Source organism: Arcticibacterium sp. GJ41-1, from assembly GCF_055808875.1.
In genome coordinates this window covers 4,935,001-5,050,343 of sequence record NZ_CM147888.1, presented here as the reverse complement: position 1 = coordinate 5,050,343, position 115,343 = coordinate 4,935,001, and the positions used below count along the sequence as shown (strand labels likewise).

Annotated in this window: 96 protein-coding genes, 1 tRNA gene and 1 pseudogene (2 of these 98 only partly in view); 43 read left to right on the top strand and 55 right to left on the bottom strand. The window is 37.5% G+C overall.

Annotation, left to right across the window (positions count from 1 at the left end; all coding sequences use genetic code 11):
• Nucleotides 1-1,159, top strand: the 3' portion of a protein-coding gene (locus AC0L6O_RS20890) for a Gfo/Idh/MocA family protein (protein ID WP_473305117.1). Its footprint begins 137 nt before the window's first position; only the last 1,159 of its 1,296 coding nucleotides appear in the window; its start codon lies off the left edge, out of view; the stop codon is at nt 1,157-1,159.
• A 154-nt stretch (nt 1,160-1,313) separates the two neighbouring features.
• Here AC0L6O_RS20890 and AC0L6O_RS20885 read toward each other — a convergent pair whose 3' ends face one another.
• From AC0L6O_RS20885 to AC0L6O_RS20875, 3 genes are all read right to left on the bottom strand, one after another.
• On the bottom strand, nt 1,314-1,700 hold the full coding sequence (locus tag AC0L6O_RS20885) for a hypothetical protein (protein ID WP_473305116.1): 387 nt from the start codon (nt 1,698-1,700) through the stop codon (nt 1,314-1,316).
• Nucleotides 1,693-1,992 (bottom strand): hypothetical protein, encoded by a 300-nt coding sequence (locus tag AC0L6O_RS20880; protein WP_473305115.1) that lies wholly within the window; start codon nt 1,990-1,992, stop codon nt 1,693-1,695. Before AC0L6O_RS20880 ends, AC0L6O_RS20885 begins: the two co-directional genes overlap by 8 nt.
• Before the next feature lie 193 nt (nt 1,993-2,185).
• Nucleotides 2,186-3,937, bottom strand: coding sequence for a hypothetical protein (locus tag AC0L6O_RS20875; protein ID WP_473305114.1), 1,752 nt, complete (start codon nt 3,935-3,937; stop codon nt 2,186-2,188).
• A gap of 262 nt (nt 3,938-4,199) precedes the next feature.
• On the opposite strand from AC0L6O_RS20875, the gene AC0L6O_RS20870 reads away from it, so the two are divergent.
• Together AC0L6O_RS20870 and AC0L6O_RS20865 are read left to right on the top strand one after the other, a co-directional pair.
• Entirely contained in the window at nt 4,200-4,691 is a 492-nt protein-coding gene (locus tag AC0L6O_RS20870; RefSeq protein WP_473305112.1) for a heme-binding domain-containing protein, read from the top strand.
• A 148-nt stretch (nt 4,692-4,839) separates the two neighbouring features.
• Nucleotides 4,840-5,742, top strand: a complete 903-nt coding sequence (locus AC0L6O_RS20865; protein WP_473305111.1) for a prohibitin family protein — start codon at nt 4,840-4,842, stop codon at nt 5,740-5,742.
• 94 nt (nt 5,743-5,836) lie between these two features.
• On the opposite strand, the gene AC0L6O_RS20860 is transcribed toward AC0L6O_RS20865, so the two are convergent.
• Nucleotides 5,837-6,649 carry a hypothetical protein gene (locus tag AC0L6O_RS20860; protein ID WP_473305110.1) on the bottom strand — a complete coding sequence of 271 codons (813 nt, stop codon included), beginning with the start codon at nt 6,647-6,649 and terminating at the stop codon, nt 5,837-5,839.
• A 276-nt stretch (nt 6,650-6,925) separates the two neighbouring features.
• Here AC0L6O_RS20860 and AC0L6O_RS20855 point away from each other — a divergent pair, with 276 nt between their 5' ends.
• Together AC0L6O_RS20855 and AC0L6O_RS20850 are read left to right on the top strand one after the other, a co-directional pair.
• Complete coding sequence (locus AC0L6O_RS20855) at nt 6,926-8,092, top strand: sigma-54-dependent transcriptional regulator (RefSeq protein WP_473305109.1); 1,167 nt, start codon at nt 6,926-6,928, stop codon at nt 8,090-8,092.
• Nucleotides 8,093-8,189: 97 nt separating this feature from the next.
• Nucleotides 8,190-9,686 carry a YfcC family protein gene (locus tag AC0L6O_RS20850; protein ID WP_473305108.1) on the top strand — a complete coding sequence of 499 codons (1,497 nt, stop codon included), beginning with the start codon at nt 8,190-8,192 and terminating at the stop codon, nt 9,684-9,686.
• Here the strand turns inward: AC0L6O_RS20850 and AC0L6O_RS20845 are convergent.
• Nucleotides 9,683-10,444 carry a hypothetical protein gene (locus AC0L6O_RS20845; RefSeq protein WP_473305107.1) on the bottom strand — a complete coding sequence of 254 codons (762 nt, stop codon included), beginning with the start codon at nt 10,442-10,444 and terminating at the stop codon, nt 9,683-9,685. The genes AC0L6O_RS20850 and AC0L6O_RS20845 overlap by 4 nt on opposite strands.
• Nucleotides 10,445-10,564: 120 nt before the next feature.
• Here AC0L6O_RS20845 and hemB point away from each other — a divergent pair, with 120 nt between their 5' ends.
• Nucleotides 10,565-11,545 carry a porphobilinogen synthase gene (hemB, locus tag AC0L6O_RS20840; RefSeq protein ID WP_473305106.1) on the top strand — a complete coding sequence of 327 codons (981 nt, stop codon included), beginning with the start codon at nt 10,565-10,567 and terminating at the stop codon, nt 11,543-11,545.
• On the opposite strand, the gene AC0L6O_RS20835 is transcribed toward hemB, so the two are convergent.
• Genes AC0L6O_RS20835 through AC0L6O_RS20820 form a run of 4 tightly spaced genes read right to left on the bottom strand, consistent with a single transcriptional unit; the run spans nt 11,542 to nt 15,329 of the window.
• Nucleotides 11,542-12,516, bottom strand: coding sequence for an AAA family ATPase (locus AC0L6O_RS20835; protein ID WP_473305104.1), 975 nt, complete (start codon nt 12,514-12,516; stop codon nt 11,542-11,544). The two genes, hemB and AC0L6O_RS20835, sit on opposite strands and share 4 nt — an antisense overlap.
• Before the next feature lie 55 nt (nt 12,517-12,571).
• Entirely contained in the window at nt 12,572-13,393 is an 822-nt protein-coding gene (gene prmC / locus AC0L6O_RS20830; RefSeq protein WP_473305103.1) for a peptide chain release factor N(5)-glutamine methyltransferase, read from the bottom strand.
• Between the two features lie 55 nt (nt 13,394-13,448).
• Nucleotides 13,449-14,231: a 3-keto-disaccharide hydrolase gene (locus tag AC0L6O_RS20825; protein WP_473305102.1), complete on the bottom strand. Its 783-nt coding sequence runs from the start codon at nt 14,229-14,231 to the stop codon at nt 13,449-13,451.
• A gap of 51 nt (nt 14,232-14,282) precedes the next feature.
• Nucleotides 14,283-15,329, bottom strand: coding sequence for a patatin-like phospholipase family protein (locus AC0L6O_RS20820; RefSeq protein WP_473305101.1), 1,047 nt, complete (start codon nt 15,327-15,329; stop codon nt 14,283-14,285).
• 153 nt (nt 15,330-15,482) lie between these two features.
• On the opposite strand from AC0L6O_RS20820, the gene AC0L6O_RS20815 reads away from it, so the two are divergent.
• Nucleotides 15,483-16,226: a glycosyltransferase family 2 protein gene (locus AC0L6O_RS20815; protein ID WP_473305100.1), complete on the top strand. Its 744-nt coding sequence runs from the start codon at nt 15,483-15,485 to the stop codon at nt 16,224-16,226.
• Here AC0L6O_RS20815 and AC0L6O_RS20810 read toward each other — a convergent pair.
• Both AC0L6O_RS20810 and AC0L6O_RS20805 read right to left on the bottom strand, forming a co-directional pair.
• A complete protein-coding gene (locus tag AC0L6O_RS20810; RefSeq protein WP_473305099.1) occupies nt 16,219-16,662 on the bottom strand; it encodes a transcription elongation factor in 444 nt (147 codons plus the stop codon). The genes AC0L6O_RS20815 and AC0L6O_RS20810 overlap by 8 nt on opposite strands.
• Entirely contained in the window at nt 16,663-17,922 is a 1,260-nt protein-coding gene (locus AC0L6O_RS20805; protein WP_473305098.1) for a glutamate-5-semialdehyde dehydrogenase, read from the bottom strand.
• Between the two features lie 100 nt (nt 17,923-18,022).
• Here AC0L6O_RS20805 and AC0L6O_RS20800 point away from each other — a divergent pair, with 100 nt between their 5' ends.
• The 4 genes from AC0L6O_RS20800 (at nt 18,023) to AC0L6O_RS20785 (ending at nt 21,797) form a co-directional block, all read left to right on the top strand.
• On the top strand, nt 18,023-19,504 hold the full coding sequence (locus AC0L6O_RS20800) for a DUF4301 family protein (RefSeq protein WP_473305097.1): 1,482 nt from the start codon (nt 18,023-18,025) through the stop codon (nt 19,502-19,504).
• A gap of 149 nt (nt 19,505-19,653) precedes the next feature.
• The gene (locus AC0L6O_RS20795) at nt 19,654-20,100 is read left to right on the top strand and encodes an isoamylase early set domain-containing protein (RefSeq protein ID WP_473305096.1); all 447 of its coding nucleotides are present in this window, start codon (nt 19,654-19,656) and stop codon (nt 20,098-20,100) included.
• A 286-nt stretch (nt 20,101-20,386) separates the two neighbouring features.
• Nucleotides 20,387-20,926: a putative metallopeptidase gene (locus AC0L6O_RS20790; protein WP_473305095.1), complete on the top strand. Its 540-nt coding sequence runs from the start codon at nt 20,387-20,389 to the stop codon at nt 20,924-20,926.
• A gap of 40 nt (nt 20,927-20,966) precedes the next feature.
• On the top strand, nt 20,967-21,797 hold the full coding sequence (locus AC0L6O_RS20785) for a sugar phosphate isomerase/epimerase family protein (protein WP_473305094.1): 831 nt from the start codon (nt 20,967-20,969) through the stop codon (nt 21,795-21,797).
• On the opposite strand, the gene AC0L6O_RS20780 is transcribed toward AC0L6O_RS20785, so the two are convergent.
• A complete protein-coding gene (locus tag AC0L6O_RS20780; RefSeq protein ID WP_473305093.1) occupies nt 21,794-22,429 on the bottom strand; it encodes a TIGR04282 family arsenosugar biosynthesis glycosyltransferase in 636 nt (211 codons plus the stop codon). The genes AC0L6O_RS20785 and AC0L6O_RS20780 overlap by 4 nt on opposite strands.
• 47 nt (nt 22,430-22,476) lie before the next feature.
• Between AC0L6O_RS20780 and AC0L6O_RS20775 the strand changes: the two genes are divergently transcribed.
• The 4 genes from AC0L6O_RS20775 to AC0L6O_RS20760 all read left to right on the top strand — a co-directional run bounded on the left by AC0L6O_RS20775 (nt 22,477) and on the right by AC0L6O_RS20760 (nt 24,675).
• A complete protein-coding gene (locus AC0L6O_RS20775; protein WP_473305091.1) occupies nt 22,477-22,845 on the top strand; it encodes a Rid family detoxifying hydrolase in 369 nt (122 codons plus the stop codon).
• A 22-nt stretch (nt 22,846-22,867) separates the two neighbouring features.
• Nucleotides 22,868-23,797 carry a hydroxypyruvate isomerase family protein gene (locus AC0L6O_RS20770; RefSeq protein ID WP_473305090.1) on the top strand — a complete coding sequence of 310 codons (930 nt, stop codon included), beginning with the start codon at nt 22,868-22,870 and terminating at the stop codon, nt 23,795-23,797.
• Between the two features lie 74 nt (nt 23,798-23,871).
• Nucleotides 23,872-24,294 (top strand): hypothetical protein, encoded by a 423-nt coding sequence (locus AC0L6O_RS20765; RefSeq protein ID WP_473305089.1) that lies wholly within the window; start codon nt 23,872-23,874, stop codon nt 24,292-24,294.
• Nucleotides 24,295-24,675 carry a thiol-disulfide oxidoreductase DCC family protein gene (locus tag AC0L6O_RS20760; RefSeq protein ID WP_473305088.1) on the top strand — a complete coding sequence of 127 codons (381 nt, stop codon included), beginning with the start codon at nt 24,295-24,297 and terminating at the stop codon, nt 24,673-24,675.
• Nucleotides 24,676-24,680: 5 nt separating this feature from the next.
• Here AC0L6O_RS20760 and AC0L6O_RS20755 read toward each other — a convergent pair whose 3' ends face one another.
• The 10 genes from AC0L6O_RS20755 to AC0L6O_RS20710 all read right to left on the bottom strand — a co-directional run bounded on the left by AC0L6O_RS20755 (nt 24,681) and on the right by AC0L6O_RS20710 (nt 31,711).
• Nucleotides 24,681-25,424: a LytR/AlgR family response regulator transcription factor gene (locus AC0L6O_RS20755; RefSeq protein WP_473305086.1), complete on the bottom strand. Its 744-nt coding sequence runs from the start codon at nt 25,422-25,424 to the stop codon at nt 24,681-24,683.
• Nucleotides 25,425-25,434: 10 nt separating this feature from the next.
• Nucleotides 25,435-26,457, bottom strand: coding sequence for a sensor histidine kinase (locus tag AC0L6O_RS20750; protein WP_473305084.1), 1,023 nt, complete (start codon nt 26,455-26,457; stop codon nt 25,435-25,437).
• Nucleotides 26,458-27,132: 675 nt separating this feature from the next.
• Nucleotides 27,133-27,822 (bottom strand): DUF2490 domain-containing protein, encoded by a 690-nt coding sequence (locus AC0L6O_RS20745; protein WP_473305082.1) that lies wholly within the window; start codon nt 27,820-27,822, stop codon nt 27,133-27,135.
• A 5-nt stretch (nt 27,823-27,827) separates the two neighbouring features.
• Nucleotides 27,828-28,430 (bottom strand): DUF4956 domain-containing protein, encoded by a 603-nt coding sequence (locus AC0L6O_RS20740; protein ID WP_473305081.1) that lies wholly within the window; start codon nt 28,428-28,430, stop codon nt 27,828-27,830.
• Nucleotides 28,431-28,432: 2 nt separating this feature from the next.
• Nucleotides 28,433-29,182, bottom strand: coding sequence for a polyphosphate polymerase domain-containing protein (locus AC0L6O_RS20735; protein ID WP_473305079.1), 750 nt, complete (start codon nt 29,180-29,182; stop codon nt 28,433-28,435).
• 162 nt (nt 29,183-29,344) lie between these two features.
• Nucleotides 29,345-30,304 (bottom strand): signal recognition particle-docking protein FtsY, encoded by a 960-nt coding sequence (gene ftsY / locus AC0L6O_RS20730; RefSeq protein WP_473305078.1) that lies wholly within the window; start codon nt 30,302-30,304, stop codon nt 29,345-29,347.
• Nucleotides 30,305-30,380: 76 nt separating this feature from the next.
• Entirely contained in the window at nt 30,381-30,779 is a 399-nt protein-coding gene (locus AC0L6O_RS20725) for an acyl-CoA thioesterase (RefSeq protein WP_473305077.1), read from the bottom strand.
• A 65-nt stretch (nt 30,780-30,844) separates the two neighbouring features.
• Nucleotides 30,845-31,000: a DUF4295 domain-containing protein gene (locus AC0L6O_RS20720; protein ID WP_341227577.1), complete on the bottom strand. Its 156-nt coding sequence runs from the start codon at nt 30,998-31,000 to the stop codon at nt 30,845-30,847.
• Between the two features lie 22 nt (nt 31,001-31,022).
• A complete protein-coding gene (rpmG, locus tag AC0L6O_RS20715; protein ID WP_341227576.1) occupies nt 31,023-31,205 on the bottom strand; it encodes a 50S ribosomal protein L33 in 183 nt (60 codons plus the stop codon).
• 158 nt (nt 31,206-31,363) lie between these two features.
• Nucleotides 31,364-31,711 carry a DUF3127 domain-containing protein gene (locus AC0L6O_RS20710; protein WP_473305076.1) on the bottom strand — a complete coding sequence of 116 codons (348 nt, stop codon included), beginning with the start codon at nt 31,709-31,711 and terminating at the stop codon, nt 31,364-31,366.
• Between the two features lie 79 nt (nt 31,712-31,790).
• On the opposite strand from AC0L6O_RS20710, the gene AC0L6O_RS20705 reads away from it, so the two are divergent.
• The 5 genes from AC0L6O_RS20705 to AC0L6O_RS20685 all read left to right on the top strand — a co-directional run bounded on the left by AC0L6O_RS20705 (nt 31,791) and on the right by AC0L6O_RS20685 (nt 46,265).
• Nucleotides 31,791-32,843 (top strand): hypothetical protein, encoded by a 1,053-nt coding sequence (locus AC0L6O_RS20705; protein WP_473305075.1) that lies wholly within the window; start codon nt 31,791-31,793, stop codon nt 32,841-32,843.
• A gap of 5 nt (nt 32,844-32,848) precedes the next feature.
• On the top strand, nt 32,849-33,088 hold the full coding sequence (locus AC0L6O_RS20700) for a VF530 family protein (RefSeq protein WP_473305074.1): 240 nt from the start codon (nt 32,849-32,851) through the stop codon (nt 33,086-33,088).
• A gap of 89 nt (nt 33,089-33,177) precedes the next feature.
• Nucleotides 33,178-36,009, top strand: coding sequence for an excinuclease ABC subunit UvrA (gene uvrA / locus AC0L6O_RS20695; protein WP_473305073.1), 2,832 nt, complete (start codon nt 33,178-33,180; stop codon nt 36,007-36,009).
• An 80-nt stretch (nt 36,010-36,089) separates the two neighbouring features.
• Nucleotides 36,090-37,151 (top strand): hypothetical protein, encoded by a 1,062-nt coding sequence (locus tag AC0L6O_RS20690; RefSeq protein ID WP_473305072.1) that lies wholly within the window; start codon nt 36,090-36,092, stop codon nt 37,149-37,151.
• Between the two features lie 513 nt (nt 37,152-37,664).
• On the top strand, nt 37,665-46,265 hold the full coding sequence (locus AC0L6O_RS20685; protein WP_473305071.1) for a beta strand repeat-containing protein: 8,601 nt from the start codon (nt 37,665-37,667) through the stop codon (nt 46,263-46,265).
• Here AC0L6O_RS20685 and AC0L6O_RS20680 read toward each other — a convergent pair.
• On the bottom strand, nt 46,262-46,738 hold the full coding sequence (locus AC0L6O_RS20680; protein ID WP_473305070.1) for a hypothetical protein: 477 nt from the start codon (nt 46,736-46,738) through the stop codon (nt 46,262-46,264). The two genes, AC0L6O_RS20685 and AC0L6O_RS20680, sit on opposite strands and share 4 nt — an antisense overlap.
• Nucleotides 46,739-46,794: 56 nt before the next feature.
• Between AC0L6O_RS20680 and AC0L6O_RS20675 the strand changes: the two genes are divergently transcribed.
• From AC0L6O_RS20675 to AC0L6O_RS20650, 6 genes and pseudogenes are all read left to right on the top strand, one after another.
• Nucleotides 46,795-48,396 (top strand): tail fiber domain-containing protein, encoded by a 1,602-nt coding sequence (locus tag AC0L6O_RS20675; RefSeq protein WP_473305069.1) that lies wholly within the window; start codon nt 46,795-46,797, stop codon nt 48,394-48,396.
• Nucleotides 48,397-48,400: 4 nt separating this feature from the next.
• On the top strand, nt 48,401-48,790 hold the full coding sequence (locus tag AC0L6O_RS20670; RefSeq protein WP_473305068.1) for a hypothetical protein: 390 nt from the start codon (nt 48,401-48,403) through the stop codon (nt 48,788-48,790).
• Nucleotides 48,791-49,065: 275 nt separating this feature from the next.
• Nucleotides 49,066-49,371 carry a hypothetical protein gene (locus AC0L6O_RS20665; protein WP_473305067.1) on the top strand — a complete coding sequence of 102 codons (306 nt, stop codon included), beginning with the start codon at nt 49,066-49,068 and terminating at the stop codon, nt 49,369-49,371.
• Between the two features lie 246 nt (nt 49,372-49,617).
• Entirely contained in the window at nt 49,618-49,884 is a 267-nt protein-coding gene (locus tag AC0L6O_RS20660) for a tail fiber domain-containing protein (protein WP_473305065.1), read from the top strand.
• Between the two features lie 12 nt (nt 49,885-49,896).
• A pseudogene (locus tag AC0L6O_RS20655) lies at nt 49,897-50,157 on the top strand (hypothetical protein); the annotation flags it as partial.
• A gap of 4 nt (nt 50,158-50,161) precedes the next feature.
• Nucleotides 50,162-50,551 (top strand): hypothetical protein, encoded by a 390-nt coding sequence (locus tag AC0L6O_RS20650; RefSeq protein ID WP_473305064.1) that lies wholly within the window; start codon nt 50,162-50,164, stop codon nt 50,549-50,551.
• On the opposite strand, the gene AC0L6O_RS20645 is transcribed toward AC0L6O_RS20650, so the two are convergent.
• Both AC0L6O_RS20645 and AC0L6O_RS20640 read right to left on the bottom strand, forming a co-directional pair.
• Complete coding sequence (locus tag AC0L6O_RS20645; protein ID WP_473305063.1) at nt 50,520-53,747, bottom strand: VCBS repeat-containing protein; 3,228 nt, start codon at nt 53,745-53,747, stop codon at nt 50,520-50,522. The two genes, AC0L6O_RS20650 and AC0L6O_RS20645, sit on opposite strands and share 32 nt — an antisense overlap.
• A 24-nt stretch (nt 53,748-53,771) precedes the next feature.
• Nucleotides 53,772-54,983, bottom strand: a complete 1,212-nt coding sequence (locus AC0L6O_RS20640) for an AGE family epimerase/isomerase (protein WP_473305062.1) — start codon at nt 54,981-54,983, stop codon at nt 53,772-53,774.
• Between the two features lie 111 nt (nt 54,984-55,094).
• Between AC0L6O_RS20640 and AC0L6O_RS20635 the strand changes: the two genes are divergently transcribed.
• Nucleotides 55,095-55,832, top strand: coding sequence for an NYN domain-containing protein (locus tag AC0L6O_RS20635; protein WP_473305061.1), 738 nt, complete (start codon nt 55,095-55,097; stop codon nt 55,830-55,832).
• Here the strand turns inward: AC0L6O_RS20635 and AC0L6O_RS20630 are convergent, their stop codons facing one another.
• Complete coding sequence (locus AC0L6O_RS20630) at nt 55,833-58,220, bottom strand: penicillin acylase family protein (protein ID WP_473305060.1); 2,388 nt, start codon at nt 58,218-58,220, stop codon at nt 55,833-55,835.
• Nucleotides 58,221-58,276: 56 nt separating this feature from the next.
• Nucleotides 58,277-58,660, bottom strand: coding sequence for an RNA recognition motif domain-containing protein (locus tag AC0L6O_RS20625; RefSeq protein WP_473305059.1), 384 nt, complete (start codon nt 58,658-58,660; stop codon nt 58,277-58,279).
• A gap of 117 nt (nt 58,661-58,777) precedes the next feature.
• Here AC0L6O_RS20625 and AC0L6O_RS20620 point away from each other — a divergent pair, with 117 nt between their 5' ends.
• Both AC0L6O_RS20620 and AC0L6O_RS20615 read left to right on the top strand, forming a co-directional pair.
• Nucleotides 58,778-59,860, top strand: a complete 1,083-nt coding sequence (locus AC0L6O_RS20620; protein WP_473305058.1) for a glycoside hydrolase family 43 protein — start codon at nt 58,778-58,780, stop codon at nt 59,858-59,860.
• A 323-nt stretch (nt 59,861-60,183) separates the two neighbouring features.
• Entirely contained in the window at nt 60,184-61,158 is a 975-nt protein-coding gene (locus AC0L6O_RS20615) for a hypothetical protein (protein WP_473305057.1), read from the top strand.
• A 20-nt stretch (nt 61,159-61,178) separates the two neighbouring features.
• Here the strand turns inward: AC0L6O_RS20615 and AC0L6O_RS20610 are convergent, their stop codons facing one another.
• The 5 genes from AC0L6O_RS20610 to AC0L6O_RS20590 form a co-directional block, all read right to left on the bottom strand.
• The gene (locus tag AC0L6O_RS20610; RefSeq protein WP_473305055.1) at nt 61,179-64,952 is read right to left on the bottom strand and encodes a metallophosphoesterase; all 3,774 of its coding nucleotides are present in this window, start codon (nt 64,950-64,952) and stop codon (nt 61,179-61,181) included.
• An 11-nt stretch (nt 64,953-64,963) separates the two neighbouring features.
• A complete protein-coding gene (locus AC0L6O_RS20605; protein WP_473305054.1) occupies nt 64,964-65,806 on the bottom strand; it encodes an SdiA-regulated domain-containing protein in 843 nt (280 codons plus the stop codon).
• Nucleotides 65,803-66,966 carry a Pycsar system effector family protein gene (locus AC0L6O_RS20600; RefSeq protein WP_473305053.1) on the bottom strand — a complete coding sequence of 388 codons (1,164 nt, stop codon included), beginning with the start codon at nt 66,964-66,966 and terminating at the stop codon, nt 65,803-65,805. The genes AC0L6O_RS20605 and AC0L6O_RS20600 overlap by 4 nt, the downstream gene beginning before the upstream one ends.
• Complete coding sequence (locus tag AC0L6O_RS20595; protein WP_473305052.1) at nt 66,963-69,335, bottom strand: GAF domain-containing protein; 2,373 nt, start codon at nt 69,333-69,335, stop codon at nt 66,963-66,965. The genes AC0L6O_RS20600 and AC0L6O_RS20595 overlap by 4 nt, the downstream gene beginning before the upstream one ends.
• A gap of 294 nt (nt 69,336-69,629) precedes the next feature.
• Nucleotides 69,630-70,508: an anti-sigma factor domain-containing protein gene (locus AC0L6O_RS20590; RefSeq protein WP_473305050.1), complete on the bottom strand. Its 879-nt coding sequence runs from the start codon at nt 70,506-70,508 to the stop codon at nt 69,630-69,632.
• Nucleotides 70,509-70,782: 274 nt separating this feature from the next.
• Here AC0L6O_RS20590 and AC0L6O_RS20585 point away from each other — a divergent pair, with 274 nt between their 5' ends.
• Together AC0L6O_RS20585 and AC0L6O_RS20580 are read left to right on the top strand one after the other, a co-directional pair.
• Nucleotides 70,783-71,484 (top strand): response regulator transcription factor, encoded by a 702-nt coding sequence (locus AC0L6O_RS20585; RefSeq protein WP_473305048.1) that lies wholly within the window; start codon nt 70,783-70,785, stop codon nt 71,482-71,484.
• Between the two features lie 3 nt (nt 71,485-71,487).
• On the top strand, nt 71,488-72,951 hold the full coding sequence (locus AC0L6O_RS20580; RefSeq protein ID WP_473305046.1) for a HAMP domain-containing sensor histidine kinase: 1,464 nt from the start codon (nt 71,488-71,490) through the stop codon (nt 72,949-72,951).
• On the opposite strand, the gene AC0L6O_RS20575 is transcribed toward AC0L6O_RS20580, so the two are convergent.
• The 6 genes from AC0L6O_RS20575 to AC0L6O_RS20550 form a co-directional block, all read right to left on the bottom strand.
• Complete coding sequence (locus AC0L6O_RS20575; protein WP_473305045.1) at nt 72,948-74,315, bottom strand: deoxyguanosinetriphosphate triphosphohydrolase; 1,368 nt, start codon at nt 74,313-74,315, stop codon at nt 72,948-72,950. The two genes, AC0L6O_RS20580 and AC0L6O_RS20575, sit on opposite strands and share 4 nt — an antisense overlap.
• A gap of 62 nt (nt 74,316-74,377) precedes the next feature.
• Complete coding sequence (locus AC0L6O_RS20570) at nt 74,378-75,175, bottom strand: endonuclease/exonuclease/phosphatase family protein (protein ID WP_473305044.1); 798 nt, start codon at nt 75,173-75,175, stop codon at nt 74,378-74,380.
• 127 nt (nt 75,176-75,302) lie between these two features.
• Nucleotides 75,303-76,904, bottom strand: a complete 1,602-nt coding sequence (locus AC0L6O_RS20565) for a RagB/SusD family nutrient uptake outer membrane protein (RefSeq protein WP_473305043.1) — start codon at nt 76,902-76,904, stop codon at nt 75,303-75,305.
• An 11-nt stretch (nt 76,905-76,915) separates the two neighbouring features.
• On the bottom strand, nt 76,916-79,948 hold the full coding sequence (locus AC0L6O_RS20560) for a SusC/RagA family TonB-linked outer membrane protein (protein ID WP_473305041.1): 3,033 nt from the start codon (nt 79,946-79,948) through the stop codon (nt 76,916-76,918).
• A gap of 355 nt (nt 79,949-80,303) precedes the next feature.
• Complete coding sequence (locus tag AC0L6O_RS20555; RefSeq protein WP_473305040.1) at nt 80,304-80,840, bottom strand: hypothetical protein; 537 nt, start codon at nt 80,838-80,840, stop codon at nt 80,304-80,306.
• Nucleotides 80,841-80,992: 152 nt separating this feature from the next.
• Nucleotides 80,993-85,207, bottom strand: a complete 4,215-nt coding sequence (locus AC0L6O_RS20550; protein ID WP_473305038.1) for a two-component regulator propeller domain-containing protein — start codon at nt 85,205-85,207, stop codon at nt 80,993-80,995.
• A 334-nt stretch (nt 85,208-85,541) separates the two neighbouring features.
• Here AC0L6O_RS20550 and AC0L6O_RS20545 point away from each other — a divergent pair, with 334 nt between their 5' ends.
• Nucleotides 85,542-87,569, top strand: a complete 2,028-nt coding sequence (locus AC0L6O_RS20545) for a tail fiber domain-containing protein (protein WP_473305037.1) — start codon at nt 85,542-85,544, stop codon at nt 87,567-87,569.
• A gap of 76 nt (nt 87,570-87,645) precedes the next feature.
• On the opposite strand, the gene AC0L6O_RS20540 is transcribed toward AC0L6O_RS20545, so the two are convergent.
• The 8 genes from AC0L6O_RS20540 to trpC all read right to left on the bottom strand — a co-directional run bounded on the left by AC0L6O_RS20540 (nt 87,646) and on the right by trpC (nt 94,306).
• Nucleotides 87,646-88,830 carry a cation:proton antiporter domain-containing protein gene (locus tag AC0L6O_RS20540; protein ID WP_473305036.1) on the bottom strand — a complete coding sequence of 395 codons (1,185 nt, stop codon included), beginning with the start codon at nt 88,828-88,830 and terminating at the stop codon, nt 87,646-87,648.
• 355 nt (nt 88,831-89,185) lie between these two features.
• Nucleotides 89,186-89,256: transfer RNA gene (locus AC0L6O_RS20535), tRNA-Gln, on the bottom strand.
• A gap of 131 nt (nt 89,257-89,387) precedes the next feature.
• On the bottom strand, nt 89,388-90,272 hold the full coding sequence (fabD, locus tag AC0L6O_RS20530) for an ACP S-malonyltransferase (protein ID WP_473305035.1): 885 nt from the start codon (nt 90,270-90,272) through the stop codon (nt 89,388-89,390).
• Between the two features lie 47 nt (nt 90,273-90,319).
• Nucleotides 90,320-91,090 (bottom strand): tryptophan synthase subunit alpha, encoded by a 771-nt coding sequence (gene trpA, locus AC0L6O_RS20525; RefSeq protein ID WP_473305033.1) that lies wholly within the window; start codon nt 91,088-91,090, stop codon nt 90,320-90,322.
• 39 nt (nt 91,091-91,129) lie between these two features.
• Nucleotides 91,130-91,543, bottom strand: coding sequence for a Dabb family protein (locus tag AC0L6O_RS20520; RefSeq protein WP_473305032.1), 414 nt, complete (start codon nt 91,541-91,543; stop codon nt 91,130-91,132).
• 40 nt (nt 91,544-91,583) lie between these two features.
• Nucleotides 91,584-92,777: a tryptophan synthase subunit beta gene (trpB, locus tag AC0L6O_RS20515; RefSeq protein WP_473305031.1), complete on the bottom strand. Its 1,194-nt coding sequence runs from the start codon at nt 92,775-92,777 to the stop codon at nt 91,584-91,586.
• 60 nt (nt 92,778-92,837) lie between these two features.
• Nucleotides 92,838-93,482 carry a phosphoribosylanthranilate isomerase gene (locus tag AC0L6O_RS20510; RefSeq protein WP_473305030.1) on the bottom strand — a complete coding sequence of 215 codons (645 nt, stop codon included), beginning with the start codon at nt 93,480-93,482 and terminating at the stop codon, nt 92,838-92,840.
• Nucleotides 93,479-94,306, bottom strand: a complete 828-nt coding sequence (gene trpC, locus AC0L6O_RS20505) for an indole-3-glycerol phosphate synthase TrpC (protein WP_473305028.1) — start codon at nt 94,304-94,306, stop codon at nt 93,479-93,481. The genes AC0L6O_RS20510 and trpC overlap by 4 nt, the downstream gene beginning before the upstream one ends.
• Nucleotides 94,307-94,560: 254 nt before the next feature.
• Here trpC and AC0L6O_RS20500 point away from each other — a divergent pair, with 254 nt between their 5' ends.
• A complete protein-coding gene (locus tag AC0L6O_RS20500) occupies nt 94,561-95,262 on the top strand; it encodes a hypothetical protein (RefSeq protein ID WP_473305027.1) in 702 nt (233 codons plus the stop codon).
• Between the two features lie 190 nt (nt 95,263-95,452).
• Nucleotides 95,453-95,914, top strand: coding sequence for a TonB-dependent receptor plug domain-containing protein (locus AC0L6O_RS20495; RefSeq protein ID WP_473305025.1), 462 nt, complete (start codon nt 95,453-95,455; stop codon nt 95,912-95,914).
• Nucleotides 95,915-96,041: 127 nt separating this feature from the next.
• Here AC0L6O_RS20495 and rpsG read toward each other — a convergent pair whose 3' ends face one another.
• The 3 genes from rpsG to AC0L6O_RS20480 all read right to left on the bottom strand — a co-directional run bounded on the left by rpsG (nt 96,042) and on the right by AC0L6O_RS20480 (nt 97,509).
• Nucleotides 96,042-96,512: a 30S ribosomal protein S7 gene (gene rpsG / locus AC0L6O_RS20490; RefSeq protein WP_341227535.1), complete on the bottom strand. Its 471-nt coding sequence runs from the start codon at nt 96,510-96,512 to the stop codon at nt 96,042-96,044.
• A gap of 123 nt (nt 96,513-96,635) precedes the next feature.
• Nucleotides 96,636-97,019 (bottom strand): 30S ribosomal protein S12, encoded by a 384-nt coding sequence (gene rpsL / locus AC0L6O_RS20485; RefSeq protein ID WP_111373596.1) that lies wholly within the window; start codon nt 97,017-97,019, stop codon nt 96,636-96,638.
• Between the two features lie 169 nt (nt 97,020-97,188).
• A complete protein-coding gene (locus tag AC0L6O_RS20480; protein WP_341227534.1) occupies nt 97,189-97,509 on the bottom strand; it encodes a DUF3467 domain-containing protein in 321 nt (106 codons plus the stop codon).
• Between the two features lie 253 nt (nt 97,510-97,762).
• Here AC0L6O_RS20480 and fusA point away from each other — a divergent pair, with 253 nt between their 5' ends.
• On the top strand, nt 97,763-99,874 hold the full coding sequence (gene fusA / locus AC0L6O_RS20475) for an elongation factor G (protein ID WP_473305024.1): 2,112 nt from the start codon (nt 97,763-97,765) through the stop codon (nt 99,872-99,874).
• Between the two features lie 72 nt (nt 99,875-99,946).
• On the opposite strand, the gene tgt is transcribed toward fusA, so the two are convergent.
• On the bottom strand, nt 99,947-101,077 hold the full coding sequence (tgt, locus tag AC0L6O_RS20470; RefSeq protein WP_473305022.1) for a tRNA guanosine(34) transglycosylase Tgt: 1,131 nt from the start codon (nt 101,075-101,077) through the stop codon (nt 99,947-99,949).
• A 211-nt stretch (nt 101,078-101,288) separates the two neighbouring features.
• On the opposite strand from tgt, the gene AC0L6O_RS20465 reads away from it, so the two are divergent.
• Nucleotides 101,289-102,500, top strand: a complete 1,212-nt coding sequence (locus AC0L6O_RS20465; RefSeq protein WP_473305021.1) for a glycosyltransferase — start codon at nt 101,289-101,291, stop codon at nt 102,498-102,500.
• Nucleotides 102,501-102,549: 49 nt separating this feature from the next.
• Nucleotides 102,550-103,173 (top strand): 16S rRNA (guanine(527)-N(7))-methyltransferase RsmG, encoded by a 624-nt coding sequence (gene rsmG / locus AC0L6O_RS20460; RefSeq protein WP_473305019.1) that lies wholly within the window; start codon nt 102,550-102,552, stop codon nt 103,171-103,173.
• Nucleotides 103,174-103,182: 9 nt separating this feature from the next.
• Here rsmG and AC0L6O_RS20455 read toward each other — a convergent pair whose 3' ends face one another.
• Entirely contained in the window at nt 103,183-103,653 is a 471-nt protein-coding gene (locus AC0L6O_RS20455; RefSeq protein ID WP_473305017.1) for a hypothetical protein, read from the bottom strand.
• A gap of 4 nt (nt 103,654-103,657) precedes the next feature.
• Nucleotides 103,658-104,527, bottom strand: a complete 870-nt coding sequence (locus AC0L6O_RS20450) for an acyl-CoA thioesterase (protein WP_473305016.1) — start codon at nt 104,525-104,527, stop codon at nt 103,658-103,660.
• Nucleotides 104,528-104,774: 247 nt separating this feature from the next.
• Here AC0L6O_RS20450 and AC0L6O_RS20445 point away from each other — a divergent pair, with 247 nt between their 5' ends.
• From AC0L6O_RS20445 to AC0L6O_RS20435, 3 genes are read left to right on the top strand one after another with little or no spacing between them, the layout of a single operon-like run.
• Nucleotides 104,775-106,280, top strand: a complete 1,506-nt coding sequence (locus AC0L6O_RS20445; protein WP_473305015.1) for an alpha-N-arabinofuranosidase — start codon at nt 104,775-104,777, stop codon at nt 106,278-106,280.
• Nucleotide 106,281: 1 nt separating this feature from the next.
• Nucleotides 106,282-107,439: an alpha/beta hydrolase family protein gene (locus AC0L6O_RS20440; RefSeq protein WP_473305014.1), complete on the top strand. Its 1,158-nt coding sequence runs from the start codon at nt 106,282-106,284 to the stop codon at nt 107,437-107,439.
• A 45-nt stretch (nt 107,440-107,484) separates the two neighbouring features.
• Nucleotides 107,485-107,916 carry a nuclear transport factor 2 family protein gene (locus AC0L6O_RS20435; RefSeq protein ID WP_473305012.1) on the top strand — a complete coding sequence of 144 codons (432 nt, stop codon included), beginning with the start codon at nt 107,485-107,487 and terminating at the stop codon, nt 107,914-107,916.
• Nucleotides 107,917-107,918: 2 nt separating this feature from the next.
• Here AC0L6O_RS20435 and AC0L6O_RS20430 read toward each other — a convergent pair whose 3' ends face one another.
• The gene (locus tag AC0L6O_RS20430; protein ID WP_473305011.1) at nt 107,919-108,929 is read right to left on the bottom strand and encodes a LacI family DNA-binding transcriptional regulator; all 1,011 of its coding nucleotides are present in this window, start codon (nt 108,927-108,929) and stop codon (nt 107,919-107,921) included.
• A 243-nt stretch (nt 108,930-109,172) separates the two neighbouring features.
• On the opposite strand from AC0L6O_RS20430, the gene AC0L6O_RS20425 reads away from it, so the two are divergent.
• The 3 genes from AC0L6O_RS20425 (at nt 109,173) to AC0L6O_RS20415 (ending at nt 113,259) form a co-directional block, all read left to right on the top strand.
• Nucleotides 109,173-109,934: an SDR family oxidoreductase gene (locus AC0L6O_RS20425; RefSeq protein WP_473305010.1), complete on the top strand. Its 762-nt coding sequence runs from the start codon at nt 109,173-109,175 to the stop codon at nt 109,932-109,934.
• A gap of 20 nt (nt 109,935-109,954) precedes the next feature.
• On the top strand, nt 109,955-110,785 hold the full coding sequence (gene kduI, locus AC0L6O_RS20420) for a 5-dehydro-4-deoxy-D-glucuronate isomerase (RefSeq protein ID WP_473305009.1): 831 nt from the start codon (nt 109,955-109,957) through the stop codon (nt 110,783-110,785).
• Between the two features lie 125 nt (nt 110,786-110,910).
• Nucleotides 110,911-113,259 (top strand): glycosyl hydrolase family 28 protein, encoded by a 2,349-nt coding sequence (locus AC0L6O_RS20415; RefSeq protein WP_473305008.1) that lies wholly within the window; start codon nt 110,911-110,913, stop codon nt 113,257-113,259.
• Nucleotides 113,260-113,359: 100 nt separating this feature from the next.
• Here AC0L6O_RS20415 and AC0L6O_RS20410 read toward each other — a convergent pair whose 3' ends face one another.
• Both AC0L6O_RS20410 and AC0L6O_RS20405 read right to left on the bottom strand, forming a co-directional pair.
• Complete coding sequence (locus tag AC0L6O_RS20410) at nt 113,360-113,800, bottom strand: peptidylprolyl isomerase (RefSeq protein WP_473305007.1); 441 nt, start codon at nt 113,798-113,800, stop codon at nt 113,360-113,362.
• 42 nt (nt 113,801-113,842) lie between these two features.
• Nucleotides 113,843-115,343 carry the 3' portion of an OmpA family protein gene (locus AC0L6O_RS20405; RefSeq protein WP_473305005.1) on the bottom strand. The gene runs 140 nt beyond the window's last position, so the window shows 1,501 of its 1,641 coding nt (coding positions 141-1,641); its start codon lies off the right edge, out of view; its stop codon occupies nt 113,843-113,845.

Sequence of the window (115,343 nt, the reverse complement as noted above, 5' to 3'; positions counted from 1 at the left end):
TGGTAAACAAAGTAACGGCCTGCAAAGTCGTTTTCACGAAACTGGTCAGGTCAATATTGTGGCTGCTGCAGACCCGCACCGTCTAAAACTGGAAAGGTTTACCAAAAACCTGACGAAACTGGTCAAGAAATCTAGTTTAGATACTTCGTTCAAAGCGTATGAAGACTACCGACAAATTATAGAAGACAAATCTATTGACAGTGTGGTGGTGGTTACGCCAGACCATTGGCATGCCGCTATGACGGTTAAGGCCGCCGAAGCAGGAAAAGACATTTATTGCGAAAAACCTTTAGCCCTTACCGTGAAAGAAGGTAGAGCCATGGTTAAGGCTGTAAGAAAAAATAACAGGGTTTTACAAACCGGCAGCATGCAGCGTTCTTGGCCTGAATTTCTAAGAACAGCGGAGCTGATTAGAAACGGTTACTTGGGTGAGATAAAGGAGATTTTTGTGAATGTGGGTAATCCACCAAAGGACATTGATTTTGAGGCACAGCCTTTACCAAATCACCTAAACTGGGATTTATGGATGGGGCCAAACACCGATAAAACACCTTATAATGAATTGCTGGCTCCTACGCTAGAAAATGATTTTTGGGCTTTATGGAGAGAGTATAAGCCATTTGGCGGAGGTTATATCACCGACTGGGGTGCACATATGTTTGATATAGTGCAGTGGGCTTTAGGCATGGATAATTCTGGACCCGTGAAAGTAAGTGTTCCGCTGTCAAAAAACATGTCGGGCGATATCCGTGGATTAAAGTATACTTACAAAAACGGAATTACAGTGACGCATAAAGATTTTGGAAAGAATAATGGCATTCGTTTTATAGGTTCTGAAGGCACTCTGGATGTGCAAAGAAAAAAACTAGAAGAGCCTGATAATTTGAAGAAGGTAGTTATTAAGGAAACCGATATCAGACTTAAACACCCTGAAAACCATTACATTGATTTTATCAATTCTATGAGGTCTAGAGAACTGCCAATATGCGATGTGGAGATAGGGCACAGAACATCTTCCATGTGTAATATTGGAAATATAGCCTATGAGCTAGGAGTAGAGCTAGACTGGAATCCAAAGAAAGAATCTTTCAAAAATAATGCTGCCGCCAATGCCCTCTTAGGAAGACAAATGAGAGCAGAGCATGGGATTATAATTTAGGGTAATTACGTCTTTTAAGTCAAAACCTCATCGATGAGAATTGGTGAGGTTTTTTTGTGCCTTGAATGGTGGATAGATTAAGAATGGCGACTTAGTGCCGTACGTGTTAGAGCCTGAGTCTATCATGTTCTATTAATGGTAGTTGCGGGTTTTATCATTTTTGAGTTTCAAATCGCGATTCTATTAATTCCATTTGATTAATTATTTCAGTTGGTTTTGCACTTTCCTGTTTATGTTTATCATTAGCAAAATATACAGATAAAAGGCCACCAATCAAAGTCACCCCAAATATTGCCCAAGTCAAATATTTTGAGGGATCGGTTTTAAATTCTGTGGCTAAAATTGTAATAAGGCAAGAGGCACTTGCTCCTAAAAGTAAAAATCCGAAAGCATGAAAATTATTAACATCAATTTTTATCTCACAAATTTTCTTTTTAATAAATCCCCATTCTTTTACACCTATTGGATATGCTTTTCCTTTTTGATGAGGAATTATTTCGAATTCTTGGGAAACGTTGAATTTGTTTTGATTATCATTCATTTTCCGTTTCTTTTTTCGGTTCAACATTTGGCTTTTCAATAGCTCCTGCCATTAAGGCATTTACCATTACTGAATTTCCACAATTATTACAACTTACTGGAATTATAGGATAAATTGGTCCACTTCCAAGTACAAGATTTCCCCCGTGAAATTCTCTTAATTCGTATATATTGTCAGATACATTCCAGCTATTTGAACCGCACATTGGACACGGTCGGTTTCCCCATTTTAGGTTTAAATGTTTAATGACGTTTTCAATATTAACATCATTATCTTTCTTTTTATCTTCCATAGTATTTTTTTCAACTTGTGGCTAACGATTATATATCCGAACAAAAGGTGCAGATACTATTCTTAAATCCATACTAAACTAACAGGTTTTTAATGGGTATCAAACGTTTTGCTGTTGAGATTTTAACAGCAGGCCATAGGCTTTAAAAGGCTACCTAAAGTAAAGAGCGTGCTGATTTTTTCAATCTAGCTCCCTATCGCTCCCCAACAAACTCAAAAGGCTTTTTTAGCCTCGTTTCAATGAATTTGCTTGTTTTTTTATGGTTGACTTTGTCAAAGAATCCAAAAACACAAATGGCTTCGGTTCCGGAGTAGGCACGTTTATCTTCGTCTCTACCAAAACTAAAAATCACCATGTTGTCTCCTTGTCGCCAGCCTTCATCTCCTGCAGATGCTGGACCTGTGTTTTTAACGCCGGCATAAAAAACTTGGGTGTCTTTTGGGTCGCTATCGGCCAAATAAAAGAATGGAGAAGGGAATTTGTTGCCAAACTCAGGGTTGAGGTATCCTAGCCCTCCAGATTTTATTTCTCTCTTAACACCATCTTTTAGTGCATAATAGTCGGCGTTGTCTTGCTCGCCACCTACAGGTCCTTCAAAAAGGAAAGCATACTTATCATCTGCCTTTAAAATCTTAATGGCAGCATGAGTAGGGAAGAAGTGGTACTCCAAATCATATGTGGCGTTAGATGTTCGCATGATGAGGTGCTCGCCTTCTAGTTTGTCGCTGAATGTTAATTTCTTACCATGTTCATCTACCCAGTACGATGTGGAATTACTTTTTCTTTGAGGGTGATTAAAATTCCCTTCGCCAAAGTTTGGCCAGCCACGGTATTCGTGTTTTCCTCCCTTGGCAGATGATTTATTATAACCTCTGTCGGCATCATTCCCTATCCAGTCGTTTCCTATTTGGTCAAAAGCACTGCTAAATCCAGATTTTCCTTCCGTCTCACCATTTTCAAAATACCATGTTCCGCCCGCAGCGGCTATTTTCCAACACATGTTATCAAAGTGCTTGACTTTGGTGACCACTACTTTGTCGTTTGGGAAAGGAGTGTAGGGTTTTCCTGCAGCAGGCTCATGGTTTCGCCATGCTTTAGCCATTTCTTCTACAAACTTTTCAGCATTACCATTAAAATGAACCACACATAAGTCGCCTACTTCAAAATCGCCCATGCTAGAGGCAATGTACTTTTTAAGGTAATAGCCTGTCTCGTCCACATAGTCTACAGAAGGATGTTTATCCCAGTCTACATTGTCGGTTTTTTCTATAAAAAATGTTTTGTCTTCCCTTACGCCATGCAGGTCTTTTATGGGCATTTGTGGCTTGTCCATGGTTCCCCAAGTTACGGTAAGGTCATGCTGCGGAATCACAGATTGATACCATGCTCCGTGATAGCTAATTTCTTGGCTGGGGTACATTTTCTTTACATAGGCTTTCAGCCAATACACGAAGTCTAATTCCGATTTATCTGGATTTTGGCCGTAGGCTTGTGCCATTTTTTCAACGAATTTTTGAGGTTTTCCGTTAAAATGAATAACCGTAAGCCGGCCTATGTCAAAGTTTGCCATAGTAGCTGTGGAATATTCAGAAACGAGGTAACCAGTTTGCTCGAAGTAGTCAACTTTAGGGTTTTCTGCCCAATCATTTTTGTTTTCTTTCACTATGAAAATAGATTTGTTTTCATAAAGTCCTTCCATGTCTTTAAGCGGCCAGCTTTCTTGAGGTGTTAGCCCCCAACTTACCGTCAAATCATATTCTGGAATAAATACCTGAAACCAATCATTATGATGAGCAAAAGAACTGCCGGGATACTGAGCAGGAATATGTTTGATTAAGAATTTAGAGAGTTCTGTGTCGGTTTCAGGCTGCTTTACTTTTTGAGCAGATACCAACTGAACACCTAGTGTCAATAAGGCAAGAGCAGAGAAAAGGAATGATTTCATAATAGGGTTATTTGTTTCGCTTACAGGTTTAAACAAAAGTAAACGTAAGTAAACGCAATAATAACAAAAATAAACGAAACCTAAATCGATTTAGCTTAGGCATTGATGAGTTAAGAATTTGGTAGTGTTTGAGCGGATACTTTCTTGACTAAAGATTCTCCTTTTTTACCATTTGAAAAGATTTAGTTTTGGGTCAAATTTCAATAGGCCTTTTCTATTTACTCTTATTTCTATTAGCTTTAAGCTCAATAATCCCTTAAAAATGGTCAAAAAAATTCTTTTAGCTCTTCTGGCGGTTCTTTTTGTAATTCAATTAATAAGACCAGAGAAAAATGTTTCAGACAGTGTTTCTGTCAATGATATTAGTGTCAAATATGCGGTGCCTGATGATGTGCATCAAATATTGAAAAAAGCCTGTACCGACTGCCACTCTAATAACACCGTTTACCCGTGGTATGCTAATATTCAACCAGTAGCTTGGTATTTAGATGACCATATCCAAGATGGCAAAAAGCATTTTGACATGTCGGAGTTTTTGGCTTACGAGCCATGGAGGGCACATCATAAATTAGAAGAGCTGGAAGAAGAAGTGGAAGAAAATAAAATGCCGCTAGACGAGTATGTAAGAATCCATGAAGAGGCAAATTTAACTTCAGTAGAAAGAATAAAACTTTTAAATTGGTCAAGAGGTATCAGAGCTGAAATGGCTGCAGATAGCACTTTGGATTTAACTAGGCCAGAAAGAAAAAAATAGGCTTAAAGTTTGAAATAAACTCATACAAGATTTCCTCCAATCTTAATGGCTAAAAACCGTATGGAGATGTTAGATTCCCTTTATCCTATTTGGGTAGTTTGGGGCGTCTAAATTTTGTAATTTGAGCTTTCAATCAAATAGATAGACTATGTCATTGTTATTATTTTTAGGCCTAGCGGCCATTATTGCTAGTTTTGTAGTAAACACGCCAACGTCGCCTGTACAAAAACTGTCAGGGGTTATCAGAATAGCTGGTTTTGTTTTATTAGCACTGGGAGCATTGTCAAAGGCTGTTATTCAAATTGACCCAGGTCAAGTAGGCGTTCAATCATTATTCGGAAATGTGCACGAAAGAACATTGCCAAGTGGTCTGAGCGTTGTAAATCCATTGGTGGAGATAAAAGAGTTTGATATTAAAACTCAAAACTATACCATGTCTGGAGTTAATGATGCAGGAAATGCAGGAGACGATGATGCCATTAAGGCCTTGTCTCAAGATGGACTTGAGGTAACTATTGACTTAACTGTATTATATAGAATTATACCTTCTAGTGCACCTTCTATTTATAGGGAGTTAGGTACCAGCTATAGAGATTTGATAGTTAGGCCAATTGCGAGAACAAGAATTAGAGATTTGGCTGCCAACTATGAAGCGGTTTCACTTTATTCTTCTAAAAGAGAAGAGTTTCAGGCTAAGATTTTTGAAGCTATTGATAGCGACTTTACCAATAGAGGTTTGGTTTTAGAGCAGCTTTTGGTTCGTAATATCACTTTACCAGAATCTGTAAAGAGAGCAATTGAGTCCAAAATTAATGCAGAGCAAGATGCTCAAAAAATGGAGTTTGTACTTCAAAAAGAGCAGCAGGAAGCAGAGCGTAAAAGAGTTGAGGCTAGAGGTATTGCGGATTATCAAAAAATCATTACTTCTACTTTGACAGATAAGCAATTACAGTATGAAGCTATTTTAGCTCAGAAAGAATTGTCTTTATCTCCAAATGCCAAAGTGGTGATAATGGGAAGCGGTAAAGGAAACATTCTTATTAATCAGTAATTTACTGAAACGTATTAAAAAAGGTAAGGCCACCCTAGGGTGGCCTTTTTTTAAATCTACACTGGATTATTAGTCGTGTAGCACATAATTATCTTTAGTTGCATTTGAACTCATAACTCACCGTTTGAGTGCTCGTTACATCTCCTCGTTCGGTTGTAGTTTCAGATGCCATTGGTAAGCCTTGATTGTTATAGGAGTAATTAATGTCTGTTTTCTGATCTACTTTACCTGATTCATCATAAATCCTGCCAGAAACAAGGTTGTTTTCTCCAAAAAAGCTAAAAAAGTTATTGGCAATACCCACAAAACCTAAAGCGGCTATTTTATAGGCTTTAGGATGAAACTGAGGTTTGTCGTCATATACATCGCCTACAAAGGCTAGTTTTTCTGGCTCTCCGTCTATACTGCTTAGTACCTGAGAAACATTTTTTCCGTTGTAAACTATTCTAGTGTTTCCTGAAATCTTTTTCCCGTAAAGGCTAACGGTAGTCACTACCGCAGAAATTTTCCCATCATTCAAAACGAAAGAATTTTCCATAAAAGGTAAGCCACCTACAGAAGTGCTCGTTTTACTTACTCTGTCGTTATCGTCGTAGGTATAAGTTACTTTTAAAGACTCGGTATTGTTTTCGGTTTCTACTTCCATGGTTTTGATTAAACCCTTCTCGTTGTATTTAAAGCTCATGACAGTTTCGCTTTCTTCCATGGTGTAAATACGTATGAGATTATCTTGAACATATTCAAAATCACGAACCGTTTTTCCTTCACCATTGACCATTGACAATAGTGGGCACACGCCATTATCACCTGAGAAAGGGTCTACATCGCCTTTGTTTTTCTTTTTACAAGAAAACACTAGAGGTAATAAGAGGGTTAATAATACTATTTTGACAAATTCCTTTTTCATATTCAGTTTTTTGAAGCCTTCTAATATTAGTTGCAAAAATTGTACCGCTAATGGCTGAATCGGTGAATTTTTGACGGCTCTTCGTATATAGCTCTTGCTTACCGAAAGTATTTGTCGAATTATAAAGCTTTGAGGTTTTTAGCTTTTGAAAAGGGAAAAACAGCCAAAATCTAATGATTGACAAGGTTTTCTTTGATAGAAAATTTACTATCTTGCCACATAAATAGGTGATAGGCTTATTATAAATCACTTAATACATAATTCAGAAAAACCCAGATGGCAAAAATCCTCGTAATAGATGATGAAAAAAGTATCAGAGACGCTTTAAGAGATATCTTGGAGTATGAAGGATACCAAGTTGACGAAGCTAAAGATGGTCAGGAGGGGCTAGAAATGGTGTTAAATGCACCATATGATGTAGCCTTGTGTGACATCAAGATGCCAAAGCTGGAAGGGCTAGATGTTCTTCAAAAAGCTAAAGAAGAGGGTTCTATTACACAGTTTGTGATGGTATCGGCTTTTGGGAACGTTGAAAATGCAGTAGAAGCTACCAAAAGAGGAGCCTTTGATTTTATTACTAAGCCACCAGACCTTAATAGACTTTTGGTGACAGTAAGAAATGCCATAGAAAAAGCAAACGACGTTGAGGTTATTAAAACACTTAAAAAACGTGTTTATAAGAAAAACGAAATTGTAGGAGAGTCTGCAATTATCATGAAGGTGAAGGAAACTATCGACAGAGTAGGACCAACCGAGGCTAGAGTTCTTATTACTGGCCCTAATGGTTCAGGAAAAGAGATGGTGGCTAAGCAAATTCATGAAAAAAGCAATAGACTTAAGAAGCCGTTAATTGAGGTTAACTGTGCTGCTATTCCTTCTGAGCTTATTGAAAGTGAGCTTTTCGGTCATGAGCGTGGTGCATTTACTTCTGCTGTTAAGCAGCGTATAGGTAAATTTGAGCAGGCTGATAACGGAACCTTGTTTTTGGATGAGATTGGCGATATGAGCCTTTCGGCTCAAGCGAAAGTTCTTAGAGCTTTGCAAGAAGGCAAAATCACAAGAGTTGGTGGAGAAAAAGAAATCAAAATTAACGTTAGAGTTCTTTCTGCAACTAATAAGGACTTGAAGCAGGCTATTGCTGAGAATGAGTTTAGGGAAGATTTATTCCATAGACTTAATGTAATTCCTATTCATGTACCTGCACTGGCAGATAGAGCAGAAGATATTCCTCTTTTAGCAGAGAAATTTCTTCAAGATGTAGGGGAAGATTACACAGACCAACCATTAAAGCGTTTCTCTCCAGAGGCTATGGAACAGATGAAGAAGTTGCCTTGGACAGGAAATGTTAGAGAGCTTAGAAATGTGGTAGAGCGTCTTGTTATTATGTGCGGTGAAGTAATTCAGGCAGATGATGTTAAGCTTTACGCAGGTATGGGCTTGTAATTCTCAGTTTTAGATATTTTAAAGTGAAGCATGACGCCGTTGTGCTTCACTTTTTTGTGTTAAGGTATTCTTTCTTAGCTTTGATAAATTACCTTTTATGAAATCACTTAAATTTCCAACGGCTCATACGGTGCTGTTTATTATTGCTGCAATGGTAGCTTTATTAACTTGGGTTCTACCTTCTGGAGAATATGATAGATTAGCTTATTCGACAGATGCTAACGAATTTCTGAGAACTGGTAAGTCAGAAGGCAAATTTCCCGCAAGCCAAGAAACCTTAGACGATTTAGGAATAAAAATACCTTTAGAAAACTTTACAAGTGGAAGTATTTGGAAGCCAATTGGTATTCCGGGGACTTATCACAAAACGGACTCAAAACCACAGGGCTTTCTAGAATTTTTTCAAGCTCCTTTAAAAGGGATAATAGACTCCATAGACATCATATTGTTTGTGCTTATTTTAGGCGGAATGATTGGTGTGGTGCATAGCACGAATGCTTTTGATTCTGGGGTGGCTAGTTTGTCAAACTTGCTAAAAGGGAAAGAATTTCTGTTGATAATAATAGTAACCTGTTTAATGGCAGCAGGAGGTAGCACTTTTGGTTTGTCAGAGGAAACCATCGCCTTTTACCCCATTCTAGTTCCAGTGTTTTTGGCGGCAGGTTATGATGCTATAGTAGCTTTGTCATGTATTTTTATTGGCTCCTCTATTGGAGCTTTGGGTGGTACTACTAATCCCTTTTCTGTGATTATTGCTTCTGATTCTGCAGGTATTAACTGGCTTTTAGGAGTGAATGGAAGGCTATTGATGCTGGCTTCTGGAACATTAATTTGCTTATGGTATATTTTACGCTACGCCAAAAAAGTAAAACGTAACCCAGAATTATCAGTCATCTATGACCAAAAAGAAGAGATAGAAGCTGCTTTTTTGAACAAAAAGGGAAGTGAGATAAAAGCATTGACTTTAAAACAGAAAATAATCCTAGTCATTTTTACTTCCTGCTTTGTTCTGATGATTTATGGAGTTTCAAGTCTGGATTGGTGGTTTTTAGAGATGACTACCATCTTTTTTGTTGGTGCTGTTTTAATTGGTATAGTTGGCCGAGTAGGTGAAAAGAAGTTTGTAAGAGCATTTGTCTCTGGGGCAAACGACTTATTAAGTGTAGCATTGATTATTGGAATAGCTAGGGGTATTACTGTTTTAATGGAAAACGGTCAAGTTTCAGACACCCTGTTGGATGCAGGTTCGGGTTTAGTCTCTGATATGCCAAAAGGCATCTTTATCAATATGCTCTATTTCGTTTACATGGGCTTATCACTTTTTATACCATCTTCTTCAGGAATGGCGGTGCTTACCATGCCCATTTTTGCCCCACTGGCAGATGTGGTGGGAATCGGTCGTGAAATGATAGTAAATACCTACATCTACGGGCAAGGGTTAATGGCTTTTATAAATCCTACAAGCATGATTCTAGCTTCACTTACCATGATTAATGTAGGTTTTAACAAATGGCTGAAGTTCGTTTGGCCACTTGTTTTGATATTGGCTTTACTTTCAATGTTGTTTTTGACCGCAGGTGTTTATTTAAGCTAGCTCTTAAATGCGATAAAAATAGCTATTGCAGCTAAAACAAGTATCCAGCTTATAAAAAAAGGTTTCCAAGCTTTCCATTTTTCTCGTTTGCTTAAATCTCGATATCTCCTAGGTTTCTTTTTTGAAAAGAGTTTTACGATAAAAAAGAAGCCTGCGGCTAGAGCTCCGAAAGAAAGAATATACATTACCCATGGCCAAAATACATAGCCAGAGCAGCCAAGGCTGCAAGCAAAGGCTAGTCCATAAAGAGTTAGAGGTAGGCTCAGTAAGAAGAGTAGGCCGTAAAGTATTTTTCTTTTTGTGGAGAAAGACATTTTGCCTTTTTTCTTCTTCTCTTTCGCTTTTATTTCGACCTTATTTTTTTTGATTATTTCCTCCAGTAGTCCACTTTTTTGAGTGGTTTGTACATCATTAGCTAAAACGCTATAAGTATTTCTGCTTGATTCATGGTTTGAAAAGAAACTTCCTGTACAAAAAAAGAGAAGCCAAGAAGAACACATGATGACAAAGCCATTTTGAAAGTACTTTTTGAAGTTACTTCTTTTCGTTTTTTGATTTATTAAAACATAAGAAAGAGAGAGCAGTCCAATGCAAAGAATAAGATATTCCTGTGTACTTAATGCTGGAATCAATGCTTTGCCTAAGTAAAATGCGATAGAAATTCTAAAAATTTCGGTGCATGCAAATACAAAACGCGAGACCATGATGTTTTTAGCAGCCCAGCGTGAAAGTCTAATATGGAGTGGATTAAAATTCATTAGAAATTTTATTGAAGTAACAAGTTAAGTCAAAATTTAACGAACACCTTTTTTCTAAACGTTTTCTGTCTGTAGGGCGTGTTACAATCCTTATCTTTGTGGCTTCAAAAAGCAGAAACTATGAATTTATTACATCGTCCTAGAAGAAACAGAAAAAGTGAAGCCATAAGGTCAATGGTGGCTGAAAATAGCCTATCGGTCAATGATTTCATCTTTCCGATGTTTGTGACGGGAGGTACTGGTAAAAAAGAGGAAATTAAGTCGATGCCTGGTATTTCTAGGTTTTCATTGGACACACTTCTGATTGAATTAGAAGAAGTAGTAGCTCTGGGAATTAAATGTATTTGTCTTTTTCCTAATTATCCCGAATCTAAAAAGGATAAATATGCTACGGAGAGTCATCAAGAGGGAACGCTTTATTTAGAAAGTTTAAGTGCCATAAAGGCAAAATTTCCTGAACTAGCTATCATGACAGATGTAGCCATGGACCCTTACAGTTCTGATGGGCATGACGGCATAGTAGAAGACGGTAAAATATTGAATGACGAAACCGTGGAGGTTTTGTGTAAGATGGCAGTAGCTCAAGCCAAAGCAGGAGCCGACATCATTGGCCCGTCTGATATGATGGATGGCCGTATAGAAGCTATTAGAGCCGCTTTAGATGCCGAAGGCTTTCAAGAGGTAAGCATCATGGCTTACACTGCTAAATATGCTTCTGCTTTTTATGGTCCGTTTAGAGATGCTTTAGAGTCTGCTCCAAAATTCGGTGATAAAAAGACCTATCAAATGAATCCTGCTAATTCAAAAGAAGCTCTTTTAGAAGCAGAATTGGATATAAATGAAGGGGCAGATATGATTATGGTTAAGCCCGCATTTAGTTACCTAGATGTAATTAAATTGTTAAATGATAATTTCAATATTCCCGTAACAGCCTATAATGTTTCTGGCGAATATGCCATGATAAAAGCCGCTGCGAATAATGGCTGGATAGACGGAGAAAAAGCGATGATGGAAATGCTGCTTAGCATGAAAAGGGCAGGAGCAAGCGTTATTTTGACCTATTTTGCCAAAGAAGCTGCCGCTGTTTTGAATAAAAACTAGCGGCCAGCTATAGCCACAGTTTTAAGTATCTTTTCAATGATTTGCTCTGTAGTGACGCCGTCGGCATCAGCTTCGTAGTTCAATATTATTCTGTGCCCGAAAACGTCTTTTGCTAAAGGCTTAATGTCTTCTGGAAGTACATAATCTCTGCCATCAAAAAAGGCAGTTGCTTTGGCTGCGTTATAAAGGGCAATTCCAGCTCTTGGTGAAACGCCAAACTGTACGTAATTAGCTTCTAAGTCTAGCCCGTAGTCAGCAGGAAAACGTGTGGCAAAAACGAGCTCTATTATATACCTTTCCAACATGTCAGAGATATTGACCTTGTTTATACCCTGACGGATGGCTAAAATATCTTCTGCGGTTAGAACCGTTTGTGGTTTATAATCCCAATCTAAATTAGTCATCCTTCTGATAACCTCCAATTCACTGTTTTTGTCAAGATAATTTACAAAAACCTTCATCATAAACCTGTCAACCTGAGCTTCTGGTAAAGGATAAGTACCCTCTTGTTCTACGGGGTTCTGCGTAGCCATTACCAAAAATGGGCGGTCTAATTGATATGTTTCAGAGCCTATGGTTACTTGCTTCTCTGCCATAGCTTCTAGTAGGGCAGATTGCACCTTTGCAGGAGCTCTGTTTACTTCATCTGCCAGTATTAATTGCGAAAATATTGGCCCTTTTTTTACCTCAAAGTCACCTGATTTTTGATTGTAAATCATGGTACCAATTAAATCAGCAGGCAGCAAGTCTGGCGTAAACTGAAGTCTTTTAAAACCTAAGTCCAAAACTTGAGCCAAAGTGTTAATGGTCTTTGTTTTAGCTAAACCAGGTACACCTTCTAGCAGGATATGTCCGCCCGTAAAAAGCCCTATTAATAGACGATTGACCAAGTAATCTTGCCCTACCACTACTTTCTGAACTTCTTCAAAAACGCCTTTTATCTTTTCTTGAAGGTTTTGATTTTCTGCCATTGAAATCTTGAAATTTTGTGAAATTAATCAATTCGTTACTAAAAACGATATCGACTTAGCTTTTTGCCGTCACGAAACGGTCTTTATTATAAAAGTCTTGTATCAGTTTAACCTCTTTAAAACCTTGACTGACAAAGACCTCTTTGGTTTCTTGACCTAAATACGAGTTTATTTCAACGCAAATAAAGCCATCTTTATTTAAATGTTTTTTGCCGTATTTGGCTATTGCTGTATAAAATATCAACGGATTTTCATCTTTAACAAAAAGTGCTAATGCTGGCTCAAAGTCTAAAACATTCTTAGACATTTCTTGCCGCTCAGAATCCTTGATGTAGGGTGGGTTACTCACTATGATATCAAAGTTTCCTTCATCATAGTTAAGGAAATCGGCTTCTATAAAATTGACCTTGGCTTTCAGGTCTTCGGCATTTTGCTTCGCTATTTTAAGAGCATTTTTAGAAACGTCTAGTGCATTTACAGTTGCCTCTGGAATTTCTAAAGCAAGCGTTATGGCAATGCAGCCACTACCAGTGCCAATGTCAATGATAGAAGGCTTCTTTGAGTCAAAAGTTTTAACTAAGTCAATTATCTCTTCGGTCTCTGGTCTTGGAATTAATACATCTTTTGAGACTTTAAATTTTCTATCTCTGAAGTAGGTAAAGCCCACTATTTGCTGAATTGGCTCCTGAGCATTTAACCTTTTTAATTGTGTGTCTAAAAATTTTTGGTCAAGGATTAGTTCCTTGTTTAGTAGTATGTCTGTTTTGGTAATTCCGTATGCATCTTCCAGTAAAATGTAGGCAATAGCCTCTTTCTCGTCAATGTTTAATTGATTGATACAGAACCTGAAAATGTTGTTTGCCTTAACTGTTGTCATTAAAAAAAGGGAAGGCTAATGCCTTCCCAAGTTTTTGTTTTCTTTAGAAAATGTCTTACAAGTTTCTCAACCAGATATTTCTAAACTGCGTTTTGTTGCCATGGTCTTGAAGTCCAATCACGTCTGCACCATGAGCGTCAGTGTACATGTGCAAACCAATGTAGTTTGTCAAACCAGCTATTGTAGTATTGTTTTGAACCAAAACACCATTATGTAACACTGTGATTCTTGCAGGAGCGTCCACTCTGCCATCTGGCTTAAATCTTACTGCCGTGTAAATAACATCATATGTGTTCCACTCTAATGGGCCACGCATTGCGTTTACCAAAGGAGCTACATCTTTATAAATGGCTCCAGCTTGTCCGTTACGGTAAGTTCTGTTTTGATAAGAATCTAAGATTTGAAGTTCATATCTGTTTTGAAGAAACAAACCTGAGTTTCCTCTTCCTTGACTCACACCTTCTACTTTATCAGGGGCAGAAAATTCAATGTGTAACTGAATGTCGCTAAATTTCATTTTAGTTTGAATGCCACCAGAACCTGGCTTAACTTCTAAATGGTCGTTGTTTACGATAGTCCAAGGTGCTGGTTTTGTAACGTCCTTGGCACTAGTCCATTGGTCTAAATTACTTCCGTCAAAAAGGATAATAGCGTCAGAAGGGGCATCTCCTAATTTCTTAGCAGGTGTAACAACTTGTACTTCTGGTTCCCAGATTTCAGTCATTTCAGGTTTCATCGGCATAGGAGACACTTCCGGCGGAGTGCTAGAATATTGTGCAAATCCGGTTATAGAAGTGGCCATTAAAGCCAGGCAAAGTATGTTTTGCTTACGTATCATAGGAATAGAGTTTTTGTTAAATTTTAAGGCTTCAAAGCTACAAAAGAATGTTTAATCTGTCACTAGGTTAGTTCGTGTCAAGAAGTCCAAAACACCTTTTCTGCCGCTATCCATCATTAGTTTCTTTTCGTCTGGCAGTATTTTTCTAACCCTTGGGCTCATCCCCAAGTCGTTTATAAAAATGGTTCGGTGTACATCTTCCGGGTGGGCAGGGTTTACGTTTCTCATTAAAATGCTAGAAAGAGCTGAAACATAAGAGTTGAAATCAGTGATTTCGTAAGGAGCGATACCGCTTCCGTTCTTTACCTCTTGGTCTATTTGTTCCATTCGGTCTAAACGCAAACCTATAGTCTCTTTATTAAAAACATGCTTTTCAGGCGTTTTCGGATTGCTTAAAAACCGAGTGTTGTCAAATATCTCAATAGGATAATTCATCAGTATTCCACCATCTACAAAAAGGTGACACTTGTCTTCTGCTGTGGGGTTTTCCATTATTTTCCCATCACAGTTTACCCATAAGGCTTTGTAGTAAATAGGGATAGACATGGAAATTCTAACAGCATCAGCTACACGCATGTTCGGATAGGTTTCATGCGAGAAAATGACTGATTTCTGTTCTGTCAAATCTGCACCCACAACATATAAATCTCTAAATGGATACGTGGTTGATAATAAATGTAAGTCTTTGAAAGTGAGGTTTCTATTTCCCGTCCTTTCAAAAATTAGCTGCTCCATGGTGGCTAAAAAACTATCGCCTTTAAACCAACCAAAATCATTAAAAAGCCTTTTGGTTCCTCGTGAGATAAATCCATCATCATTAAATGATTCCACGGGTGTATTGGCAATGATATCTGAAATTTCGGTAGCCGAGTAGCCTACGGCCAATAAACTGGCTTGGATTGCTCCAGCAGAGGTTCCCGCCACACGAACTATGTCTTTCAGTATCCCTTTTTCTTCTAACTCAAGCATGGCTCCTCCGTAGGCTATGCCTTTGATTCCGCCGCCTTCCATTACTAAGTTTTTATAGTTGTATTTCTGAGCAAATGCGGGAGCACTGGCAATGAAAAGAAGAAGGAAGAGTTTTTTAGTGAAGTTCATATTTTCAATTAAACAATATCTCACTATAATAATGTAATTCTATTAAAAAATGTTTCATGACTTACCGCTACCTTTGTTAACGAAAGTATAAAGTGTAATCTGTTTTAGATTTTACACAGTTTTTTGAACGCAAGTCTTGCAATTCAACATTTAATGAAAGTCTCTTTAATTACGGTCTGTTATAATTCTGTCAAAACTATTGATCACACCATTGAAACGGTTTTAAGTCAAGACTATGACAATATTGAATATGTAATTAAGGATGGAGGCTCTTCTGATGGAACATTGGAATTGCTTTCAAAATATGAAGGGCAAATCAAAGTTGTTTCGAAAGCAGATAAAGGTATTTATGATGCCATGAATCAAGGGCTTGAGCTGGTCTCAGGTGATGTGATTGGAATAATTAATTCGGATGATTTCTTTCCCGATAATAAGGTTATTTCTAGGGTAGTTGCTGCTTTTGAAAAGTCTAATGCAGGAGCCGTCTATGGAGATTTGGAATATGTGGAGGCAGAAGACACATCTAAGATTACCAGAAAGTGGCAGGCTAAAGCCTATGATAAATCTAACTTTTTAAAGGGATGGATGCCCCCACATCCTACTTTTTTTCTAAAGAAAGAGTATTACAAGCAATTTGGTCTTTTTAAGCCAGAGTTTAAATCTGCGGGCGATTATGAATTGATGCTTCGTATGCTTTATAAAGAAGGCGTAGACGCTTCTTATGTTCCGCATGTTCAAATGAAAATGAGAGCAGGGGGTGTAAGTAATGTTTCTTTGAAAAACAGAATTAGGGCCAATAGGGAAGACCGAAGAGCATGGAAGATTAATGGCATTAAGCCAAAATGGTATACCCTTTGGCAAAAGCCTTTATCAAAAGTATTTCAGTGGCTTAGTTAACCGAAAGCACTTTTAAGTCTTTACCTCTAAAGGCTACTTTGTCACCTGTTTTGCATCCTTTAAGAATTTCTCCAATAGGCGATAACATGGAGGTTAGCATAACCTTTTCTCCTTCTACCTTTAAAACTCCTGAACTTATACACAGGAAAAATATTCCTATACTGGTTTTTACTAAAGAGCCTTGACTTGCTAATACAAATGTATTTTCTGGGTCAATGCTGTTTAATATGTTCTTATCTAAGTTGGCTTCATGCCATTGTCTAGAATATAGAACGTGATCATTATGAGCCATGGCTCGGCTGGTTTCAAATTTGTCTCCAGCCGAGCTTTTAGTATCTTCGTTTGCTGCGTTTTGTGCAGCCTCCATTGCTTTTTTTGCTTCGTTAAGTCTTAAGTCAACTTTAGCTTTAGCTAGTTCTAGAAGTTCTTTCTTCACTTATCTTATTTGACCGTTACCTCTTAAAACCCACTTTTCCGTTACCATTTTTTCTAAAGCAAAAGGTCCTCTTGCATGTAGTTTTTGTGTAGAAATTCCAATCTCCGCACCTAAGCCAAACTCCTCTCCGTCGGTAAATCTAGTAGAGGCATTATGGTAAACAGATGCAGCATCTACATCACGTATAAATCTTTCGGCCAATGCCGTGTCAGCAGTAATAATAGCTTCTGAGTGACGAGACGAATTCTTTTCGATGTGCTCTAAAGCTTCATCAAAACCATCTACTACTTTAAAAGAGGCTTTAAAATCTAACCATTCTCTACCAAAGTCTTCCGGAGTTGCTTTTTGAAGTAATTCGTAACCGTTCTCTTTGAAGATTTTATAGCTTACTTCGTCGGCATAAACTTCAACATTAAATTCTTTGAAGCCAGCTAAAATTTTAGGGATAAGCTCGGCAGCCACTTCTTTGTCTACAATGGCAGTATCTAAAGAGTTACAAACCGAAGGGCGAGTAACTTTAGCATTTACTATAATGGCAGCTGCCATATCTAAGTCTGCTGTTTTTTCTACATAGGTATGACAAACGCCGGCACCAGTTTCAATGGTTGGTATTAAAGAATTGCTTCTTACAAAGTTTATTAAACCTGCCGAACCCCTAGGGATAATTACATCCACATATTTTTCAGCTTTTAAAAGCTCATGTGTATAGGCTCTATCTGCTGGTAATAAAGTTACTGCCTCCGTAGGGATATTGAATGCTGTCAATACATCATGTATCAGCGAAACTAAAATGGTGTTTGAGAAGTGTGCTTCTTTTCCACCTTTAAGTATGGCCGCATTTCCAGACCGTAAACAAAGCGACGCTACATCGATAGTTACGTTCGGTCTTGACTCATATATAATACCTACCACACCCAGTGGGTTGGCTATTTTTTCGAGCTCTAAGCCATTAGGGAGTGTTTTCTTTAATAAAACTTCTCCTACTGGGTCTTTTAAAGAGGCTACTACTCTAAGAGAATTAGCCAATCCTTGTATACGGGCATCTGTTAAGAGTAACCTGTCATACTTAGGATCTGAAGTTTCCATTCTGTCAAGATCCTTTTTGTTTTCAACTTTGATCTTGTCAACAGAACCTTCAATCTTTTCTGCAAGACTTTTTAAAATATCTCCTTTCTGCTCCGAACTCAATGACGCCAAACTCTTTGACGCTTTTCTACAATTGATAAAAATTTCTTCCAAAATGCTTTTTCTTTTTTTCAAAGGTCTTAAAAAATACTCGTTCATTTAAGGATAAGCCTTCATTTCTGAGATATGATTGCTATTTTTAAAGCAAATTTTACAGACCTAAATACCCTTTGCAATGTTTTCAGAAAAAGATCTTAGCCAAATAGCTAAAAGAGGAAGTGATTTAAAAATAGTGGAAGAGCAGATAGAAAACTTTAAAAATGGTTTTCCGTTTTTGAAAGTGAAAAAAGCTGCCACCATAGGTGATGGTCTTATAAAGCTAGAAGATGCAGAAGTTAATGAGATGGTCGATTTTTTTGACCAGCAAGCTTCAAAAAAGAAATTATTAAAATTTGTGCCAGCATCTGGAGCAGCATCTAGAATGTTTAAAGCACTTTTTGCCGCAAAGGATGAAGGAAAGACTACCGAAGCGGTTGATACCTTTGTCAATGAGATTAATCGTTTTGCTTTTGCTGAAAGCCTTAAAAAAGTAACAGGAGGGAAAACCGACGCTCAAAGTTTATTAGAAGGCCTATTAAATCCGGAGGGTTTAGATTATGGCTCTTTGCCAAAAGGACTTCTAGAGTTTCATGAATATCCTGACGGAACCAGAACTGCAGTGGAAGAGCATATGGTAGAAGGAGCTTCTTATGCCAACAGAAATGGAAGAGTAAGATTACATTTCACCGTTTCACCTGAGCATAAAACTAGGTTTAAGGCTCTAATAGCAGATGTGAAAAAGGCTTATGAAGAGAAATTTGGTGTACAATTCTTGTTCAGTTTCTCTGTTCAAAAGAAAAGTACAGACACTATAGCTGTCAATATGGATAACACGCCATTTAGAAAGGAAGACGGTTCTGTGCTGTTTAGACCTGCAGGGCACGGTGCTTTATTAGAAAATCTTAATGAGCAAGATGCTGATGTTATCTTTATTAAGAATATTGACAATGTAGTGCCTGACCATTTAAAAGAAGAAACGATAAAGTATAAAAAGGCTTTAGCAGGTTTGCTTTTATCTTACCAGAAAAAGCTTTTCAATTTTGCGAAACGTTTAGATAAAGATGAAGTTTCAGACTATACAAGACAGAAAGCCTTAAGCTTTTTGAAGAACGAACTTAGCGTGGTACCACCAAAGGGCTTCAGAAACTGGTCAAACGAAGATAAACTGGCTTATGCCAAAGAGAAAGTAAACAGGCCTATTAGGGTATGTGGTATGGTGAAGAATGTAGGTGAGCCTGGAGGTGGACCTTTTTGGGCTCAAAATGCAGATGAATCTGTCTCATTACAAGTAGTGGAGTCGGCTCAAATAAATTTTAATAGCAAAAGCCAGTCGGAAATCTTTCAAAATGCGACTCACTTTAATCCAGTGGATTTAATAGTGTCAACCAAGGATTTTAAGAAAGAGAAGTTTGACCTTTTAACTTTTAGAGATTCAAAAACGGGATTTATAACAGAAAAGTCGTTAACTGGTAAAACTCTTAAAGCTCAGGAGCTTCCGGGTTTATGGAATGGAGCCATGGCAAACTGGAATACTTTGTTTGTGGAGGTACCATTGATAACTTTTAATCCTGTAAAAACAGTAAATGACCTCTTAAGAAAAGAGCATCAACCTAAATAAATAGGCTAAAATCAAAAGCTTATCTGTTTTAAATTGATTGTATTTTTTAAAGAATTGTACTTTTCAAAGAATTATTGCATTTAATTAATCTTTCTTTCAATTGTTCAGTTTGGTTTTCCAACATTTGTAACGTAATAATTATTTAATCAATGGCTAAAAAGAAAGTTAGTTTTTCATTGGCAGCAGAAATAGTAGGAGATGCTACTACTGGTGTTTTAGTAGGAGAGTTTAATAATTGGGACACAAGAAACGGTGTTGAACTTAAGAAAGCCAAAGACGGTTCATTAAGTTGTTCTGTTTCTTTAGAAACTGGTCAAACTTACCAATACAGATACCTTCTTGATGATGGTAGATGGGTTAATGATGGTAACGCTGATGATTATAGTTTTGTAGGTAGTTATCAGGTAGATAACTGTGTTATTTCAGTACCGAAAACGGTAGCCAAGAAGACAGTAAAGAAGGTAGCTGCAAAGCCAGCTGCTAAAACTACAAAACCTGTAGCAAAAGCTACGAAGCCTGCGGCAAAGGCGTCAAAACCAGCTGCAAAAACTACCAAGCCAGCAGCGAAAGCGAAGGCAGCTAGTTCGGCTAAATAGTCAAAGGTTTTGAAGCATCTTTTTATAAGTTTTTGAGCTTTTGAAAAGTAAAAAAAGATTTAAATATCGCTGAGTGAAGATAATTAAAAAGAAATCTTGACCAGTCAGTTTTAGGAGTGAGAACTTAGTATTAATCTTAGTTTCTCTTAAAAATGAAAGCGAAAAATAATATTATTTCAATAGGGTTGAATATAAAATCCGGAGGCTTTGCCTTCGGTTTTTTTTGTTTTAGGGTGTGGTTTTTGTTCTCCTATGTATCTTTATTCACAAAACAATATTGAAATATATGAAAAGGCTTCTTGCTTTTTTTCTTCTTTTAGTTTCTCTGGGCTGTGAAAAAGAGGCTCTTGTTTTTGAATATCGTATTAATGATAGCCTCAAAACTTATGTGAACACCTTTTACGAAGAAGCTGAAAATAGGGGACTTAATCTTCAGCGGGAAAACCTTGTTGTGGATTTTGTAGATAGCCTTGAAGAAGACCGTTGTGGGCAATGTGAAAGACCAAGCGGAAATAAGGAGCAGCAAAGAACGGTATTGATTAGTTTAAGGTCTGACTGTTGGAGCGAAGAGCCAGAACAAAATAAAGAAGCCTTAGTCTTTCATGAGTTAGGGCATTGTTTGTTAAACAGAGAGCATAAAGAGTTACTTTTTCCTAGTGGAGCTCCCCAAAGCATTATGACGTTAATTTTGGATGGACCATATCAACCATGCGAATATGTAATAGGAGATAACCCTAGTGCTTGTAACAAAACCGTTCGTCGACAATATTATATTGATGAACTATTCAATGAAAATATAGCCACCATTCCAAGTTGGGCGAACTGAAATAATTGTATTTTAGAGTATTCAACCAATTATATAATAAATGAACTTCTCAAGAAAAAATTTCCTCAAAACGCTTGGAGTAGGTGCTTTGGGCTATAGCTCATTATCTTTCAAGCCTTTAAGTCAGACACCGGTTAATGCACATAAGCTTAGGGTGGGTTTGGCTTCTTATACATTACGAAAGTATAGTTTGGATGAGCTAATCGATATATGCCAAAGATTAAACATTAAAGATGTGGCATTTAAAAGTTTCCACTTGCCTTATGAATCTTCTGATGAAGAGCTAAGACAAATAACCGCTAAAGTTAAAGCTAGAGGTCTGAATCTTTATGGTGGTGGTGTGATGTACATGAAAACTCCAGAAGATGTAGACAAGTATTTTAACTATGCCAAGGCGGCTGGTCTTAAAATGATTATTGGTGCACCAAATCATGAGTTGCTTCCTCTAATAGAGAAAAAAGTAAAAGAAACAGATATTATTTTAGCTATTCATAATCATGGGCCGGAAGATGAAATATTCCCTTCACCAGAAAGTGTTTACAATAAAATCAAACATCTTGATAAGCGAATTGGCTTATGTATAGATGTGGGGCATACCTTCAGACTTAATTTAGACCCTGCTACGGAATTGAAAAAGTTTAAAGACCGCCTTTATGATGTTCATATTAAGGATGTAAATGAGCAGGTTCCTGATGGAAAGGTGCTGGAAGTAGGTCGTGGAAAAATGAATATTCCAAGTATTATGGCAGCCTTAAAAGAGATTAAGTATGAAGGCGTCTTAGGCATGGAATATGAAAAAGATGCAGACCATGCTATGATTGGCCTTGCAGAATCTGTTGGTTATGTAAGAGGTATAATTGACATGGTTTAAACCAAAACTTTTAACTTTTCTAAATAAGCCTGAATGTCTTCTTCTACATCCACATCGCTTAATATAGGCAATTGGGTGTAGGAGAGCTGATGTTTGTCAAAGGCGGCTAAGGCTTCAGAGCAAACATGCTCATGAGACCATGTTTTGTTTAGAAAAGTATCTCTTAGAACCGAAGGAGCTCTTTGTCCTAGTTTTTCAAAATTGAAACCGATGCTGTAGTATCCGCCATCTTTGGCAGGTCCTATAATGGTATCATGTTTAACTAACTCATCAAATGCCGAATTTACAATGGTAGCATTTAATTCTAAGCAGTCGCTGCCTATTATTAAAGCTCTTTTGATGCCTGAGTTAAGCAAGTGCTCAAAACTAGCAAGCATTTTGTTGCCTAAGTTCGGATTAGGGTTTTGAAGATGTTTTATGAATTCCTTGTTATCCCAAGCGTCAGTTTTGTCAATAAATTGACTATAAAAAAGATGGCGTTCGGCTTTGGTCTTTAGAGCAATATCTCTAGTGTGTGCCAAAAGTTTAAGGTAGATTTCTAAAGCTTTTTCTTTACCAAGAGTAGCTGCAAGCCTTGTTTTGGCTTTGCCTAATTCTGGATTTTTAATAAAAATAAGAAGGGCGTTTTCCAATACTGTTTAGTTTTGTAAGAGGTCTCGTTTAAATAAAATCAATAGAAATGCAAAAACATATTATATATACGGAAAAAGCACCAGAACCGATCGGGCCGTATTCACAAGCGGTTCTAATTAAAGATACACTTTATGCTTCTGGGCAAATAGCTTATCAGGCTTCTTTGTCTGGGGATCTAGAACTAGAAACGGAGCAAGTTATGAAAAACTTGGAGGAAGTTTTAAAAGCGGCAGGGATGACATTTGATAATGTGGTGAAATGCAGCATATTTTTAAAGTCTATGGATTCATTTACTGTGGTGAATGAAATTTATGGAAAATATTTTACAGAAAACCCACCAGCTCGAGAAACGGTGGAAGTATCTAAGTTACCTAAAGACGTTAATGTTGAAATATCATTAATCGCAGTTTTATAATTTTAAATTAATACCCATTGAAATGACAAATCGCAGAAAATTTATATCAAATTCGGCTCTTGTAGGAGGCGGACTTCTTTTAGGTGGAAATAAGGTTTTTGCTGAGACTCCTATGAGTACATCAGACAAGCCTTTTAAATCTAATTTTGCACCGCACTTTGGAATGTTTAAAAATTCGGCTGGTGAAGATTATGTAGACCAAATAAAATTCATGCATGAGCGAGGCTTTAGGGCTCTTGAAGATAATGGCATGATGAGCAAAAGTATCAAAGACCAAGAGCGAATAGCGAAAGAAATGTCTCGTTTGGGGATGCAAATGGGCGTTTTTGTAGTTGCTTTTGATAATTGGCCACTTTCTACAAGTTTGGCTTCAGGTGATATGGAGTGGAAAGAAACTTTTTTGAAAAAATGTAGGGAGGCTGTGCCGGTGGCTAAACGAGTTAATGCAAAGTGGATGACCGTAGTGCCAGGTAACTATGACAGAAGTTTACCTATGGGTATTCAAATGGCAAATGTGATTGATGCTTTAAGAAGAGCTGCTGACATTTTTGAACCTCATGGTTTGACCATGGTTTTAGAGCCACTTTCAGATACTCCTGATTTATTTATGCGTACTTCAGACCAGACATTTTTGCTTTGCAAAGCGGTTAACGGTCCGTCATGTAAAATTCTTTTTGACATGTGGCACATGCAGAGAAATGAAGGTCGTCTTCAAAGAAACATGGATCTTACTTGGGATGAGATAGGGTATTTCCAAATTGGCGATGAGCCAGGAAGAAAGGAGCCTACTACTGGAGAAATTAACTACAAACACCTTTTTAAGCATATTCATGAGAAGGCTGCAGAGAATGGCCAAAACCTAGTTTTAGGAATGGAACATGGTAATTTTTATAAAGGAAAAGAGGGCGAAGAGAAGTTAATAGCCGCTTATAGATGGTCAGATGATTTTTGACATCTTAAGTTTTTAATAAAATAAAGGAGTACTAAACATTTCCATCTTAAATTTGGAAAAAATCATCTAAACATATGCAAAATATACTACTTAACTGTCATCATTATTTAGCCTTTATCGCTTTAATCTTGATTGCGTGGGCTACTATAAACGGAATAATAGGCAACATGTCTGAAAAGGTATGGGAGCCTAAGCATCAAAAAGTTAATCTTTTTGCTTTAATAGCTACGCACACTATGCTGCTATTAGGCGTGGTGTTATTAGGAATGGCTATGGCTAATGCAGATATGGGTGAAATTATGAAAAACGCTGTGGCTAGAAAGCAGTATGTGGAACATCCAATGATGGGAATATTAGCTGCTGTTTTTGTAACTATTGGTAATGCAAAAAGCAAAAAAGGCGTAGGTAACGGAAAACGCTTTAAGTCAACCATGATATTTTATGGTATCGCATTAATTCTTGTATTAAGTCGTTTGCCATTTGAGAAGTTATTTTAAATGAATGTGGTTCTCTTTGATGGTGTTTGCAACCTATGTAATGGGTTTGTCAATTTCATTATTGACCATGACAAAGGAAATAAATTTAAGTTTGCTTCGCTCCAATCTGATTTTGCTCAAAAGCTGATTGGCGACAAGTTTTCAGATATGTCTACGGTGGTATACTATGATGGAAACAAGTTTTACGACAAGTCTGAAGCGGTTCTTAAAATAGCAAAACAGCTACCTATCTTACGATGGGTAGCTGTTTTTTCTATAATACCTAAGTTTATAAGAGATGGTGTTTACATGTTCATTTCAAAAAATCGATATTCCATTTTTGGAAAGTCGGAAACATGCCGAATACCTACACCAGAGTTAAAAGAGAAGTTTTTAGAATAAATTTCTTAAGACTTCTGGTAGTTTATGGCACTCATGAGCTCCTCCATATTACTATCACTTACAGGTATGTCAAATTTGTCAATAGTTATTCTATGGTTTCGGATGCTCTGAATTTTATCCAAATTAACTATATATGACTTCTGTACACGCATAAAATTACCTGGCAGCCTTTCTTCAATTCCCTTTAAAGTAGATTTGGTAAGGATAGGCCTTGTTTGCGTAGTAATAAATATTTTGATATAGTCTTTAAGCCCTTCAATGTGCGTAATGTCATTGAAAATGATTTTTACCAAGGAGTATTCTACATTCACAAAGAAGGATTCAGGCTCTTGAATAGCAAGAGTCCCGTCTGCGGCAGGTAGGCTACTAGAAGGCTTATTCTTCTTAAACAGATCTAATGCCTTATGAGCGGCTTTTGAAAATCTATCGAAGCTTACAGGTTTCATTAAATAGTCAACCACGTCAAGGTTGTAACTTTCTACGGCGTAATTATCATAAGCCGTAACCAAAATCACTAAAGGTTTGTCTTTAAGACTAGCTAGGAATTTTGTTCCTAGCATACCTGGCATTTGAATGTCAAGAAACATTAAGTCGATTTTGTTCTCTTGCAAGGCCTCCATCGCTTCGTAAGGGTTTTTACACACCTTTACAAGATTAAGGAAAGGAACTTGTTCTATGTTTTCTTGCAGCAGCTTTCTCGCTAGATTTTCATCATCTACAGCAATGCAATTTAATTTACTTACCGACATTTTATATTCTTTATCGTTTTAAACTAATTTTTAACCTAACGGTAAACTCACCATCACTGTCAGATATTTCAAGACTATGTTTTTCTGGATACAAAAGCTCTAGTCTTCTCCTAACATTTTTAAGGCCTATACCTGAGCTGAAATCTTTTTGGTCAGTAGTTTCTGGCCCTATTAGGTTCTTTACCTCAAATATAAGATCTGTTTGGTCATAATTAAGGTCAATCTCTATTTTAGGGTCTATAACCATTCCAACGCCGTGCTTAAAAGCATTTTCAACAAACGGAATTAGAAGCATAGGCTCAATAGTAAGACTACTGTCGTTGCCAGAAATTTTGACCGTAATATTTACATCATCGCCATACCTTACCTTTTGTAGGTCAATATAGTTTTTCAGGTAATCTACTTCTTTACTTACGGGAACTTGCTTAGTGTCGGTTTCATAAAGCATATACCTAATTAATTCTGATAGCTGTATGGTAACACTTTCTGCAAGGTCTGATTTTGACCTAATTAGATAAACAATGCTGTTTAAAACATTGAAAATAAAGTGCGGGCTAATTTGAGAGCGAAGAAAAGATAATTCCGACCTCAACCTTTCTTGGTTTTCTTCCCTTCTGAGGCTTTCCTGTTCCATATAGGCAGTTACTAGGCCGTAGCCTGTGCCCAAAGCGGCTACAAAAATTACGGGGAAAAATATGAAGAAAGTGTAGCTGTTTTTATAATCAGGATTTACCCAAACTTTAATATAGCTTTCAGCAAAAATGAATGCCAAACATATCACCGTAAGAATAATTAGGTAAGTGGTTACCCCGTTTTTTCTGAAGACTTTAGGGATGAGGTAATGAACAATGAAGTAAAAGAGTGGTATCTCTACCATCCTAACTACAAATAACATTTTCAAAAATATAACAGATGCAGGGTTGTCATAATCTGTATTAATGAGGGGGTATCCTATCCAGATAGCCCACATGAATACTTGAAAAAGTATTTTATAGAAGCCTTCGTTATTTTTAGGTCTAAGGTTTATTGTCATCGTAATTCGTAAAGCAAAGCTTTAGTTATTTGAAAACCAAGTATGCTAGCTATTAAAATATTTTTTGAAGATGTACCTGTGTTTCTAGTAGAAAAGTCATTTTACTATCAAATGTTGACATTTCGTCGCCGAAATTAAACTTTTTAACGATTTTGGTACGGGGCTTTACGTATAGAGTTTATATTTGTGCGATTTTGTAAGTTATAGCACATGAAAATACTTCTTTAATAATCTTTAAATAGATTATTAGGCCATTCTAAATGGCAATTTAAAGGAAAGCCTGATTTAGATTGGGATTGTCGAGGTATGTTCGTTTAAGCTTGTAAATTAGAAAAGGGAGTTTAGGTGGCGTTAGAATAATATATAAAGCTTTTTGCTATAATCTGCCAAACTAGAAAAATATCGATTATTGTGTTATGACACATCCATGGGAATGGAGAGCTGCGTTTCGCAAATAAAGAAATAGCGATTCACGTAATATGTGAATTTAGCGAAGAGCAAAAATAAAAGGGGTTTTATTTTTAAGGGGGTTACTCACAGGGTGACCTCCTTTTTTATGTTTACCACCTATTTTTATGCATTATTGAACTAGAAGATTCTACACTATCGCTACCCCACCCATTTTGATTTTAGGTAAAAAAAAGTCTTTAAGAAGAAAATGTTTCTTGAATGGTCTTACTTCTTTGCTTTAAGTGTGTATTTGTAACTTAAGCCTATTATATCTGAATGTTTTAAGTTTTCGGTGTTCGTCGTATTTTCGAAACCATAAAAGGCATTGATTTTACTATGCTTTCCTAGTTTATAGGACGTGCCTAAGGTTATTCGGTATTTATCTATTTGTGTTTCATTGAGTGGTGAAAATATTTCTCCAGACAGCTCTGGGTCAAGTTTCCAATTTTTGAAATTATAGTCTAAAGACAACTTTAGCCTGGTTGTTGCTTCATTTGGATTCTCACTCTCAAACTCTTTCTTATTTTGATAACGGAGTCTATACTTTAGGTCTAACTTGTCAATTTTATGCTTATAGGAGGCATCAAATTGATATCGTATATGGCTTTCGTAACCTTGTATTTTACCATTTGTGTCGTTTGATTTTAGATATCTAAATCCGGTGCCAATGCTAAAGTCTTTCCAGAGCTCATACTTTCCAGATAGTTCTGTAAAATAGGAGTCTATGGTAGAGCTATTTTCTTTTAATCTTAACTGTTCTTCCAAGTTTAGGCTAAGCTTTGGTGTTATCTCATATTCAAATTCTAAAGCAGACCATGTCTCTAGGTCTTGGCTTCTTACAGATTCTTCTGTTTGAGCTAGCGTGGCAAGGGGAAGAAAAAATAGAAGACTTTGTATTAATATGTTCTTTTTCATTTGGTCTACTTATTTCTGGTGAATAGAATAGTTATCTCTGCCGTGTCTTTGAGGAAATCTATGGCGTCTATCTGTATTTTGTTTATAAGTAGGCCTGTTCTTTCTTCTAAGTCTGCCTTAAGTAATTGGTGATTTTGTGGTTTAACGTTTTCTATTTTTTCGTAAAGTATTGTTTTACTCTCCTCGTTATTCACTCGCCATAACCTTTCCATGATATAAATGGCTGCTACTATGAGAATATTGCCAGCCGTAATTTCGGCATAACTCATTTTTTGGTTAGCAAGTGAATTAATTACAGATACGCCAATTACTACAAATAGGTAGGTCATTTCTTTAATAGGAATGGCATCTGTTCGGTAGCGTATGATTCCAAAAATTGCAAAAAGACCTAAGGCCATGCCTATATCTAGTTCATATTTTTTAAGCGTGAAGCATAAGAAGAAGACTATAATGGCAATCATATAGTAAGTGAAGAGGTAATCTTTTCTCTCACTTGATTTAAAGTATAAACCTCTAATGATGATACTAAGAAAGGATATGTTAATTGTGAAACGGAACATCATTTTAAAGAAGTCGTCATCAAATAAGGGGATATCTAGAAATTCCATGTTTAGGCTGTTAGTTTTTGTATTTGAAGTAATTTTGCTTTGAAAGTGTTGTATTTAATGCCATTGTAAAGGCTTATCATGCCTAAACAATACTTGCTGATGCTGCTGGGTAGTACATGTCGAGTTTTGAGTGCCTCATAGATTGGCGAATTACGGTTAACACCTTCTTGTTTGATTTCTATTATAGCAAGATGGTTATAGGTTTTCTCTTTGTATTCATTGAGGAAGTTTAGATTGAAGTCTATGGTTGCTCGCTCTTTATGGCTTTTACTTACTAAGGTGATTCTGTTAAACTTGTTTTCTAGAATAGGGGATAGTTGAAAGGTTTGATTTGTGATTTCTTTAATAAAATCCTTAGATCGTTCGGTAAGCTTTTCTTCAAAACCGTTAATACTGATACGATTTTTCTTGGTCATACCTTTTCCATTTTTTCTTTTGATTTCTAAGTAATGAAGGCCTGATTCTACATAGTTGCGTATTCTGACTTTGATTCGATTGATTTTCCCGTTGTGATGCCATTGGTAGAAGGCATGGGTCGGAGTGTCATAATAGAGCGAATTGTAGGTCATTAGGCGATCTTGATTCACCTCCAAAACGCTATATTCATCTGATATGGAGCTCAAGATTTCTAAAACCTGGCTTTTAGGAAGAATGAATTTGGTATCTGACCTATTCATTAAAGAGACGTCGTCCATCTCCTTAAGAGATATAGGCTGGAAGCTATCGGCTATTTTTATTATTTCTTGATTCATATACATATGTAGACGAAAAAAGAAGAGGAAGTGTGGTCCCTACCTCTTAAGAATCAAGAAAAAAAGTATTTAAATGCTTGTTTGTGCCTAGAAGATAGGCAGTTTATTTTGAAGAATTGAGTAACTCGATTATTCCTAAAAAGAAAAAAAGAGGTGTATATACTAGCTCTTTCTAAAAAGAGAATCTACAAACTCAGTTTTGTTGAAAACCTGTAAGTCTTCCATTTTCTCTCCTACACCGATGTATTTAACAGGAATTTTGAATTCATCTGAAATTCCAATCACAACGCCACCTTTAGCAGTGCCATCTAGTTTTGTAATAGCTAATGAGTTTATTTCAGTTACCTTGGTGAATTCTCTTGCTTGAATAATTGCATTTTGACCAGTGCTGCCGTCCAAAACAAGCATGATTTCGTGAGGAGCTTCGGGAAGAACCTTTTGCATAACACGTTTTATCTTGCCTAATTCTTTCATCAGGTTAACTTTAGTGTGAAGTCTTCCTGCGGTATCAATTATAATGACATCCGCTTCTTGCTCTATGCCAGCTTTTACGGCATCATAAGCTACAGAAGAAGGGTCAGTGTTCATACCGTGATCAATAACTGATACACCTACACGCTCTCCCCAAAGCTTTAATTGGTCTACAGCTGCTGCTCTGAAAGTATCGGCCGCTCCTAGTACTACCTTCTTTCCATTTTTTTGAAAATTGTACGCTAGCTTTCCAATGGTTGTAGTCTTTCCTACACCATTTACACCTACCACCATTAATACATAAGGTTTTGGGAGGTTATCTGTTTCAAAACTATTCTGAACGTCTTGAGAATTGTTCTCTTCCAATAGAGCAGCGGCCTCTTCTCTTAAGATTTTATCAAGTTCGTTTACAGAAGTGTATTTATCATCAGCTACTCTCTTCTCTATTCTCTTTATGATTTTGAGCGTAGTGTCAATTCCAACATCTGATGAAATTAAAATCTCCTCTAGTTCATCTAGAACATCCTCATCTACAGTAGACTTACCAATAACGGCACGGCTTAACTTATCAAAGATTCCAGTCTTAGATTTTTCAAGACCTTTATCTAAAGTTTGCTTTTTTTCTTTATTGAAAAGATTAAAAATTCCCATGTAGGTTTTCTTATGGTTTAAGAGGTTAATTCACAAATTTAAAAGCTTTTAGCTTTCTCTATTGCTTTTATAACACCTAAGATTCAAAAAAAGATTCAGCAGTGGAAGCAGGAATTCGTATTGGCTTCATTTTTTTGGCGTCGAGAGCTATCCAAAGTGTGGATGCTTTTACCAAAATCTCATCTCCTCTTTTGATTTCGTAGTGTCTTTCGGAGCTAACTTGTGTGAAGTTTGAGATCCAGGTATTAACTATTAATTGGTCTGCTTCGTGGGCTGGTTTGAAATATTCTATTTCGTGTTTTCTTACCACCCATCTTATAGCTTCTGCTGTTTCTTTGGGAGCGGTACTGTACCAATGGTCAATGGCGGCCTCTTGTAAGTAGCTTAGGTAAACCACGTTATTTACATGGTTTAGCTCGTCAAGGTCTTCTTTCTTGACTAAAATGGCGTGGGAGAATACTTTTGGAATTGGCATAATTAGCAACACAAAAAGCCTATCCGAAAACGGACAGGCTCAATATATAAGCGATTTAAAAAGTCTTACGACTTCATGTATGCTTCTACCTGATCTGCAGGTACCATTTCTTCTTTGAAGGTATAAGCTCCAGTCTTAGGAGATCTTACAGCTTTTACTACTTTAGCAAAACTTCTAAGCTTGGATTTATCTTGCAGGGTTGCAACTACTTTCTTTGCCATGATTAATTATATTTAACTGGTTTTACTTAATTTCTTTATGAACAGTATATTTTCTCATTACAGGATTGTATTTCTTCAATTCCAATCTTGTAGTAGTGTTCTTACGGTTCTTTGTGGTAATATATCTTGACATTCCTGCCATGCCAGATTCTTTGTGTTCTGTGCACTCTAAAATTACCTGAACTCTGTTACCTTTTTTAGCCATCGCTTTATCTTATTAAAATATCTTTGTCCTCAAACGGGGCTGCAAAGATAATTATATTTTACATTTAGACAAATTAACTCTTGAAATATTCTCGAGTTTTTAAAAGCTTGCTATTCTGAACCTTATGGCAAGAATAAATTTGCTTTAAAAGACTGTTTTTAGAAAGGAAGATCATCTTCACCTTCTAGGGCTGCAGGTATTTCAACTGGAGCACTTGCTGGACCTTCTGAAGGTGCTGAAGCAGCTTGCCCTTCTAGTTTCCATGCTCTAACGTCTGTATACCATCTGCCGTTATATTCTCTACTTTCTACTTCTATAGAAGCAGTTACAGTGGTTCCAGCTTTGATTAAGTTTTCGTTGATTTTGTCGCCCCACATAGAAACACAAACTTTTTTAGGGTATGTTCCTTCTGTTTCAATAACAAAGTCTTGCTTTTTCCAAGTACCGTTTTTTCCTTCGCCTGATTGTAATGGTAGAACTTGAACTATATTTCCGCTAATTTCCATTTCGAACTTTTAGTATAGATTTTTAATTAAATTGAGCACAAAGTTAGAAAATATGACTTCCAAAACCGAATGAATTTAAGTGGTTTCTGAATTTATTGAACGTATTGCCCTTTTACAGGCTCATGGAAATGAAAAATTTCCAGATGGAATGTTTGAATCTTTTCGTGAGAATAAGTTCTGGCTATATAAAAGACCAGACTCTAATATTTTTGGGACGGTTTCTGTCGCTTATATTTTGAAAAGTATAAAGCCTCTGCTTTCAGAATTAGATGGTAATTATCTTGATAAGATAATTGGCAAGGCCATGTCTAGTTTTGAGCTTTATCAAAATAAGGATGGTCTAAAAACGTATAACTTTTGGCAAACCAAGCCATCGCAGCATTTCCCGAATGGGTATTTCATGAAACGCTACAGGCACTTTAAGCTTCCTGACGATATTGACGATACGGCATTGGTTTATATGGTTAATGGATGTAAGGAAGAGGAAGTCAATTGGTTAAAAGAAGAACTAAAGCAACATGCCTTTCCTGACAGAGTTTATAGTACATGGTTTGGTCTAAACATGCCTTTAGAAAAAGACGTTTGTGCTTTATGTAATTTGATGTGTCTTCTTTTAGAGTCAAAAACTGGTTTGAATGACAACGATAAGGCAACTATAGATTTTTTAAATGAGGTTGTTTTGTCAAAAGAATTTTTAAATAATACATTTTGGATTTCTCGCCATTACGCCACTGTTCCACTTATTATTTATCATTATGCAAGGTTACTTGGGACTTGTGATATCCAAGAAATGGCGGAAGCTAAAAAGCTTTTGATAAAAGTGATTGAAAATAGTTTTGACAGAGAAACCGTATGGATGAACAAGGTTTTACTACAAACAGCTTATTTGAAATTGAATAAAAACGTCCAAGGCGATTTGCTAAACTGGAATTGCTTGAAAGCATCTAAAAGGGAGCAAGAGCAGTTCTATTCTTTTATTGGAGCACCCTTTGCACCTTTGAAAAGTAAGTATTTAAGGAGCTTGGGTTCTTTGAAATTCCTTCAAATTGGGTGGAAATGTGAGGCACATGAGTTGGCTTTAGTTTTAGAAAACTTAGTTTTACGTGAAAATTACCTGAACGGGAAAATTTGATTAATATGAAAAAAGGAAATCCTGAATCTCAACCTAATAATCCACTTCATGGTGTAAGGCTAGACTTTATGCTTGATACCTTGGTAGACCATTTTGGCTGGGGTGGACTAGGGAAGATTATTAAGATTAACTGTTTCAATAACAATCCTACAATGAAGTCTTCTTTGACTTTCTTACGAAAAACGGATTGGGCCAGAAAAAAGGTGGAAGACCTTTACTTAGAAGTGGCGTCAAGAGAAGAATAATTAAAATACTTAGCATTATTAGCTTTAGCTAAGCTCTTTGTTTTCAATTTGGTTAACTTTGCGAATTATCAGAAATCAAACCAGAATTCGTGGCATTATCAGATATTGAACTAACAGGACATGAGCAAATAGAAGTCTATGGAGCTCGGGAGCATAATCTTAAAAATATAGATGTAACTATTCCAAGAAATAAGCTGGTTACCGTAACTGGTATTAGCGGTTCTGGGAAGTCTTCGTTGGCATTTGATACTATTTATGCCGAAGGTCAAAGACGTTACATGGAGAGCTTTTCGGCTTATGCCAGAAGTTTTATTGGGGATATGGAACGTCCTGATGTTGATAAAATCAATGGTCTTTCTCCTGTTATTAGCATTGAACAAAAAACTACATCTAAAAACCCACGCTCTACGGTGGGTACTACTACAGAAATATATGATTTTCTAAGATTGCTTTTTGCAAGAGCTGGTATAGCTTACAGTTATGTGACAGGTAAACCTATGATTAAGCAGTCGCAAGACCAAATTGTAGAAAAAATATTAGAGGAATATGCTGGTCAAAAACTGAGTCTTTTAGCTCCTGTAGTGAAAGGACGAAAAGGTCATTACAGAGAGCTTTTTGTTCAAATTAGAAAAATGGGCTACTCTAAAGTAAGGGTAGATGGCGAGGTGATGGATTTGACGCCAAAAATGCAGTTGGACAGGTACAAGATTCACGACGTGGAGATAGTGGTGGATAGGATTTTACCTAAAACCGAAGACCGATATAGAATTAGTCAATCTGTAGGAACTGCTCTAAAAGTAGGTAAAGGGGCTATGCTTTTGCTTAATGAGAAGGATGAGGTTCAATATCTTTCTCAAAACTTAATGGATCCTGAGTCCGGGATTAGTTATGAGAAGCCGTCGCCTAATTCATTTTCTTTTAACTCACCTTATGGCTCTTGCCCTACGTGTAATGGTATGGGAGAGGTTAATGAAATTACAGAGGAATCTATTATTCCTGATAGGTCACTAAGTATTAGTAGAGGTGGTATAGTGGCATTGGGAGAATACAGAGAGTTGTGGATTTTTAAGCAAATCTCGGTTATTCTTAAAAAGTATAAAGCAAATATTAGTACGCCCATTGAGAAGATTCCTGAGGAGGCAATGAATGTTATTCTTTACGGAAGTGATGAGCCGGTATTGGTCCCGTCAAAAAAGAATCCAGGTGATGATTGGAATACTTATTTTGAAGGAATTATCAATTTCTTAAAACGTCAGCAAGAGTCTGACAATGATAAAATAGGAGATTGGTTAAAAGACTTTATGTTAATTAAAACTTGTCCTGACTGTGAAGGGGCACGTTTGAAAATAGAATCAAGACATTTTAAAATTAGCGATAAAAATATTTCAGAATTGGCTGAAATGGATGTCTCTGACTTGGCTGCTTGGTTTGAACACATTGAAGATAAACTTACCAATAAGCAGAATCAAATAGCGGTAGAAATACTAAAAGAGATTAGAAAGCGAATAGGGTTCTTAAATGGTATTGGGCTTGATTATTTGACTTTAAATAGGCCAATTAGGTCGCTTTCTGGTGGCGAAGCTCAGCGAATTAGATTAGCTACGCAAATAGGAACACAGCTAGTAGGAGTGCTATATATCATGGATGAGCCTAGTATTGGTTTGCATCAGCGTGATAATGTGAAACTAATCAAAGCCTTGAAAGATTTAAGAGATTTGGGTAACACCGTACTCATAGTGGAGCATGATAAAGACATGATGCTAGAGTCGGATTATATCATAGATGTAGGCCCAGGAGCAGGAAGGCATGGAGGAAGAATAGTAGGTCAAGGTACGCCCGAAGAGTTTCTGAAGAATGGTAGTAAAACGGCAGAGTTTTTAAGTGGCAGAATAAATATTGAAGTACCTAAAGAAAGAAGAAAGGGAAGTGGTGAAAGTTTAGTACTCAAAGGAGCTGAAGGCAATAATTTGCAAAATGTGGACCTTAAAATTCCTTTGGGTAAGATGGTTTGCGTAACGGGTGTGAGTGGTAGTGGAAAGTCGTCACTTATTCATGATACCTTATTCCCGATATTGAATAAGCATTTTTATAGAGCGAAAAGAGAGCCTTTAGAACATAAAAAAGTAACGGGTTTAGAACATTTAGATAAGGTTATAGAGGTAGACCAGTCGCCTATTGGAAGAACTCCAAGAAGTAATCCTGCGACCTATACTGGTATGTTTACAGATATCCGTTCGCTTTTTGCAGATTTACCTGAGTCTAAGATTAGAGGTTATAAGCCGGGTCGTTTTTCTTTCAATGTAAAAGGTGGAAGATGCGAAACCTGCCAAGGTGGCGGTATGAAGAAGATAGAAATGGACTTCTTACCTGATGTGCATGTGGAGTGTGAAACTTGCAAAGGCAAAAGGTTTAACAGAGAAACGTTAGAGGTACGTTTTAAAGGAAAATCAATATCTGATGTGCTTGATATGACGGTAGAAGAAGCTTTGATTTTCTTTGAAAAGCAACCACGTATAAATAGAAGAGTGCAAACACTTTTTGACGTTGGTTTAGGCTACATAACCCTTGGTCAACATGCTACTACATTATCAGGAGGAGAGGCTCAGCGAGTAAAACTTTCTGAAGAGTTGTCAAAGAGAGATACAGGAAAAACCATATACATTCTGGATGAGCCTACCACAGGTTTACATTTTCAGGATATTCAGAAGCTTTTAGATGTACTTCAAAAGCTTGCTGACAAAGGAAACACGGTCTTAATTATTGAGCACAATATGGATGTTATCAAAGTAGCAGATCATGTTATTGATATGGGCCCAGAAGGTGGTATTAGAGGGGGCTATATTATGGCAGAAGGCACGCCTGAAAAAGTGGCTAAAATAAAAGGAAGTCATACTGGATTTTATTTAGCTAAGGAGCTTTAGATAAGAATGATATAGTTAGTTTTGTTGATTTAATATACTTGATTCCTTATTTTTGAGTACTATTAAATCTTTATAACTAAATGAAATTAGAAAGATTCTCTTTGCTTTATTGTCTTCTTTTATTCTGCTTGTTTTCATGTACTGAAAAAGAAGAGGTTTCCACGGTCTTAAAAGCTGATTTTATCCTTAGTGAAACTAATGGAAAGTTGGTGGTGCTGAATAATGGTTCCGTTGGTTATAATTATAGGCTAAATATTGATGGTGAAAGAGCTAAAGCTGGTAGGTTAACTGATACCCTGGGAGTTTTTCAGTATGGAGGGAATGGGTCTCATTATATAAGTGTTTGTGTATATAATAATAATGGTGATAAGTATGAGCACCATTGTAAAGATGCCAATTTTAGTATTGAAAGTTTGACACCAATAATTGATTGGGATGTGTCATACTTGGGTGACGGTAAGGTTCAAATAGTAGATGACTCAAAGTACATCAATAATACTTTTTACTTAGGAAACCTGTGTGGGTATTTATTGAGAATAGGAAAGTCTGGTATCCTGCATTTTGACAGAAATGGGAGTTATACAATTAGTTTAGGTGATGGTGATGCTAGGACCATTGAGATTACAGATTTACCAGAAGCAGAACCTCTTCAAACTTTTACTGGAGATTTTTTTGGCGAGACCAATCCTCAATTTAAAAACTTAACAAATCAGTTTTATTGCTCTTATGGTTTACTAGCTATTGCTTATAGTCCAGTAGTAACTTTTGAAAGTCAGGATTTTAGAATCTTGCTTAGGAATAATCAGAGTTTTTATCCGACCCAGTCTGCTTACCCCGATTTATTACGGATAAATGATAAGTATGAGTATTTTAAAAAGGTGTTTAAACTTGGCCCAATAAGTAAGGATGACTGGACTCCGCTAGCTTATAATATTAGCCTTGGTCTTAATTCTTATGTGAATATATTGAACACGGAAGGTAGCTCCATGGAGATAGTGGAAGTAGAAGAAGTAGCAAATGATAAGAAGATGATTCCTGAGATGGGTGATAAGGCCTTTTGGGTAACATTTAAAATTTATGCTGACTTGCCAGATAAGGGTATAATTGATGGCTACTTCAAAACTAAATATTTGGTTTACTAGTCTATTTCTTTTGTTTGGGAGGTTTACTTTCATTGCAAAGTTTCTTATTGTGCTTTTTTACAGAATTTTATTGAGTGGTACTTCTCTGTTTCATTCCTCTCAGTCTAATAGGTTTATTTTCTTGTAACTTGTTACGTATAAGAGTGATAGTTGTGGGTTGTAGAGCTTTTTGGAGTAAAGGTGTTACGTGAGGAAAGCACTTAGAACTGAATTTTATGGTTTGATAATGAAACTTATTTTAGGTTTAAGTCATAAATAGTTTGTAGCTTTATCAGTAGCATTTTAGCTTAAAACAGCTATCGAAAACATCTATTTAGCCTCTTAAAACCGCGAAATGAAAAGAACTACTACCGTTTTACTGGTATTGTTGTATTTTGTCAATTTTTCTTTATCTGCTAGAAGCTCAACAAGTTGTACTAATTAAATCAATTATGAATTAACTCCTCTTTATCATTGTATTAGCCTATAATTCTAATTTAAAGGATATGATATTTAACTTTTTAGCCCGAAAATATGCTTAGAACTTTACCCTCACTTTTTATTCTGCTTATTATTTTAAGTAATGGTGCTTTTAGTCAAAAAATAGGCTTGGCCGAGTCGGTCGAGCATATTGGTCGTGATATTACTTTCACTATAAATGTTGAAGCATTCCCTGATAACCCTACAACGACGGTGGGTGATACATTACGTTATGTTCAAGCGATCAAAGACTTGGATGCAGTATTTGGAGCAGGGAATTACACTATTTCCAGTCCGCCTTCCGTTGCTGGTAATCTTTGTGCCAATCCGAGTTTTGACGGAAGTAGTAATACTGATTTATTGTTAAATTCTTCGGGTTGTTTTTTGGCTATTGGTTCTACGGCTGAAATATCTTTTGGTGTTAGTATCTCATCAGTGGTCGATTTAGGAAGTGGTCTTGGTATGTACTCGAGCCAGACTTCTGGAGTGGGAAGATTATTATCTTACACTTCCAGCGTGGATGACCTGTCTGATTGGGGAACAGACCCTGACCCTAATGAGAACGATGATCCTTCTGACTCGGGAGAGAATGACCCCACTTTAATTGATATTACTCAAAATCCAATTATTGGCCTTGCTAAGTCGTCATCTTTAAATGGGAATGAGGTTACATTCAGTTTTTATTTAGAAAACTTTGGTAACAGAGACCTAGAAGAAATTAAAATTACGGATGACCTTGACGCCGCTTTTGGTGTTGGGAATTATTCAGTTATTTCTGCCCCTTCTTTTTTTGATAACCCAGGAACCCTAACACTGAATGCTGGATTTGACGGAAGTGCCGATAATTCACTAATTTCAGGTGGTACACTTGTTACTACAGAAACGGCAGGAATTCAAATAATAGTGGAAGTTACAAATGTGTCTGACCAAGGGAATGGTTTAGGTATCTATGAGAATCAGGCTAAAGTAACTGCCCAAAGTTCTACTAGAAAAAAAGTCGAAGACCTGTCAGATGATGGTACAGACCCAGACCCTAATGGAGACGGAAATCCTAGGGAGGAAGGAGAAAACGAGCCTACACTGATTACCATAGGTCAAGAGCCTGTGGTGGGTGTGGCTAAAAGTGCAACTGTAGGTGGAGACTCGGTTGTTTTTGATATTTATCTTGAAAATCTTGGAAACACAGAACTTTCAAACCTTTCATTAACAGAAAACTTTAAATCTGTTTTTGGATTAGGAAACTTTAATATTCGTTCTACTAATATTCTAGATGCCACTTCCACTCTTGTCCTCAATCCATCTTTTAATGAAAGTACGAATTTTGAAGTACTTGGAACCAGTACTTTAGGGATAGGAGAGGTGGACACAATTCGGATAGTTGTAGAAAATATAATTATAAGTGATCAGGGCTTAGGGCTTGGTAATTATGAAAATCAGGTGTATGTTTCTGGAAGTTCGCCTGGCGGGTCTACTACTAATGATTATTCTGATGATGGAACTGATGCTGACCCGAACGGGAATGGAAATCCCAAAGATGCTGGAGAAGATGACAAAACTTCGTTTTCTATTACCTCAAATCCCAAAATTGGAATTGCTTTAGAATACCGTTTGGTAGGTTTTTCTGGAACTTTTCCGAATGTGGAATTGATTTATCACCTAGAAAACTTAGGTAATGAACCTTTGAGCAACATTACTATTTCTCAGGATTTGAACGCTGTTTATGGAGCTGGTAACTATATTCATATACAAGATCCAACAATTGTAAGTGGTAGTTCTGGTTTAAGTTTTAATGGGGCTTTTAATGGTAGCTCAAACACTGCCTTACTAAATGTTGGAAGCACTTTAGCGGCAGGAGAAAGTGTTTCTTTTAAAATTAGTCATTTAATTACGAATATAACGGACCAGGGCTCTGGTTTGGGAATTTATTCAGATCAAGTAACCGTAAATGCAACTTCTCCCAATTCCACTTCAGTAAATGACCTTTCAGACGAGGGAACAATACCTGATTCAAATGATAATGGGGAGGCAAATGAAACAGGCGAGAATGATGCTACCAATATTGATGTAACATCTATTCCTTCTTTAGGGATTGCTTTAGATGCAAGTGTTTCTGGTAATGTGGTTACACTTGATGTATTTCTAGAAAACTTGGGAGATTTGAACTTTTCAGAATTGTCGGTTTTGGCTAATCTCGAAAATGTGTTTGGTTCTGGGAATTATTCTATTTCTACCCCATCATTTATAGACGATCCTGGCACTATATCCTTAAACTCTTCCTATGATGGTAGTGGGGAAGAACAAGATTTATTTACAATTGCCAGTAGTTCTTTAGGAGCAGGTGATACCGGACAAATACGCATTATAGCTACGGTTGATACTCTTGAAAATGTTGGTGGCCTAGGTCTTGGTAATTATCAGGCTCAATTTACCGTTTCAGGTAAGCATACTTACGGTGGTAGCAATGAAGATTTATCTGACTCGGGAACAGATCCAGACCCAAATGGAAATGATGATGCGACGGAGAGTGGAGAAAATGATGTTACTACATTCAGTATAAGTGCTCAAGCGGTGGGTATAGCACAGGAGACTTCTGTTGCTGGAGATATAGTTACCATTGATTTATATTTAGAAAATTTTGCAAGTGAAACGCTGAGTAGTATTTCGTTACTACAAGGTTTGGATGCTGTTTTTGGTGAATCTAATTACAGTATTACTGCTGCTCCAAGTTTCATTGTTGACCCTGGAACTTTGGTACTGAATGGAGCCTTTGATGGTTCTTCGGAAACAGATCTTCTATCTTCTAATTCAACTCTTGGGGTTGGGGTTACGGCTCAAATAAGATTGTCTGTTCAAGTACTTAATGAAAGCGATCAAGGAAGTGGATTTGGGGTTTATTCCAGCCAAGCTTCTGTTTATGCCACTAACTCCGCTGGAGTTGTCATTTCTGACTTATCTGATGATGGTACTGACTCCGATCCAAATGGCAACTCCGATCCCTCTGAGGCTGGTGAAGAAGATGCTTCTTCTGTGATTATTGTGGGAAACCCTTCCATAGGTATTGCGAAACATGCAGTTGTGGAAGGAACGAAGGTTTCGATGTATTTTACCATAGAAAATCTGGGTAATTCCACTTTAAAAAACGTGCTTGTTAGGGACGCCTTAAACCCTGTATTTGGAAGTGGTAATTATTCCATAGCTTCTCAACCATCCTTGGTCTCAGGTCCTGCAACTTTAACCTTATTTTCTTCATATTTTGGATTTAGCGTTTTTGATGTTATTGTGGGGAGCGGATATATCCGCCCAGGAGAAAAGGTAGTGATAAAGACGGAGGTAAACGTAACTAATGTCAGCGATGTAGGCAATGGGTCTGGCGTTTATCATAATGGAGTAACCATAACTTCACAAGATCCTGCTGGAAACTCAATAGGAGATGACTCTGATGCTGGCTATGAAACTGATAGCACAGGGAATGGCAGTGCTGGAGATGCAGGAGAAAATGATGTAACGGTAATCAAAATTGGTGATGAGGCCAACATTGGAATTGCCTTAGATGCCGATGTAACTGGAACTGAAGTTACATTTGACTATTATCTTGAAAACTTTGGAGGGTCTACTTTAAATGATTTTGATTTAAAAAATGATTTAAATGAGGTTTTCGGTGCAGGTAATTATTCTATCGTTTCCGCTCCTGCTTTTGTGCAAGACCCTGGAACTATTACTTTAAATGGAAGTTTTGATGGAAGTGCTAGTACCAACATAATTTCTTCAGGTTCGAGTCTTGCAGCTTTAGGAACGGCTCAAATTAGGCTTAAGGCAAATGTGAACACTCTAATAGATAAGGGGAATGGTAATGGCAAGTATTCAAATCAGGTTTCGGTCTCTGCTACCGCACCTCTGGGCTCATACACTTACGATCTTTCTGACTCAGGTATAGAACCAGATTCCACGTTAAATGATTTTCCGGCTGATGAGGGGGAAGCCGACCCAACAGTTTTTACAGTCAATTTTTCGTCAATTGGCCTAGCTCAGGAGGCAAGTGTTGATTGCGAGGCTATTGTTACTTTAAATTATTATGTCAAAAACCTAGGAACGAGTCAATTAGACTCTGTTGGTTTAGAGCAAAATTTAGATGACATTTTTGGAAGTGGACAATACCAAATAGTAGAAACACCAACATTTCAGACAGAAGAGCGAGGTTTGGTATTAAATGAAGGGTATAATGGTTCCAGCGATGTTCAAATATTATCACCTACTTCAACTATTACGGCTGTTGGAGCTGGTTCTGAAATAGTTTCCATAAAAGTTAAAGTTTTAAGTCCAACTTTAACTACTTATAAAAGTGGAGCAAGGCTCACAGCTACGGACGATGCTGATGGGCAACTTTTAGACTTTTCAGATGCTGGTACAAATCCAGATGCTAATGGAAATTCACTTGCCAATGAAGTGGCTGAGAATGATAGTACAATAATCAATATTTATGCTCCACTGGTAGCAACAGTAAGTTCAAAAACTAATGTTTCATGTAATGCAGGCTCAGATGGAGCTGTGGATTTGACTGTAACAGGAGGAAATGCAAACAGTTACTCCTATAGCTGGAGTAATGATTCTACCAGTCAAGACTTAAGCGGCTTGGTGGCTGGAACGTATTCTGTTACCGTAACGGATGCTAATTCGTGTACAGCTACGGCATCGGTGACTATTACTGAGCCAGCTGTTTTAGTGGCTTCTATTACAGGAACTACAAATGTAAGCTGTAATGGAATAGCAGACGGTACGATAAACCTTAGCGTGATAGGTGGAACGATACTGTCAGGTGGAACAACAACATATAACTATAGTTGGAGCAATTCCGCCACTACGGAAGACTTAGGCGGTTTGATAGCTGGCACCTATTCAGTTACCGTAACAGATGCTAATTCTTGTACTGCTACGGCATCGGTTAGTATTACGGAACCAGCTGTATTGGTAGCTTCATTATCTAGTCAGACAAACGTTTCATGTAATGGAGGAAGCAATGGAGCAATTGATTTAAATGTAACAGGAGGTACTACAACTTATAATTATAGTTGGAGCAATTCCGCTACTACGGAAGACTTAGGCGGTTTGATAGCTGGCACCTATTCAGTTACCGTAACAGATGCTAATTCTTGTACTGCTACGGCATCGGTTAGTATTACGGAACCAGCTATATTGGTAGCTTCATTATCTAGTCAGACAAACGTTTCATGTAATGGAGGAAGCAATGGAGCAATTGATTTAAATGTAACAGGAGGTACTACAACTTATAATTATAGTTGGAGCAATTCCGCTACTACGGAAGACTTAGGCGGTTTGATTGCTGGCACCTATTCAGTTACCGTAACAGATGCTAATTCTTGTACTGCTACGGCATCGGTTAGTATTACTGAGCCAGCTGTATTGGTAGCTTCATTATCTAGTCAGACAAACGTTTCATGTAATGGAGGAAGCAATGGAGCAATTGATTTAAATGTAACTGGAGGTACTACAACTTATAATTATAGTTGGAGCAATTCCGCCACTACGGAAGACTTAGTCGGTTTGATAGCTGGCACCTATTCAGTTACCGTAACAGATGCTAATTCTTGTACTGCTACGGCATCGGTTAGTATTACGGAACCAGCTATATTGGTAGCTTCATTATCTAGTCAGACAAACGTTTCATGTAATGGAGGAAGCAATGGAGCAATTGATTTAAATGTAACAGGAGGTACTACAACTTATAATTATAGTTGGAGCAATTCCGCTACTACGGAAGACTTAGGCGGTTTGATTGCTGGCACATATTCTGTTACCATAACAGATGCTAATTCGTGTACAGCTACGGCATCGGTGACTATTACTGAGCCAGCTGTTTTAGTGGCTTCTATTACAGGAACTACAAATGTAAGCTGTAATGGAATAGCAGACGGTACGATAAACCTTAGCGTGATAGGTGGAACGATACTGTCAGGTGGAACAACAACATATAATTATAGTTGGAGCAATTCCGCCACTACGGAAGACTTAGGCGGTTTGATTGCTGGCACATATTCTGTTACCATAACAGATGCTAATTCGTGTACAGCTACGGCATCGGTGACTATTACTGAGCCAGCTGTTTTAGTGGCTTCTATTACAGGAACTACAAATGTAAGCTGTAATGGAATAGCAGACGGTACGATAAACCTTAGCGTGATAGGTGGAACGATACTGTCAGGTGGAACAACAACATATAATTATAATTGGAGCAATTCCGCCACTACGGAAGACTTAGGCGGTTTGATTGCTGGCACCTATTCAGTTACCGTAACAGATGCTAATTCTTGTACAGCTACGGCATCGGTGACTATTACTGAGCCAGCTGTATTGGTAGCTTCATTATCTAGTCAGATAAACGTTTCATGTAATGGAGGAAGCAATGGAGCAATTGATTTAAATGTAACTGGAGGTACTACAACTTATAATTATAGTTGGAGCAATTCCGCTACTACGGAAGACTTAGGCGGTTTGATTGCTGGCACCTATTCAGTTACGGTAACAGATGCTAATTCGTGTACTGCTACGGCATCCGTTAGTATTACTGAGCCAGCTGTATTGGTAGCTTCATTATCTAGTCAGACAAACGTTTCATGTAATGGAGGAAGCAATGGAGCAATTGATTTAAATGTAACTGGAGGAACAACAACATATAATTATAGTTGGAGCAATTCCGCTACTACGGAAGACTTAGGCGGTTTGATAGCTGGCACCTATTCAGTTACCGTAACAGATGCTAATTCTTGTACTGCTACGGCATCCGTTAGTATTACTGAGCCAGCTGTATTGGTAGTTTCATTATCTAGTCAGACAAACGTTTCATGTAATGGAGGAAGCAATGGAGCAATTGATTTAAATGTAACTGGAGGTACAACAACTTATAATTATAGTTGGAGCAATTCCGCTACTACGGAAGACTTAGGCGGTTTGATAGCTGGCACCTATTCAGTTACCGTAACAGATGCTAATTCTTGTACTGCTACGGCATCCGTTAGTATTACTGAGCCAGCTGTATTGGTAGTTTCATTATCTAGTCAGACAAACGTTTCATGTAATGGAGGAAGCAATGGAGCAATTGATTTAAATGTAATTGGAGGTACAACAACTTATAATTATAGTTGGAGCAATTCCGCTACTACGGAAGACTTAGGCGGTTTGATAGCTGGCACCTATTCAGTTACCGTAACAGATGCTAATTCTTGTACTGCTACGGCATCCGTTAGTATTACTGAGCCGCCGTTACCAATACTTTCTGTATTAAGTTCTTCTAATCCTATGGGGTGTTCAGTTCAAGATGGTTCTATAGTTTTCATTACCTCAAATGTGTCGAATGGTTCATACTCATTAAATTATAATTACCAAGGTGAAGCAGCTTCTGCTGAAATAGATTTACTTTCTAACGGTTTTAGCTTAATCAATCTACCATCAGGAACTTACCATTCTTTCTCTTTAAATTTCGGGTCTTGTCCAGTTCCTTTGGTACAAACAATTGACCTTATAGGTCCCGTTTTTCAAACCACAGCAAGTAATACTGGACCCTATGAAAAAGGAGAGAAAGTTCAACTTATGATTGCTAGTGGAATAGAGTTTAGTTGGACTGGACCCAATGGTTTTTATAGCAATATTCAGTCGCCAAGTATAGATCTGGCTAAGGAAGAAAATGCGGGCCATTATGAGGCCATAGTTAAAGGAGCAAATAACTGTATTGATACGGTAAGTACGGATGTGGTGGTAAATTGTTTACCTGCTAGTATATCATACTACATCACTTATGCGGGGCCGGGTCAAGATCCAGAAGTTATTTCAGAGTTAACTGAAAAGCTTAAAGTTCAGATAAACCCAAATCGTCCTGTTACTGTCTTAGCTTATCCAAACTGTTCTGTGAATAATATTGAAAGTATGAAGCTAAGTCTTAGTGGAACTAGTGAAATTCAATATCATGAAGATAATGAAGAAATCTATGCCCTGCACGATGGCCCCGGTTACATAGGGGCAGATTACCTTTCCAAAAATTTATACACATTTATTGGAACTGCTTATGATCAAGATGATGTCATGGGAAATGAGATTATCGGACCTGACGTTACTCAGTTTTATATGGTTTCAGGCTCAAGAACCATTTCTGAACCCACTTTGTCAAAAGAGGTATTCTGTAATGGTGAGAGTTTTACTATAAATGTCGACAGCGTTGGTGAATTTGTCTCTGGTAACCTTTTTAAAGTGTATTTATCGGATAAGGATGGCAGCTTTTTGAAGCAGAGACAAATTGGTTTTTCGAATGACCCAAGCCAGATTGATTGTAAGCTTCCATTTGACCTATTATCTGGTGAAGGATATAAAATAAAAGTAAGCTCATCAGATCCTGTTGTCACCTCAATAGTTTCTAGTGCAAGCTTAAACATAATAGGGAAACACTTAACACTGGATTCTTCACAAGATGATGTTTTAGGATCAAACACTACCAGTTACGCAGTGGAAAGTATTAAAGCCTCAAACGATATTAAGAATAATGGAAATGTTGAGTTTAATGCTGGTAAGAATATTCAGTTGGAACCAGGTTTTGAGGTAGAGTCTGGGTCAGTGTTTAAAGCAGAACTTAAATCATTATGTCCAAATTAAATAACGTTTAATTCTATGTTTCCTTTAAGCTCTTTATCACTTTTTTTATCCCAAAGTTTGAATAGAAAACGATATGTTTCACCTTTTTGCATTGGTTTGCCAACTTTAATATTAAATTTTAGTTTTTCCGCATCCGGAGCACTAACACCGGTTAAATCATATTTTTTAAAATAGTCCTCAATAAAGTATATGACATTATCATCTTTATCAATTAGGGAGTTTTCGCCACCAATAAACACTTTGCCGTCTTTGTCTTTTTTGAAATCGTCAATACCCAGAATTTCTACGGTGAGTTCACTACCAAAAGGGATATCCTTGCCCACTTTTATAGATTGGTTGGTATATACTTTAATTGCTGAAGGATTAAGTCCCGAAGGAGTAACAAATAGGCCGAGCGATTCATTAGCGATATTTGAATTACAAGAAACTAAAACAAAAGCGGTAAATATTAGAGTCGATAATTTTGAAAACATTCTGATAAATAATTAATAATTTTTAAAAAACAATTTTAACATAAATCATAAAAGACATGAAAGCAAGAATTAGAATACTGTTCTCCCTGCTGTTTGCCAGCTTCTTTATGCAGGCTCAAATTAGCAAAAAAAGGGATGATGTAGAGTTGAAACAGATAAATAGTATGGTCACCGAAGCCAAAGCGGTAACGGCTCAAGTAATTGTCACTGATTTAGTGGTTCAAGGAAGTGCCTGTGTCGGCTTTGATTGCGTAAATGGAGAAAGTTTTGGTTTTGATACTTTTAGATTGAAAGAAAACAATTTAAGAATTAAAGCTCAGGACACCAGTAATTCCGCTAGCTTCCCGACAAATGATTGGCAAATTACTTTTAATGATACTTCAAATGGAGGAGCAAATAAGTTTTCTATTGATGATATTGATGGAGGAAGAACTCCTTTTACAATAGAAGCTGGAGCACCTTCACATTCGTTATATGTAGATGATGGTGGTAGGGTCGGTTTTGGTACCTCTACGCCGGTTGTTGAGATACATAGTAAAAACGGTGATTCTCCAACACTTAGGCTTGAACAAGATGGGTCTTCTGGGTTTACTCCGCAAACTTGGGATATGGCTGGTAATGAGACGAATTTTTTCGTTCGTGATGTGACTAATGGAAGTAAGTTGCCATTTAGAATTAGGCCAACGGCTCCTACGAATAGTTTATATATTGATACGGATGGAGATATTGGTTTAGGAACTGCAAGTCCAGGTGGACTACTTGATGTTAACAAGAGGTTTATCGTTAAATCAGATACAAGTGTAGGTATAGCAACATCAACACCAACAGCTAGGTTAGAAATAAAAGGAAATTCAGCGGGTGGTACAAATTTAAGGGCGAGTGGCAACAAGGCTCAACTAATAGTTGATTACAATGAATTAGGTTATAATTATTATGATGCAGCTTTTCATAATTTCAGAAGTTTTTCAGGTACACCTTTCTTAAGCATTAACTCTTCTGGTAATGTGGGAATAGGTATTCCAAATGCTTCAAACAAGTTACAAGTAATTGGTAACACAAGGATAGAAGGTAATCTTGTTGTTACCGGAACTGTGACTGCTACGGCAGGTGGAGTGAATTCTGTTGAAGATGGCTCAGGTAAAGTCTTGGGTTCTGAAGAAAGCCCGTTTCCAGCTTTGTATGTAAGCGGAAATAGCAATTTTGATGATGTAAGTTATTTTGGAAAAGATATCTATGTTAAGGGTTCTGTAATGCCTGGCTCTATTTATGGTCCTTCTGATGCTAGGATTAAAAGTGATATAAATCCACTTTCTGACGCTACATCGGTAGTGATGAATTTATATCCTAAAACGTTCTTTTATAAGAAGGAATTTACTGAAGAATTGGGTTTACCAGAAACTAAGCAGTTTGGACTTATTGCACAAGACGTGGAGAAGTACCTTCCAGATCTTGTTAAGGAATTTGAAACAAAGTCAGGGAATAACTTCAAAAGTGTTAATTATAATGCTTTAATCCCTGTATTAGTACAAGCACTAAAAGAGCAAAAGCTTAGAATAGACGAACTAGAAGGTCAAGTGTCTAATTATGCCGCTTTAGACAGTAGATTAAATGCTTTAGAGGCTCAGTTAAATTCAAAAAACAAAAACGCAAAACGTTAATATCATGAAATATATTTTTACACTAGTTTTTTGCTTGGCTGGCATGGTTTCTTTTGCTCAGCAAGCTTCAGAAGATGAAAATGGACGCCCTATAGGAGCTAAGCCTTCAGCTGTGGTTTCTTCGGAGGAATCAGACATATATTTAAGACAAAGCAAAGAGAAGAGTTCTTCTTCCTCGATTTTGATTGAATACTCATTGCCTTTTGGGAAATCAGGAGGTAAGTTGGTTTTATTTCATCCAAAAGAAGATAAGGAATTGAAGACTATAAACTTTACGGGTAACAACGGAAGTACGGTTGTGGATATTAAGGAAATAGGTTTTTCAGGCTTTAATGCAGGTATGTACCTGACGGATGGAACCTTTATAAAGAGTCAGTCCTTTTATTCGGAATAAAAGCCTTTATGTTCTCATTGTTAATAGCAGCCAATATTTGGCTGCTATTTTTTGTTTTATATGTTTGAAATTATACCACTTCTCTTTAGCTGTTATAGATTTATATCATTTACCGTAAAATAAAACCTTTTAGACTTAGCAGAAACTTGTATTTAAATTTAATGATTCAAACTGGGGAAAGTTATACAAATGAGCTAAGGGTTTGCTCTTTTGAAGAGTCCGTTTTTACTAAAAGGTACACAGATAGTAATAAGTTTTAACGAAATAATAATGACATGAAAACAAGAATTAGAATTCTTCTCTCTTTGCTATTTGCAAGCTTCTTTATGCAGGCCCAGATTAGCAAAAAAAGGGATGACGTAGAGTTGAAACAGATAAATAGTATGGTAACTGAGGCGAAGGCGGTTGCAGATAATGTTATTGCGGATGATTTGATAGTTCAAGGTAATGCCTGCATAGGTATAGACTGTGTAACTGGTGAAAGTTTCGGTTTGGATGCCATTCGATTAAAGGAAAATATTTTACGAATCAAAGCTGAAGACACCAGTAATTCTGCAAGTTTCCCAAGCAACGATTGGTAAATAACTTTTAATGATACCAGTAATGGCGGGCTTAATAAATTTTCTATTGATGACGTAACGGGCGGAAAAACACCTTTTACCATTGAAGCTGGAGCTAGAACAAATGCACTTTATGTAGAGGCTGATGGAGATGTTGGAATTAATACGGCTAATCCAGTCGTTGAATTACATACGGTAGGAGGAGATAGCCCAACGCTAAGGATAGAACAAGATGGTTCTTCAGGCTTTACTCCTCAAACTTGGGATATGGCAGGAAACGAAGATAACTTTTTTATTAGAGATGTTACTAATGGAAGTACATTCCCTTTTAGAATAAAGCCTGGGTCACCATCAAGCTCATTATATATCCAAGAAACTGGTGTTTATGTAAAGAATGCCATCCTTCCAGGAGCATCTGCTCCTTCTGATGAGCAATTAAAGCAAAACATTGTTTCTTTAACTGATGCTACTAATGTATTAATGAAGGTTTATCCTAAGTCTTATTTTTATAGAGAAGACATTATTAAGAAGTAAGGTTTCTCTGATAGAAAGCAATTTGGTGTAGTAGCTCAGGACTTAGAAAAAATATTACCTGAACTAGTAACGTCTAAAGACCTTGGTCAAGGAGACTTTTACAAAACGGTGGACTATAATTCCCTTATCCCAATTTTGATTCAAGGATTTAAGGAGCAGCAAAGTATTATTGCTGAGCAACAAGCTCAATTGAGTTTACAATCAGAGAAATTCGAAGTGTTAGAGGCTCGTTTGAGCTCCTTGGAGAATACTAACAAAAACGCAAAACGTTAATATCATGAAATATATTTTTACACTAGTTTTTTGCTTGGCTGGCATGGTTTCTTTTGCTCAGCAAGCTACAGAAGATGAAAATGGACGCCCTATAGGGGCTAAGCCAGCAGTTGTGGTTTCTTCAGTGGAATCAGATATATATTTAAGACAAAGCAAAGAGAAGAGTTCTTCTTCCTCGATTTTGATTGAATACTCATTGCCTTTTGGGAAATCAGGAGGTAAGTTGGTTTTATTTCATCCCAAAAAGGATGAAGAGTTAAAGACCATAACTTTCACTGGTAATAATGGAAGTGTAGTGGTAGACATTAAAGAGATAGGTTTTTCTGGCTTTAATGCAGGTATGTACCTGACGGATGGAACCTTTATAAAGAGTCAGTCTTTTTATTCGGAATAAAAGTTTTCATGTTTTCATTGTTAATAGCAGCCAATATTTGGCTGCTATTTTTTGTTTTAAGCAGCAGCATATTAGATACTGAACCTTTAAGCCATATTCCAGATTGGCTGTTGGCTAGGTATTGAAACTTACGTTCTCCCTTATTTAAAATTAGGCAGCTTTTACTTCCTTCTGTATAGCCTGAGTTGATAGGCTCTGCCTCAAAATCGTTTCCGGCTAATAGTAAATCCTTTTTGCCGTCTTTGTCAATATCTATTAACAAAATAGATTTAATAGTGAACTGTTGAGCTTCTTTGGGTAATTCTTGAATCTCAACATTTTTACCGCCTTTGTTCCAAAGAATTACACTTTTCATAAAGTTGGCAGATAGCTTAGTGTTTTCAGATGTTAAGCTTGTAGGCTTATAAATGGCGTAAGAATTATAGTCTGGGAAAAGGCTTCTTAAATACGGATATTCTCTAATAAGCTCGTCTCTTGCAGGGATAATTACACGGTTTCCATTTTGAAAGTAGGTTTGAATCTTTTCTGTTTTACCCGTTTCTGTAAGGTCGAGTTCATGATATTCTAATGGGTTTTCTTTATCAAACGGGTATCGGAAATTGACTCCTTTGTTTCCTAAAACTAAGTCGTCAAAACCGTCATTGTCTAAATCTGCTATTTGAATACTATTCCATAAACCTTTCTGGTTTCCAAGAATATCGCTTTTTACTAGTTTACCTTTTTGGTTTATGAAAAGGGTAGGAGCCATGTATTCGCCTACTATTATCAAGTCTTCCCAGCCATCCTTATTGAAATCAATGGCTTTTGCGTCTGAAACCAAACCTAAACGTCCAAGTTCAAGTTTCTGAAACTTTGTATTGGCACTTTTAAGAATGTAAGAATCTCCCACATCAGGAAAAGAGCCAGGAAGTATGCCTCCTGCTCTGAAAATATCTTTATGTCCATCATTGTCAATATCTATTAAGCAAGCTGCAGCCGCAGGGTAATCCCCCTTAGGGAGTATGTCTGCTGATTCAAAACCTTTCGCAGTATTGTTAAGATAAATGTGGTCTTGATAGCTTCCCGAATTTAATGGAAATTCATTACTACCACTTGCCGTATAAAGGTCTAAGTAACCATCATTATTGATGTCTAAAAATAGTGCAGCGGCATCTTCCCAAGTTTGATTCTTGTGTAAAGCTGTTTTAGAGAAAGCACCATCAGCTGTTTGTTTGAAAATGAACGCTGGCGTTTCTGTATTTCCTCCAATAAAGACATCATCCAAATTATCATTGTCAATGTCTCCTGAAACTAAGACTGGTCCAGGTTGGGAGTATTTTTTCAATAATAAATTCTCGCGATAAAAATCGATAAAGCGAGATTCTGTGTGCTTATAGTCAAATACTGTTTCTGTAAATAAGGCGGCTTGGCTTTCAACTTTAAACGAATATGCCTTTGTTTTATCTATATCAGCTATGATGGTTTGATTAGCATCTATGCTTTCAAAAAGCTGGCTTTGATTATTTGGCCAAATAATTCTTAAAGAATCTAGCTTCTTTTCTTTTCCTAAGCCAATGTTTATGGGTGTAAACATGGAGGAGAGGTAGCCTCTGGTAACGGCGTTGGTATATGTTTGGCAAGTGCCGTTTGCGTACGCTTTAATTTTGAGGCCATGATTCAGGGCAAGCTGATTGTTGTTTTTTACATCAACAATCACAAAGTTGTTTTTTGAATCATTTCTAAAAACATGAGCTTTTTCATTGATGTTATTGACCACATAATCTAAGTCACCATCGTTATCTAAGTCGGCAAAAATAGCTCCGTTAGAAAAGCCTTCTGTTTGCTTTATCCATTGCTCTTCTTTTTTTGAGAAGTTGAAGTCCTTTTCATTTTTGAAAAACTGATTTTTTCTTTGAAGTTTTGGCGAATTCAGAGCGTTCTGATTCATAAAGTCTCTCATCTCTTCGACGGACTCTGTTTTTTGAGCAAAGCTGATATTGTAAGAGATGTTGTCAGAATTGGTAACATCTCTCATATAGCCATTTGAAATGTAAAGGTCTTTCAGTCCGTCATTATCAAAATCAAGAATCAAGGGAGCCCAAGACCAGTCTGTGGCATGAATACCACTGTATTGACCTATTTCATTAAAATAGGTTTCACCTTTTGCGTCATTGCCGGCATTTTGGAAAAGCATATTTCTGGTGAATTCTTTCTGATATCCTAAAGTTTGCTCTGTTTCAAAAACATGGTAAGAGGTCATCAGCATTTTCTTTTGCTGCTCATTGTCGGGTGGTAGCATGTCTACCGTGACCATGTCTAGTAATCCATCATTATTGATATCAGCAATGTCATTTCCCATCGAGAAACGACTTTGATAAGGCAAGTATTCAGCTGCCTTGTTAGTGAAAGTGCCATCCTGATTATTGATGTATAAAGCATCATTTGGCAAGAAATCGCTGGAAGCTAATATGTCTTCCCAGCCGTCTCCATTTATATCAGCAATCGCCAAACCTAGTCCATGATTATTGGCATTTATGCCACTTTCAAGTCCGGCTTCTTGAAAATGACCAGTACCGTCATTCTTATATAGTTTGTCTAAAGCATAATTTCCGTATTGGTCTTTTTTTCGGAGTAAGTTTGGGTTACGGATGAGGTTAGACGTAGTTAAAATATATAGGTCGAGGTCGCCATCTTTATCATAATCAAAAAAAGCAGCCTGGGTAGAAAGCGAAGTGTCGGCTATTCCTCTTTCTTCAGCTTCTTCTTTAAATGTTAGGTCCCCTTGATTTACATAAAGCAGGTTTTTTAGATTTTCTTCTGACTCATTTCCTGCTTTAGAAACATATAAATCGAGTAGACCATCACCATTGATATCTGTTATGGTGACTCCAGTAGACCAGCCTTTTTGAATAATTCCAGCTTGCTGCGTAATATCCTCAAAAACAAAATTTCCTTTATTTAAATAGAGTTTGTCATGGACTTGATTGCCAGTAAAATAGAGGTCAATAAGTCCATCATTATTAGCATCAAAAGCGGCTATGCCTCCACCATTATAAAGGTTATGGTAGTCGTAAACATTGTATTTTTCATTTTCAACTACATTGTTTGAAAAGTGAATATTGCTTTGTTCAGCGTTTACTTGTACAAAAAGCTGGCTCTCTTGCTCTGAACAGGAGAAAAGAATAAATGAAGCAAAGAGTATTAGGAGTTTTTTCAAGGCTAGGTATTGGTATTCCCAAAGCTAAGAAATCCGCTTGTAAATCTCCATGCATGCACGGGCATTATGATAAGGAGCTTTCCAAGGATTACCTTTTGAGCCATTTGTGATTTTGTGTTTGTCGTTTACTCCGCCATACCATTCGCCATTTTCATGGTCAATGAGGTAGTCGTTAATAAAAGTCCAGCAGTTTTCCGATTTTTCTAAATAATTAACCTTACCGCTCATTTGATAGGCATTATAAAAACCTACCATGGCTTCTGCCATCACCCACCAATCTCGTGAAAAATTCCCATGCCCTGTTTCAGGGTCAACTTCGTATATCATTCCATTGTCTTCTTGGAGTCCGTCGGCGGAATCTCTGGCCATTGGAAGGCAGACTTTTTTACATCTTTCTATAAGGTGTTCGTCTCCAAGGATTTCGGCCGCTTCTAAAATTAGCCAACTAGCTTCAATGTCGTGCCCATAAGAAATGACTTTCGATTGTGGCGTCCAGTCTTCGGAAAAGAACAAGGTCATTCTGGTGTTTCCTTCACCAATGATGCGGTCAAGCATTATTTGAAGACAATGCTTTAAATGAAAATGTACTTCTTCGGACTTGTCAACACGGTACAGATTTGCGAAGCACTCTAATAAATGTAGGTGCGTGTTCATCGATTTTCTAGAAATACCTTTAGAAAGAATATAGTCGTCTGTTTCAGACCAATCTTCATTATAAGCCTCTATATAACCGCCTTCTTTGCCATCATAAGAATGGTTAATGATGGTATTAAAGCACTTTTGAGCCATTTCTAGAGCAGGTTTATAACCTGTGGCCCTGTAATATTCGCTCATTCCATAGACATAAAAACTATGACCGTACATCAGTTTTTTTCCGTTTTCTTTTTCGCCTTTGGCATTGACAGTCCAGTAGGTTCCGCCGTTTTCATTATCCCAAAAGTTATCATTTAAGCTGTCAAAAGCTCTTTGAGAAAGTTTTTCATAGCTGGGTAGCAAATGACGGTAATGTAATAGGCTTGGTGTGTTTTTTATAAAATGAATTGCGGTGCTAAAACTCCATAATATTCTAGCAGTGGCTACCACTGATTTCTCCGTTTCTTTAGCTTGATTATTGGCATCAATAGTGCCGTAAAATCCACCATTTTTCTGGTCAACGGAATGTTTTGCCCAGAAATCAAGAATACTGAAAAATTCCTCTTTTACTTCCGTTTTAAAAGACTGTTTTGATAATGCCATTTTTTTAGGGTTGAATGTGAAGCAATTTAAGAAAAGGAAATGTGTTTTGAGGGCTTGGTGGAATCTCTTTGATTGAAATACGTTATATTGACGGTATTAATTATGAATAAAATGGATTTAAAACTTGCGGTATTAATAGATGGGGATAATATCCCTTCCGCTTATATCAAAGAAATGATGGAGGAAATAGCCAAATATGGTAACCCTACTATCAAAAGGATTTACGGAGACTGGACCAAGCCGCATCTCACAAAATGGAAAAATCTTTTGCTTGAAAACGCGATTACGCCAATTCAGCAGTACGGCTATACCACTGGGAAAAACGCCACGGATTCTGCCATGATTATTGACGCCATGGATATCCTTTATTCTGAAAAGGTGAATGGATTTTGTCTGGTTTCGAGCGATAGCGATTTCACGAGACTAGCGACAAGGCTTAGAGAGGCAGGCATGCAGGTTTATGGTATTGGCGAAAAGAAAACACCAAGTCCATTTATAGTGGCTTGCGATAAGTTTATCTACCTAGAGATTCTTAAAAAGGAAACTGAAGAAGAGACGTCAGAATCTGAAGAGAAGAAAGTCATTAAGAAAAATGAGGTGGATAAGATTACCCCTAAGGTGATTAGCCTTATAGCCGCCACCATATCAGACTTAGCTGATGATGATGGTTGGGCTTTCTTAGGTGATGTAGGTAGTTTGCTTCAGAAAAAGATGCCAAACTTTGACTCTAGAAACTTCGGTTTTCAGAAACTTACGCCCATGATTAAGTCTATCAATGGTTTTGAAATAGAAAACCGTGAAAATCAAAAAGGAAGGTTTAAGCTTATTTATGTTAAGATTAAAGGCTAGTTATGGCTTAAAAACCAACCTCCCAATCATTACATTTTCAATGTCTGGCCTTGCCATGAGTTCAGCTCTTTTACCTCCTTTAACAAAGAGCTGGGCTTGGTCGTCATAATGTTTACTCATGAAATAGCCACTTTGACCGGTAGGTAAAACGCTATATCCTTTTTGTGGCGTGCTAAAATCAATAATCCTGCGGAGAGCAGGGCCTGCAGTCACTTTATACAGACCTGTACTGTCCATAGCAAAAGCCATATTGTTTATAGTTTCTCTGCCTCCTGGTGCAGGAAACGGACCCACATTAAAGTATTGTCTTAGTGCCTCTACTTTGCCCATGGCATGCGGATGCTCTATGGAATGTACTTTCTCCCATTTCCAGTCCTCTGGGTTGTCGCCCAATTGATTCTCTAGAAAGACAACAGTTTTATTCAAAGCTTCGCTAATTAAAGCATCCCTTTTTTCTTTTTTAGGGGTGTTTATGTTATCCCACCATGGCGAATTCTCGTTTTCAAAGAAGGTTTTCATACTCTTTTTAAATACATGACTGCGTTCAAAAGAAGGGTAGAAATGTTCGCCCAATTCGTCTCTCATGGCTACTTGATAAAATTCAAAGATCCAGCGGTAAAAGATGGTGGGTTCTGTACTTTCAAGAGTGTGCTTTCCATCCCAGTTGCCTAGTTTACTAAGCAGGCTTTTGGCCTTAGGGTTTAAGACCGTTTGGTCAAGGTTTTGGATTAGAGAATCTATAATATCCGAATAAGTGGGCGATGTGATATCATTAATAATATCTCGCATAGAGTCCTCGGTCCAGTCTGTTTTGTCGGTATCTAAAAGTTGTTCAATTCGCTTGGCACGATTTGACGGAACGTAATAACCAGGCACCAAACCATTGCCCATGTCGTCAGGCTGATTATTTGCCGTATAAAGAAAGCCCCGTTCGGGGTTAAGCGTTTGAGGGTTTAGGTCAAAATCGGCATAGCCTTGCCAGTCGTCATTTCCTGTGCTACCATCTAGAATGTAATAAGGATTTACATGAGCCGGTCTTATAGGTAGTTTTCCTGCTGCCCACCAGGCTATATTTCCGCTGGTGTCTGCCCACATAAAGTTAAGTCCGGGTGCGGTAAGTGGCTCTACAGCGGCTCTGGCATCGGTAGCATCTTTTGCCTTGCAAAGGTTATAGAAAACTTCCATGTGTTTTGATGGAAATTCATGATAAACCCACTGAAGAGCAATAGGCTCTGCGGTGTCATCCAAGTCCTCAAAAGCTCCATTTAGGATATATCCGTGAGGTGATTTTTTAACGTAGATAGTGGTGTCAGAACCTCCTTTGATATTTATTTTTTCTTCTCTTGATTCTAAATCAACCCAAGTGTCTTTATAACGTACTTGGTTATTGTTTTCTGGATTTAAGGTTTCGCTATAGAAGTCGGCTTCGTCATTTTCAAACATGGTTAATCCCCAACCGCCAACATAGGTGTGACCTAAAGCGGGAACTGGCGTGCCCGCTATAAAATTACCATAAACCTTAAAAGTAGGACACTCTAAATGTGCCTCATACCATACACTAGGTTGAGAAAACGCCATATGTGTGTCGTTTGATAAAATCGGTTTTCCTGATTTGGTTTTGCTACCCGAAATTACCCAACCGTTTGAGCCATGAAATGGTTTGAAATCTAATTTTTCGTCAATTTTAGAAAGCTTTTGCTCTATAAGAGCCAAATTTTTAGCTAGGGCAATGGCTTTATTGTCAACAGGTATTTTATACTCCTCGTCAGGCCAGTTTTGGTCAAAGTCTTTGGTGTATTCCTTGCCAAATTTGGCATCAATGTAAGTCATGACAGCTTCTGTTTGAAAAGCTGCTTCAAAAGTATAACCTAAGAAACCTGCTATTTTTTCCATGTCTTCCAGCGTGAAATCCTCTTTAGGGATACCTGAAAGGGTAAATTCTATAGGTGTTTTTCCATGGTGAATGTATTGATTTATGCCTTTGACGTATGCGGCAGCGGCTTTCATAAAAGGAGCATTCGGGTCTCTTTCTGCTAAGGTCCATTTGGCGTGTTTTTCAAAACTTAGGGTTCTAAAAAATACGTCTGTTTCTAGGGCTTCTGGCCCAAAAACCTCTGCAAGTCTTCCTGAAGAAACGCGTTTAAGTAGTTCCATTTGGAAGAGCCTATCTTGAGCATGAACATAACCAAAGGTGTAGAAAAGGTCTTCCTCGTTTTCTGCGTAAATGTGTGGGACGGCGAAATCATCATAAAGTACTTCTACTTCGGCAGAAAGCTCTGGTAAATTTACAGTTCCTGAGTAGGAGGGCTTAAGATGATTTAGGTATAAATATGCTGCAGTAAGCGTAAGGAGCACTATGAGACATAGGCCTAAAAGGAATTTTTTCATTGATGAGGGTCTTGTAATTTGACCCAATTTAACCAATTAAGGTTAAAATGAAACCATCAATAGGTGGTTCCTCTTCCGTGTCCTCTTCTTTTCTTGTGTTTTCCTTTAACAGGTCTTTTAGGTTGACCATCAAAACTTACTACGCTAGTTTTTTTCTTGATGTTAGCTTTCCAATTATAAGCTTTCTTTTCAGGCTCCTCTTTGGTTGCAGATTCAGAAACTTTAAGTTTTCTGTCCATAACCGTAAAGCCATTTAACTTATATATGGCTGTACCGGCTTCTGCTTTATTCGGCATTTTAACAAAACCAAAACCTTTGTTTTGTCTGGTTTTGTGATTTTTAATGATATTGACAGCTTCTACTTCGCCATGTTTTTCAAACAATGCTTTTAGTTCTTCTTCTGTTAATTTGAAAGGGAGGTTACTTACGTGAATGTCCATATATTTTTTTCTTTGACACAAAGGTATCTGTTTCTGTCCAATTCTTTTCCGAATACTTTGGAACTGGTAAAATTCAATTATTTTTGAAGTCCATTGCGTAAACCTAAATATAAAAAAATGACATTGAAAAGGACAAATTTGACCTTGTTAACTTTGGCAGCCCTTTTAACAGCCTGCGGAACACAGACCTCTGATAAAGAAACAACTAAAGTAGAAGAGGAGCCTAATGAATTACAACCTATTTCACAACCCTTAGTTTCCGATATTTTTACGGCAGACCCGTCTGCTCATGTTTTTAATGGGAAAATATATGTTTATCCTTCACACGACATTGATGCTGGAATTCCTAATGATGACTTGGGAACGCAGTATGCCATGAGAGATTACCGAGTTTTGTCTATGGATGAAATAGGTGGTGAGGTAACTGACCACGGGGTGGCTTTAGATATAGACGATGTGCCATGGGCAGGTAGACAAATGTGGGCTCCTGATGCAGCTCAAAAGGATGGCAAATATTATTTATACTTCCCTGTAAAAGACAAAGAAGATATTTTTCATATTGGTGTAGCAGAAAGTGATTCGCCTACTGGCCCTTTTACGGCAGAGCCTACGCCTATTGAAGGTACCATTAGTATGGACCCAGCAGTTTTTGAAGATACTGATGGGTCTTACTATTTATACTATGGTGGTATATGGGGAGGTCAGTTGCAGTACTATAAGACAGGTAAACTTGTGAAATCTGAAGAGCAACCCGCTCCTGATGAGCCGGCATTATTGCCTAAAATGGCTAAGCTTGGTGCTGATATGAAAACATTAGCGGAAGAGCCTAGAGATATTAAAATCTTAAATGCAGATGGTGAACTTTTCAAATCTGGCGAAACAGACGAAAGGTTTTTTGAAGCAGCATGGGTGCATAAATATAAAGGCACGTACTATTTAAGTTACTCTACCGGCGATACGCACAAGATAGTTTATGCTACCGGCGATAATCCTTACGGCCCATTTACATACCAAGGTGTGGTGTTAAATCCTGTACAGGGCTGGACTAACCATCACTCCATAGTAGAGTTTAAAGGAAAGTGGTATTTGTTTTATCATGACACACAAATTTCAGGTCAGAATCACTTGAGAAATGTGAAAGTGACAGAGCTTCATTATAACGAAGATGGCTCTATTAAGACTATTGACCCTTATAGGTAAGAGTTCAAAATTGTTTGAAATAATTTAATACCAATTTATTTTTGTCCCAAAATTCGGGGTGTGGCTCGCAGAACTAGGTGTTACTTAAATCCCTGTCTGCCGACAGGCAGGCTGTCACCCCGACTAAGAGGTTACCAGTTTTGGTGACCTCTTTTTTTGTGCTAAATACGCAATTGCTTTTGACAGTAATGAAATAGAGAAGGTAAGTTCCTATTAGGTGATTGCTCATTTTTTTATCATTTTGCTAAAGTATTCGGTCTGGATCTAGATTTCTATGGAGGAACTAGTAATTACATTTATCAAACAAACTTATACTTATTGAAATGAGAAATTTTAAAAACTTATTGGCCGCTGTGGCTTTAACATGTGTTTTCTTTTCTGGTGCCTTAGCACAAGAAGGTCAGGATTACTTTTTGGGAGACTGGAAGGTTCTGGTAAAAGGAACTCCAAATGGAGATGCCGAATTACCGATGCGATTTGAAAAGAATGGAGATGATATTTCAGGATATTTTGTCAATCCAGAAAGTGGTGAAGAAGAGTCAATGGATTCGGCTGAGATAGAAGGTAAGAATTTATTATTAGCTTTTTATGTAGCCGGTTATGACGTAACCATGACGTTGGCCAAAGAAACAGATAACACCATGAAAGGTTCTTTGATGGAAATGTTTGAAGCTGAGGCCACAAGAATGGTTGACGCTGATGCATATTTTATGGGTTCTTGGAATGTTTTTGTAGAAGGAACCCCTGAAGGTGATGTTCAAATACCAATGAGGTTTGAGAAGAATGGCGATACCGTCTCTGGTTATTTCACTAATCCTGAAAATGGAGAAGAAGAGGAAATGGATTCTGCTGAGATTAAAGATGAAACGCTCTCTATGGCTTTTTATATAGTAGGTTATGATGTCACCATAAGCTTAAAAAAGGAGTCGGAAAATAATATGACTGGTTCATTAATGGATATGTTTGAGGCAAAGGCTGTCAGAGTGATAGAAGAAGCTGTATCGGCAGAAGATTATTTCCTAAGCTCTTGGGATGTGCTGATAGTGGGTACACCTAATGGGGACGTTACCATTCCCATGAGATTTGAAGAAGGTGAAGCTGGCATAGCAGGTTACTTTACCGACCCTCAGGATGGCACCGAATATGAAATGACATCTGTAGAACTGCAAGACAATACTATCTCCGGAAGTTTTACATTAATGGATTATGATTTAACTTTCTATCTTAAAGAAGAAGATGCCAATCAAGCCAAAGGCTCTCTAATGGAAATGTTTAGCATGACCGCTACTAGAAAATAAAATTAATTCGCACCCTAATTTTAGAATGAGAACCCCGCCTTCACCGCAAGTCGGGGTTTTTCTTCTTCCTTTTCTTTTGGTAAATATAGCCCGAGGGTAAAGGTTAGAGCATCTACTGGGGCAAGCCAAACGCCTCCACCATAACTATAATGCCAGCTTTCAGACTGTTCTGATGGTAACCAAACTCTGCCATGGTCAAAACTTCCAAAAATGCCATACGTGATAGGGACTAATGGGTTATAATTACTCTTGAGTTTATATCTTAAATCGGTGGATTGCCAGAAACTATACTTTCCATAAAACCTTTCAGACCTGTATCCTCGCAAACCTTGTTTGCCGCCAATAAAAGGCATTTGATAAAACTCAAATCCGTCTCCAATATTAATTCCTGTACCAAACTGCGTAGCTAAAATCAGTTTCTCTTTGCTGTCTAAAGCTCTAAAAAAGCTAAGACTGGCATTTATAGAACCAAAGTTTTTAGCATTATTGGTTTGATGAGACCATTTCAGTTCAGAATTAAAGATGATTCCATTATGCGGAGCTATAAAATTATCAACGCTATTAAAACTGAATAAGAACTTAGAACCTACAAAATTCTTACTTTCAAAAACTTGTTTATCGACGGTATTCTCCACCAAAAATCGTCCTGGTGTCGCTTGTAAATTTAAGCGTTCGGCAAATGGGCCAATACTGAAGTAAGCACTGTTATGAGCAAATCTTTTCTTTATGGCTGGGTAAATGTGAAGTGCTCCCTGTCTTACTCTATAATAGTTTTCGTCGTCGTCTGGTCTTAGGGTATTGTTTCCTATACCGGCAAAATTGAAGGCATAGCTAGGACCACGTAAAAACGATTCGAGGTAAAAATCCCATTCGCCAAAAGTATCGACAAAGTCACCTTTGTAATCTACACTCAGTGATTTGGTCTGAAAGGCGTATTTGACTTTTAGGTCTTGCACAGAAGCGAAGGGTTCTTTTTTGAAACCGTATTTGGTATAGTTAACACTTCCACCCAGCAATAAACCGTCGTCAGGGTTAAAGCCTAATACGGGCAGCACCATAGCTATGTCATAATTGCTGTCGTTATTTCTTCTGTCATACACATTATATCTAAAAATATTGGTTCTTTTATCTTTAAATGTGCTGGCACTCTTCAGTTTATCCTTTTTAAAATCATCATAAATAGCTATCCTCTTTTTACCAGTAGTGGCGGTAGATAGGTCTTTGAAAGTGTCTTTACCATCACCACCTATAAACCTTATTTTTAGTTTATTGTCGGCTTCGCCTTCAAAAATGAATTCGTCTTTATCGCCGTTTCCATAAAGGTTTACATATTTGGTAATGCTACTATCGAAAATTCGGTGATAAATTACTTTCCTTTTTTCGCCATCTTTATCAAGGTCAAATACTGTTACTTCGGTATTGTTTTTATCTAGTTTTTTTACTTCAAAACGTTCTTCTTTTTCAGAGCCAATTACATTGACAGATTTACTGACAAATTCATAATGTGCTCTCGCAATTTTCATTAAATCAGCTCTTCTTGTTTTTATGCTCTTAGAAATTCTTTCAACAGAAATTTCTTTGGCTTTAGGAGGCCAGTTGTCAAAAGACCTTTCAATATCCTCATCTGTTAAGTTTTCTTGAATGAAAAGAACTTGCTCTTCCCAGTCTTCCCAGCTGAGACCGTTTAAGAAAGTTCTGTCTACCAAACGTGCACTCCAGGTGGTCCATTTCATGCTTTTTATTTCTGGGTCAAAACTCTGTAACTGTCTTAAAAAAGGAGCGGTGAGTCGAGCCAAATTTGCTGCAGCTCCATCATATAAAGAGAAAGCTTGGTCTCTGTCTTTTGGTATGGGTCTGTAAATGGTTTCTCCTTTGTCCTGTTTTATGGCAGCCCATGCCCACTGGTCGTCATGTCTGTCCCAGTCGCCTATTAAGAAGTCGAAAAGCCTAGTTCTAAGCATCCATTTTTCATCTACTCTGTCTTTATTGTTTTCCAGAATGGCCTCCATTAAATCAGGCGTATTGATGATTTTGTCTGGATTCCCGAAGAAGTCTGCATCTTTCCAGTGTTTACCTTTAGGTCTTTCTTCAAAGAGGTTCATCGATTCCCCAAAGATGTCATTATAAGCATCTAAATTTGGCTGTTTAGGTACGTAATACAGTTTTGGGTTAGTATGGTAAACGTTTATCGCATCTGCCAATGCCGGCATAGAAAGCGGTGCAAAGGGATTGGTAGATAGAAAATTATCTTCCACAATGAATTTGGCAGCACTCATCTTATTAAAAGGAAATGGCAAAAAGCGGGTAACGTCTTTTGTCAAATTCCGAAGAACATATTGTCTTTCGCTAGGAGCATCAAAACGTAAGGAGTTTGTTTGATTTCCTCCTCCTAACTTTACGGGAGTAAGTCCACCCTGAATAGTTGACAGGTCTAAAACAGGGAAATTATAGCTTTCTAGATATAGGTCTCTGTTATGTTTTCCCAGTAAGAAATCATGTGCTTTGCCTACAGGTACTATTTCGTTTTTAGTCAGTTTATGCTTGGCAGAGTCTAGCAGGCTTTCATGTTCTGAAAAATCGCTTAAAATATTTTCGTCTTCTTGGGTTTTGGCGTCTTTTATTTTTTTGCGGTAAACCAGTTTTGCTTCTGTTCCTTTGTCATTTACTGTATAATAATTGACCCAAGTTTCTCCACCTGCATAAAAGTCTAGTTTGCTATAGCCCATTTCAGATGTGGCAAATTCAGAACCTTTTCCCATAGCCACAGGACTGCTTTTAGAACCACTACCGCTTACAATAAATTTTTGACCATTATTTTCAATATGCTGTAGAGCATGCTCATGACCACTGGCAAAAATGAAGTTTCCGTTTTTACCTACACCTGCTAAAAGTGCCGAGCGGAGGTCTTTATAGTTTTTGTTAGCTACGTCTTGCCTAGAACCTATGGTTCCTCTCACTATGGCACTTAAACTGCCAATTACGGGAATAGGCACAAAGAGCTTAGGTTTCATTTCTGTTAGTGGAAAGATATGCTGTTTTGCGGTAAACCTACCGCCATGCGGGCCATACGTGTAAAGCGGATGGTGCATGGCTATCACGATATTCTTATTCCTATATTTTCTAATAACGTTTTCAAAAACGAATTTAAAATTCTCTCTGTTTTTGATGGAGCAGTCGTCATTTATTTCTGGGTCATTATCCCAGTCGGCAAGCCACCACTGCGAGTCTACCACTATGACTACTATCTCTTCGTTTAGCTCTACCACTTCTGGGCCGGAGCAGCCATCTATTGGTAAAAAATAGTCTTCGTAATCGTCTTTCTCTTTCCCTTTATTGAGGTATTTTTGAACGTACTTGCTTTGTCTTTTTAGGCCTTTTACGCCGTCAATTCGCCAATCATGATTTCCTGGAAGAACAATAGGCCTGCCTTTAAAATTGTCAAGCATTTTGAGTTGCTCTTCTAATCGATATTGAGCATCTGCTCTGGCGTCCACATCTTCTTTTGATGGCATACCTTCTTGGTAAATATTATCTCCCAAAAAGATGATAGAGCTGTTTTCTGATTCCTTTTTTAAAGCCTCTTCCAGAAAATTAATAACAGGCGACCTATGTGACGGCGTGGAGTTTCCAGCATCGCCAATCAGATACATGCTGTGAGTAATGCTAAGCGAATCTGCAGGTTTTGCTTCCTGCCAATTTTCTGTTTCCTGAGCATACTGCGTCTTATAGGTGGCACACGAGGAGCAAAAAGACAATAAGAAAAGGAAAGCTAGTTTGTTGATGCTTAAATTCATGAATGGGCTTGCTAGTCTGTGATTCGTGAGAACTTCAGTATTTTACCTTTAGTAAAATCATCTCCCTCACTAGAGATATAAAGGTGCCCCGCTTGGTCAAATGCTATGCCTTCAGGTTGCCTGAAAGTACCTTTTTTTAGCTCAATACTTTCTTTGAAATTCCAGTCAGCATCAAAAACTAGAAGGCTCTCATTAATGGCAGAAATTACATACCAGTCTTTGTCTATTGGATTTCTGGCTAAGGCAGAGGGAGCAAAGCCTTTTTTTGAAAAGCTCTTTGTTTTTATTTCGAAAGTTTCAGGCTTTTTGTCTTGACTCTTTAAGTCGTATTGGAAACCTAAAATGCTATTTTTTTTATCACACTTTTTACAAAGTATAAACAGCGATTCGGTTTCTGAATCAGCATAAAGAGACTCATATTCGCCCTTTGGAAGCTTTATGTCTACTTTACTGGTGGCGGAGGTTTCTTTATTTACCATTTCGCTTAAAGCTGTGGTAAATACTTTTCCGCTACTTTCTAAAACATAAATTTGATTGTTCAGGATGCTTAAATCTTCGTAATCCCCATTTTTGATAAACTGGGTTTCGTGCCTAATTTTTTCTTTATTGAGTTGGTAAATCGCACCTTTTTCATCTTGAATAACATAGGTGGTTTTGGCATCTCCATTATTGAATGCAATTCCTGATATTTCTAAAAGACTTAATGGTAAATGAAAAACTTCAGGCTTGTCAAGACTATAAGGGAAATCAGAACTGCTTAGTGTGGCAGATGATGATGAGGGTGAGCAAGCTTGAACTATCATAAAGAGCCCAAAAGCTGAAAATAAATTATTCAAAGTAAAACGTTTTTTCATACCTGTCCGAGCGATTTTTCTTGAATGATAGCCATGGTAATAAAGGCTAAAACGGATACCACTACACCAAACATAAAGATGTTATACGCTATTCTGAGAAGCCTATATTTTCGCCCTAAAACCACTCCTTGGGAGTAAATGTCTTTTGTGAGCGAGCCATATAAGTAGTCTCTATCTTCCATAAGGCTTAACATGCCTCTAGAGTAGTCTTCGTATGGCATTTTGTAAAAGTTTCCAAAAAACAGAAGATTGACTCTCTTTTCTGTCAAATCCTCTTTAGAGAAAATACCATTTGGAATAGTTGGCCTGGTAGCTAAAATGGAGAAAACCATGGTCACCACACATACCGAGGTTAATATGAAATTTGGTATAAGCAGATACTGATTTGCATCCATTTCTCTAAATAAAATGGTAAGCACCACCGAGAGTATAATGGAAGTGGTGGTAATCATGATATGTGCCTTATTGTCTGCCATATCGCTCAGTCTTTGGTGATTGTTTGAGCTTATTCTAAACATGGTTTCTATACCTCTGTCGGGTCTTTTCTGAGCAGGCACTTCTTTCTTTTTTGATTTTTTCTTGAGCTTTGAAATGTTCTTCTTTTTTTGTTTGTCCAAAATAGTTTTACCGTAAGATGTATGAAAGGAGTGTTTTTCTAAGAGTTCAATGCTACTTTTCTTCCATTTTTTATTTGAAATTTTCTCACCAGAAGCGTGTTCAGTTTCCAGCTTCATACTTTCATTAAACTGCTCAAAATCTTCTGTTCCGAAATGGAAAAGGTCGGCATCACAAATGATTTCTTGAAGAAGGTTTTGTGGGTTTTGAGGAATAGTGGTGGCTTTGATACATTCCGCTATTTCATCCAAAGTAGCCTTTTTAATAGCATATTTGTTCAAAAAATGAACGGTAAAGTCTACACCTCTTTTTTCATGCTCTACATTGGTACCATTGCAGTAACCCGTATCATGAAACCATGCAGAAGCTAATACTATAAAAGTGTCTCTTTCATTTAAAGTATAATAACCAGCAAGGAGTTTTGCATTAGAAACCACCATTTGGGTGTGTTTGAGGCCATGATAAATTAAATGGTCATCGGCGTGAGTCTTTATTAATTCGCTCACATAGTTTTCTATATCGTCTAGTATTTGCTGATAATTCATTGAACTATGTTTGTTTCAGAATTTAAATTTATGCCAACACGTAATGCCTTTAAACCATTAACACCCTGAAGGTGCTCTAGTTCTAAAAGCTCTAAGTCATCTAGGAGCAAACCTTGTGCCTGTAAGTCTTTAATGTACGGAATATATTCATTGGCAGTTTGGGTGTCAAAATATACCAAAGCTATTTTACCGGGTTGAGTAAGTCTTTCGTCTTTCCCTTTTAATTTAACCTTGTCTATTCGCTTTTTGATAACTTCATACCTGATATTATAAGCCCCTTCTACATCAAACCTTCTTTCATCTTCTCTAAAGCTAATGTCTATAGAGCCAGGATTAATAAAAATTAGCTGCGTAGTTCTTAACGGTAAAGAAAGCATTGGAAGCAATGCTTCGTTTAAAATGGCTATTTCTGCCATGGAGATTAGTTGCCATTTTCTTATTTTATTCAAATAAGCTTTTTCGAAAGTCTTTTTGGGTTCAATGGATTGACCTATGTAAATATCATACTCTACACCATCTGTTCTGAATTTCTCAAAATAGGTAGGGAAGTACTCTTGTAGTTTTCCTTTGCTGTTTTCTAGGTATCTGTTTACAGTAGAGTTTATGGTTTGCATGTCGTTTTCAAAACCTCTTCTATGCACGTGTCCTTCACCAGACTCTTCACTTAGGCTTAGATACTTTTCAATAAGTTCTAGGCCTTCAGAATTGGTAAATTTAATCTTTACTTCATTTAAGTACGAGTGAATATCTGCGTCTAAAAAGTTTTGAATTTTAAGTTCGTCTCCGCCATATTCATTTTTGATTATTCGTTCCTGAAACTTTTCGCTGCGAGCTGTTAATTTATCTGTTAAATCATGATTGAAATGTTGCTGGATAAATTTGAGTGTCTTTAGAAGTGCAGCAAATTGAAAAGTGAAATCTGTATGCTGAGCGTTATTTCTTTCAATGGTGGAGTTTCTGACATCTATGGCACCATATAAAGGATAAACATCTTTAAAAGATACCGTTTCTACTTTCTTTATTAAAGAGCTGTTTAGCCGCTCATCCATGTAATGAAGGGCAGCTTCTTTAAATTTCCACTCCACGGCTTCCTGTAAGAAGGTATATTTCTCTCGTATGATGTTTTCTATTTTATGATGAAATTCTTCAATGTCATGCTCTAGACTTTGGGCAATAACAGAAATAGCCGTGTGAAGCTGTCCCATGACTACTTCATTAATAGCGTTTTCATTTTTTGAGTAGCATATCAATATCCCAATCACCTCTTTTTTTGAAACGACCGGAACTATTGCTAAAGACTTAAATTCACTTTTAAGAAGTTTTAAGTCAAATTGATTTTCGCCACAAGAAGCCATTTCTAAAGATGGCTTAAAAATCATACTAGGGTTTTTGAAGTACTCCTTACAAAAATTGATGTATGTGTTTTTTTCCGTATCACCATTGAAGGTATGTCGGAATAGTTGGCTGTTACAGAGGTTATCTGGATTTAAAACAACCTCGTCATTTACCTTCAAAAGCGGAACCAAATCAAAGTGTAGTTCAGAGTCGCCTGTAAGGCTTTTCAATGAATTGACAATTTCTTGATGATAAGCACTGTCTGAATATGAAGCCCTTTCTATAATTAGGCTCTTCATGTGTTCCACCGTTTGACTGATAGTGATGTCTTCCAGTTTTATGACAGAAAACCCTTCAAATTTAAAATGAGACAGGGGTAAAAGCTCTAAAATAGAATTGATGTCAAAATCTTTTTGCCACGATTCTCTTACCACATTTAAATCAAATTCAGGAAGCTCTCCCTTCGGACTTACGTTTACATAAGTATTATCAATATCTAGTTTATAGTATTTCTTAAGAATGGAATTAGCGGCTTTAACACTAATAATTATGCTTCGGGCAGGGTGCGGCGGAAAACCATAAAGCTTCTCTAAAATAAAAGAGTATATCTGAATAATTTCCTTTTTTTGGGAAGGTGCATACTCTTCTATGGCTTCATGATTCATGCAGTCTGTTCCTTCTTTGAAAAGTAAGTCATAGAAAGCGTCAGTTCCGTAAAAGAAAGTAGGTTTTATAGGAGCACTAAGTGCTAAATAGACCTGAGATTCGTCAGAAGCGGGAGGTACTAAGAAATTGTATATTTCTTCAAAGAGGTTTTCGTAATTTGAAGTATCGGCAAGTGCTATGTTACCTTTCAGGTCAAACTCATGCTCCAGTTTATAAAGGAGGTTTTCAAAATATTTTTTATTGACGGAACGTACATTTTGCATCCTCTCTTTAACAAACGAAATTAGAGGAGCTATGGAAATATGGGTTTCCAAATCCTTAAATCCAATATGAGAATCCTTTGAAACGTCAAGTAATATGCTTTTCATCAGTGAGGTAGTAGTCTTGCTATAGAGATTAATTTAGGTTTCTAGATGAGTAAAGGTACGCCTGAAGGTAAGGAGAGAGAAACTAGTTTATTTAGAAGGACTTAAATAGTGATAAACCACATTACTGACTGATGACCTACAGATTTACGTTTGCGAAAACGTTACTGTTATAGGTTGTATTAACATTTATGCAGGTCTATTTGGTTCGGCTTAGCTTTTATATTGAAATGTAAAGGGTTCAAACAAAAAAACAGCCCCAAATGGAGCTGCTCTTAATATTAGAAAATGTTAAACTTATTTGCTTACTGTTCCCGTGGGGAAGTTTAAATTTTGCCCCATATCTAATAAAGTATGAACAGGAGCGTCTGCTGCTATTTGGCCAACTAATGGCTTTAATGTAAAAGGAGCAGGGCTATTGTCTGGAAATGGCTCTATGCTTATTACACCAGCACCACCTTGAAGGTTGGTAGGAAATGTCATTCCTGAAGGAGCATTGGCCACAAAATCTTCTCCCGGGAAGGGAGGTGTTCCTCCACTTCCTTTAAATGGTTCGCCGCTATCGGCACCTGAAATACTAGTAAATGTACCGCTGCTTACTGGTGTGCCGTTTATTACTGCCCAGCCTTCATATACCCATCCTTCTGGAAGTGTAGGTAAGGTAAGGGTAGCTGTAGGGCCAGATGGGTCTAACCACCAGATTCCACTTGTTTCGTCATCCATGGTTTCTGTAGATGGCGTGGCTAATATAAACTGACCGGCTACTGATGAAAAATCGTTTCCTAAAGCAGCTGCGTGACCTATATTAAGGTTTGCAGAATTTGAAGAAAAATCTCCAGCTAAAATATGAATTTTAGAAGGTGCAGGGTCGGTGTCATTTGCTGGCTCTATAGTTAAAACAAATGTGCTACCCGCGTCTAAGATATCTTGGTCTAGGCTAAATTGTGATTGAGAGAGGGCTCCCGAACCATTGACAGTAAATACGCCCGTAGATACAGGGCCAGATGGCGTAATTAACCATCCTTCATAAACGGCTTCCGAACCTAAGTCTTCTAATCCTTGAATGTTTAAAGTTAATGCTCCGCTTTGTGCCGTAGGCTCATCATCATTGTCGCAGGCGGTAAAAGCCAATGCCATAAATGCTAGTGCTAAAGTCTTTAAGTGTCCTTTTTTCATATCCTTGTTTTGTTTTAATGTTAAACTTGACACAAAGGAATGGCATAGGTATTACGTGAAAGTGTCAGAATTGTAACAAAACTATCACGGAGCATAAAAGCAGTCAGAGAGTTTGTTTAATATGCTTTAAATAGTTCATCAGAACCTTAGTAAAAGAAAATACGTAGGTCTTAGCTCATTCTTTTAATGAGATTACCCACCGTGATAATTCTGTGATACTTAAAAGTTTACTTTGAATTCTCCGAGGACATACTTTTAAAATTAACCTAAAAACATGCCTAGAGCTCTAGTAATAGAAGACGACCATAAGATAGCCGAATTGATAAAAATCCATTTGAAGGATTTGCATTATGAAATAGACCATACGTTGGATGGTTTAGAAGGTTATGAAATGGCAAAAAAGACAAACTACTGCCTAATAATCCTAGATTTAATGCTTCCGTCTATGGATGGAATGGAGGTTTGTAGAAAAATTAGGGCAAATGATATTGCTTCGCCAATAATCATGGTAACTGCAAAATCCGAAGAAATAGACCGCGTGCTGGGTTTAGAAACCGGGGCCGATGATTACATCGTGAAACCTTTTGGTGTGAGAGAATTTCAGGCGAGGGTCAAAGCTGTACTGCGGAGGTCTTTAGGAAAGTTTGACAATGCATCTTCTACAAATACGCAGCTTATTGAGGCTGATGGTTTAAGTATTGATTTGGATAAACGTTCCGTTCAAAAAGCAGGGTCAAGAATAGAATTGACACCGAAAGAGTTTGATTTACTTTCGCTTTTGGCGGCTAGCCCAGGGAAAAGTTTTAACCGTCAAAGCCTACTCAATTTAGTTTGGGGCTATGATTTTGAAGGTTATGAGCATACGGTCAATTCACATATAAATAGAGTTCGTGCCAAAATAGAAGACGATATGAACAAGCCCAGTTACATTTTGACGAGCTGGGGTTACGGGTATCGTTTCAATGAAAACCTTTAAAGAATGAATAATAAATTTTTCATACGTCTGTCGCTGTCTATGTTATTGGTGCTGCTGCTTTTTGGCTCCGCCATGACCTACATAAGTTTTGTGACCACCAGAAATTATCAAGAAGAGGCTAATCAGAAATTGCATGCACATTTGGCTCAATTTACTATTGACCATTTACAGACTTTTAATGAGGAAGGGAAATTAGACACCACGGCTATTCAAAAAGTAATGGAGTCTATGATGATTATAAATCCTGATGTAGAAGTCTACTTATTAGACACTTCGGGTGGGATTATGGCTCATGTAGCTCCTTATAAAGAGGTGGTGAGAGAAGCTGTAAGTTTAGAGCCAGTGTTAAGTTTTATAGCGGATAAAGGACAAAACTTTATCAAAGGAGACGACCCAAGAGATTTTTTAAAGTCAAAAATATTTTCGGCAGCACCAATTATACAAAACGACGTGCTTAAGGGGTATTATTATATCATCTTGGTTTCGGAAGAGCGAGAATCTGTTTTTGCAGGACTTTTAGGAACCTATACCATGGATACTTTTTTGAAGCTAATTGCCTTGGCCGCTGTGCTGGCCTTGCTTCTTGGTTTTTTCATTTTATGGTATCAAACAAAGCATTTACAAGCCATTACCGATGGCATGAGTCAATTTCATTCGGGTGATTTTAGTACGCGAATAGAAGCAGATGAGCGGAGTATGTTTAGCGGGATTTCTGAAACGTTTAATGATATGGCGAATCAAATTCAGCTGCAGTTTGATAAAATTAAGTCTATTGATAATTTTAGAAGAGAACTGGTGGCGAATATCTCACATGATTTAAGAACACCACTTTCTATTATTCAGGGTTTTACAGAAACGCTCCAATTAAAGAAAAATGAACTGAGTGCTGCAGAAGAAAGTCAGTATTTGGAGAATATAAACGAGAGTACTAAAAAGTTGAAAGGTCTGGTAAATCAGCTTTTTGAGCTTTCAAAGCTAGAGAATAATCAAATTCAGCTGCAAAAAGAGCCATTCCCATTAGATGAACTTGCCTATGATTTGATGGCTAGGTATGAAGTTTTGTTTAAAGAAAAGAATATAGAAATGGAGTTTGTTAGAAACCCAGAGACACCTTTTGTTTTTGGCGATATTTCTTTGGTAGAAAGGGTGATTCAAAATTTAGTAGATAATGCTATTAAGTTTACGCCAAAGGGAGGGAAGATAAAACTAGAAATAGGTTCAAGCGATACAAAGAATATTTTATTCAGTATCAGTGATACGGGTTCTGGGATAGCAGAGAAAGACCTTTCGGTGATTTTTGAAAGGTACCATACCAACACCAAAGACGAAACCAGGGTAAAAGGAACAGGCTTAGGATTGGCAATAGCCAATAAGATTATTGAGCTACATAGCAGCAGTATAGATGTAAGCAGCAAGCTAAATCAAGGCACCCGCTTTAGTTTTAATTTGCCAGCGTATGTGGTTTAACCCAAACTAGGAATCTGAATTCCTGTAATTTTCCTATAAAGGTCTACGGCGTAAATGTCTGTCATGCCCGAAATGAAATCTAAAACAGATAAAATGTTTTGATACAGGGGCTGGTCGTTGCTTATTTCAAATTGCTCTGGAATTAGCTTTTTCATTTTTTTTGACTTGGCCGACTTAGGCTCCAAAATAGCACCTAAAAATTCTTTTAAAAGACCGCCAATAACATGAAAACCTGCAATTTCAATTTCTACTACAGACTTGTGATTGTAAATTTTACTAACAGAAATAGCGTCAATTTTGTCAATCAGTTTGATAGATTTTTCGTCTATAAGCTCAATCAATGACTTGTTTACTTCACCGTTTAAAAGGGCGGCTTCATTTGCCATAAAGGCATCAGAGCATTTTCTGGTCAAAAGGCCAATTAGCATAGCTCTCAGCAACGAAAGCTTTTGCTTCTCGTCTTTCATGCTCAGCATTTGCTCTTTTATATAAGCTTCATTTTTTTCTCCCTCAAAAAACGGAAGAAGCAATTCTTCGACCTCTTTAAAGCCAAGAATATGAAGTCTGAAAGCATCTTCTAAGTCTATGATTCTATAACAAATATCATCTGCAGCTTCTACTAAGAATACGAACGGATGCCTGGCCAAATGACTTTTACTTTCGTCCAATGTTTTCATTTGAAGGTCGGCTGCCATTTCTTTCATGACAGAAAGCTCCGCATCAAAGTACCCAGATTTTTTGGTAGAAATTAAGCCCGTAGACTTGTCAAAACCGTTTAAGCTGTCAATTGGGTATTTGACAATAGACGCCAAAGTAGTATAAGTCAGTTTTAAGCCAGCTTTTAAAAATAGCGTGCTTAACACTCGGAAGGCATTCGCATTACCTTCAAAGTTTTTTAAATCGGCCAGTTGGTTTGGCGTTAGCTCTTTTTCTAAGGTTTCTTTTTGACTGCCAGAAAGCTCTTCAAAAAAGGTTCTAATAGCATCTTCTCCCGAATGTCCGAAAGGAGGATTGCCAATATCATGAGCGATACAGCCTGTTTGTATAACATCTGCTAGAGCAAATTTGTAAAATTCGGTAGCATGTGTGTTTAGCGTTTCGGCATTTTTTTTGGCAATTTTTTCGCCAACTAGCCTTCCTAATGAGCGACCTACAGACGCTACTTCTAAACTATGCGTTAGCCTATTATGTACAAATATGGAGCCTGGTAAAGGAAAAACTTGGGTTTTGTCTTGTAGCCTTCTAAACTGGGATGAGAAAATAAGACGGTCGTAATCTCTCAGATATTCTCCACGAGTTTCGTCCGTGTTTTGAAGGTTTCTAGAGCCGTATCTTTTATTCGAAAAAAGTGTTTCCCAGTGCATAGTTTAAATTTTGACAAAGCTACGGCAATTTATAGACCTAAGGAATTGCCAAAGGCTTATTTCTATTCTTCTAGCAGCTCTACCGTAACTAAATATGCACAGTGGTCAGACGCTACGGCATCTTGAATGACTTCCGTGGTCAATATTCGCCATCTGTTTTTAGGGTAAAACATGACATAATCTATTTTAATCTCAGGTTTATCAGAAGGGAAGGTGGCGGCTGGGTTTTCTTTATTGTAAGAAGAAAGCCAGTGTTTTTCTAAAGTATTAATGGCTATGCTGCCTGGCGTATCGTTTAAGTCACCTGCTAAAATGCTTGGGTATTGGTTTGATGTGAAATTTGCATTGATGCTTTGGACTTGAGCCAGTCTATCTTTTCCGTCTTTTAAATGGTCTAAATGTGTTCCAATAAAAGAAACGGTATCACCAGATGCTAACACAGAAGTTACTTCCAAAGCTGCTCTTGGTTCTCTGCCGGCTGTGTAAGGCAAAATGATGTTTCGGCTGTTTAGGAAAGTATAATTTGCTAAAATTCCTTCGCCATATTCGCCGCCATCATATTTCATGGCTTTGCCAAAAAGTGGGGAGAGCTTGGTTCTATAGCCAAGTTCTGTCACTAAATCGTATTTTTTAGCCCTATTGGTTTTATAATCTACTTCTTGTAAAGCCACGAAGTCAGGATTACTATCTGAAATAACCTTCGCAATATGGTCTAAGTCAAAGTCGCCATTTGTGGTAGCTCCATGAAGAATATTGAATGTGAGAACTCTTATGATTCTTGGATTCTCATCAATGGATTGAGACCAAGTATTTAAACTAAAGAATAAACAAAGAAGGGTAATGTATGTTTTTAGTTTCATGTTTTGGACACTGGTGTTAAAAAATGAAAATAAATTTAATACTTTATAATTCGACTAGTGGGGTATTTTAAAGAAAAGACAACCTACACTTTAGTAGGCTGTCTTCTTTAAATGAATTTAGTCGGTTTTACCAACCAGGAGTTTGCTTGTATATGCCATTACTTCTTGAGATTTCGTTTGAGCTAAGTGGCCATGCCATGTGTCTAGCTGGATCGAAACTTCTTGCTGGCCAAACTTCCTCTACGGTGTAGGAAGAATTAGGGTCAGTTTTGTTTTCATGGATTCTGCCGTGAAGCGGAGCATTGATAACATCTACATCACCCCATCTTTTTAAATCCGCTAATCTGTCTGTCCATTCACAGGCAAGCTCTACTCGTCTTTCATGCTTAAGGTCGTCCATAGTTGGTGTGGCGATAGGGCTTAGACCTACTCTAGCTCGAATTTCGTTTAAGGGCTCTGCTGCTTGACTAGCTTGTCCCATCTGAATTAAGGCTTCAGCTTTGAAAAGTAAAATCTCAGCATACCTGATTAAAGGTAAATTCAGGGCAGTGGTAGGGTAGTTACCGCTTTGGTTGATTTTTGAATTGGTACCTGCATCCTCATCCGTTCCGTAGCTGTATGGGTCCATGTATTTGTTAATCTGGAAACCTGAAAGGCTATTGGTAGAGTAGTATTCACGCTCCACACCGAAATAAGTAAACTTATCCCCAAATTTTAAGATAGTAACCTCACGTCGTGGGTCATTTTCTTCATATTCTTGGTAAAGCTCTTCGGTTGGTTGGAAATATCCCCAGCCATTGAAAATACCCCATCCTTTGTTTTCTAGTATAACACCAGGGAATTCAGAACCACCTTGAATCCCAGAAGTTACAGACCAGATGTACTCTGGCCCCCAATTTTGACCGTCGGTAAATACGGCTCTATAATTAGCCTCGTTACTTTCTTGACCAGTTACCAATGCTCTTTGACCTTCGTTTTTGATTTTGTCTGCAAGACTTGGTACGTTTTCCCATTTTGAGCTGTCATATTGTGCCCAGTATGCATACGTTTTTACCATGTATGCCCAAGCTGCTGATTTGTGAGCACGGCCTTGGTCTTCTGCACCATAGGTTTGAAACAATGGTAATAACTCGGCTGCTTTTTCTAAGTCAGAAATAATTTGAGCGTAGTTATCTGTTACAGAGGCGAGCTGTGGAGGTATTCTGTTTCCAAATTCCTCATTTTCTACACCATCATAAGGGACACCTTGGTCTTTATGACCCCATAGGTAGGCAGCCCAAAAATGAGCAAATGCTCTCACGAAATATGCTTCGCCTAAAGAGCGTTGTCTCAACTCTTCTGAAATGTTTGTGGCACCTTGAACACCTTCTATGGCTTGATTGGCCTTGTTCATCATCCAGTACATATCTTCAAAAGCGGTAGCCATGTAGCCTTCGTTTCCTGTTGGAATAAAGTTTTTGATGTTTTCAGCGTCAGCTTTTGAGCGGCCTACCACTAAATCATCACTGGCGTTTTGCATCCAAAACAAATCTCTTCCCCATGTAGACTCCCATCTGAATGGAACATAAATGGCGGCAATGCCTTTGATAACGTCATCTTCGCTATCCCAAAAATAGGCAGTGGTAGAGGCTCCGTTAGGTTTAGTGTCTACCCATTCTTTATCACAAGAGCTTATGCTAAACATAAAGCATAGGCCTAGAAGAATTGTATATTTTATTTGAAATTTCATTGTCGTAATAATTAGAATTTAAACTTTAAACCTGCGGCATAAACACGTGATACAGGGAACTGACCTCCGTCAAAACCAATACCACCAACCTCTGGGTCCATTCCTGAATACTTAGTGAAGGTTAGCAGGTTGTCACCACTAACATAAACTCTTAAACCAGATACTGAGCCAAGTGTAGGGAAGGTATAGCCTAGCACTAAGTTTTTCAATCTTAGGTAGTCGCCACTTTCTAGGTACCAGTCAGAAGCCGTCTGGAAGTTGTTATTTGGGTCATTTGCAGATATTCTAGGAATGTCTGAATCAGTATTTGTAGGAGACCATGCGTCCAAAATTTTGTCCCATCTGTTATAACCTTGCTCAGAAGCATTAAGTGTAGATTCTTTGAAAGCATGAAATAATTTAACTCCGGCTACACCTTGGAAGAATACACTTAAATCAAAATTTTTGTAAGTAAGGTTAGTATTGAAACCGTAGGTTAATTTAGGAGCAGCTGAACCCATATATGAACGGTCATTGTCGTCAATTTTTCCATCATTGTTAAGGTCAACAAACTTTAAATCTCCCGCTTGGGCATTTGGCTGAATTTTTTCTCCATTGAACGTATAGCTAGCAGCTTCCTCATTTGATTGGAAAATACCATCTGTTTGAATCATCCAGTAAGAATAATAAGGTTGACCTACGGTAGACCTATACGGTCTAATGGTTCCTCTCCATGCATTTCCGTGAGCCCAGAAAGAGTCAGGGTTATCGTCAATTTCTTCTACTCTATTTTTTAGCGTAGCAATATTCCCACTAAACTCATAAGCTAGCTCGCCTGAGTTTCCGCCATAAGAAGCCATAACTTCAAGACCTGTATTTCTGATTTTACCTTGATTAATCAATGGAGCACCAAAACCGTAAGTGTTTGTCCAGTCTGTATCTTGTTGTTTGATTAGGTCATAAGTAAGCTTATCAAAATAATCTACAGAAAGCGATAGGCGTTCGTTAAGCATAGTTATATCTAAACCGATATCTGTTTGTTTAGAAGTTTCCCATGATAAAGCAGGATTGTTCAGACTACCAACATAAAGAGCAGGGGAGTAAGGGGCATCACTACCAATTTGGAATGTATTATTAGTGCTAAGTGTAGCGTAACCGTAGTATCTGCCTATAGAGCCAATGTTTCCTATTTCTCCCCAGCTAGCTCTTAGTTTTAATGTGTTGATTAACGGGATATTGAAAAATGGCTCAGAACTTATTTTCCATGCTGCTGTGGCAGCTGGAAAACCTTTTCCTCTATAACCTTCTGCTAGTCTTCCGGCGATGTCATAACGGTAACTTCCCGTTAAGAAATATCTATTTGACCAGCTATAAGAAAGCCTTCCAACGTAAGATAAGTTTCTGTCTTTCCAGTCGTAGTCACCAGGCCTGTCAGAGCTAAAAGTTTGAGCATTTAAGAAAAACTGAGCCCAATCTTCTTCATCTGGAAAGTCTCTCGCTGCGGCTGAAAATCCTTTTGCACCATTTTCTTGTGCGGTAGTTGATACCATAGCTCCAAGGTTATGATTGCCCAGGGCACGCGTATAGTTTAAGGTGTTTTCCCAAATCCAGTTATAACCTTTATTCGTGCTGTAGCTTAAAGAGTTTTGATTATTTGGTTTGCCCGGCTCTGTTACTTTAGGACTGAAATTTTTATAAAGTGAAGTCTGAGAGCGGTAAGAATACCTCGTCAAGAAATTTAAGCCAGGAATAATGTCAGAGTATGATAATTCAGATACTGACTGTAAATCGCTGCCTTTGTTGTAAGGTTGATTTCTTAAGAGCGTTCCTACTGGGTTGATGGCATCACCATGAATTCCTAAATAATCAGAATCTCTTGGACCTACGCCGCCAAAACTTCCATCTTCATAGTAAGGAACAGCAGAGCTAGGCATATAAATAGCAGAAAGGATAGTTCCGCTATAGCCACTTTCGGTCGATGTACCGCGGCTATCACTATTATTCCAAAATACCTCTTGACGGAATTTAAGGTGGTCGTCAAAACTGTATTGACTATTAAACCTAAGTGAGATATTTTCGCTGTACGTGTTTAATAAAGTACCCTCGTTGTTTTCATACCTTCCTTGGAAGAGCGTTGAGAATTTATCCGTTCCTGCATTAATAGAGAAGTTATGACGCTGAATAGTTCCTATTCTGAAAATTTCGTCTATCCAGTTTGTTCTGGTAACAGCGGCGTAAGGGTTCTTAGTGGCATCCCAACCGTCTAGAGGATTAAGACCAGCGTTTTGCATAGCTAAATTTGAGACCTCTGCTTCTTTGTCCGCAGTTAGGGCGTTTGGTGTTTTCCAAGCTTGTTTAGCTCCCATAAAGCCATTATACTCTATACTTGGTTTTCCTGAGGAAGCTTGACGGGTAGTAATTAAAATTACACCTGCAGATCCAGAAAATGCTCCGTAAATAGCGGCCGACGCAGCATCTTTAAGTACCGTGATAGACTCAATATCTGCTGGGTTATAAGGAGCATTTGGTACGCCGTTAACCACATAAAGTACGTTTTCAGTTCCTCTAGAACCTGTACCTCTTATTGTGATTTTTGGTGTTGAGTTTGGGTGGCCACCATTGCTTATTGCGGTTACGCCAGGTACTCTTCCTTGAATTAAGTTGGCAACATCAAGAACGGGTCTGTCCTTAATTTTTTCTACATTTTCTACGCTTACCACGGCAGAAGAAAGGTCTCCCTTTTTTGCCGTTCCGTAGCCAATTACAACCACCTCTTTAAGGTCATTCATATTAGGACTTAAAGCCACACTTATAGTGCTCTGGTTTCCTACTATCACCTCTTGTGTAGTATATCCAATAAAGCCAAAAACTAAAACGGCGTTCTCGTTTTCTACGTTTAGGCTGTATTCACCGTTTACATCGGTAATGACACCTACATTAGTTCCCTTTACGGTAACTGTACACCCTGTTAGAGTTTCGTTTGTTTGAGCATCGCTCACGACCCCTCTCACTGTTCTGGTAGGCTCGCTAGCCCAAGAACTTGCACAAATAATTAAAAATCCCATTAACGACAGGCAGAAATGTCGCAAGGAGACTTTAGGTAAATTTTGTCTCATAAAACTTGTTTGATTGAACTAATAAATGATTTGAGACGCAAACGTATATCTATTAGCAATAGAGAGATTCCGCTTATAAGGAATTTAAAGATTGCTTAACAATCAGGGCTAAAAAAGGAGCAGGTTCTTAACGGTTTGTTCTTGTAGAAATAATGATTTATTAAAGAACTAGGATAGTGCAATTCTATCTAAAATAAGCCATGTTCTATTTTTTCCTAACTTTTTAAAGGAGGTGTGGCATTATAGTTATAGATTTTAGAATAGCAAAAAACTTACTATTACATTGGCCAAAGGCTTGTCGATTTTATTTGAATTTAAAACTTGCTAAATATGGCTCTATCATATCTTGATAATGCCTGTATTTTAAAGTCTCAGCAGAGAAGGTGACTATATACACCTTACTGTTTTTTACATGATAATACTGTATCCATGTTTGCCAAATGTTGTTTTTGTTGCCTTTATAAGAGATGACATAGCTTTTTGGGCTGAGTTTCTTTTTCTCCAAAACCTTAAACTCTTTAACCACTTTGGGTAAATAGCCAATTGAGAAATTAGCATATTTTTCTGCCGTATAACTGGCAGACGAAAGTTTATTGACCGTCAGGTTAACACTTTCTATGTAAGTGTCGTAGCCTCGTAAGGTATCTGTTGGCGAGTGAGCGGTGCACTGTTCTTCTACACAGCCTGCTTTTATAGTCCAGGTATTTGGTAACTCAATACTGTAGGTGGGCATGTCAATCAGAAGTGGAGTTTCTATCTTTAAAGTGTCTGTTTTTTCAGGAGCTGTTTGTGCTTTTAATGTATAAGATAGACTTAGGAGTAAAACAAAAAGGTATTTCATGTAAAGGAGCATTAGTAAAAATGCAAAATAGTCAGTTTATATGAAACATGTGGAAAGTAGTGTAGTGCTTTGTTTTTATGCTAGATGATTTTTAGAAAGAAGTTGAGTTAAAACTGGGTTTTATTAGCATTAAGAAACCTGTTATTTTGGGCTTATTTAAAAGTACTTTCTTCCATCTTTAATTTTGAAAACCCGCTTTTTATTTTGAGCATCAAGTCCTGCTTATTTATTGGTTTGCTGATATAATCGTCCATTCCAGCCTCTAAGCATATTTCTTTATCACCTTGCATTGCATTGGCCGTCATTGCTATTATTACCGGCTGTTTTTTTTGTAGTTTTCTTATTTGTTGTGTTGCCTCTAGACCGTCCATTTCAGGCATTTGAACATCCATTAATATTATATTGAAATCTCCTTGATTAAACTTTTCTATTACTTGAATTCCATTAACAGCCAAAGTTGGCTGAAAGCCGAGACCCTTTAAAACCTTACTTATAACCATTTGGTTAATTATGTTGTCTTCGGCCACCATGATATTGGCAGGATAATTTTGTGCAAAAAACTCCTCTGTTTTCTTATTATTGGCAGTTTTATCAGGCTTTTGAGGAATAATAGAAGTTTTAAACTGATTAAGAATTTCCTTGTAGAGCAGATCTTGTTTTACTGGCTTCGTCAGGCTTGCTGAAATCAGGTCTGCATGGCTTTTGTAAGATATATCACCCAGAGAACTAAGTAGAATAATTGGTGTATTTGAGTCACTTTTACGTATCTCTCGAGCTAGCTCTAAACCATCCATGTCTGGCATTTCCATATCAGTTAAGATGATATCGAAGTTTTCTGAGTTTTTAATCAATTTTAAAGCATCCAGGCCAGAAGAGGCGATAGTCGGTTTGAATTTCCAAAAGTTAAGTTGTGCTTCTAAAATTTGCCTATTCGTTTCGTTATCGTCTATTACCAAAATTCGTTTCCCTCTTAAGACATCTAATTCGGTAGTAGCTTTGTAAATAGGTTCCGATTCTTGCCCAGGCATAGTTATGATGTTAAAATAGAAAGTAGTGCCAGTGCCTTCCTGACTTTCTATGCCAATTTCTCCGCCCATTAGATTGACCAATCGTTTGCTGATTATTAAACCTAAGCCCGTCCCTCCATATTTTCTTGTAACGGAAGAGTCTACTTGTGAAAATGCCTGAAATAATTTGTCTCTTTTCTTTTTGGGGATTCCAATTCCTGTATCACGAACCTCAAAAGAGAGGTTGATTTTATCCGGAATATGTGTTTTAGCTAACTTTACTTTTAAGAATATTTCGCCCTCATGGGTGAACTTTATGGCATTGCCAATGAGGTTAATAAGAATTTGTCTAAGTCTTGTAGGGTCGCCATAGATATGGGGTGAAACCTTTGGGTCTATGTGATAAACAAGGTCTAAATTCTTTTCAACTGCTTTTTTTGCAAAGAGGTCGATAACCTCTTCAATACAAGTTCTAAGTTTAAAGTCTTTGTCTTCAAGCTCCATTTTTCCAGACTCTATCTTAGAAAAGTCAAGAATATCGTTTATCACCGTTAGAAGGTTGTCGGCCGAAATGCCAATGGTTTCTGCGTAGCTCCTTTGCTCTTTGTTTAGTTCTGTTTCCAGTAAGAGATTACTCATTCCTATGACACCATTCATAGGGGTTCTTATTTCATGACTCATGGTGGCCAGAAAGACGCTTTTAGCTTTGTTGGCAAGTTCGGCATCGGTTTTAGCTTTTTCGGCTTCTTCACGAGCTTTAATTTCTTGCTCAGTAGATATTTGTAACTCTTTAGTACGTTTGCTTATTTTCCTTTCTAAGGATGCTTTTTTTGACCTTATAGTTCTAGTTCTATATCGGTAAAGAGCAAAAAGGCTTCCAAAAAAGAGAATAAGCATTAATAGCCTAAACCACCACGTTTTCCAAAAAGGAGGAGTAATAGTTAGATTTAACTCCTTAGGGTTTTGAGACCAAGTACCGTCATTGTTTAGGCCATTTACTTGGAAAATGTAGTTACCTGGGTCAAGATTAGTATAGGTAGCAGTATGTTCGTTACCTACTTGTTGCCATTCTTGGTCAAAGCCAAGCATTCTGTATTGGTATTTTTTCTTTTTTTCGGATACAAAATTTAATGAGGAAAAATCGAATGAAATAACTTCATCATTATAAGAAAGTACAAGTTTATCAACCATTGAAATGTTTTTCTTTAATGGTGAAGTGTCTTCTTTATTTCTTGCTACAGCTATATTTTTATTAAAAATCTTAAAACCAGTTAGAAGTAATGGAGGTTCAAAGCTGACTTGCTTCACACTGTCAGGCCAGAAAGCGTTAATTCCATTATTCCCGCCGAAATACATCTTTCCGGTCCTAGTTTTACAAAAAGCCAGTTCTTTAAACTGACCCACTTGGAGCCCGTCGGCTTCAGAATAATTATGGAAAGTTTTGCTTCTAGGGTTATAGCGACTAATGCCTTTGTCAGTACTAATCCAAAGGTTCTTACTGTTATCCTCTAAAACACCTTGAATTATATTTCCTTCTAAACCATCTTCTTCTGAAAACTTAGTAAACAGCTCTTCTTTTGGTTTGTATAAGTCCAAACCATTCTTTGTGCTAATCCAAAGGTTACCTTTCTGATCTTCAAAAACATTTCCAACACTATTGCTGCTGATACTATTCTCTTCATCGTGATGCATGAAATAGGTAAAAGAGCTGTCTGCTTTTTTCATTCTATTTAAGCCACCGCCATCAGTCCCTATCCAGATAAAACCTTTAGAGTCTTCTGTGATAGAAAGTATTTTGTTATTGTTGGTACCTTTTCCACTGACTGGATTAGAGGTATATGGTATGAAAGAATTGTTTAAAGGGTTGAAAAGGTTAATTCCTCCGCCATAGGTGCCAATCCAAATGTTTCTTCCACTGTCCTGGTACATTACCCAAACGTTATTATTACTCAGAGAACCCTTTTTTAGAGGATTGTTTTTGTAATGCCTGAGTACTTTTCCCGCAGTATTAAAAACAGTAATTCCATTGCCCCAGGTACCCACCCACATTTCGTCGTTTTCCGTTTCCAAAATACTTAGTACGTGGTTTCCTGTGATAGACTTAATGTCATTATTAGTATGTGTGAAATGCCTAAAATTTCCATTTTTTGGGTTCATGATGTTTAAACCACCACCATCTGTCCCAACCCATATTTGGCTTTTCCTATCTTCGTAAATAGTAAGAATCTTGTCGTTATTAAGGCTATTAGCTTTAGACATACGGCGATAATGAATAAACTTTTCAGCATCAATATTTACTTGATTTACACCAGCGTTAAAGGTGCCTATCCACATGTTTCCTTTTTGGTCTTTTAGTAATGAGTGAACTGAATTACTACTCAGACTATAGGAGTCTAACTCATCATTTTTAAATGTTTCAAAAGATTGCTCTTTTTGATTAAAGATAGACAGTCCGCCATTTTCGGTACCAATCCATATGTTTCCCTTTGGACCTTCTTCTAGGGAGTATATGACATTACTCCCTAAGCCATTTGATTTGTTTGCTTCAGAAAGGTAATGTTTAATAGAATTATTGTTTGGGTTATATTTGAATAGGCCATTTCCATTGGTGCCTATCCATAATTGTTTTTTGTTGTCTTCTAATATGGACCTTATTCTTATTTTGGTAGAAGTATTTTTGCTCAAATCAAAAGCGATAAATGACTTTGTTTTGTCATCAAAAGCATAAAGTCCAGTATGTGTTCCTATCCAAATTTGGTTTTGGCTATCCTCATATAATGTTTCGATAAAGTCACTTTTCAAACCAGAAGTCTTGTCAGCAGTATAATGTGAAAATGTACCATCTTTTGGTGAAAACACATCTAGGCCTTTACCGTCAGTACCTATCCAAACATTTCCTTTTTGGTCTTCAATTACAGTATTTAGGGAGTTGGAGGAAATTGAGTTTATGTTCTTTTTTTTGTGCTTAAAGCTAATGAAATGGTCTTTATTTATGTCGTAGAGGTTTAGGCCTCCTCCGGTAGTGGTAATCCATAAGTTTCCGTTTTTACTTTGATGAATATCTGTTATCTGATTACTACTTATACTTGTTGAGTCCGTGGCCTTGTTTTTATATGTTTTAAAGGAGTAGCCGTCATACCTATTCAAGCCATTTCCCGAACCGAACCAAAGAAAGCCTAGTTGATCTTGACAAATACTTCTTACATAACTATGTGAGAGCCCTTCGGAAATGCCAAAATTCTCAAATCGAAGATAGTCCTGTTGACATGTACTTTTTAAAGGAATTAAAAGCATTCCTAAAAACGTAAAAAGCCAAATTTTGAAACTCCAATTAACTGATTTGTTATTAACTGGTCTCATATCGATTTTTGTTAGAGTACTAAAAAATATATAATTATTTATACTCCAATATTCAGTCCAAGATTGCAGAAGATAGAAGAACTGATTATTTAAAAGGGAGTTGGTTTTTAGCCTTTCATTTTCCAATAACCGTTTTGCATATACGAATGTATGGTTTGTGTGTCTTAATTTTAATGTTCGTATGTGATTAGTTCCAATTGAAATATTTATCCACATTGGAATGCCTTGCTCGTTGTACAGAGTTGCCAGTATAATTTCACCGTAAAATAAAACCCTCTGTTTAGAAAATGTAAAGAGGTAATTAAGAGGTATCTTGAAGTTTAAAATCCAAAATATGAAAAGATTACTATCTCTTTTAAGCTTCGTATTATTGTCAATTTCAGTTACAGCCCAATCTGTTCTCATAACACCAGGAGCCCAAAGTGTAAATGGCGACAGCACCAGCAAAGACCAGTTAAATGTTTTTGGTAATGGCCTGCTAGTGGGGTCTAATGTTAAAATAACGGAAGAAACCCCTGCTAGTAATGTGCATACTATGATTTGTGCTCCCTCCGGAACTATAGGTACAACTCTTGCGGGAACAGTCAAAGACCCTAAAGGGGATTTAGACTATACAGGTGGTTTGATTTATAACTGTTTCTTCAGTTTTAATACAAGCGACCCTGATTTTGTTGCCTTTAAAATTGATTTTGAACTCCTAGATACGGAAGCAAATGGAGATTCTATCCTTTTAAAGGATTATGCTTCGGGTGAAGTTTTGGCGGCTTATTCTGGTAACTATATACCAGCTAGTTTGATTACCAATTCTAGTAATGTATTGGTTCAGTTTAAAACAGATAATGACTATAACGTAGGGGCGGGTTTTGTTTTAAAGTGGAAGGCAATCCTTAAAGGTGAGATGGCTACAGGTATTCAGGGTTATTTTGGAGAGGGTCTAGTTTATGATGCAAAGTCAAAATCTTTATGGTCTGGAAGGCATAACCCTTGGGCCTTCGAAAATAAAGGGCTCTACTCAACAGCTTTGGGTTTAGATAACGAGGCCACTGGTAATTATTCTTCAGCTCTAGGTACGAGGTCAATTTCCTCTGCTGATAATTCTACCGCAATTGGTTATAATTCAATTTCCACTGGTGCATATTCTCTTGCTATGGGGACTCATGCAACCGTGTCTGGTTATAGTTCTATTGGTATTGGTAATTATTCTCAAGCTGAGGGGGATTATTCTGTAGTGTTGGGCACTAGTAGTTTAGCCGCAGGAGATTATTCTACAGCTATTGGGTATAAAGCAAAAGCGGTCAGCTACAATTCCACAGCTCTAGGTTACAATACAGTTGCGTTAGGAAATACTTCAACAGCTATGGGTTATGAATCAAAGGCTGATGGAGATTATTCTATGGCTACAGGTTATTCTACCGAAGCAAGTGGTGGTGTATCCACGGCTATGGGAAGTGATACAGATGCTTCAGGAGATTATTCCACAGCTATGGGTAATCAGACCAAAGCTCTTGGTTCTAATTCTACATCGATAGGTCGGTCTACAGAAGCTTCTGGTAATTCTTCCACGGCCATGGGTTATCGTACAAAAGCTTCTGGAAGTTACAGTACTGCCATAGGAACGAGAGCAAGTACCAATGGTTATGAAGGAGCCATGGTTTTAAGCGATTATGTTTCTAGTTCTGGAGATTCTTTAAAAGCTGATGCCACAGATAGACTTTTAGCACGTTTTGACAATGGGTATAAATTATACACCAATAACGATTTGTCGGCGACCAGTATAGGCCTAATGGCTCTCCATAATGCCAATTCATGGTCGTCTATTTCTGACTCTACTAAAAAAGAAAACTTTATAGCCTCTAATGGAGAAGAGATATTAAAGAGCGTATCAAAAATGCGTATAGGCACCTGGAATTATAAAGGACAAAACGCAAACAAACATCGCCACTGGGGTGTGATGGCACAAGACTTCCATCATCATTTTGGTAAAGACGCCTACGGCACCATAGGAAACGACACCACTATAGCCACTGCAGATTTTGATGGTGTAAGTTTTGCTGCCATTAAAGCTTTGGAAGAAAGAACGCGTGAACTTCAAAGTGACTTAGCTAGTGAAATGAGGTTCTCGGCTTCGCTCGAACTGACAAGCAGGAAGCAAGAAGAAACAATAGAGAAGCTACAAGAACAACTGCAAAAACAATTGCAACGCAATACGGCGTATGAGTCAGAACTCTTATCCGTGCGTTCGGAGTCAATGTCAGTTCGATCGGAGTCGAGAACAGTCCAAGCAGAGTCTAAAGCCCTAAAAGAAGATTTCAAAGAGCTCAAAGAAATGCTATTGAAATCTGTGGCGGTAGAGGGAAATTGATTTTCTGCTTTAAAGGCGAGAAGGCTATGGAGTACTATATCCAAAGCCTTCTTGACCAATTCTACTTAGGGTTCTCTTAATTTTCCTCTAGTGTTTTTTCTTCTTCTTTTGGTTTTGTACGCATTAAACCAACCATCATAACTAATGCTGTTAAGATAATTACCTGGATGGTCAAGGAGTTGTTAACCAAATCTATTGATTGAGAGACGGGAATGCTCAGAAATAATAGAATGGTTATTAAACCACGTGGAGCAAGGTAAACTAAGGGGCTTATCTGTAGTTTGAATAGTTTTAAGAATACTATTCTTAAAACAAAAAGGCTGATAGTAATCAGTATTGCCCAAACAATGGTATCTGAATTAAGTATCTCTTCTATTTCTATTAAGAAACCGAAGAGCAGAAAGAATAAAGCCCTTATGAGAAATGCTATTTCTGTGGTCAACTCTTTGAACTTATGTACCTCTTTGTTAAAGTTAATTGGATGAAACTGTTGAATAAATTTGTAATGTCTTAATTCATCTATATTTCCCATAAATAAACCAAACAACAATATAAAGATGAGTGCTGGTAAGTGAAAGATTTTAGAGAAAGCGTATATGAGAGTAAGCAGAATAATTATAGGGATGAATTTTATATGATGCTTTATTTTATGCAAGAAAAAAGCAAGAGCTAATGTGGCTATAAAGGAAACTAAAAGCATACAGAAAATTTCTACCACGAAGAGCAAAATAGAATCCGTATTAAATTGTTCGTTTAGTGTAACGAAATTGAAAAAAATAACCCCAAAAATATCGGAAAAGCTACTTTCGTATGTAATAAACTCTTTGTCTTTTGCCACAAGATTAATGGCACTCGGTATAGCTATGGCACTACTTATTACAGCAAAAGGTATTGCATTTGCTAAAGCTACTTTAAATGAAACATTGCTGAAATATTGGAAAAAATAGGCAAGCCCAAAACTCAATATTAGCAATGGTATTAAAGCAAGAAATGAAGATTTTTTAATTACAGAAAACTTAGATTTATTAATCTCTAATTCTAAAGAGCCTTCTAGCACAATCAAAATTAAACCGACGGTACCTAAAATAGGTAAAATAGGGTTAAGGTCAGGAATTTCGATATCGAAAAGAGCCGAAACTTGTTTTGTAAGGAAACCTAAGACCAATAGTAAAATTACTGATGGAATTTTGGTTTTAGATGAAGTGATATCAAATAGATAAGCTAGTAGTATTAATACACTTAGTGTGATAATTATGGCCATTCTTATGGATTATGGGATGAATAAATGGTTAGAGCTAGTTGAAAGCTTATAGCACTCCTTTATGCGTGTTTGAATTTTTGCTAGAATATTAAATGCAATATAAAATATGATTTGTTTAAGCTCATAAACTTAGAAGAAAAATAAAAGCCATATCTCTAAAAGTAGATAAAACCTTAAAGCTGGTAGTTGATTGAGTAGACGAACAGTCTTAGGTTTTTATATGTTCGTGCTATTTGTTGGTGGTGGAGGTGTTTCTAGCAGTCTAATTTTCAGTCTGTTTCTATCAAAAAACGGCAACATTTTCGACAACACTAAAAGAAAAAAGCCACTGAAATTAATCAGCAGCTTTTTCTTGTTAACCCGGAAGGACTCGAACCCTCAATAAGGGCACCAAAAGCCCCTGTGTTACCATTACACCACGGGTCAATCGTGTAATTAGGCTGCAAAAATAGGGGCAATTTTCTTTCCTGTCAAGTCATTCTTAGAAAAAATGTTATATTTTTTTTCTGTCCAAATGTCTCGGAGGAGGTAAGCCTCTATTATACAGTTACTAAAGGCTAAATTCCAGAAGTCTCTACTTCCGAAGAAATTTTACTTACTAAGCCTTGAAGTACTTTTCCTGGTCCGCACTCCACAAAACTGGTTGCTCCATCAGCTACCATATTTTGAACAGACTGTGTCCATCTTACTGGAGCGGTAAGCTGAGCTATAAGGTTTGTTTTAATGGCTGCTACGTCCGTTGATGGCTTCGCAGTCACGTTTTGATATATCGGGCATGTAGGCTCGTTAAAAGTAGTGTTTTCTATGGCTGCTGCTAGCTGCTCTCTTGCAGGCTCCATAAGCGGAGAGTGAAACGCTCCTCCTACTGGTAAAACCAAAGCTCTTTTGGCTCCAGCCTCTTTCATTCTTTCGCAGGCTATCTCTATACCCTTGTTACTTCCAGAAATTACAAGCTGCCCTGGGCAGTTATAATTAGCAGCTACCACCACTTCTCCAGTCTCTTCTGCCACAGCAGCACATATTTCCTCTACTTTGGCATCATCTAGTCTTAAAACGGCTGCCATGGTCGACGGATTTATTTCACAAGCCTTTTGCATAGCATCGGCACGTTGAGCTACCAAACGTAAGCCATCTTCAAAAGAAAGCACGCCAGCCACTACCAGCGAAGAAAATTCGCCTAAAGAGTGTCCTGCCACCATGTCTGCCTTAAATTCATCAGCACATAGTGCCTTAATTACAGAGTGGAGGTATACCGCAGGCTGCGTTACCTTAGTTTCTTTCAGGTCTTCGGCAGTGCCTTCAAACATGATTTTTGTAATCTCAAAACCTAAGATTTCATTGGCTTTGTCAAAAAGTTCTTTGGCCTTCGCCGACTCTTCATAAAGCTCTTTGCCCATACCACTAAATTGGGCTCCTTGACCAGGAAATACGTATGCTGTCATAATATTCAATGATTTTATATTCTATTGATTCTTGTCAGAATCTGTTTTTAATTCAAAACTTCGTTCAAAAATGCTTTTGCACCTTCCGTAGGCTCTTCACAGTCAATAGCTCGGATAAATGCACTGCCTATAATGGCTCCGTTGGCATATTGGCTGGCTTCTTTGAAAGTCTCCTTATCTTTTATTCCAAAACCTATTAAGCGAGGAATTTTAAGATTCATTTTATTGACACGGTCAAAATAGCTTTTCATTTCTTCCGTAATTCCAGAAGTAGAACCTGTGGTAGAAGCTGAAGAAACCATGTAAACAAAGCCAGACGAGTACTCGTCAATCTCTCTAATTCTTTCTTCAGAGGTTTGTGGAGTAATCAAGAAAATGTTCAACAAGCCATGTTTGTCAAAGAGTGCTTTGAAATCTTCCAAGTATTCTGCCATAGGCAGGTTTGGTAATATCAAACCATCTACACCTACTTCCTCACATTTTTGACAAAACTCAGCTACACCAAACTGAAAAACAGGATTAATATCACCCATCAAAATGATTGGGATATTTACCTTGCTTCGCATTTCCTTCAAGTGTTCAAAAAGCAAGGCCACAGACATGCCATTATTCAGTGCCTTAATGTTGGCTTTTTGAATGGTTTCACCATCCACCACGGGGTCAGAGAAAGGCATACCTATCTCTACCAAATCAGCACCACCTTCTTGAGCTGCTTCTAACAGGGGAATAGTGCTATCTAAATTTGGGAAACCTGCGGTAAAATAAATGTTTAAAACCTCCTTAGGTTTGTCAATAAATAGTTTCTCCAGTCGATTCATCAATACGAACTTATAATAATTTTTTGAACTATGGTTTTCCTACTTTTTCCAGTAGTCTAGCACCATTACTTTGTCTAAAACTGGACCTAAACCTTCGCCAAACGCTTTGTGGGCAGGATGTGGTAAGTAAACAGCTCTTCCTTCTTCTGAGTCAAAAGTAAGGGTGAAAATATGGGTAAATCCTTCATCCAAACCTTCAGGGCTGTTGTTAGTGCCCCATTCAAATCCTTTGATTTCAGGAATTTCGTTTGGTAAGTTTTCAAAGGAGGCTACCACTGCGTCTACGGCTTCTTTTGAGGCGTCATCTTTAAATTTAAACATCACCACGTGTCTAAGCTTTGCTGTATCTTCTGTCATTACTGTTTCTGTTACTTCTTCTTCTTTTGTCTCCGTTTGTGGCTGACAAGCCATTCCTAAAAACGCGATTGATAAAACTAAAAGTGTATTTTTCATTGCTAAGGGTTTTGTATTTGGCGGTAGCCAAAAAGGTTGATTATAAATGTTTCATGTAAGTGCTTAAATCTTTGTCTCCTCTTCCAGAAAGGCTCACCACCACGGTTTCGTCTTTGCCCGCGTTTAGTTTTCCTAAAACAGCCAGTGCGTGAGAAGATTCTATGGCTGGAATTATACCTTCCAGTTTAGTCAGTTCAAAACCAGCCGCCAGAGCTTCGTCGTCAGTAGCATCATAAAATTTGGCTCTGCCAGACTCCCATAGGTGAGCATGCATTGGCCCTATGCCAGGATAGTCTAAACCAGCCGAAATAGAATGTGGTTCTACCACCTGCCCGTCAGCTGTTTGCATTAAAAGGCTTTTGCTGCCATGTAAAACACCTTTTTTGCCAAGAAACGTGGTAGCCGCAGACTTGTCTGTGGTGATACCATGCCCAGCCGCTTCCGCTGCAATAATCTTAACAGAAGGTTCGTCTAGGTAATGAAAATAGGTTCCAGCGGCATTAGAGCCACCACCTACACAAGCCACCACATAATCGGCGTTTGCGTTTCCTGTATGCTCTAAAAGCTGTTTTTTGATTTCTTCTGAAATAACCGATTGAAACCTCGCTACCATATCTGGGTAGGGGTGAGGTCCCACCACCGAGCCAATAATATAATGCGTATCCGTAGGATTATTAATCCAATGACGCATGGCTTCGTTGGTAGCATCTTTCAAGGTTCTTGAGCCGCTTTTGGCAGGCCTAACTTCTGCACCAAGCATTTTCATTCTGGCTACGTTTGGAGCTTGACGTTCTATGTCCACCTCTCCCATGTACACTATGCACTCTATTCCCATTAAAGCACACACCGTAGCGGTGGCTACACCATGCTGTCCTGCACCAGTTTCAGCTACTATTTTATTCTTACCAAGCCTTTTAGCTAGTAAAATTTGACCTATGGTGTTATTAACTTTGTGAGCACCCGTATGGCACAAATCCTCTCTTTTGAGGTATATGTTTGTCTGATACTTTTCCGAGAGCCTATTGGCAAAGTATAAAGGGGTTGGCCTGCCTACATAATTTTTTAAAAGGTCGTTAAATTCCTCTTGAAATTCGTCCTTATAAATAATATCTAGGTAGTTTTTGCGAAGCTCTTCCACATTAGGATAAAGCATTTCAGGAATCCATGCTCCGCCAAAGTTTCCATAATATCCTCTTTCGTTTACAGCAAAAGCTGAATTCTCTATTTGCAACATGTATCGTTTATTCTGAAAATCTAAGCGGTAAAAATAGCCAAGAAGTCTTTAAAAATGGTCTTAATTACTGTTTAATCTATCTAAAGCTTTTCTTAGCTGACGCAATTTTTCTATATCTTTTAAAGCAGGTTCAATTTCAAACTTGCTATTGACATCAATGCCTGCTAAGGCAGGGTTTTCAATGTTTTTTAATTCCTCTAAATTGTTAAGGTCTATGCCCCCGGCCAATAAGAAGGGTGTATCTAAGGTATATTGGTCTAATAAAGACCAGTCAAAAGTTTTTCCATGACCACCGTAGCCAACTTTGGCTTTGGTGTCAAAAAGAAACTGGGTACATGCCTTTTGATAAGGCTTTACGGTTTCAAAGTCAAAGTCTTCATCTACAGAGAAGGCCTTCATTACGGAGACTTTAAGGCTCTGTAACTTTTGACAATAAGCCACAGATTCGCTGCCATGAAGCTGCACCATATCTAGCTTATACTTCTTTACTTTATCTATGACAACTTCTAAGGTTTCATTCACAAAAACACCCACCTTCTTTGTGCTATCTGGGAAATTTTGAAGTATTTCTGGAGACCAGTTTTCCGCTAAGTTTCGCGGAGACTTATGAAAGAAAATAAAACCCATATAGTCTGGTTTGACTGTCAAAACATCTTTGATGTTTTGGTTATCTCTCATACCACAGACTTTAAGTTTCAAATTCATTGGGCTTCTATTTCTTTAATAAAACCCTCAAGTGCTGCTCCTGGGTTCTCTGTTTTCATGAAATTTTCACCAATCAAAAAGCCTTGGTAGCCAACTTCTTTTAGCTGCTTAATAGTAGCCGTTTGACTAATACAGCTTTCAGATATCTTAACCATTTCTGTTGGTATAATCTTTATAAGCTCAAGAGAGGCGTTTACATTGCTTTCAGCAAAGTTTTTCAAATTCCTGTTATTCACGCCAATGACGTCAATATGCTTCAAAGGACTTTTTTCAAGCTCTTCTTCATTATGAATTTCTAATAAAACCTCCAAACCTAACTCATGAGCTTTGGTGCTTAAGGTGTCAATTTGCTCACCGTCAAGACAAGCGGCTATGAGTAAAATTACATCAGCTCCCCACGCTTTAGCTTCATAGATTTGATAGCTATCTACCATAAAATCTTTTCTAAGAATTGGCGTATTTGGGTTAGCGGCTCTAGCTTTTAGTAAATCATCTTTGCTGCCACCAAAAAACTCTGTGTCGGTCAAAACGCTCATGCCTGCCGCACCCGCGTTGCTATAGCAAGACGTAATTTCCGCTACATCCGCATCAGCTTTGATGAATCCTTTTGAAGGTGATTTTCTTTTAAATTCGGCAATGATACCTGAAGAACCAACCTTAGTTAAAGAGGCTTTTAAAGACAAACCTTCTCTTTTGAAATGCTCTGTTGCCTGAAGGTCTGCTATAGAGACGGTCTTCTGGGCATTTTCTATTTCAAGTTTCTTTTGTGCTACTATGGTATCAAGAATGGTCATGCTATCTTTTGGGATGCTTTTGGTTTGCAAAAATGAGATTTTTGTACGGTTTAAGCTAAGATTTAAAACCAATTTTATGGAAAAGTGTAAGTCATTCCAGTCGGTTTATAAAGCAGAAGTTTGATATACATAAGGAATGCTAGATGAAAAAGTATTGGAAAATTTATAGATGAAACGTCCACAAAATGAAGGGTTTACTCGATTTAGTTCTTCTTAAAGTTTTTAGTGTGGATACTTGGCTTTATTATTGTATTTATACGGATATAAATCAATTTCCTAATATTATGACAATTCAAAAAAGTACTTTTTTAATAGCCGGTTTTATCTCCTTAGGGATGCTTGCATGTAATTCTGACAATGGGAGTGGATCAGCAATGACTCAGAGTGCCTCATCAGCGACTGCAGCAAGTAGTGTAGGAGAGGCTCCTGCGGCGGTTACTGCTAACACAAGTTCAGAAGCGAGTCTTTCTCAAGTAAGTACTCAACCTTCAGGAACAGTGGTTCATCCACCAACTAAGCTTGGTAAGTTAATGAACCTAAGTGCTCCAGCTAATTTTAGTGCTTCTGGTTCAGGTTTAAACCCTGCTCATGGTATGCCAGGTCATAATTGCGATGTAGCGGTAGGAGCTCCATTGCCAACGGGCCCAGTAGCCCAGACTTCAACTGCAGCCGTGCCTTCAGCAGCTCCAGCAAATGCCTTGAGTAGCTTAACAGCATCAAAACCAACAGTAGCTAGTACTCCTAATCTTAATGTTAATTTAAAAAACATAAATCCAGCACATGGTCAGCCAGGTCATGATTGTGCAGTAGCGGTAGGGGCTCCATTACCTGCTAAGGGTGCAGCGGCTCCTACCAGTATCTCAGCTCCAGCACCAGCGGCTACGCCTAATTTTGGTTTACCTGCCAATGTTGGGAAAGTGAATCCAGCACATGGTCAGCCAGGACATGATTGTGCCGTGGCAGTAGGTGCTCCTTTGCCAGGTTAATAGCAAATATATTTTCGAGATTTAATAGACTTCAAAAACCTTCACCATTTTAGTGAAGGTTTTTTTTGGCTTGAGGTTGTTGTTCGTTTGTCATTTTAATGCCTTAGAATATTTCCGTTAAGGCATTGGTTTTATTTGTATAAGATATGTCAAACAAAATTATTATCTTCAAAACTAATTTTGAGAAAAAATGAAAAAGATAATTGTTGTATTGCTGTCTGTTTTAATGTTCGCTTCCTGTAGAAATAAGCCATCATCCTCTAATAATAACAACTTCAAAAAAAATGATGTAATAGACGATGGTTTTACGAAGAAGGACAGACGGTCTAGCTCAAGTTCAGGTAAGTCGGTAGCAGTGGAAGATGAGAATATCACTATGGAAAGTTATCTTCGACAAATGCCAGGTTTAAATGTAAATGGGTCAGGTTATAATGCCCGTGTAACGCTTAGAGGAGTTAAAACTATGTATGGAGCTTCAGAAGCTCTCTTTGTGGTGGACGGAGTGCCTTTGAGTGGTGGTTTAGGAGAAGTACAAGCATTGGTTCAAGTTAGAGATATAGCAAGTTTGACAATACTTAAAGATGGATCGGCTACCGCCTTATATGGTAACAGAGGTGGCAATGGAGTCGTTATCATAAAAACCAAAAAGTGATTTAAACTAAAACTTACTTATTTGACAAAAATGTGATGTAGGATAATTACATTTTCAAAGTAAGATTTTACCCACAAAAAAACCTTCACCATTTCTGGAGAAGGTTTTTCTTTTGAGCCGTAGGCTATTATCTCATTCTAAAGTGAGAGAATGCTTTGTTGGCGTCTGCCATTCTGTGCGTGTCGTCTTTTTTCTTAACGGCAGCACCTTCACCTTTAGCAGCAGCGATAATTTCACCAGCTAAACGTTCTGTGATGGTTTTTTCTCCTCTTCTACGAGCATAGCTAATAAGCCATTTCATGCCTAAAGACTGACGTCTTTCTACACGAACCTCGATAGGCACCTGAAAAGTAGCACCACCTACACGACGGCTTTTTACTTCAACAGATGGAGAAACATTGTTCAATGCTTTTTTCCATGTTTCAAGGCCATTTTCCTCAGTTCTTTTTTCAACTAAGTCTAATGCTCCGTAAAAAATGCTGTACGCCAAGCTTTTTTTACCTTGAATCATCAAGTTATTTACAAATTTTGTAACGTTAGTGTCTCTGAACTTAGGATCAGGCAATACGTAACGTTTTGGCGGTTTTCTTTTTCTCATTTCTTTGTTTTTTTAATGAGGTTTCGTTTTAAAAAACTAATTCACATTACTCATAATGAGTAACATTACTTCCCTGTTTTATATATCATTGGGTATTGCTACCCTAATTTAAAACAATGGGGACTACTTTTTGGCTGCTTTTGGTCTTTTAGCACCATACTTAGAACGACCTTGCATTCTACTCGCTACACCTGCTGTATCCAATGCTCCACGAACGATGTGATAACGTACACCAGGAAGATCTTTGATTCTACCACCTCTTATCAATACGATAGAGTGCTCTTGTAGATTATGACCTTCACCCGGAATGTATGCGTTCACTTCTTTTTGGTTTGTAAGTCTTACACGAGCTACTTTTCTAAGGGCCGAGTTTGGCTTCTTAGGAGTAGTAGTGTAAACACGAGTACAAACGCCACGACGCTGTGGGCAAGAATCCAATGCAGGAGATTTCGACTTATGCTTAAGCTGCTCTCTTCCTTTTCTTACTAACTGTTGTATAGTAGGCATTGTAAAAATTAAAAATGTTAAAAAATAAATACTCCCTTAAAAAGGGAGTGCAAAGGTACAGAAATTTATTTCATTCCTATGCCATGACATTAAAAGTTTTCTATCAATATCTTGACAGTGCTGAAGATGTATAAAATTCCCGCTATATTATAAAGGTATAAATAGGCTATTAAGCTTCTCCCATTGGTCCTCCAAAGTTCATTGGAAAGGGAACCGACTCATTACTTTCTCTAATATCACCAAAGTTATCTTCGTATTTGCTAATATTATCTTGCAGAGCTACAAGCAATCTTTGGGCGTGCTCAGGAGTAAGTATAATTCTTGATTTAACCTTTGCCTTAGGAACGCCAGGCATCAATCTTATAAAGTCAATGACAAATTCTGAATTAGAGTGGGCAATCATGGCAAGGTTAGCATATACTCCTTCTGCCATTTCTTCAGATAGTTCAATGTTAATCTGTTGGTCGTTAGCTTTTGTGTTTTTTGTCATTATTACGGCGTTTAGCAATTATTTTCAAAACTAATTAATTGTTTTCGATTGCACTGTTTCGGTCTTAAGAAATTTATTGAAAGGCAATGTTATTTTGATAATCTTAAACTTATACTTAATGGGATAGTTTATTTGTCAAAAAAAAATGCGTACTTTTGCACCCCGAAAACAGAAAGGTGACTTTTAAAGTTTTGTAAGTCCTATTCTGTTGACAGTCAACGATTTAGGTCTAAAATAAGTAAAATATTTAATAATGGCTCGCGATTTAAAATACACAAGAAACATTGGTATTGCCGCTCATATTGACGCAGGTAAGACTACAACTACAGAACGTATCCTTTATTACGGAGGGGTTAGTCACAAGATTGGAGAGGTTCATGATGGTGCTGCCACAATGGACTGGATGGAGCAAGAGCAAGAAAGAGGTATTACCATTACTTCTGCTGCTACTACGCTAGACTGGAAGTACAAGAACGAAAACTATCACATGAACATCATTGACACACCTGGTCACGTAGACTTTACGGTGGAAGTGAATAGATCATTGAGAGTTTTAGATGGTCTTGTATTCTTGTTTTCTGCGGTTGATGGTGTTGAGCCACAATCTGAAACTAACTGGAGACTAGCAAACAACTATAATGTTGCTCGTCTTGGTTTCGTTAATAAAATGGACCGTCAAGGTGCAGATTTCTTAAACGTGTGTGCACAGGTTAAAGAAATGTTAGGTAGTAACGCCGTTCCTCTTCAGTTACCTATTGGAAACGAAGAAAACTTTGAAGGTGTTGTTGACCTTGTTTATAACAGAGGTATTATATGGAATGAGGAAGATAAAGGAATGACTTTTACAGAAGTTCCGATTCCTGCTGACATGGTAGACGATGTAGCTCACTGGAGAGAGCAGCTATTGGAATCAGTAGCATCTGCTGATGAGTCATTGATGGAGAAATTCTTTGAAGATCCTGAGTCTATTTCTGCTGAAGAAATTATCAATGCATTGAGAATTGCTACAATTAGTATGGACATTGTTCCAATGCTTTGTGGTTCTGCCTTTAAAAACAAAGGTGTTCAAACAATGTTGGATTATGTTATGGAGCTTTTACCTTCTCCATTAGATAGAGACGGTATCATTGGAACAGATCCTGTAACAGAAGCAAAAATTAAGCGTCTTCCAGATAGCACTCAACCGTTTTCTGCTTTGGCCTTTAAAATTGCAACAGATCCATTCGTAGGTCGTCTTTGCTTTATCCGTTCTTATTCAGGTACATTGCCTTCTGGGTCTTATATCTTGAATAACAGAAATGGTAAGAAAGAGCGTATCTCTAGAATTTTCCAAATGCACGCCAACAAGCAAAATCAAATTGATGAATTGCAAGCTGGTGATATTGCTGCGGTAGTAGGATTTAAGGATATCAAAACTGGAGATACATTATCTGATGTAGATCATCCAATTGTTTTTGAATCAATGAACTTCCCAGATCCAGTAATTGGATATGCTATTGAGCCTAAGAAAACTGCTGATCAAGATAAATTCGGTAATGCTATTGCGAAGTTGATTGAAGAAGATCCTACACTTCAAGTAGAGACTAACGAAGAAACTGGTCAAACTATCATGAGAGGTATGGGTGAGCTTCACCTTGACATTATCATTGACAGAATGCGTCGTGAGTTTAAAGTAGAGATTAACCAAGGTGCTCCTCAGGTAGCATACAAAGAGGCTTTAACAAAACTTTTCGAAGGAAGAGAAGTTTACAAGAAGCAGTCTGGTGGTCGTGGTAAATTTGCAGACATTGTTTATTCAATGGGACCTGCAGATGAGCCAGAAGATGGAAAAGAAATTGTACCAGGATTACAGTTTGAAAATAAAATTGTTGGTGGTGCTATTCCACGTGAATTTATTCCTTCTGTAGAGAAAGGATTTAGAGAGGCTATGAAAAATGGTCCTTTAGCTGGTTTCCCAGTGGATAGTATGAAAGTATCTCTTGTTCATGGTTCTTTCCATGACGTGGATTCTGACTCATTCTCTTTTGAAATGGCGGCTCGTTTAGCGTTCCGTAATTCTGGAAAAGAAGCTGGTGCTAAATTATTGGAGCCAGTTATGGCTGTTGAGATTTTAACTCCAGATGAGTATACTGGTCCTATCACAGGTGATATGAACCGTAGAAGAGGTATCATGAAAGGAATGGATACTAAGCAAGGTTCTCAAGTGATCAAGGCTTCTGTTCCTCTTTCTGAATTGTTCGGTTACGTAACTGACCTAAGAACTATTTCTTCAGGTCGTGCTACAGCCAACTTAACTTTCTCTCACTATGATTTCGTTCCGCAAAGCCTTGCAGAAGATGTTATCAAGAAAGAAAAAGGAGAGTAGGATTTACGAACCTTCTAGATATAAGAAAAGCAGCTCATTTGAGCTGCTTTTCTCGTTTTAAAGCTTTTGAAATTATAAACGTTGCATAAACTGCTTGATAGCTTTTGGCTTCCAAGTAGCAAAATCTCCAGCTAGAATATGTTCACGAGCTTGCTCTACTAACCAGATATAAAAAGCTAGATTATGTACACTGGCTATTTGCGAGCCTAACATTTCCTTACATTTAATAAGGTGTTTTAAATAGGCTTTGGTATAGAATTTTGATGCGTAGCAATCTAAATTAGGGTCAATTGGAGAAAAATCATCTTCCCACTTTTTGTTTCTAATATTGATAATACCTTCTGTAGTGAACAGCATCCCGTTTCTGGCATTTCGGGTTGGCATAACGCAGTCAAACATATCAGTTCCTAAAGCTATTCCTTCTAAAATATTCTCAGGAGTACCCACTCCCATCAGGTAACGAGGCTTTTCTTTTGGTAAAATATCATTCACCACTTCTAGCATGGCATACATGTCTTCGGCAGGTTCTCCTACAGAAAGACCACCAATAGCATTTCCTTCTCTGTTTTGCTCCGCTATAAATTCAGCAGATTGCTTTCGTAAGTCGGGATAAACACTTCCCTGTACAATTGGGAAAAGCGTTTGACTATGACCATAAATAGGTTCCGTTTCATCAAAACGCTTAATGCACCTTTTTAACCATCTGTGGGTCATGTGCATAGAGTTTTCTGCATAGCCATAATCACAAGGGTAGGGCGTACATTCGTCAAAAGCCATGATGATATCTGCACCTATAACTCGCTGAATATCCATAACATATTCCGGAGAAAACATATGTTTTGACCCGTCAATGTGTGAACTGAATTTAGCTCCTTCTTCGGTAATTTTTCTCATTTCTTTCAGAGAAAAAACTTGGTAACCGCCACTGTCAGTCAAAATGGGTTTGTCCCAGCCATTAAAGCCATGTAAGCCACCGGCTTTTTGGAGCACATCTAAACCCGGTCTTAGGTATAGGTGGTAGGTGTTTCCTAAGATTATTTGAGCATGAATGTCTTCTTTTAATTCGCGTTGATGAACGCCTTTTACGGTTCCTGCGGTACCCACAGGCATAAAGATGGGTGTTAATATATCACCGTGGTCTGTGGAGATTTTTCCTGCTCGTGCTTTGCTGCCAGCGTCTGTTTTTTTTAGCTCAAATTTCATCCTGCAAAATTAAGTCTAATTAATGGTAGCCTGAAAATAATTTTAAAGACGGAATCACTTGAAATGAAATTGATTGAAAGATTTTTTAAGACATTAATACATCAGAATAGTTATTATCTTTGAGGATATTTAACACTATAATTTTTAGAATGACTTCTTCATCAATTTGGGAGAGACTATTCTAGGAGCGTAAAAACACCACTATTATTAAGTGATCTGGGATTATATTTTTCCGGCAATTTTTGGAACAGCTATTTTAATACAGCTGATTTATTTGCTGTTTGTTTTTACTGCGATTTTAAAACGTGAAGTTAGCTCTGAAACGGAAACGAAATCAAAGCCTGTAGGCGTATCCATTATTGTGGCAGCATGGAATGAGCTGGATAATTTAAAAGAATTGCTACCCCTTCTTGACAATCAAGATTACCCAAATTTTGAGATTGTGGTGGTAGATGATAGGTCTTCTGATGGAACCTATGATTATTTAAGAACCAATGAAGGAGCCTACAAAAACCTTTCTTTTGTTAATGTAAAGGCTTTACCCGAACACTTTACTGCTAAAAAATATGCAGTAACCATGGGTATAAAAAAGGCAACTAAAGAAGTGATTCTGCTTACCGATGCCGACTGTAGGCCTTTAAGTAAAAATTGGATTAAGGAAATGGTTGCCAAACTTTCTGATGGCAAAGAAGTGGTGCTTGGTTTTTCTCCTTATAACAAATATCCAGGTCTCTTAAACGCTTTTATACGATACGAAACTTTTCAAACCGCTTTGCAATATATGTCTTTTGCTAAAGTAGGTATGCCTTTTATGGGCGTAGGAAGAAATCTGATGTATAGAAGAGAATGCTTTTGGCAGAATAAAGGTTTCTCTACTCACATGGGACTTTTAAGTGGAGATGATGACCTCTTTATAAATGAAGTTTCAAAAGGTAGTAATACGGAGATTGCTTTAAACTATGACTCCTATGTAAGCTCAGAGCCTAAAACTACCTTTGATTCTTGGGTAACTCAAAAAAGGAGACACCTTTCAGTAGGGAAGAAATATAAAGCGAGAGATAAATTTAGTATAGCTATGCTTTGGTTGAGTTTCTTGGCTTGTTGGTTTTTTATTATTCCGGCATTCGTTTCTGAACCATCATGGTTTGTCTTGCCAGATTGGATGAGAGTTTCTGAACAGTGGCTTGATAGCATAGGCTGGCAACAGTATTTGCCTTATACCAATTGGATGAGGGTAGTTACTGGAGTTTTTATTTCTTGGTTACTGCTTCGTTGGTTAATTTTGTCATTGACAAATAAGAAACTAGGCCTTACAGTAAGTTCTGGCAAGATTCTACTTCTAGACTTTTTATATTTTGCTTATTTGGTGGTTTTTGGAATAATGTCTTTGTTCTCAAATCCAAAGAAAATTAAGTGGAGATAGGTTTAGACGTCGTTTGACGTTCAATTTTTGAATCAGTAATTCCGTATTCATGGACATTATATTAAAATACTTTCCAGATTTAACAGAGAAACAGAAGGGTGAGTTTGCTCAACTTCTTGAGCTTTATACACTTTGGAATGCTCAAATCAACGTTATTTCTAGAAAAGATGTGGATGCTTTGTACGAAAAGCATGTGCTTCATTCTTTAGGAATAGCGAAGGTTTATCAGTTTGCACCCAACTCAAAGGTTTTAGATGTAGGAACTGGCGGTGGTTTTCCTGGTATTCCATTGGCTATTATGTTTCCTGAAGTTCAGTTTCATTTGGTAGACTCTATTGGAAAGAAAATTAAGGTAGTTAATGAAGTGGCGGAAGCACTTGGTTTGAAAAATCTTACCGCTCAGCACGAACGTGCAGAGAATGTTAAAGGCAAATATGATTTTATAGTAAGTCGTGCTGTAACCAGAATGAAGCCATTCATAGCCTGGATTCATCAAAAGTTTGAAACTAGATCTATAAATTCTTTAGATAATGGGATTCTCTATTTGAAAGGAGGAGATTTGGAAGAAGAACTCAACGAAGCAAAACGCCCTTATCAAGAGCATTTGCTTGCTGATTTTTTGGAAGAAGAGTTCTTTGAGACCAAGAAGGTTATTTACGTACCATTCGCTTAAGTTTTTTTCTTAACAGCCGCATTCTCCACTTACTTGGATAGTTTTTTTGCTGCCATCTATTTTGTCGATTTCTATGGTGCCTTCATACTGCCAGGTTTCATCTTCATGGCTAATTTCCTTTAAATTTATTTCTATTCCGTAGTGCTCGGCTCTGCATTTATGATAAACCACACCGTCTTCATCATGAGATTCATAAATTTCTAGCGACTCAAAAGTGTCTCCAATTTTGATAAAGGCAAGCCTAGAGAAATCGTCTACATAAATGAAACCCTCATCTTCTTTACCTTTTTCTTTATAATAACAGGCACAGCCATCAATAACTTTTGGAAATTCACTTTCGGAAAACGTTGAAAGATTTATAGAGTTTATTGACTCCACAGGAGCTTCCACTATCATTTCATTGTCAATTGTACTTTCGTTTGACCCACTATTACATGCTGCCAAAGTTAGAGCAAACCCCAAAGCCGCTATTAATTTCATATGCTTATTTCAATGTTCCTTTTTTTGCTTTTCTAATTAAGCCCTCCTGCACTACGGATGCTACCAGTTTACCTTTTTGAGTGAAAATATTTCCTCTGGTAAATCCACGCGTGTTTGAAGCACTCGGACTGTCTAGGGCATAAAGCATCCACTCGTCAATTCTGAAATCACGATGAAACCACATAGCATGATCAAGACTGGCCATAAATAAATCTTTAGGAATAGGGCCTTTAGTATGTGGTAGGGTAGCAGTGGTTAAAAGATTATAATCAGAAACGTATGTTAAGAGCTGCTGATGTACATCGAGCCCACCTTCTACTTTTTCTTTCGCTTTAAACCAAATGTGTTTGTATGGAGGTTTGGTACTTCTGTCAAATACATTCAACTTTTCGACCGGTCTAAATTCAAAAGGACGTGTTTTGATAGATTGAAGGATATTTTGGGGAACAAAAAGCTTGTACTTGTTTACCAAATCTTCATCAGACTTTAAACCTTCAGGGCCTACCACGTTTGGCATGTCAATTTGATGGTCAAATCCCTCTTGTTTTGATTGAAATGATATGGAGGTAATAAATATAGGAACGTCATTTTGCTTTGCTACCACTCTTCTGGTACTAAAACTTCCGCCGTCTCTTACACTTTCCACTTCGTAATGAATAGGAATAGAAATATCGCCGGCCAATAAAAAGTAGGCATGCATAGAGTGAGCAAATCTATCTTTAGGCACTGTTTTATATGCAGCACTTACAGCCTGAGAAAGTACTTGTCCACCAAAAACTCTATTCCACGGAGCTTGGTAGTTTTGCCCCACATAAATATTTGGTGAGAGCTCTTTTAATTCAATTAGTTCTATAAGTTCGTTGATGTCCTTCATGTTGTTGTTGAAGCTATGTTTTATTTGTTTCTACTGTCGTAGAATTCTGTTTTGTTAATGAAGCTCAAAATTACGGCATTTCTTTGACTCTAATTTTTTAACTTCCAAATAGGTATTTATTATCAATTCAACCGATTTAAAATCTTGGTATATCTCTACTTAATAGATAAATTGTGACTTCAACCTAATTGATTTAACATTGAATCTCACTAAAAACTTCGCATTTGGTCTATTTATATTCCTGTGCATGCCGTTGATTTCTCTAGCTCAAAACAAGATTGTCTTAAATACAGACTTAGGAGAGACTATTATCAATAAACACATTTATGGGCATTTTTCAGAACATTTAGGTCGCTGTATATATGGAGGACTTTATGCTGGGGAAGAAAATAAACTAGTGCCGCATATTAATGGAATGCGAACAGATGTGGTGGAAGCTCTTAAAAACTTAAATATTCCAAACCTGCGTTGGCCTGGCGGATGTTTTGCAGATACCTATCATTGGAAAGATGGAATTGGGCCAAAAGAACAGAGACCAACCATTGTGAATACTTGGTGGGGAAATGTGACTGAAGATAATTCTTTTGGGTCACATGAGTTTATGGAGCTTTGCCGCCAGTTAAGTACGGAGCCTTATTTTTCGGCAAATGTAGGTAGTGGAACTGTTCAAGAAATGTCTGAATGGGTACAGTACATGAATTTTTCTGGCAAAAGTCCAATGTCAGATTTACGTGCAGAAAATGGTCATGAAGAACCTTTCAAAGTAAAATACTGGGGAATAGGGAATGAAACATGGGGTTGTGGCGGAAACATGACAGCCGAATATTACGCAGACCTATATAAAAGATATGCTACGTATGTAAATACTAGCTGGGATTCAAAAGAGAAACTTTTTAGAATTGCCTCTGGTGCATCTGATGATGATTATCACTGGACGGAAGTAATGATGCGAGACATTCCTCACAAAATGTTAGAGGGAATAGGAGTGCATCACTATTCGGTAATAGACTGGGCAGATAAGGGCTCCGCCACTGATTTTGATGAGAATATGTATTTCACTACCATGTCTAGAGCATGGGATATGGAAAGGCTAGTTCAGGGGCACTCCACCATTATGGACAAATATGACCCTGAAAAGAAAGTAGCCATGATGGTAGACGAATGGGGTGGTTGGTATAATGTGGAGCCTGGAACTAATGGCGGATTTCTGTATCAACAAAACACCATGCGTGATGCCATGATAGCAGGAATGACGCTTAATATTTTCAATAATCATGCGGATAGAGTGAGAATGGCAAACATTGCTCAGGTGGTTAATGTGCTTCAAGCAGTAATTCTTACAGATGAGGAGCGAATTATTTTGACACCAACGTATCACGTGATGGAAATGTATAAAATTCATCAAGATGCTGTGCAAATTCCAATTTACCTTAAAACAGAAGATTATATTTTTGGTGATAAAAAGCTTCCTGCCATTTCTGCTTCTGCATCAAAAGATGATGATGGCAAAGTACACGTATCGGTAGTCAACATTGATATGAACAAAAGCCACAAGATAAATCTTGACCTTAGGGGTGAAAACTTCAAGAACGTTTCTGGAAGAATTTTATCTGCACCAAGTATTCAAGACCATAATACATTTGACAACCCTAATAAAATAACACCACAGAAATTCAGCGGAGCTAAACTTATCAATAACAAAATTGATGTAGTGGTACCTCCTTTTTCTGTGTTGGTTTTGGAACTGAATTAACATGAAAACAATCAAATTATTTCTAACACTAATTTTTGCCACAACTTGGTGCTTCGCTCAAAACAGTTTTGAACTCCGCCAAGGAGCATATTTCACAGCAGAACAAGGGAAAGCAGAACATGTACGCCTAGCTAAACTTTATAATAATAAAGAAGAATGGGATGAGAGAGCTACCGCTATTCGTCAAGGAATTTTAGATGGAGCCGAAATTGACGAGTTGGTAAGAAATGAAAAAGTCAACGCCACCATACATTCAAAAAAAGTCTTTGATGGCTACACGGTAGAAAATGTATTCTTTGAAGCATTTAAAGGTGTATATGTTTCTGGAAATTTATACCGACCAACGGCTATAAAAGGAAAAGTTCCGGGTATACTTTGCCCGCATGGGCATGGACCAGACCCAAGATTTAAAGAATACACGCAGCAACGCTGTGCTACATTGGCCAGAATGGGAGCAGTAGTTTTTGCTTATGATATGGTGGGGCAAGGTGACATGAAACAAGCCGAACATAAAATTAGAAATGTGCTAAAAGGTCAACTGATTACAGGAGTGCGTTCTTTGGATTTCCTTTCGCAATTAGCTGAAGTAGATACGAGTAAGCTTGCCATGACAGGAGAGTCTGGAGGTGGAACACAAACTTTCTTACTTTCAGCTCTAGATGACAGAATTAGTGTTTCTGTGCCTGTAGTCATGGTTTCTTCCTACTTTTTTGGCGGTTGTCAGTGTGAGAGCGGGATGCCTATTCACGTAAGAGAGCATCATAAAACCTCTAATGTAGAAATTGCGGCTTGTTTTGCTCCAAAACCACTTCTACTAATTTCGGATGGTGGGGACTGGACACAGAATAACCCTGAAGTGGCTGTTCCTCATATTAAAAGGATTTACGGCTTTTTTGATGCGGAGCAAAACATAGAGAATGTGCACCTAGCTAATGAAAAGCATGATTATGGCCCATCCAAAAGACAAGCGGCTTATGCTTTTTTGGCAAAACATTTAGGTCTAAGCACAGATAGAATTTTGGTCAATGGAAGCTTTGACGAGTCAAAAAACACCATTCTGAGCTCAGAGGAATTAAGTGTTTTTAATCAAGAATACCCAAGGCCAGCTGATGCAGCCATGGGAAATGAAACTTTAGTGATGGCGATAGATGCTTATTAAGCAAACTCCTATTAAATTTAAGCAGTATTAATAACCCTATTCAAAATGAACAAAACAAAAACAACATCGTTTCTAGTTATTTTATTTTTATCTATTTGTGGTTTTGCAAATGCACAGCAACCAAATCTTGAAAACAGTGTAGAAGAATTACGCCAATTAATGGTGCAGCCTACTAAAGCTGGCCTTACATCTATTACACACTTTAAGTTGACGTATGGTCATTCTGATGGGAAACTTGAAAATAGAGACCAGTTTATTGAAGCTTTAGTGTCTAAGGCATCAAATTTCACCGAAATAGAATTGTCAAACCAAACGATTGAAACACTTGGAATGACAGCTATTGTACGTCATGATTTATATGCGAAGACTTTAGATGGAGGTAATCCAGCTGAAGTTAAACTACATATAATGACGGTTTGGCTAAAACAAAAGAAAGGTTGGGTACTTTTAGCTAGACAGTCGGTTAGGAGAAAATAACCTTATATTTTGGAAGAAGCCCTGATTTCTAAGGAAGTTGGAAGTTCTAACTGCTTATAAGTCATATCCCTTTTATTTCCTTCAATATTGTCAATCAAAATATTGACAGCCTCGGCACCTAAATCAAAAGCTGGTTGGGTGACCGTGGTCATTGATGGACTCAGAAGGTTAGCTACTTTTAGATTGGTAAAACCAACTACCGCAACTTCTTCAGGTATTTTTACATTAAGACTTTTAATGGCATCATAGCAGCTTAATGCTAATCTATCACTTGCTGTAAAAAGTGCATCTGGGTTTTCTTCTTTTATGAGTTTTTTGATAGTTTCAGCAATTATACTGTAATCAAACTCCATAAATTTCACCAAATTCTCATTATAAGGAATATTGTGTTTCTCTAAGGCGGCCTTATAACCAGCTAATCGTTCTTTGGTAATTGATAAAATAGGTGGGCTAGTAATATGACCAATCCTCTTTCTACCAGTTTTAATCAAATGCTCCGTAGCATCAAAAGCACCTTGAAAGTTGTTGGCTACCACTTTGTTTGCCTTAACCCCATCAGGTACTCTGTCAAAGAAAACCATCGGAAATTCACCTTTAAGTAGGTGTTCTAAATAAGTATAATCTTGAGTACTTCCAGAAAGAGAAATAAGTACACCATCTAGTTTTCTAGAAAGTACATGTTCCAAACAAGCCTTCTCTTTAAGGTCAGACTCCCTTGTTTGAAATATCATAACGTGATAGCCTCTTTTCTGAGCTACATCTTCGGCTCCATTAATGGCATTAGAAAAAAAGTTATTAGCAATTTCTGGAACAATGATTCCTATGCTTCTACTTTTGTTTTCGCGTAAGCTAAGGGCAATTGGGTTTGGCCTATAATTTACTTTTTCCGCATAATCTAAAACCAATTTTTTTGTAGCATCGCTAATCTCATAACTACCTCTTATTGCACGAGACACCGTGGATGTGGAGAGGTTTAAGGCTTTTGCTATGTCTTTAATGGTTATAGTTTCCAATAAAAAATTTGTTTAGAATGGTTTAGTAATTGTAAATATCGCAAAATACAACGTCAAGTATGATCTTTTGGTTAATATTAAATGTCAATTCTACGTTTAATATAGTAAAAAAAAATTAATGGCAACGTTCCCGATATCGATTGCACAAAAAAACCATGGGATATGTTAGGCATACTTTCACCTATTACCTAATCTTGTATGAGTCCAGTTTTTTATTGGATTTGCAGAAAACAAAGAGAATCAATGACAAAAATTGACCTTAGTGGTAAAGTAGCCTTGGTTACGGGATGTAAAAGAGGAATTGGATTTGCAATGGCAGAAGGACTGGCTGCTGCTGGTGCAGATATTATTGGAGTTTCAGCCAGTTTAGAGTTAGACGGTAGTGATATCCAACTTGCTGTAGAGGGCATGGGAAGAAAGTTTTACGCTTATCAAGCTGATTTTGGAGATAGAGATGCTTTGTATGCGTTTATAAATGCTGCTAAAGCTGAACACCCAATTATTGATATTCTGATAAATAATGCAGGAACTATTCTCAGAAAACCTGCTGCAGAGCACCCAGATGAATATTGGGATAAAGTAATAGACATTAACCTTAATGCACAATTTATCCTTACCAGAGAATTCGGAAAGGAAATGGTAAAAAGAAAATCAGGAAAAGTGATTTTCACTGCTTCTTTATTGACTTTCCAAGGTGGTGTAACTGTGCCAGGCTATGCAGCCAGCAAAGGAGCGATAGGAAGTTTGGTAAAAGCTTTTGCAAATGAATGGGCAGCTAGTGGTGTCAATGTAAATGCGATAGCTCCGGGTTATATAGCCACGGATAATACAGAAGCCTTAAGAAATAATCCAGAGAGAAGTAAGTCAATCTTAGATAGAATTCCTGCAGGAAGGTGGGGAGAGTCTGAAGATTTTGCAGGTCCAACTTTATTTTTGGCGTCAGAACTTTCAAATTATGTACACGGAACCATTCTTACCGTAGACGGTGGTTGGATGGGCAGATAAAAAATAAAATATAAAGATAAATGAACTCAAGATACGAATCTAGCCCAAGAGAGGTAGAGAGAATGAACACCAAAGAGTTGAGAGAAAACTTTTTGATTCAAAACCTGTTTGTAGAAAATGAAATTACATTAACCTACACACATTATGACAGAATGGTAACTGGTGGTGCCAGTCCTGTAAAATCAGATTTAGCATTAGAGGCACCAGAAGATTTTAAAAGTGAGTTTTTTTTAGAAAGACGCGAGCTAGGCGTAATTAACATTGGTGGCTCAGGAACAGTAACTGCTGACGGTGAAGTTTTTAAATTAGATAAATTAGGCTGTGTATATTTAGGAAAAGGAACAAAGAGCATTGTATTTTCTTCAAATGATGCTGCTAATCCTGCTAAATTCTTTTTGTTATCGGCTCCAGCACATCATACTTATCCTAATGCTTCTTATACTAAAGAAGAGGCTCTTCCTGTAACCTTGGGTTCTGCCGAAACATCAAACAGAAGAACCATTTATAAGTATATCCATAATGATGGTCTTATGAGCTGCCAGCTGGTAATGGGGCTTACTACCTTAGATACGGGTAGCGTTTGGAATACCATGCCAGCTCATACGCATGATAGAAGAAGCGAAATTTACTGCTACTTCGATATCCCAGAAAATCAAGGTGTAATGCATTTTATGGGTAAACCAGATGAAACAAGACACCTTTGGGTTCAAAACCAAGAGGCTATTATATCTCCACCTTGGTCTATCCATTCAGGAAGTGGTACTTCCAATTATGCCTTTATTTGGGCTATGGCAGGAGAAAATAAGGACTTTACAGATATGGATCACATTCCCCTCAATTCTTTGAAATAATTTTAAAAGGGCTATCTCATACCTATGGGGTAGTCTCTTTTTTTTAGACTCTCTCTCTGAGTTAGTTCTTTGGTACTAAATCCTTAGTACTATCAAAACAATCTTTTAAACTTTAACCTATTGATATGATAAAAAAAAGTGTCTATCTATTACTATGCCTTTTTGTGATAACTGCGTTTAAATCTGCAGATAAAAAAGCACTAACTATTTTCATGATTGGCGATAGTACCATGGCTAATAAAAAAGTGTATGATGCTCCAGAAACAGGCTGGGGGCAAGTTTTTCATGAACTTTTTACGGACAAAGTAGAAATTCAAAACCATGCTAGAAACGGAAGAAGCACTAAAAGTTTTCGTGATTTAGGTCATTGGGCAGAGGTAGATAAGCAATTAAAGCCGGGAGATTATGTGTTCATTCAGTTTGGTCATAATGACCAAAAAGAAAAGGACCCAGCTAGATATGCAGCTCCGCACACAGATTATAAAGAGAACTTAAGAAGATATGTTAAGGAAACACAAGCCAAAGGAGGTATTCCAATTTTGTTGACTCCAGTAAGTAGAAGAAAGTTTGACGAAAACGGAAACTTTATAGATCAGCATGGAGATTATCCTTTGGTGGTTCGTGAACTAGCTAAAGAACTTAATGTACCTATGATTGACATGCACCAAAAGAGTATGGACTTGCTAACTGAAATGGGTGTAGAAGATACCAAAGACCTTTATATGCATGTTTTACCAGGTATTTATGACAAATTTCCAGATGGTTTGGTTGACAATACGCACTTCTCGCCATACGGAGCAGAGTTAATGTCAAAGATAGTTGCGACAGAATTGGTAGCTCTTGGTCAGCCGTTAAGACATTTTTTACTAAAATCACCATACCCAACTAAGTATGCTTATGAGCTGCCTACGGTCAATGAGACCGCTTTTAAGAAAGACACATTAAATATTATAAAGTACGGTGCACAAAGTGGCGGACTTACTTTATGCCATACGGCCGTTAATCAGGCTATTGAGGTAGCTTCGAAAAACGGTGGCGGCGTAGTGCTAATTCCAAAAGGTTTTTGGCTTTCTGGACCTATAGATCTTAAAAGTAATGTCAATCTTCATTTAGAAGAAGGTGCATTTGTGCAGTTTTCTGATAATAGGGATGACTATCCATTAGTAGAAACAACTTGGGAAGGTTTAGACGCTTACAGAAGTCACGCACCTATTTGGGGACTTAACTTGGTCAATATTGCTATTACTGGTAAAGGAATCATGGATGGAGCAGGTCAGGTGTGGAAACAAGTCAAGAAATCAAAGATGACAGAATCTCAATGGGCGGCACTTATTAAATCAGGTGGTGTTTTGGATGATAAAAAGACAGCTTGGTATCCCTCTGAGCAATCAAAGTATGGGAATGAAAACAGAGAATGGACTAATCAAAAAGTAGAAGGGAAAACCAAAACCGATTATGAAGCTATCAAAGATTTCTTAAGACCAAATATGGTGAGTTTGACCAACTGTAAGAATATATTGATAGAAGGAGTTACATTTTTAAACTCTCCAGCTTGGACCTTACATCCCTTGCTTTGCAAAAACTTAATTATAAGAAATGTCAATGTTAAGAATCCGTGGTACGGTCAAAACAATGATGCTTTAGATGTGGAATCATGTACAAATGGAATAATAGAGGGTTGTACTTTTGATACGGGTGATGATGCCATTACCATTAAATCAGGTAGAGATGCTTCAGGACGAGCTCGAGGAGTAGCCACTTCAAACTTTATCGTTAGAAATACTACGGTGTATCATGGGCACGGTGGTTTTGTGATTGGCTCAGAAATGTCTGGCGGAGTGAATAACCTATTTGTTAATAATTGCAATTTCCTTGGTACAGATATAGGATTGAGATTTAAAACAACCCGTGGCCGAGGTGGTGTTGTCGAAAATATTTTTATCTCTGATATTAATATGAATAATATTCTGGGAGAAGCTATCCGATTTAATATGTATTATGCAGCTAAAGACCCGGTGGCTTTGATAGGAGAGGATCATGGTCTTCCACCAATTGAGGCAAAGCCTTTTGATGAGGGAACACCTATTTTTAGAAATTTCGTAATTGATAGAGTTTATTGCAAAGGAGCGGAAGCTGCCATTATGATGCGAGGAATTCCAGAAGCACAAATTGAAAATGTTACCATTTCAAATGCCAACATCACATCAAATAACGGGATTCAACTTACAGAGGCAAAGAATATTGATTTGATAAATGTTAATTTGACAAGTTCAAGTAAAACCGTAGTGCAGCTTAACAATGTAGATGGTCTAAACATTGACAACTTAAACTATGGCGGAAACAAGAAAACATTCATGGAAGTAAATGGAGCTAACACTAAAGGAGTAGAAATAAGAAATACTTCAAAAGAAGGAGCTCTTCAAAAGACAACCTTTTTAAATAAAGCTTCCAAAAAATCAGTGAAATGGAAGTGATGCTTTCACGATTTAGGACATAATAAGAAAAGCTAGCCGCGAGGCTAGCTTTTCTTATATATAGATGTGTCCAGATTAGACTAGAAATAAGCTTAAGGAATTAAGCTTCATCTAAAATGACAATTTTCTCAATTTTGTCTCCTTGTCTGATATCGTCTACGGTATCTACACCTTCTATTACTTTACCAAAACAAGTATGGTTTCTGTCTAGGTGAGCAGTATTAGTTCTGCTATGACAGATAAAAAATTGTGATCCTCCAGTGTTTCTTCCAGCATGTGCCATAGAAAGTACACCTCTGTCGTGATATTGAAGTTCACCATCTAGTTCACAAGGGATGTTGTAACCTGGTCCACCATTACCTACGCCGTTAGGGCAGCCACCCTGAACCATGAAGTTAGGAATCACTCTGTGAAAAGTTAAACCATCGTAAAAGCCTTCTGAGGCTAGTTTTTTGAAATTTTCTACAGCCAATGGGGCATCATTGTCATAAAATTCTATGACCATTGTGCCTTTTTCGGTTATCATCTGTGCTTTGCTCATCCTTCAATGTTTTTTTATATGAAGCCGCAAAGGTAGAAAGATTTACTTTTTGGTAATAATAAATTCTACACGACGGTTTTTAGCCTGTCCTTCGGTGGTAGCATTAGAGGCAATTGGCTTACCCATACCCATACCTACGCTGGCTACTTTTTCAATGGGCACGTTCTTAGTCAACAGATAATCACGCACAGAATTAGCCCTAGCCTGAGAAAGCTTAAGGTTTGCTTCTGGAGAACCTACATTATCCGTATGTCCTTGTACTTCTATAGTCATGTTTTTATTTGCCAGTAATACACCTGCCAGCCTATCAAGTTCTGGGAAAGACTCTTTTTCAAGATTTGCTGAAGCAAATTCAAAGAAGATGTTACTCATTGCTACTGTAACCCCTGCTAATAATGGAGCTAACTCCAAGTTCTCTCCTTTTATTTCCTTAAAGGAGCCTACCTCTGTAAGGTCAATGTTTTTACCAATAGCAATAAAGTCATTCGCTTCCGCCCTCACAGTGTACATTTGGCCGTATGGCAGTACTATTTTGTATTCTCCAGTAGTTGGGTTTGTATTAGCTACGCCAATTTCTTCACCACCTGGAAATGTCTCATATATAATACGTGCCTCAATTGGTCGCTGAGTTTTAGTGTCAATCACTTTTCCACTTAGCATAACCACAGGGTTGGGAGATGTTAAGGCGTCAAGCTTTTCTTTTTCTAGCTCTTCCTTTGTTTTTGGTTTAGCAGTTTTACTTTCAATATCATTGTTTGATGATTGTAGGGCACCCACCACCTCTTCACTTTCTGAATTGTCACGAAGTTTAAACCTTATAATATCTCCTTTACCTATGCTTTCATTTTTTGTGGTCATGTAAGCATATTCACCTGTTGCGGTAATAGAATAGTAGTAATCATCTTCAGGAGAGTTTATTTTTTCTCCAAGATTTATAGGAGTAGACCATTTCTTCCAAGTTCTATCAGTTCTTTTGCTTACCCAAATATCTGAACCACCTTGACCACCTTTTCTGTCAGAGGCAAAATATAAGGTATAATCATCCGACGCTAAAAATGGAGTGGTCTCGCTACTCCCCGTGTTAATGTCAGGTCCAAGGCTTTCAGGTTTACTCCATTTTCCATCACGTCCAAGGCTACTTATATATAAGTCATCATTTTTACTGTTCTTCTTTTCAGCAAAGCCAAGAATCAAGACCTTACCATTGTTGGTTAAAAAGGCCGACAAATATTGTCCCTTACACATAGCATCTAGTTTAGGAATGTCTAGTTTCTCAGGTTGAGTCCAGCCTGTCTTAGTTTTCTGACATTTAGAAATACCTACTTCATTCTGTTTTCTTCCATTCTTATATACACCTCTTATAAGGACGGTGTTTCCGTCGGGCGAAATACTGAACAAATCATTATACTTGTCCTTATTAATAGTGTTTGGCATTTTTCTGGCAATAGACCATCTTCCATCAGATCTATGTTGTGTATACCAAACATCATTACTCCCGCTCTTTCCATGATTATTGGAGGGATGGCTAACTCTTACAAAATAT

Bases quoted from the DNA above. Each gene is read 5' to 3' on its own strand.
- AC0L6O_RS20885 (WP_473305116.1), bottom strand. From the start codon at position 1,700: ATGAATGATAATCAAAACAAATTCAACGTTTCCCAAGAATTCGAAATA.
- AC0L6O_RS20880 (WP_473305115.1), bottom strand. From the start codon at position 1,992: ATGGAAGATAAAAAGAAAGATAATGATGTTAATATTGAAAACGTCATT.
- AC0L6O_RS20875 (WP_473305114.1), bottom strand. From the start codon at position 3,937: ATGAAATCATTCCTTTTCTCTGCTCTTGCCTTATTGACACTAGGTGTT.
- AC0L6O_RS20870 (WP_473305112.1), top strand. From the start codon at position 4,200: ATGGTCAAAAAAATTCTTTTAGCTCTTCTGGCGGTTCTTTTTGTAATT.
- AC0L6O_RS20865 (WP_473305111.1), top strand. From the start codon at position 4,840: ATGTCATTGTTATTATTTTTAGGCCTAGCGGCCATTATTGCTAGTTTT.
- AC0L6O_RS20860 (WP_473305110.1), bottom strand. From the start codon at position 6,649: ATGAAAAAGGAATTTGTCAAAATAGTATTATTAACCCTCTTATTACCT.
- AC0L6O_RS20855 (WP_473305109.1), top strand. From the start codon at position 6,926: ATGGCAAAAATCCTCGTAATAGATGATGAAAAAAGTATCAGAGACGCT.
- AC0L6O_RS20850 (WP_473305108.1), top strand. From the start codon at position 8,190: ATGAAATCACTTAAATTTCCAACGGCTCATACGGTGCTGTTTATTATT.
- AC0L6O_RS20845 (WP_473305107.1), bottom strand. From the start codon at position 10,444: ATGAATTTTAATCCACTCCATATTAGACTTTCACGCTGGGCTGCTAAA.
- hemB (WP_473305106.1), top strand. From the start codon at position 10,565: ATGAATTTATTACATCGTCCTAGAAGAAACAGAAAAAGTGAAGCCATA.
- AC0L6O_RS20835 (WP_473305104.1), bottom strand. From the start codon at position 12,516: ATGGCAGAAAATCAAAACCTTCAAGAAAAGATAAAAGGCGTTTTTGAA.
- prmC (WP_473305103.1), bottom strand. From the start codon at position 13,393: ATGACAACAGTTAAGGCAAACAACATTTTCAGGTTCTGTATCAATCAA.
- AC0L6O_RS20825 (WP_473305102.1), bottom strand. From the start codon at position 14,231: ATGATACGTAAGCAAAACATACTTTGCCTGGCTTTAATGGCCACTTCT.
- AC0L6O_RS20820 (WP_473305101.1), bottom strand. From the start codon at position 15,329: ATGAACTTCACTAAAAAACTCTTCCTTCTTCTTTTCATTGCCAGTGCT.
- AC0L6O_RS20815 (WP_473305100.1), top strand. From the start codon at position 15,483: ATGAAAGTCTCTTTAATTACGGTCTGTTATAATTCTGTCAAAACTATT.
- AC0L6O_RS20800 (WP_473305097.1), top strand. From the start codon at position 18,023: ATGTTTTCAGAAAAAGATCTTAGCCAAATAGCTAAAAGAGGAAGTGAT.
- AC0L6O_RS20795 (WP_473305096.1), top strand. From the start codon at position 19,654: ATGGCTAAAAAGAAAGTTAGTTTTTCATTGGCAGCAGAAATAGTAGGA.
- AC0L6O_RS20790 (WP_473305095.1), top strand. From the start codon at position 20,387: ATGAAAAGGCTTCTTGCTTTTTTTCTTCTTTTAGTTTCTCTGGGCTGT.
- AC0L6O_RS20785 (WP_473305094.1), top strand. From the start codon at position 20,967: ATGAACTTCTCAAGAAAAAATTTCCTCAAAACGCTTGGAGTAGGTGCT.
- AC0L6O_RS20775 (WP_473305091.1), top strand. From the start codon at position 22,477: ATGCAAAAACATATTATATATACGGAAAAAGCACCAGAACCGATCGGG.
- AC0L6O_RS20770 (WP_473305090.1), top strand. From the start codon at position 22,868: ATGACAAATCGCAGAAAATTTATATCAAATTCGGCTCTTGTAGGAGGC.
- AC0L6O_RS20765 (WP_473305089.1), top strand. From the start codon at position 23,872: ATGCAAAATATACTACTTAACTGTCATCATTATTTAGCCTTTATCGCT.
- AC0L6O_RS20760 (WP_473305088.1), top strand. From the start codon at position 24,295: ATGAATGTGGTTCTCTTTGATGGTGTTTGCAACCTATGTAATGGGTTT.
- AC0L6O_RS20755 (WP_473305086.1), bottom strand. From the start codon at position 25,424: ATGTCGGTAAGTAAATTAAATTGCATTGCTGTAGATGATGAAAATCTA.
- AC0L6O_RS20750 (WP_473305084.1), bottom strand. From the start codon at position 26,457: ATGACAATAAACCTTAGACCTAAAAATAACGAAGGCTTCTATAAAATA.
- AC0L6O_RS20745 (WP_473305082.1), bottom strand. From the start codon at position 27,822: ATGAAAAAGAACATATTAATACAAAGTCTTCTATTTTTTCTTCCCCTT.
- AC0L6O_RS20740 (WP_473305081.1), bottom strand. From the start codon at position 28,430: ATGGAATTTCTAGATATCCCCTTATTTGATGACGACTTCTTTAAAATG.
- AC0L6O_RS20735 (WP_473305079.1), bottom strand. From the start codon at position 29,182: ATGAATCAAGAAATAATAAAAATAGCCGATAGCTTCCAGCCTATATCT.
- ftsY (WP_473305078.1), bottom strand. From the start codon at position 30,304: ATGGGAATTTTTAATCTTTTCAATAAAGAAAAAAAGCAAACTTTAGAT.
- AC0L6O_RS20725 (WP_473305077.1), bottom strand. From the start codon at position 30,779: ATGCCAATTCCAAAAGTATTCTCCCACGCCATTTTAGTCAAGAAAGAA.
- AC0L6O_RS20720 (WP_341227577.1), bottom strand. From the start codon at position 31,000: ATGGCAAAGAAAGTAGTTGCAACCCTGCAAGATAAATCCAAGCTTAGA.
- rpmG (WP_341227576.1), bottom strand. From the start codon at position 31,205: ATGGCTAAAAAAGGTAACAGAGTTCAGGTAATTTTAGAGTGCACAGAA.
- AC0L6O_RS20710 (WP_473305076.1), bottom strand. From the start codon at position 31,711: ATGGAAATTAGCGGAAATATAGTTCAAGTTCTACCATTACAATCAGGC.
- AC0L6O_RS20700 (WP_473305074.1), top strand. From the start codon at position 32,849: ATGAAAAAAGGAAATCCTGAATCTCAACCTAATAATCCACTTCATGGT.
- AC0L6O_RS20690 (WP_473305072.1), top strand. From the start codon at position 36,090: ATGAAATTAGAAAGATTCTCTTTGCTTTATTGTCTTCTTTTATTCTGC.
- AC0L6O_RS20685 (WP_473305071.1), top strand. From the start codon at position 37,665: ATGCTTAGAACTTTACCCTCACTTTTTATTCTGCTTATTATTTTAAGT.
- AC0L6O_RS20680 (WP_473305070.1), bottom strand. From the start codon at position 46,738: ATGTTTTCAAAATTATCGACTCTAATATTTACCGCTTTTGTTTTAGTT.
- AC0L6O_RS20675 (WP_473305069.1), top strand. From the start codon at position 46,795: ATGAAAGCAAGAATTAGAATACTGTTCTCCCTGCTGTTTGCCAGCTTC.
- AC0L6O_RS20670 (WP_473305068.1), top strand. From the start codon at position 48,401: ATGAAATATATTTTTACACTAGTTTTTTGCTTGGCTGGCATGGTTTCT.
- AC0L6O_RS20665 (WP_473305067.1), top strand. From the start codon at position 49,066: ATGAAAACAAGAATTAGAATTCTTCTCTCTTTGCTATTTGCAAGCTTC.
- AC0L6O_RS20660 (WP_473305065.1), top strand. From the start codon at position 49,618: ATGGCAGGAAACGAAGATAACTTTTTTATTAGAGATGTTACTAATGGA.
- AC0L6O_RS20650 (WP_473305064.1), top strand. From the start codon at position 50,162: ATGAAATATATTTTTACACTAGTTTTTTGCTTGGCTGGCATGGTTTCT.
- AC0L6O_RS20640 (WP_473305062.1), bottom strand. From the start codon at position 54,983: ATGGCATTATCAAAACAGTCTTTTAAAACGGAAGTAAAAGAGGAATTT.
- AC0L6O_RS20635 (WP_473305061.1), top strand. From the start codon at position 55,095: ATGGATTTAAAACTTGCGGTATTAATAGATGGGGATAATATCCCTTCC.
- AC0L6O_RS20630 (WP_473305060.1), bottom strand. From the start codon at position 58,220: ATGAAAAAATTCCTTTTAGGCCTATGTCTCATAGTGCTCCTTACGCTT.
- AC0L6O_RS20625 (WP_473305059.1), bottom strand. From the start codon at position 58,660: ATGGACATTCACGTAAGTAACCTCCCTTTCAAATTAACAGAAGAAGAA.
- AC0L6O_RS20620 (WP_473305058.1), top strand. From the start codon at position 58,778: ATGACATTGAAAAGGACAAATTTGACCTTGTTAACTTTGGCAGCCCTT.
- AC0L6O_RS20615 (WP_473305057.1), top strand. From the start codon at position 60,184: ATGAGAAATTTTAAAAACTTATTGGCCGCTGTGGCTTTAACATGTGTT.
- AC0L6O_RS20610 (WP_473305055.1), bottom strand. From the start codon at position 64,952: ATGAATTTAAGCATCAACAAACTAGCTTTCCTTTTCTTATTGTCTTTT.
- AC0L6O_RS20605 (WP_473305054.1), bottom strand. From the start codon at position 65,806: ATGAAAAAACGTTTTACTTTGAATAATTTATTTTCAGCTTTTGGGCTC.
- AC0L6O_RS20600 (WP_473305053.1), bottom strand. From the start codon at position 66,966: ATGAATTATCAGCAAATACTAGACGATATAGAAAACTATGTGAGCGAA.
- AC0L6O_RS20595 (WP_473305052.1), bottom strand. From the start codon at position 69,335: ATGAAAAGCATATTACTTGACGTTTCAAAGGATTCTCATATTGGATTT.
- AC0L6O_RS20590 (WP_473305050.1), bottom strand. From the start codon at position 70,508: ATGAAAAAAGGACACTTAAAGACTTTAGCACTAGCATTTATGGCATTG.
- AC0L6O_RS20585 (WP_473305048.1), top strand. From the start codon at position 70,783: ATGCCTAGAGCTCTAGTAATAGAAGACGACCATAAGATAGCCGAATTG.
- AC0L6O_RS20580 (WP_473305046.1), top strand. From the start codon at position 71,488: ATGAATAATAAATTTTTCATACGTCTGTCGCTGTCTATGTTATTGGTG.
- AC0L6O_RS20575 (WP_473305045.1), bottom strand. From the start codon at position 74,315: ATGCACTGGGAAACACTTTTTTCGAATAAAAGATACGGCTCTAGAAAC.
- AC0L6O_RS20570 (WP_473305044.1), bottom strand. From the start codon at position 75,175: ATGAAACTAAAAACATACATTACCCTTCTTTGTTTATTCTTTAGTTTA.
- AC0L6O_RS20565 (WP_473305043.1), bottom strand. From the start codon at position 76,904: ATGAAATTTCAAATAAAATATACAATTCTTCTAGGCCTATGCTTTATG.
- AC0L6O_RS20560 (WP_473305041.1), bottom strand. From the start codon at position 79,948: ATGGGATTTTTAATTATTTGTGCAAGTTCTTGGGCTAGCGAGCCTACC.
- AC0L6O_RS20555 (WP_473305040.1), bottom strand. From the start codon at position 80,840: ATGAAATACCTTTTTGTTTTACTCCTAAGTCTATCTTATACATTAAAA.
- AC0L6O_RS20550 (WP_473305038.1), bottom strand. From the start codon at position 85,207: ATGAGACCAGTTAATAACAAATCAGTTAATTGGAGTTTCAAAATTTGG.
- AC0L6O_RS20545 (WP_473305037.1), top strand. From the start codon at position 85,542: ATGAAAAGATTACTATCTCTTTTAAGCTTCGTATTATTGTCAATTTCA.
- AC0L6O_RS20540 (WP_473305036.1), bottom strand. From the start codon at position 88,830: ATGGCCATAATTATCACACTAAGTGTATTAATACTACTAGCTTATCTA.
- fabD (WP_473305035.1), bottom strand. From the start codon at position 90,272: ATGACAGCATACGTATTTCCTGGTCAAGGAGCCCAATTTAGTGGTATG.
- trpA (WP_473305033.1), bottom strand. From the start codon at position 91,090: ATGAATCGACTGGAGAAACTATTTATTGACAAACCTAAGGAGGTTTTA.
- AC0L6O_RS20520 (WP_473305032.1), bottom strand. From the start codon at position 91,543: ATGAAAAATACACTTTTAGTTTTATCAATCGCGTTTTTAGGAATGGCT.
- trpB (WP_473305031.1), bottom strand. From the start codon at position 92,777: ATGTTGCAAATAGAGAATTCAGCTTTTGCTGTAAACGAAAGAGGATAT.
- AC0L6O_RS20510 (WP_473305030.1), bottom strand. From the start codon at position 93,482: ATGAATTTGAAACTTAAAGTCTGTGGTATGAGAGATAACCAAAACATC.
- AC0L6O_RS20500 (WP_473305027.1), top strand. From the start codon at position 94,561: ATGACAATTCAAAAAAGTACTTTTTTAATAGCCGGTTTTATCTCCTTA.
- AC0L6O_RS20495 (WP_473305025.1), top strand. From the start codon at position 95,453: ATGAAAAAGATAATTGTTGTATTGCTGTCTGTTTTAATGTTCGCTTCC.
- rpsG (WP_341227535.1), bottom strand. From the start codon at position 96,512: ATGAGAAAAAGAAAACCGCCAAAACGTTACGTATTGCCTGATCCTAAG.
- rpsL (WP_111373596.1), bottom strand. From the start codon at position 97,019: ATGCCTACTATACAACAGTTAGTAAGAAAAGGAAGAGAGCAGCTTAAG.
- AC0L6O_RS20480 (WP_341227534.1), bottom strand. From the start codon at position 97,509: ATGACAAAAAACACAAAAGCTAACGACCAACAGATTAACATTGAACTA.
- fusA (WP_473305024.1), top strand. From the start codon at position 97,763: ATGGCTCGCGATTTAAAATACACAAGAAACATTGGTATTGCCGCTCAT.
- tgt (WP_473305022.1), bottom strand. From the start codon at position 101,077: ATGAAATTTGAGCTAAAAAAAACAGACGCTGGCAGCAAAGCACGAGCA.
- rsmG (WP_473305019.1), top strand. From the start codon at position 102,550: ATGGACATTATATTAAAATACTTTCCAGATTTAACAGAGAAACAGAAG.
- AC0L6O_RS20455 (WP_473305017.1), bottom strand. From the start codon at position 103,653: ATGAAATTAATAGCGGCTTTGGGGTTTGCTCTAACTTTGGCAGCATGT.
- AC0L6O_RS20450 (WP_473305016.1), bottom strand. From the start codon at position 104,527: ATGAAGGACATCAACGAACTTATAGAACTAATTGAATTAAAAGAGCTC.
- AC0L6O_RS20445 (WP_473305015.1), top strand. From the start codon at position 104,775: ATGCCGTTGATTTCTCTAGCTCAAAACAAGATTGTCTTAAATACAGAC.
- AC0L6O_RS20440 (WP_473305014.1), top strand. From the start codon at position 106,282: ATGAAAACAATCAAATTATTTCTAACACTAATTTTTGCCACAACTTGG.
- AC0L6O_RS20435 (WP_473305012.1), top strand. From the start codon at position 107,485: ATGAACAAAACAAAAACAACATCGTTTCTAGTTATTTTATTTTTATCT.
- AC0L6O_RS20425 (WP_473305010.1), top strand. From the start codon at position 109,173: ATGACAAAAATTGACCTTAGTGGTAAAGTAGCCTTGGTTACGGGATGT.
- kduI (WP_473305009.1), top strand. From the start codon at position 109,955: ATGAACTCAAGATACGAATCTAGCCCAAGAGAGGTAGAGAGAATGAAC.
- AC0L6O_RS20415 (WP_473305008.1), top strand. From the start codon at position 110,911: ATGATAAAAAAAAGTGTCTATCTATTACTATGCCTTTTTGTGATAACT.
- AC0L6O_RS20410 (WP_473305007.1), bottom strand. From the start codon at position 113,800: ATGAGCAAAGCACAGATGATAACCGAAAAAGGCACAATGGTCATAGAA.